A 115343-nucleotide genomic window follows, 5' to 3' on the forward strand; every position below is an offset into this window, starting at 1 on the left:
ACCGTCTGTCGGAGAACTTCCCGGCGGAAGCGGTGGAGGCCGCCGTCAAGGCGCTGGTCGATACCAAGGTCCTGGTCAAACGCGATGGCCGCGCCAGCGGCGACGCCACCCATCAGCACCTGGAACACCGGCGCGAACTCGACGGCCTGATCGCGGCCGAGCAGAAAGCCTCTTACGATCCTGCCAATTGGGTACTGGCGCTGGCCGGTTCCGGCGCCTGCGCCGACGCGATTGCCGCCTCGATGGCGCAGCTAGCCGTGCAGGTCGAACGCCTGGGCGAGGATCAGCCGGTTCCCGATTACGGCGACAAGCGCGCACTGTTGCTGGTGTGTTCGGATTTCGAGAATTTCGGATTTTTCCGCAAGCTCAATGGCAAGGCCGTCGAGCGCGGCATTCCCAGCCTGTATCTCGGGATCGACTGGGGCACGGTGCAGTGCGGGCCGCTGGTGATTCCGAAGGCGACCGCCTGCTATGAGTGCTACTACCATCGGGTGCGCACCACGCGCAAATTCGTGGCCGAGTTCGACGCCCGCAGCAAGCAGGAAAACATTCTGTATCACGCGCTGCCGAGCAAGCTCGCGATCCAGTTCGGGGTGGCCGAGACTTCGCGCCTGATTCTCCAATTCCTGAGCGGCACGCTGGACAACCTGCATCAAAGCGTGTTCAGCGAGATCGACAGCCTGGCCGGCGAGATCAACCGCAGCCGCATTCTGCGTCTGCCGCGCTGCCCAGCATGCGGCACCGCCAACACCGCCCGCCCGGTCGGCAGCGTGTTCCAGCAAGCCTTGCTGCGGCGCAGGGCGTAAGCGATGGAGCGCCTGTCCGACGCCGGCCGCCTGGCCCTGATACATCAAGCCCTGGTGCACCGCCGCCACGGCATCATCACTTCCTTGCTGGAAGAAACCGAACATCCCGACGCCCGCGGTCTGTTCGTCTTTAACGCGCTGATGGTCGACATCAAGGCCATGATGATCGATCCGTCCCGCGCCAAACCGAACAATCCGACCGCCGACCGCGCCAGCCTGGCCGGTTCGGGCGCGGCCTTCGACCGCACCTCGGCGCTGTGGGCGGCGTTCGGCGAAGCGATCGAGCGCTATTCTGCGGCGGCCCATTTCGACGATCAATTGCATTACGCATCGCAGGCGGAATTGGGTCAGGCCGCGGTCGGCCTGGATCAATTCGTGCTGTTTGCGCCGGCCCAATATGAGGCAGAAGGATTCGAATACCTGCCGGCCGACGCCGATGTGACCCGGGCCTGGGCGCCCGCAGTCGACTTGGCCGATCGGGCGCGCGAAGCCTACGTGCCGGCGCAAATGGTCTACCTCGGCATGCAGGTCAAGAACAAACGAGAGATCGTGCTGCAATCGTCGTCGACCGGCCTGGCCTGCGGCATGGATGAGCAAAGAGCGATCCTGAGCGGCTTGTGCGAGGTGATCGAGCGCGACTCCTTCGCCGCGCTATGGCAGATGCGTTATGCGCCGCGCTCGCTGGCGGTGACCGATGCCACGATGGCGCAGCTGTTGCCCGGCGTGCAGCGCGCGTTGGACCATCCTTCGCTGGAAGTCCGGCTGTGGGACATCAGCACCGACATCGGCTTGCCGGTGGTGCTGTGCCTGGCCCGCAGCAAGACCGACGGCACCATGTCGCTGGGCGCCAGCGCCCATCTGCGGGTTGAGCAAGCGATCAACAAGGCGGTGATCGAAGCGCTGCACGGCTATGTCTGGGGCAGCTCTATCCTGACGGCCGGCACACCGCTGCCGGAACGCCAGCAGATCAAGAACCCGGGCGACCATTTCGCTTATTTCCTGGAGCCGTCGCGGCAATCCGCGATGGAATTCTTGTTCAGGAATGCCGACGTGATCCAGAGTTCGGACCCATCGCTGCACCAGCTCGACGATGTTGCGCAATTGCTGGCCCGGCTCACGGACCTGGGCTATCGCGCGCTGGCAGTCGACGTCACCTCGGCCGACATCGCCAGCCTCGGCTTTTGCGTGGTGCGCGCCATGATCCCCGGCTTGCATCCGCTGCTGTTCGGCGACGGCATGATCAGCCTCGACCAGCGCCGCTTGGAGCGCGTGGCGGCATACTGGGGGCTGGACGCCGTGCCGGAGCCGAATCCAGATCCCCACCCATTTCCATGAAAAACGCTTATGAATGACGGTTTACAAGAACTCCTTCCGCCGCAAGCGATGGCGGGACAATTCGATATCGACGATCCGGTCGATATCCTGCACGAGCAGACCAAGTTCCATCGCGCCACCATGGCGGGCCAGGTCAAGCACATCGTGCGCTATCTGCGCCATCCGGCCTTTATCGCGCGCGGCGCGGCGGGCTACAACGTATTTACGTCTTGCCCGCGGATCGACTTGCCGGAGCCGACGCTGGACATCGGCAGCCTGGCCGGCGCGATGGCCGACCGCAAAAGCGCGCGCGGCTTTGCCGGCGCGCTCAGCCTGACCGAGCTGTCGAGCCTGCTGCACCATTCGCTGCGCGTCAATCGTTACAGCAGCAGCAATGCCGCGCCCCACGTCAAGCTGGCTTTTCGCGCTTATCCGTCGCCGGGCGGGCTGTATCCGACCGAGTTTTATTTGTTCCTGAATCAGGTCGAAGGCGTCGCGCCCTGCATCGCGCACTACGATGCCCGCGGCCATTGCCTGCGCGTGTTGAAGCCGCAAACCGGCAATGCATTCGCCAGCGCCGAGGTGCAGTCGGGCGAATCGGGCATGCAAGCGCCGGTGGTGATCGCGATGACCAGCGTGCCGCAACGCGCCACCGCCAAATACGGCAGCCGCGGCTACCGGATGGCGCTGCTGGAAGCCGGCCACGCATCGCAAAACCTGTGTCTGGCGGCGCAAGGCCTGGGCCTGGGCTCGCTGGTGTACGGCGCTTATTACGACGACGAACTGGCGGCACTGCTGGATATCGACGGCGTTACCGAAACGGTGGTGTCGGTCATGTTGATCGGTAAGGAAACGGTCCAGACAGAAGCGGCAGGCAGCGAGTCGGCATGAGTTTGAATCCGATCAAATCGCTGCTGCCGGACAGCGCTGCCGCCGGACATCCGGCTGCGGCCGCACCGAACCTGCGCTCGACCGCGTTCGACTTGCTGCGCCATGCCGCAGCCGGTCAGCGCGAGCAAGCGCAAGCAGTGCTGGAACAATTGTTCAGTCTGCGCGGGCGCTTTCCCTCCTATCCGCTATTGCAAGACATCGTGGCCGGCAAGCAGCCGTGCCGCCAGAGCGGGGCGCTATTCGTGCTGGGAGAGCAGCCGCTGACGGCTGTGATGCAGCGCAATTTCGACGACGCCATCGCTCAATGCCAGGCTTTCCTCGGATTGCCCGTGCCTTGCATCCTGTTGCAATGCAAGGCCGAGAGCCGGGATTTGCACTTGACGATCGAGAGTTTTCCGGGGCTGGCGCTGTTGCGCTTGTCGACGCTGTCGCCAGGTTTTCCCGACGATTTGCGCCAGGTTCAGTTTCACGAGATCGCTCATTGCTTCGTCACTTGCGGCGTGCGCTTGCTGGATGAAGGGCTGGCCCATTTGTTCGCCAGCCGCTTTGCCGGCGCCAGCTTGCCGGCCGCCAACCTGGATTTGTTGCCATCCATGCGCGCCTTGTTGAGCCGCAGTTCGGACAGCATGTTCGGCGAAAGCGTCGACAGCAATGTGGACGTTTATCGTTCGGCATGTCGGGTCGGCGCCGATTTGCTGGAATCCATTTTCGCGCTGGGCGGCGCCGAGCGCATCACGCGCCTGTTTGCCGACGTGGCGCGAGCCAGTTCCGAGGCCCATATCGTGCATCTGGTCGAGCAGGCCAGCGGGCAGTCGTTCCCAGCCCCGATAACAAGCGGCGCGCCGAACGCGGCGCAAGCGGAGCTGATAGCGCAGGCGCGGGCGGCGATGTTCACCGCATGGATCAACAAGAACCCGGCCGACCTCGACCACAGCATCCAACAACTGGAAGCGGAAGCGGTGTTTTCAGAGCCGGCCTTGCTCGACAGCCTGATCGGCGCTCAGCTCAACCGCGCGCTGCTGCAAGTGAACTTCGCCACCAAGCCGAGCCGCGAGCAGGAAGCGCATCTGGACATGTTGCTGAAGGCGGCCGAATGCCTGCCGCCCGGCCGCCTCTGGCTGTGGCGCGGTACCCGGGCGATCCTGGCGATTTTGCTGGCGCGACCCAACATCATCAAGGTCGCCAGCGCCGGCCAGCAAGCAATCAACGCCTTCAACAAAGCCGTGCAACTGATACCGAACGATCCCGATCTGCTGGTGCAGCATGCGTCGCTGCTGATGAATGCCCCGGCCGAATACGGCGGCGACCGCGACCTGGGCGTCAGCAAATTGCGGCAGGCGATGCAAGACCCGGTCTATCGCGAGCATGCGCGCCACATCTTGATCGAATACGGCGTAGAGCAGGCCGACCCGGCCGAAGAAGCAGTCGAGCAGACGGCTGAAGTCGCGCCCCCGGTCGTCGACGCACCGCCATTGATCGAAGTCGCCGGCCTGGAGCTCAAGTTCTCGCCGGCCTTTACCTTGCAGCCCGGTCCATTCACGCTGAAGCGCGGCGAAAAGATCGCGCTGGTCGGGCGCAACGGCAGCGGCAAGTCGATGCTGATGGAAACCTTGCTCGGCCTGCGCCAGCCGGACCGCGGCACGATACAACTGCACCTATCCGATGCAAGCCAGCAGCACAGCGTCGACCGGCGGCAACAGATCGGCGGCTTGCTGCAGGGCGCAGACTTCCCGGCAAAGATAAAAGTGCGCGAAATCATGGCGCTGCATCAAGCCATTTATACCCGCACCGAAGCGGCGGTCACCCGTGCGCTGGGCCTGGAAGAATTGGCCGAACGCTTCTGGCAGCAATTGTCGCGCGGTCAAAAGCAGCGTGTGATGCTGTGGCTGGCGTTGTCCCATGTGCCGCAGCTGGCTTTCCTCGACGAACCCTCGCTGGGCCTGGACGAGTGGTTCTTGCGCGCCTTGCGCGAGCTGCTGGCCAAGCTGCCGATCAGCCTGCTGATCATTTCGCATATTCCTTCCGACTTGCTGGGCATGGATCGCATCCTGTGCCTGGATGGCGGCAAGATCGTCGCCGAAGGCAGCCTGGCCGAGCTGATGACGCGCCGCGTCGGCAGCTACAAAGGCCAGGTGCGGCAAGCATTGTCGCCGGAGTCCGAACTGGCCCTGCAAGCATTGCCCGACCTGGTCCAGCCGCCGCGCCAGCGTGATGGCGTGTGGGAAATGTACGGCAGCCAAGGCTTCGACAAAACCTTCCGCCATTTCATCGACCAGCATAGGGTGACGTCCTTCAGCCTGGAGACTGCCTCGGTCGAAGACTTTCTTGCCGACGTTGCGCATGACGATATGCCCATGATTGAACCAAGATGAAAATACTGCTCCACCTTGTGCGCGCCGACCTCGCCATGTTTTTGCGCGGCCGTCTGGCGCTGTTCTGGACTTTCGCCTTCCCGCTGTTGATGCTGGTGATGCAAATGGCCTTGTTCGGTCATGACGTCAAACTCGGTCCGGTATCGCTGGCGCTGGTCGATCTCGATCGCAGCCAGGTCAGCCAAGACTATATGCGCCAGCTGAGTGCAGGTTTGCGCATGCAATCCAGCGTAGTCTTCAATCTGCTGCCGGCAGAGCAGGGCGCCAGCGCCGCCGGTGCCGACCTCACACTGACCATCCCGGCTGGCTTTGCCGCCAATGTCAGCGCCGGCCGCAGCACTTTGATGGCACTAGGCGGCAAGCATACGGCCGGCCCCAGTTATGAAGCGGCCTACGGCATGCTGCGCGGATTCAGCGACGCCTACAACCTGACCGGCTTGCAGGCGCCGCCGCGGGTCACCTTGCCGATGCCGGCCGAGAATGGCGGAGCAGGCAAGCAGGATGGCGAGCTCGATTACCGACTGTTCCTGGTGACCGGGCTGGCCGGCATGATCATCCTGTCCACCAGCCTGATGGGGTTCGCCGCGCCGTTGGTGGCTGCGCGCGAAGGCGGCATGTTCCGCATGTATCAACTGTTCCCTATGCATACCGGGATCGTGGTTGCCGCCTGGTGCTTGTCGCGGCTGCTCATCATGTTGCTGGCGAGCCTGTTGATGTTTGTCGCGGCCTGGGCCATTTATGGCGTCAGGATCAGCGCCGGCGGCGCCGAGATTGCATTGGCGATTGGCGTGCTGGCCTTGGGCTCGGCGGCATTTCTCGCACTCGGCTTGCTGATCGCGGCGCTCACCAACAGCGTTGCGGCCGCCACCATGTTGTGCAACCTGCTGTATTTTCCTTTGCTGTTTTCGGGGAACCTGATGATCCCGCTCGGCGGTTTGCCGAAAGGCGCCCGGGAAGTGCTCGACTGCCTGCCGCTGAATGCGATGATGGCCAGCATACGGCGCTGCCTGACAGTCGGCATGGATTGGAAAAGCGACGCCTATAATCTGGCAATCCTGCTGGCGATGCTGGTTGCCTGCCTGGCATTCGCGACCAAACGATTCACCTGGATGCCGCGCGAGTAGGCACCTCTAAAAACCTACTGCGCGGCCCAATCTCGGGGCTGTGATGCTCACCGTACCTCCGTACGGCTGCGCTTCTCGCCCCGACCTTGGGCCGCTCGCTACGGTTTTTAGAGGTGCCAAATAGTGAATAAGAAATAGATGAGCAAACAATGAGATTCGGAAATGCGTATTAAAAACCAAGCCAGCATCATCGCCATCGTGCTGGCCCTGCTGACGGCGGCCGTACTGGCAGCCGTCTTTGCCTGGCCGTCCCAGCCTCAGTCGCAACCGACCGGCAGCGCCAGCTTGACCGTCAGCGTGAGCGGCATCGCCAACAACAAGGGCCAAATACTGGTCGCCGTGTGCGACAAAGCCACCTTCCTGAAACACTGCACGCACGGCGCAATGGCGCAGCCGGCGCCGACTGTTGAACTGCGGTTTCCGCAATTGACGCCGGGCGACTATGCGGTGATGGTGCTGCACGATGAAAACGGCAATCACGTCATGGATAAAACCGCCAACGGCATCCCGCTTGAAGGCTACGGTTTTTCGCGCAACGCCAGGGGCAAGTACGGTCCGCCCAGTTTCGAAGATGCGATGGTAGCGCTCAAGCCGGGTCCGACCAGGATCAGCATCGAGCTGGTTTACTAAACGCGGGATTGATTGAATGACAGCCATCCTCGAAGTCAATGCCATTTCCAAGCATTACCGGCGCGGCGACGAACGCATCGTGGCGCTGGCCGATGTCTCGTTCCGGATCGAACAGCCGACCGTGACCGCGGTTGCCGGTCCGTCCGGCAGCGGTAAAAGCACCTTACTGAGCATGCTGGCGCGCTTCGATCAGCCCGATAGCGGCCACATCATGATCGACGGCGCCCGGCTCGACAGCATCGCCGAAAGCGGGCTGGACCAGTTCAGGAACCGCAAGCTGGGCTTCGTGTTCCAGCAATTCAACCTGGTCAGCGTCTTGAGCGCGGTAGAAAACGTCGAGCTGGCGCTGGCGCCGCAAGCGCTGCCCAAACAGGAACGACGCAGCCGCGCCATCGCCGCGCTGGAGATGGTCGGCATCGGCCACCGGCTGTCGCACAAACCGACCGAACTGTCGGGCGGCCAGCAGCAACGGGTCGCGATCGCCCGTGCTCTGGTCAACCGGCCGCGCTTCGTGATCGCCGATGAACCGACCGGCAGCCTCGACAGTAAAACCGCCCATGAGCTACTGGACCTGATAGGCAGGCTGAACCAACAAATGGATACCACCTTCATCATCGCCACCCATGACGTCAAGGTCATGCAAATGGCGCACCGCGTGATCCGGCTCGAAGACGGCAGGTTGATCTGATGGCGCAATGGCTGACACTGGCGCAACGCAATGTCATGCGCAACGGCCGCCGCTCCTTGCTGCTGGCCGGCACCATCGCGGTCGGCACCTTGGCGCTGCTGCTGTTCATCGCCTACATCGCCGCCGGCCTGGACGGACTCAAGGAAAGCACCATCAGGAGCGGGCTCGGCCATGCTCAGCTGGGCGCGCCGGCGCAGTTCGACGGCTATGCCGAGCAGCAATTGCAGTTCGGGCTGGAGCGCGCTGACCTGACCCGGCTTGAAACCGTACTGGGACAGGAATCTCATGTGCACCGGATCGTGCCGCGCCTGCTGTTTAGCGGCCTGGTGTCGAACGGCCCGCGCACCCTCAACTTCGAAGGCACCGGCGTCAACCCCGACCGCGAGCGGCAAGCCTTCGGCGCCTTCCAGACCTTGGCCGCAGGTGTGCCGTTGAGCAGCGCGCCCGGCGCCCGCTATCAAGCCTTGATCGGCAAAGAGATGGCGCGCCGGCTGGCGGTCAAGCCCGGCGATTCGATCACGCTGATGACCACCACCGTCAACGGCAGCATCAATGCGATGGACCTGGAAGTGGCGGGGCTGGTCGCAACCGGCGTCCCCGAGGCCGATCTGTACCTGTTGCAACTGCCGCTGGAAACCGCGCAAGAGCTGCTGCGCACCAGCAAGATCTCTACCGTCACCGTGCTATACGACGACACCGACCAGGCGACCATCGTCTCGGATCGCCTGCAGCAACGCCTGGGCCCGCATACGCAACTCAAAACCTGGCAGCAACTGGCTCCGCTGTACGCGCAAGTGCTGGCGCTGTATCGCAATCAATTTGTGGTATTCGGCATCATCATCGGCATCATCGTGTTCCTCGGCGTCGCCACCATGACCCTGACCACGATTTACGAACGGGCGCGTGAGATCGGCACCTTGCGCGCGATGGGGATCTCGCATGTGGCGATCCGCCGCCTGTTCGTCTACGAAGGCATGCTGCAAGGCTGGCTGGGCGCGCTGACCGGCGGCTTGCTGGCCTGGCTGACTACGCTGCTGATCAACGCCGCCAGAATAGAAATGGCCGCGCCGCCGGGCCGCAATGTCGGCGTCCTGCTGAACCTGATGTGGGTTCCCGCCTACAGCGCCGCCATCATGTGCGCGTTGCCGCTGATCGCGATGCTGGCCTCCTGGACCATCAGCCGCCGCATCAGCCGCATGCCGATCACGCAAACTCTTTCGATGAACTAGGGCCTGTTGATATATGTCGTCAAAATTTCTCTGCCTCCTTCTGCTGTGCAGCGTCACCGCCGCCAGCCATGCCGCTCCATCGCCGCAAGACATCCTGCGCCAAGTCGACCGCTACCGCCTGCCGCTGAACAGCTTTGAGGCATCGGTCCGCATCACGCCCGAGCAAAACGGCAAGGAGCAAGAGGCCGGCACCTATTTGATCCGCGGCGCCAACCACAATCAAGTGCTGGTCGAAGCCACCAGCATCGACCAGCGCGGCCAGAAGTTCCTGACCACCGACAGCGGGCTGTTCTTTTATGCCCCGCGCACCAAGCGCGCGATCCGTCTGACGCCGCTGCAAACCTTGCGCGGCAAAGCCTCGATCGGCGACCTGGCGCGCATCAGCTTCGAGCATGACTACAGCGCCGCGTTGACCGAGCTGCCGCCGCAATCCTGCGCCGACAACAACTGCCTGGCGCTGGAACTCAACAGCAAAAACGACGCCGCCACCTACACCAAAATCACGCTGGTGGTGCGCCAGCAACGCGGCCAGTATCTGCCGCTCAAAGCCATGCTGTATGTGGCCAGCGGCAAGCTGTTGAAGATCGCCAAATTTGACGCCGCCAGCGGCGGCTTGCCACCGACCACCCACTATCTCGACCCGCAAGATCCAGGCGCGGAGACAAGGGTGGTATTCGAGACCATCAACGCCGTCGACTTCCCGCCCAACACCTTCAACCCGCGCAGCCTGGAACAATGAGGGCAGGGCTTCAGGCATGGTGCTGCGGCTTGCTGCTGGCAGGCGCGGGACAGGCACAAGCGCAAGCAGCGCAAGACTGGGTCGGCGGCTTTGTGCTGGCCGATCAAGAGCGCATCGGGCTGCGCAGCACGCCGCTCAATGTCGACAACTTCGCCCGCATCGCCCAAACCAATACCGACCTGATCGGCCTGCTCGAGGGCAGCTATCAAGGCGTCAGCTGGCGCACCCGGCTGGCCGCGCAACGCACCGATATCCCCGAACAGCGCAGCCATACCTCGGTCACGCTGCAAGAGCTGAACCGGGTCTTTCGGCTCGGCGATCAAACCACGCTGTCGCTCGGCAAACGGCTGTACTCGCTGGACCCGTCTTACGTCATCCAGCCTTTGGGATTTTTTCAAAAGCGCACCGATCTGAGCGACCCGGTCGACGCCCTGGCCCAGTCCGAAGGCGTGCCGATGGCCGTGCTCAGCTGGACCGGCGCCAAGGCCAGCCTCGCCGCGCTATATAGCAAGGATGTCGGCAACGATGCCGACGGCTTCAACCGCGGCGTCGAGCAATCGGTGCTCAAGTTCGGCTACGAATTCGACCAGCTCAGCGTCAGCGCCCTGGTGCGCCGCGCCAACGGCGAGGCGGATGGGGTAGGGGGCACCGTGAGCGGCGCGCTGGGCGAGACGCTGTCCTATTACGGCGCGTATTACAGCGCCAGGGGCACCCAGCGGCCTATCTTGAATAGCTTGCTGGATGCATCGGCAACAACTCCGCAGCTGGGATTTTTTCGCAGCAATGACGGCCGGCGCTATCAGCGCTTCACGGCCGGCTTGATCTATACGCCGCAGGATTTGCCTAAGGTCCAGCTTGAATATTCCTACGACGGCCGCGGCCTGTCGGCGTCGCAATACGCGGGCCTGCTGGAGCAGATCCAGCGCAATCAAACAGCCCCGCTGCCGGACATCGCGATCAAGGCGCGCCAAGCCGTGCTGTCGCAAATGCTGATCGCGCAGGGCGCCAGACAGCGCTACCTGAGCCTGACCTTGTCGCAAACCTTGGCCGACTGGGATGTCAGCGGCGGCGTCTATATGAGCCTGGAAGATCGCAGCAAGGTTTGGCATGCGCTAGCCGAATACAAGATTTCATCGCGCCTGACCTGGATGCTGTCGGCGGTCCATCAAGACGGCCGCGCCAACTCGGAAAGAGCTTTGTCGCCGGTGGCCAACGTGCTGGCGACAAGGTTGCGCTGGTTGTTTTAAAGAGTGCGTGCGTCCGTTCGCCGGTCGATATTCACGTGGGGCGGAAAAGCGCAGCGTCTTCCGCCATGCATACCTCTGCCGCATATTTTGCGGTCGGTGCGGCGGATAACGCTGCGCTCATCCGCCCTACGGCTTGCCGGCCTTTTCACGCTCCAATTCCCCACGCTCGGCATCGAACATATTGAAGTGGTCGTCGGCCAATTTGATGCCGGTCAGCGCCAGTCCCTGCATCACTTCATTGTTTTTGGAAAGGTCGCGCATCGCCTTGAAGACGCGCAGCACGTCGGTAGCGCTGTGCATGCCAAGACAGGCGTTGTCGATGGCGCGATTGAGGTACACGATTGCGGGGGTAGCTGGGGATGGTTGCGACGGATTGTTGCCATGCATGCTGATCTCCTCGTACGGTAAATTTAACCGCCCTTCGTCGGGCGACGAAGGAGGCGGGCACAAAGTGGGCGTGAGAAACCGGAATAATTGAACCAAAAAACCGGCATACCCGAAGGTATTCCCACCAAGTGACCGCCATGGAAGACGAGCATTGATGGGGCAGACGACAAGAATCGTCTGCCCAGTTCAATTAATTACCGGTTCTCACACCGCATCGCGTACTTTCTGCGCGACGAGGGGAAGATAGCGCAGATTGTTGTTGGCGACAAGCCAACTTCAGTAATTTGAGCCGTTAATGGATCGTAGGTCGGAAAAGCGCAGCGCCTTCCGACGTGCCGCCGGCCGCTAAAAATACCAAGGACTTGACCGGCTGACGCGATTCACGCCGTCGGAAGGGTGAAGCAGGGGTTTCAGATGGCATGCCATCTGCCTGCGCAACGGTATCCGCTTGCAAGCGGATACGCGCCCTGCAAGGGCTACGCTTTTCCGACCTACATTTATCGACGTCGCGCCAACTAGATCGTAGGTTGGGCTGGAAAGCCCAACGTTCAGTCAGTTTCAATGTCATAGAAAAGTTCTAAGGCCTTTTCCCAATCCTGACTGGCATTATGTTTTGCAAAGTATTTCTTTCTATCCTCTATGCTCAGGCTCGCGAAAAACGACGAGAAAAAACAATCATCGTAATAAGCTTGAGCCCCTTGCATCGAACCGCCCCACCATTGCGGCTTGTAGTCAGAAAATGCGAGCCACGGGGGCGGCATAGAAAAATTACACTCAGCGAGCAAATTTAAAAATCTCACGCTATCAGTCACCAGTTTTATGACGACACCGCCGAACTCTTTCACGAGCAGATAGCACAATCTTTCGTCTGTTGTTATAGCCTTGGATTGCGTTACAACAGTGTCACTGAACACTCGTTTAGTTTCTGATTGAAAGTACGAGTCCACTCGCTTCAGAAAAATTTCCATCTCTTCTTTGTCGATCAATTGCGAGGCATAAAAGGCATGAATTCCAGCCGATTCCAAAGAGGATTTTTTCGGATAATTTTTCTGAAAACCTGGGTTGACAGTTGCACTCGTATTTTGAAAAAGATGCTGCAATTCTGACGGCGAATAGCCAAGTACTTGCTCTTTAGGCTCTGGGTTGAATATTTTTTTTATGCGATTCAAGAACGTCATTTAAAGCCCTCGGTGCATCAGCTTGGGTTGCTTACTTTAATCGACTTACTCCGAACCCGGCGGTCGGCGGCAACTCGTCCATTCGACTGGCAAAGCTGGGGAATTTTACCTTGAGACGATTATTTGGCGGGAATTGTCGGCGGAGGGCCAGTATGAAACTGCTCTCCGAGAATGGATGCCGACTCTCTGAGAATGAACACCGACTCTCTGAGAATGAACACCGACTCTCTGAGAATGAACACCGACTCTCTGAGAATGAACACCGACTCTCTGAGAATGAACACCGACTCTCTGAGAATGAACACCGACTCTCCGAGAATGAACACCGACTCTCCGAGAATGAACACCGACTCTCCGAGAATGAACACCGACTCTCCGAGAATGGATACCGACTCTCCGAGAATGGATACCGACTCTCCGAGAGTCAGCATCGAGTCTCCTAAAATCGAAATCTGTTCTCCGAGCATCAACGCCGCGCCAATTGGCCTAGCGGGCCCGCTCCCGGACAGCAATCGTCACAGTTGCCACGCCAAGCAAGAATCAAGAATCATTTCGTCCCGATTTGATAGCGCTATCCAAAGCCATCAATTGAAGCTGTTAGATCCCTCAGGTTGCGGACCTCCGTCTCGAAAATGCTTTGCCGCACGGAAATGTATTGTGTAATGTCTTACCCGCACCATTTGAAATCCCCCTCAAAAAAACCAGCTTTCTGCTGTCGCTTGTCGATCGTTATTGTCGATGCCGATAGCCGATGAGTTGGTGCGTGAATTAGTGCGAGGGATGTTGTTTAACCCATTCTTTATAGGAAGGTTTTTCAATCATGGAAGATCAGTACAGAAAATTAAAACTGTCGGTGAGCAATGCACAGCCTGGTACATACGTTACTGTGAATTTGACCGAGGAGGGTGCTGGGCCAGTTGCCTATAGCACCGGCCCTACACGCACCGGGTCCCCTGGCATCAGTATCAAAACTATTGGTGATACTTTGCCGCTGAATACATTCAACATCACACCTGCGCAAGTGAAGCTCGAGACACAGTCTGGTGGTGATGGTGGCGCCTTGAAATTCGACGTTGAGTTATATCTGTGGTCCAACAACCAGAGCATAAAGTACATCAACCTGGCTTCCAGCTCGGGTCCTGGTGTACAGATAATGGCCTCGGTTGATAATGCGACAGCGCTACCAGTCGGTACAACGCCCACCATGTTCAGGTGGGATATGACAAGAAGTAACGACTCCTGATTTTCGATCGTCCGCTGTATCGTGACACAGCCGGATATTCGCTTAAGTGTGGAGTCCGGCCAACATAATGTCAAAAAGGAGATTGGCTATGGGTAAGGAATTCACTATCAGATTCACCTTTACGGCGCACAACGTCACTGACACGCTGAGGGCTCAGCTGCACTTCAAGGACGACAATACAATTTCGCTAGCGGGCAATAAGCCGGTCCAGATTGAATCAACGTCGCCCCTGGCAGCCCTTAACGTGTGGCAAAAAAGGATGTTCGTGGAGGCCGCGTCGAATACTTCCGGCAACCAGCAATCGGTAACAATCACAGTGCCGATTAGCGCCGTAGGCAGCATTTTGCACGGCAATTTGCCGGGTTCCGATGGGGTGCTGGTTGATGTGAGATATCAGTTCACCGGTTACGATAATTCAGGCCGCATTGAGGTCGGCGACTTTGATATTGAATTTCCCAGCTGACGGCGAGAGCCATGGAGACCAAGGAAAAAGGCAATATCAAGGAGCCGGCGGGCGGCATCGGCCTGCCCGCGACAAAAACAGCGACGCCGAACGAGGAACCGCTTGCGCCGGCCCTGGAGATCAGCCAACTGATTGCCAACGAACGCAATGCGCTCTCCGACGAGGCGCGCCAGTTCCTTGATGCGCATCTGATCGCCAATCCCAGCCACGCGCTGAACGAGCGCTGCTTTCGCCAAACCCAGTCTTTCAAACCTGTCACCATCACGTTTGCCAATCTGCGCGCCAACAGCAAGGCGTTCTTGACCTTGCAGGCCGATCAGGAAGCGATCTGGAGCGATGGCGGCGAAGGCGAGCGGCTGGTCGGCTTGTCGTTGTCGAGCCGGGTTGACCCTGTTATTTACGTGCGCAATTTTCTGTTCAATGCGCGTGAAATGGTTTTGCAGACCTATAAGGATTGCCATGAAATCCAGATCGGCCTGTATCTGCGCACCGATCAGCGCAGCATCAAGGGCAGGGTCGATTTGCCGCCGGATGCAAGCGTGACCTTGCAATCGAATAGCGATCGCAGCACGGTCATCGGCATGAGTTCGTTTGCGATCGACCTGGATTGACACTCACAAAGGAAAGGCCGTTGATGATGACCCAGTCACCCGCTGAGCCACCGGAACCCGTCGCGCTCGCCGCAGAGCAGCAGGCAGGGACCAATCCCGAGCCGCTGCCCTTGCTGCCGGTCATATTGCAATTCAAGGATGTCGCTTCCAACTCCAATATCAATTTCACATTTACCACGGTAGGAGTGGTGTGGTCGTTAGGCGCCAGGTCGGGCGATAGTGTCGGGTTTTCGTACAACGTTGCGCCTGAGAGCGCCGACAGCGATTCCTGTATCAAGAAAATCGAATTCAACAATGCGGTGTTGTCGATCCGCACCGGCGAGGTCGACCAGGCCAGCAATGCGTTCACCTTGACGCTGTTTTTGCAAGTGGCCCCAAAAGTCGATTATCTGCAGGGCTACTGCACGCTCAACAACGAGGCGGTGGTGACGGTCACGATAGGCGCCCAGGGTGCGGTGCAATGGCGCAATGGCCGCATCAGTGCTGTGCTGGTGCAGCATGGAAAAAATTACCGCAAACTCAGCTTTATCGTCAAAGGCGCGCGGGCCGGCGTCAAGGTCGACTTAATGGTCAATGCGAAGCGAGGGCTGGGCAAGGTCAACTGGTCGCTGGGGCCGAATTTTTCTGACGCCGGCGGGGTCCGGCTGGCTAGTACGCACGGCGGGGTGTTGCCGCTGGCATCGATGTCTTATGGCTTCGATACGGTCTCGTTCATTACCGCGGCGCCTGCGGATGGCGCCACCAGCGGCAATGGCGGCGATCCGTTGGAGTTTTACCTGAACACCTATATTGCCTGGTATCCGGAGGACCTGAATTACATCTACCTGAGGACCAGCTGCGACAGCAGCGTGACGGTGTTGGCCCAAGTCGGAAACCGGCAGCCGCAGATCGTCAGCCAGACCGACACTGTATTTACGCTGTAGCGATGAGTCAGTTCAATAACGATGGCGGCCAGGTTTTGCGCAGCGTCAGCGAGTCGCTGCGCAAGCTGATTCGCCATTACATCCCGGAGTTGCAGGCGGAATCCGCAGTGGTGTTCGATTCGCCGGGCGAGATCGACAGCCAGGACGAAACCAAATTGTCGCTGTACCTGTATCAAACCGAGATCAATCCCTACCTGCGCAACCTGGCGCCCAGCCTGAGCCGGCAGGCCGGCACGGATAGTCAGCCGGCTGCGCTGACCGTGACGCCGAGTCCGCTGGTGGTCGATCTGCATTACCTGATGGTGCCGTATGCCAGGTCGGCCGAGCTGGAGCTGGTGCTGGTGGATAAGCTGATGCGGCTGCTGCATGACGTCGGCCAGTTGTCCGGCGAATGGCTTAGCCCTGTACTCAAGCGCAGCGGCAACGAACAGATTGCAATCGTGCCCGATGTCGGATCGAGCGAGACCTTGCGCAATATCTGGGCCGGTTTTCCGAACCATCCGTACAAGCTGACCAAGCTGTATACCTTGACGCCGGTGCGCATTCCATCGGAACTCAGCTTGCAAAGCGCGCTGGTGACCGAGAGCGATCTGGCCTACCGGAATCGGAATCTGCCATGAAGCTGAGCGCCGTGGTGCAGTTGATCGACGGTTTCAGCCAGGCGCCGGCGGTGGGTCTCAGGCCGAAATTCCTGCTCAACCAACAGCCATACGCGCCGTTGGCCAAGCCGCAGGCTTTTTATGCGTTCAGCGACCTGGAGGATGGCGACTATCAGCTGACGATCAGTTATCCGCTGTTCTTTGAACGGCAGATCAGGTTCGAGGTGCCGTTGCGCTTGCCGCTGGCGGACGCCATCGTTCCCTGTTATCTGGAGCCCAGCCCGCTGTACCCGTATCCGGCCGGCACCACGCTGATTCGGGGCCAGGTGCTGTGCGCGGCAAAGCCGCTGGCCGGGGTGGCAATCGGCGCCAACTACCAAAACTGGCGCGGCGAGCCGAAGAGCGCCGCCACGCAGAGCTCGGATTACGGTCAATACGACGGCCGCTACGCACTGGCGCTGGGCGGCAAGCTGGCCGCCGGCACGCCGGTGGATGTGAGTTTTAGCAAGGCAGGCTATGCGACCGTAGAAAAGCGACTGCTGCTGGAACCGGCAGCCATGCGGTTTGTGGACATCGAAATGCACAAATTATGATGAGGGAATGATCTTGGCAGCCTACGCTCACCCCGGCATTTATATTCAAGAAGTCCCCGGCGCCCGCAGCATACAGGGCGCCTCGACTTCGACCGCGGCCTTCATCGGCGTCACCGAAAAAGGCGAGTTCGAGAAGCCGACGCTGATCACCAGTTGGAACGCCTACCAGCGCCATTTCGGCGGATTGGTCTGGAACGGCATGGTGTCGTGGGCGGTGTTCGAATTCTTTAACGAAGGCGGCACCGTTTGCTACGTGGTGCGGGCTAAGGATGGGAACGGGGACGGGAAAGACAAACTCGCTAAAGGAAAGGCTGGCGACATTACGCTGACCGCAGTCACGCCCGGCACCTGGGCCAATATTCTGAAATTTGCGATCAGTAGCGCGAACGGCTCCAAGGACGACAAATCGCCGGTGTTCGACCTCAGCATTGTGGTCGAGCGCGATGCCATCGACAAACCATCGACCGACTCTTCCATCGATACCTTGAAGGCGTATGTCGCACAAAACAACCTGCAACCGCAACCTGTCGGTGACAAGTCTTATTACGTGCTTGAGACCCTCAACGGCTTTACCGAGGCAAGCATGAGCGAGGCGCTGAAAACCAGAATCGACGCTACGTCGATGTTCGTGCGTGCGGAGTTAAAAGCCGGTAGCAAGACGCGCCCGCCTAATGGCGTTACCCCGCTTGCTGGAGGCAAGGCGGCGAGCTGGAGTTTCAAGAGCGCCACCGAGACCTTGGACAAAGTGCAGGGAGTGAGTTTGTTGGCAATTCCTGATACGGTCAATGCGGTCGACAAAAGCGGCAAACCTAGTCAGCAGCAGCAAGCGACCGAGATTAATATCGCGCTGGGGTACTGCGAGAAAGTACAAAATCTGTTTTTCGTCAGCGACCCGCCGTTCGGCCTCGACGTCGACAAGATCGGCAGTTTCAAGGCTGGCAGCGCCACGATACCCGCGCTGAACTCCAACTATGGCGCCATCTATTACCCCTGGGTCTGGATTTACAACCCGATGGTCGGCGCCAATGTGCCGATCCCGCCGTCCGGCCCGGTGCTTGGGCGCTACGCCTACACCGACATCAACGTCGGAGCCTGGAAGTCGCCGGCCGGGGTCAATGACGGCGCGTTAAGGAGCGTGGTGCAGGTGCAAAGCCAGATCACCGATAACGAGCAAGGCCTCTTGAATCCGAACGGCATCAACGCGATCCGTAATTTCCTCAATTACGGCAACACCATCTGGGGCGCGCGCACACTGGCGGCGGCCGGCAGCGAATGGACTTATGTCAGCGTGCGGCGGTTGTTCATTTATGTCGAGCAAAGCTTTCGGAACAGCTTGCAGTGGGTGGTGTTCGAGCCGAACGACCAGCAAACCTGGGCCTCGGTGACGCGCGATGTCAGCGCCTTCCTGACCACGCTGTGGCAAGCGGGCGGTCTGTTCGGCGCGAGCCCGGCGGAAGCATTTTTTGTGACTTGCGACGCCTCCAACAACCCGCCCGAGACCCGCATGCTGGGCCAGTTGTACATCGATGTCGGCCTGGCTCCGGTGTTTCCGGCCGAGTTCGTGATCATTCGCATGTCGCAAAAAATCGCTGGTCCGGACTCCGGTTCTTAAGCAAGTTTTTTCCAAACCAACCTGATCCCGGAGCATCACCATGGCTACACAATTAAGCAATCCATACCGCGGCTTCCGCTTTCAATTGGAAATTTCGGGGATCCAGGTGGCGGCGTTTTCCGAGGCCACGATACCCGACAGCACGATAGAGACGGTCGAGTATCGGGAGGGCACCGATCCGGTATACAAACGCTCGCTGTCGGGGCTGAGTACCTACGGCAAGCTGAGCCTGAAAAAAGGTTTGACCGATTCGATGGAGCTATACAACTGGCACCAGCTGGTTGCCGCGCAAGGCTCTACCGCCAAAGGCGCGCAAAAAAACATCTCGTTGATATTGCTGGATGCCGGCGGCGCCGCCAAGGCACGCTGGAATGTGATCAACGCCTGGCCCAGCAAATACGAGAGTACCGGCCTGAACGCGGCCAGCAGCGACGTGATGGTCGAAACTTTCGAGTTGACCATTGAGTACATGACCAGAGTGACCTAACCAGGAGAAGCAAACATGGACGTAATCAGCACTGAAATCGAATTTACCCTGCCGCTCGGATATCGCGACAGCGACGGCAATCTGCATAAGAATGGCGTGATGCGCCTGGCGACCGCCGGCGATGAAATCCTGCCACTGAAAGACCATCGGGTGCAAAACAACCCGGCCTATCTGAGCGTCATCGTCTTATCAAGGGTGATCGTGCGCCTGGGCAGCCTGGACATGGTCAATACCAAGGTCATCGAGGATTTGTTTTCTGCCGATTTTTCTTATCTTCAGGATTTGTATAACCGCATCAACCAGGTCGAGAGTGACGACAAGGTGGTGCAGATGGAAAGCTTCGAGCCTTTGGGGAAGCGCGGCTCCCTGTAGCGCCCGACCAGCTATATGCGGAGATCGCCTTCATGGCATATCACTTTCATTGGTCGTACAGGGAGATTCTGGCTATGGAACATGCCGAGCGCCGCCGCTGGTGTGAGGAAATCAGCAAGATCAACCACACCATGAATAGCGACGAGCGGCAGAAAAACCTTCTTGATTTGGGAGCGTGACATGGCTATCGGATCCTCGATGCTCAAGGCCGGACCTCGCGCCAATCCGTTTAAATCCTACAATTTTTATGTGGAGCTGGGCGGCATCGTGGTCGGCGGCTTTACGTCGATCGAAGGGCTGCAATCGAAAATCGAAGTCAAGACCGTGCGCCAGGGCGGGGTCAACGATCTTGAATACAAATTGCCGGGGCAGGTCACTTACGTCGACCTGGTGTTGAAAGCCGGGATCACCGCGCTGGACCCGATGTGGTTGTGGTATCAGGCCAGCATGCGCGGCGAGATCAAGCGTTTGAACGGGTCCATCTATCTGCTGAACGACCAGGGCAGGCCCACAGTCAGCTGGAATTTCTACAATGCCTGGCCGATCGAATGGCAAGGGCCGAGCCTGGACGCCGCGCAAAACCTGGTCGCCAGCCAGAATTTTACGCTGGCGCATGAGGGAATCAAGAAAAATATCGGCGGAGGTTTTGCCTGATGGTGGCTCGGCAGCCGATTGCCTCGATGCGTTTGCCGTGCGCCGCCGGTAGCGGCTTGCGGCTGGTCGGCCAGCGTATCGGTTGGCCGGCGATTCATCCAGCCTTGAATCTGACGTTCCTTCAGCCGGCGCGTCCGGCATCAGTCGATCCGGCACCGCCTGCGCATTGGCTGCATTTGCTTTACCACTTGATCCGCTCCGTCGAATTGCGTATCGGTCGACCGGATATGCAACGGCGGCGCGAGAGCCATAGCGCGCCACGCTTGTCGCGTCCGGGTAGTTTGGCGCCGGGCTATCCGTTACGACGGCGCAAGCGCATGCAGCTGCCGTCGCGCATGCCTGAACGTCCGGTCGCGACCGGTCAGATGGGCGCTGCCGGCGTGCCGCACGAGAGCGGACAATCCAGCCTGTTTTATCTTTTCCGGAGCGCCGATGCGGCTGGCGTTACAGGCATGCGAGGTGGATTCGAGGGCGCCGCCCAACGCTTGGTGCTGCTTGCATCGCGCGCGCGATCCGAGCCATCGAGGCAATCATTGCGCGGCACGCGGCGACCTGCGCTTATACAAAATTTGATCGAACGCAGCCATCGCACATTCATATCGCCGTTTGTCATCGGCGCCGCTGCCGCCAGCGGACAGCCGCAGCAAACCATATCGCAGCGCTTGACCGAGCGCGGCAATCGCAGGCCTTACGCGACGCTTGCCGCCGACAGCATTGTCAGCGCCGGCCGATGGCGCAGGCAAACGTCTGGGCGGACGCGGCAATTCGATCTACAACAAAGAAGAGAACCGACCGCAGCGGCCACGCCAAAGTCGCGCGTTGCGCCTGCACTGCGATTCGTCAGCCGGCAGTCCGGACCGCTGCGCATAGCCCCGTCCGCCGCAGCGCGCTCGCAACAGTTGACGCAGACGCAGTTGCGGCAATACCGCTACCTGGCCGGGTCGGATGTTGGACGGCAGCGCGAACCTGGCGTAGCTGTTTTCCACGCACTACACCAGTTATTCCAGCGGCAACGGCATACCGGTCGCCAGCATGCTGCGCCGGCGCAGCAACAGGCACGCGTTGGCGGACGCCGCCGGCAGCGGCAAGACATCCGGCCGACCGCCGTTCTGTCAGCGCCGTCGCCGCGTAGTCTGGTCGCCGGCAACGGGCGCCACCGACCTTCCATGCTGCAGCACCTTTCGCAGCCTGGAGCTGTTGCGGCCGCCTCGTCCGCCATACCGGCCCCGGCCGCGGTAGCTGCCGCAGAGCAGTTGTCGCAACTCGGCCGCTACCGTCCCGGGCCTGCTTCGGCGTTGGCCTTCAGGCAGTCGAACCAAGTCCGGCAAGCAGATGTGCAACGCCAGATCGAGCGCATCGAACACACGGTGCACACCAAGGTGGTGCGCGAGATCATGCATCACAGCCACAGCCAGCAACAAGTCCGCGGCGCGGTGGAGGATGCGTTGTTGTCGCCGCAACTGTTGCAGTCGCTGGCGCGAAAAATTCACGCCACGATAGAACAACGCGCCGCCATCGATCGTTACCGTAAAGGAGGACGCTGATGCTGGAGATGGCCAAGATCGTGGTGCAGCAAACCGGCGAGGAAATCCCCGTCATGTACAACCCGACCGAACTGTCGCTGAACAAGACGGTGATGTTGAAAGGGCATGGCTCGCAGATCCAGTTTCAGCGGGTTGTCGACGACGACTTGACGCTGTCGCTGTTTTTCGATACCTACGAACAGCAAACCGATGTGCGCGCCAAGACCAACAAGATCGTCGCGCTGACCCAGCCGACGGTCGGTCATGCCGAACGGCGCGAACCGCCGGTCTTGGTATTCACCTGGGCCGGTCCTTTATTCGTCGGCATGATCACCAAGCTCGACCAAAAGTTCACGATGTTCCTCAGTTCCGGCATACCGGTCAGGGCGGAACTGTCGGTAACCTTCAAGGCGGTGCTGACGGCGGAGGAGGATCAACGGGCGCAAGGCAAGTTCAATTGCCGCCAGCTATGGCAGGTCAAGGAAAACGATCGCCTATACCTGATTGCGCAGCAGGCGCTGGGCGACCCCAATCAATGGCGCCTGATCGCCGCTGCCAACCAGATTGACGATCCGTTGAATTTCCCCGGCCGCACCGATATCGGACGCATGCTGGTGATTATCGACACCCACGGCGAGTCGTTTAACGAGGTCGCTAATGCTTAGCGTAAAAACCGGAAGCTTCAGGATTTTGAAGAACAATAGCGCCTTGCCGATGTCGGTGATGGCGGCAATTCAAAGCGTGCGGGTCGAACAAGAAATCAATGTGCCGACCATGTTCAGCTTTACCTTGAACAGCGTGGCGTCCGGCGGCGGCTGGCAGGACATCAACCTGGACCTGTTCAAGCCGGGCGACCAAATCACGGTGTTTCTCGGCCTCGACATGACGCAGCAAATGGTCAACGGCGAGATTACCGCGATCGAACCGCATTTTGGCGAATACTCCAGCGTCACCATCCACGGCTTCGACCGCCTGTACCGGCTGCAATTCGGCACGCGCAGCAGGACCTACCGCGATATGAACGACAGCGAGATCGTGGCGCAGCTGGCACGCTCGGCGGGCTTGACCGTCAGGCCGGAAGGCAACCCAGGCCTGAGAGTTGGCTATGTTCTGCAGAACAATTTATCCGATTACGATTTTCTGCTGGGGCGTTGCGAGCAATTGAATTATGAATTGCAGATGGACGACACCACTCTGGTGTTCCGGCCGTCGGCCGCCGGCGCCAGCGCCACCAAGTCGCTGAACTATCCCGACGACGCCGGCGAGATCAGCCTGATCCTGAGACTGCCCACCATGGGACAGGAGGTCAGCGTAAAAGGATACGACGTCACATCGAATAGGGTGCTGACGGCGACGGTGTCGTCCGGCACCGCACAAGGCAAGATGGGCGGCAAGCAAAGCGGCTATCAGCTGGCGCAGGATTTCCCGACGTCGGCTATGCAGCTTGAACGCCCCAACATCGACACTCCGGAGGCATTGCAGCAAGTCGCTGCTGCGCAGTATCAGCGCCACCTGAATCAATTCATCGAAGGCCGCACCAGCGTGCTCGGCGATCCCGGCCTGGTGGCAGGCGTCAACGTCAAATTGAGCGGCCTGAGCCCGCGCTTCAACGGCATCTACTACATCACGGCCAGCGTGCATCGTTACGATGTCAACGACGGCTACCGGACCGATTTGAAACTCAGGAGGAGCGGCATATGACGCTGAATCAAGCACTTTCTTCAGGCGGCCTGGCGCTGGGCGTGACCATCGGCACGGTCGCCGACACCAGGGACAAGGAGGGCTTGGGCCGGGTCAAGGTCAGGTTCGTTTTGAAAGGACAGGATATCGAATCGGACTGGCTGCAGATCGTCAGCTGCTCCGCCGGCCCTGGCTACGGCGCGTTTTTTTTGCCGCAAGCAGGCGATTCGGCGCTGCTGGCGTTTGCCGACGGCGATGCCAGCAAGGCGTACGTGCTGGGGTTCATGTGGAACGGGCAGCAAAAGCCGCCTCTGGAGAAGTCCCAGCAACAGGATGTGCGCGTGATCAAGAGCCGCGGCGGCAAAACCATCATGCTGGACGACTCCGATCGGGGAAACATCACCATCGTCGATCAGCGCAACAATCGCATCGTGATCGATACCGCCAGCGACAAGATTTCCATCAGCAGCGAGGGCGACCTTGAGATCAGCGCCAAAGGCCGGCTAACCATCAGCGGCGCCAAGGTGATTATTCAAAATACCGCCGGCAGCGTCAAAGCCGAGTTGTCGGATGCCGCCATGAAGCTGCAAGGCGGGCAGAGCATCAAGCTGTCGGCCGCGATGATTGACTTGAATTGAAGGGACGGATATGGGACAAGGTGCAGCCAAGCAGGGCGACAGCATCGTCAACAGCGCGGACATTCATATCGTGATGGTGCCGAGTCCGGGCGGTCCGGTGTCGACCCCGCAACCGTTTCCGTTCAACGGCAGGATTGTGCTCAACACCAGTCTGAACGTGCGCATCAATAGCCGCCCGGCGGCCACAGTCGGGTCGATGGCGCAAAACATGCCGCCGCATATCCCTGCCAACGGCATGTTCCAGGTGCCGCCGACCAACCTCGGGCGGGTCGTGCTGGGCAGCATGACGGTGCGCATCAACGGCCGGCCGGCGGCGCGCGCCGGCGATATCTGCGAGACCTGCCACGACATGCCGCCGGTCGGTCCGCAGGCGCCGCCGTCGACGGTGCAGGTGCTGGGCCTGAGTACCGTGAGGATAGGCTGACGATGGCGGCCAGCAGCGATTTCCTGGGACAGGGCTGGTCGCATCCGGTGGCCATCAATGCCGGCCAGGTGTTGTTCGCGGCCGACGGCGAAGACATCCGGCAAGCGATCTTGATCATTTTGCAAACCGCGCCCGGCGAACGGGTGATGCTGCCGACGTTCGGCTGCCGCATCAATGAACTGGTGTTCGCAGCCGGCAATGCCACCGCCGTCAGCCTGGCGCAGTTGTATGTGACGCAGGCGTTGAACCAGTGGGAGCCGAGGATTCAGACGTTGCAAGTGAACGTCACCATTGCGCCGCAACAGCCGAACTGCCTGCAAATCGCGGTCGATTACCTGATTCGGGACCGCAATCAGCCGGGCAATCTGGTGTTTCCTTTTTATCTTAAATAGAGCAGGAGCCAAGTATGGATCAAGCAAGCATCGCCGCCAGGATCAAGGAGCTGAAAGACAACTATCAAGCCGGGCAGGGGCAACTGCGCAGCCTCGAAGCCCAGCAACGGGAATTGCAGAACACTATGCTCAGGATCAGCGGCGCGATCCAGGTGCTTGAAGAGCTACAACAAGAGTTGCAGCAAGAGCAGCCGGTGTCCAGTCAGGAGCGCGCCATGCACATCGCAAGATAAATCGGATGCCTATGACAGACCCGATTCTGGACTTTCGCACTGCCCGGGAGTTTTATCAGCAGGCGCTGGAGCTGGCCCAAATCTACACGCCCGAATGGAGCAAATACTGGCCGTCGGCATTGACGCCTCCGCTGAAGCCGCAGGACGCCGCTGCAATAGCGCAGGCGGTCAATCAAGATCCCGGATTGGTATTGCTGAATCTGTTCGCGCAACTGGCGGGCTATACCGCCGGTATTGAGAACCGGATACCGGATCAAAGGCGGCAGGCGTTTTTCCGCTTCCTGAACATGCAATTGCGAGCACCGCTGGCGGCGCAGGCACCGCTCCAGTTCAAGCTCAAACCGCAGCAGCCGGCCAAGCAGATACCGGCGCAAGCCGCAGTCCTCGCTGCCGATGCGCAGACCATACGCTTCCAGACCAATCAGGAGTTGCTGGTGGTGCCGGCCGAGTTGTGCGCGGCGATGACCATCATCCCGGCTCAAGACCAATATATCGATGCGATGCCGGTGCTGAGCGCCGCCGCCGACAGCGACCTAAGCGTGCCGCTGTTCGTCGCCAACGATGCGGCGGAGCCGGGAGGGGCGTTTGAACAGCCGCTGGGGCACTGGTTCATCATGGGCGACAGCCAGTTGTTCAAGCCCGACCCGGCGCTGCAAAGCATCACCGTCACATTGCATGGCAAGCAGTTGTACCGCGACTATTTTGAACAATGGTGCGATGGCGCAATGACGCCGTTGAGCGTGCAGTTGCGCGATTGGCCCGACGCCCAGAAACTGGAGATCACGTTCAAGCAAAAGCCGCTGGCGCCGCCGCTGAGCATAGACCGCTTGCACCGGCAACTCTATTCGCAGGAAGATCCCGGCGCCGGTTTTGCCGACGCCCCGCAAGCGGCATCGGAGCAGCAGCCGGAGTACTGGCTGTTGGTAAAACCCGGTCCGCAAGTCAAGGTGCTGGCTTCGCTGACGCAGCAACTGCCGGTCATCACCGGTCTGCAATGCACCTTCAAGGGCGATCTGATCCAGCCGCAACAGGCGGCCTTCAACGTCGTGTTGCTCGACATTGCGAACGGCGCTTACCCGTTCGGCGAAACGCCGCAAATCAACGACGCCTTTTATATCCGTAGCGACAACGTCTTTTCCCGGCAAGGCGCAGAAGTCAGGATCTCGTTCAAGCTGACCGCCGTCGCCAGCGAATATCCGGTGACCCTGTACTGGCAATTCTGGGATGGCAAGCAGTGGCAGTCGTTCAATCAGACCGACGTCCAGGCCAGGCAGTATCAATTTGCCGACACGACCAATAAGCTGCGTTGCGCCAGCCCTTGTGAGATACGGTTTCTATGTCCGGCGATAGGCGAAACCAGCGTGGCGGGCGAAACCGGGTTATGGATACGAGCGCTGATCGCGGCCGGCGGTTATGGCGAGGCGGGCGGTTTTGTGACCGCCGGCGTGGCCGACACCATAGCCCGCATTCCCGCAGCCATCCTGACGCCGGCGCAAAAGAATAGCGTGACCGCCTATTTGAACGATGTCGAAGGCGTGAATTTTTCCTATCAATTCAACCAGGCAGAGTTTTGCCCGCCTTACATCCAGTCGCTGCAAATAAGTTACAGCTACTCGGCAGCGCCCAGTCGCTACTGGAGTTACAACGCGTTTGAGTTGAGTCCCTTCGTGTTCCATCCGTTCAAGCCGGTGGAAGAAGTGCTGACGGGGTTTTATTTTGCTTTCACGCCTGACGATTTCGGCAAATACACGTTGGGCAACAAGCTGAGCTTGTACTTTTACCTGCAACAGGAAAGTGTCGAGCCGGGCGGTGAACTGCTATGGCAATACCATGACGGCCAGGCATGGCAGGCGCTGGCGGTCGACGATGGCAGCGATGGCCTGAGCCATTCCGGGATCGTCAGCTTCATCGTGCCGGCGACCATGCAAGCGGCCTATCTGTATTCGCAGAGCGCTTACTGGTTCCGCATCAATAATCCGCTGGTCCAGCGCACCATCCGCATCTACGGGATGTACCCCAACACGGTGATGGCCAGCAATATCACCAGCGTCGAGGACGAAGTGCTAGGGTCGAGCAATGCCCAGCCGTCGCAGAGCTTCAAGCTGAACAACACGCCGCTGCTGCCGAATCTGGATCTGCAAGTGATCGAAACGCGCGGGCTCGATCCGGCTGGGCAGGGCGAGGCCGCACCGGATCTGGGGAGCGAGGAAGACAGTGCGGGAGACGAGGGAGACGGTGCGCAAGGCAGCGATCAAATCAGGCGCCAGTGGCAAGCAGTCGATAATTTTGCCTTCAGCGGCCCCGCCGACCGCGTCTACATGCTGGATTGCCAGAATGGCTTGATCACTTTCGGCGACGGCTATAACGGCATGATTCCGCCGCCCGGCTATAACAATATCCTGGCCGCGCATTACGACTACACGCAAGGCTTGGCGGGCAATGTGGCGGCCGGCCGCCTGACCATGCCGCGGCCCGGCATCAACAATATCGACAGCGTCAGCAATCCGGCGCCAGCGGCGGGCGGCGTCGATGGCGACACGGTAGCCGACATCACCCGGCATAGCCCGGCGCTGATCAAGGCCAACGGTTACGCGGTGGAACTCGGCGAACTCAGCGTGCTGGCGCTGCAAGCCTGTCAGCAGGTAGCGCAGGCGCGGGCGGTGGAGACTCCCGATCAGCGCATCCGCGTGGCGCTGCTGGCGCTCAGCGATGCGCCTGTGCCACATACCAGCCCGGCAATCTTGAATCAGGTGCGGATTGCGCTGCAGCAGGTTTGCCTGGCGCCGCTAGCGCCGCGCATCAGCACCGAGGCGCCGGATTTCGTGGCGATCGACGTCAGCGTGCAACTGGCGGTCAAGATCGCGCCTGATCAAAAAAACGCGCTGCAACAAAGCATCGTCCGGCAGCTCCAGGCATTTTTGCAGCCGGTGTTCGGCGGCCTTGAGCAGCAGGGGTGGCGCTTCGGCCAAACCGTGCAAGCCTTGACTGTCAGCCGCTTCCTGCGCCAGCTGCCGCAGGTCAAGGCGGTGCTGGCCCTGAATCTGAACGGTCGGCAACAGGGCGATATCGCTTTGCTGCCGACCCAGTTGCCGGTGGCCGGGGCTATCTCCGTCCTGGTTTATCCGGAGTAAGGACTATGGCCTTCGAATTGCCGAATCTGGACAGCAAGAGCTACCAGCAACTGGTGACGGACTTGATGCGCCGGATTCCGCAATACACCAAGCTGTGGACCGACTATAACGATAGCGATCCCGGCATCACCATGTTGCAATTGCTGGCCTGGCTGGACGAGTCGCTGCTGTATCAAGCGAACCGGATCCCGACCTTGACCGATGAAAATTTCTTGCGTTGGGTGCTGGGGCTGGCCTTCAGTACCAATCAAACCGAGTACAGCCTGGTGGCCGAGGATAAAAAAAATCCCGACTTCGATTTTCTGGACTTGCGAGCGTTGCTGGCGCAAATCGAGCAAGGCCAAAAGCACAGCAAGCAAACCTTGCAGAAAGAAGTGTTGTCGTATCTGCAAAGCCCGTATCTGGCCTTGACCCTGCCGAATATCGAAGCGCTGGCGCTGCAAAGCAATCGCAAGATCGCCTGGCTCCACGAGCAGCAACAGGCTCATGCTGATGGCGACCCGCCGCTGTATGTACAACAGGCACACGCGGAAAACGCGGAGCAAGCCAGCGTCGTCTATATCTTGAGCGACGCGCCGCGGGAATACCAACTCCCGGACTATCCCAACCGGCAGCAATATGGCAACGCCGGCGCTACCATGCGCCGCCTGTTGCTGCTGCAACCGCGGGATCGCACCAAGCAAGAGAAAACCTTGCTGGACCAGGTCGGTACCTATTTGCAGCCGCGCGTGATTGCCGGCAGCGCGCTGCGCGTGCGCATGGCGCCATTGACGGCGATCGATGTGAGCTTGTCGATGTTATGCAGCGCCGACACCGAACTGGCAGTCACGCTCGCTGCGGCGATGCAATCGCTGTTTGCCTATTTGCAGCCGGATGGCGGCCCCGATGGCCAAGGCTGGCGCTATGGGCAAGCCCCGAGCGCCGACGATTTGAAGCAGCTGGCATTGAGCGTGCCGGGGGTTGCGGCGCTGGAAACGTTCAATCTCAACCACATTCCCACCGTCATGCTCGACCAGATGGCGGAACTCGGCGCCAACACCTTGCTGGCCAGTTTTCCCGCCGGCCGCAGCGCGATGCTGTACCAAGGTTTTCCGCGCTTGCGCTGCCTTGACATCACCGTCAAGCGTCAGCAGCCATGAGCGAAGCGTCCAGCTACCTGCGTTATCTGCCGGCCATCTACGGCGGCAAAGGTTCGGAGTTCGTCGGCGACTATCTGAAGATATTCGAGAAACTGTTGAGCGGGATCGACGACGACAAACTCGGAGGCCGCCGCGGCATCCAGGAATTGCTGGCCAGCGAGGTGATCGGCAACCTGTTTTATCCGCGTCTCGGGTTCTTGTTCGACCCGGCCGACACCCAGTTCATGCCGCCGATTTCCGGCGTGAAACCGGAGAAGGAAAAGGAGGAAATCCTCGCCAAACTCGACAGCTATATCGGGGTGCCGACGCCAAGCGATCCGCTGGCGCGCTTCGCCGGCAGCCAACAGTCCGCGGCGTCCTCGCAAGATGCGGTGCAAGCCTGGCTCAATGGTTTATTAAACTGGCTCGGCGGCTGGGTCGACCTGACGCCGGACAATCGTTGGGATATTGATAAAAAACGCCGGGTGATAGCGCAAATCCTGGCGCTGTACCGGCTGCGCGGGACGCCGCAGGGCTTGAAAATGTTGATCGACCTGCTGCTCGATCTGCCGTTGACGATTATCGGCGTTCAGTACAAGGCGGGCGAGTCCGTATCGATCTCAGGGCCGATATCGGTAGAGGTCAGCAATCCAACCCCGCCTTGCATCAAGGTCAGCGATCAGGCCAGCACTGCGTTTATCGTGAAAGACCGCTACCAGCCGGACACGCCAGTGGTATCTGGCTACTTTCCGTGGTTGTTCGAGGTGCTGATCATTTTGCCCAACGACGGCAAACGCGACTTTGTTTTGACCCTCAAAAATGTGCAGCAAATTTTGCTGCTGCAACAGCAATTGCAGCAATTGCTGGCCAGCGTCAAACCCGCTGCCAGCAAATTCACCATCCGCATTCGTCCCAGCATGCGAATGGAGACCGTCAGGCGAATGGAGAGCACCACCGACATAACAAAGATATGCAATGCCGGAACACTCGGCGTCAATACTCTACTGGGGATCAAAGGAGAAAGTTAAATGAGCACATCCATTCCATCTGAAATCGCACGGCGTCTTAACTATCACAACGGCATGTTTCTTACTGCGGAAAACATGACTGTGGAACAGAATTATTTTTCGAATTGGATTCGGTTGCAGAATCGATGCCTGTATACGCCGGGGGTGCTGAGTGGTCTCGCCGTCACCGAGGACAGCAGCCATATGTGGTGGGTCGCCCCCGGCACAGCAATCAACGCTAACGGCGATTTCTTGATCTTTCCCGGTACTTCTCCCGGCACTTTGCTGACGCCAGCGACCATTCCCGGTGATAGCTATAACTTGTATGTCATGTATCCGCCCGACGTTACTGGTTCCCCCGACGTCGTCAATCAGGCTGCGGTGCTGAAAAATGGTCCGTTGTCGACTTCTGAACTTGATGCCTCCGTGCTGTTGGCAGAAGTGTTCCTGACTGACGGCAGAATTACAAAGATCGAGAACAGGAGGGCGCCGGTGGAGAGCTTACTGCCGGCTAAACTAAACAGGGGCGGCACGCTTCACGCCAGCGTCGAGACCAGTCTGAACGCTGCCCTGCAGGGCAGCGTGATAGTCGATACCCGCACGCTGCTAAAGCCCGGCGACAGTGTTTCGCTGCCGGTTTTTTACCTGGCGGACAAGAGTCTGGCCTTCAATGCGCCGCCCAAGGTCCATGCCACGGTACTCGGCCCGACCCCCTATGCGATCAACGTCGATCACGTCAGCAGCAGTCAATGCACGCTAACCCTGAGCGCGGTGCAGACCCGCACCGACGACACGCTGTCGACGCAGGTGAACTGGTTAGCCATGCCCGATTCCTTAACCATTAAAAAGCCTGATCGGACCACACCATGAGCAGTTCATTGATCCAGCGGCCGCATTATTTCGCCGGCGAAGCCTTGCTGACTGCCGACTTCATCTGCGAACAGCAGTACCACATGGAGATGCAAAGCTATAACAACCAAAGCCTGTATACCTACGGGATTGCGTCCGGGCTTGAGATTTTCTGGGATGCCGAAAGCAACAGCAATCAAGTCGAGGTCAGTCCGGGCATGGCAATAGATTGCCTCGGCCGCCAAATCATCTTGCTGCAGCCCCAGGTGGTGAAATTGGTCGATGTGATGTCAGGGTCGAATTATTTCCTGACCATTAGCTACGACAACGTGTATGCCGACCTTAACGACGAAACCGGCGTCGCCGGCTATAAGCGGATCGTCGAGCAGCCACGGATTCAGTACGTGCGCAATCTGCAGCAGCCGGGCCTGAATGTTTTGCTGGCGGTTATCGGCTTTGCCACCAAGGACACGATCAACCAGTTGACCTATCGCTCCGGCAATATCGAACGGCGTTACGTCGGCTCATCGTTGGGCGCGCTGAATTTCATCACCGAAGGCACCGGCGTCCACAAAACCGATATGCCGAATTCCCTGAACGGCTTTTTCGATGCCAAGGACAACAACGATCTCTATCCCTGCATCAGGGCCAAGCGAGAAACCAGCGGCCAGCAAGCGTATCTGGAAGTGGATGCGGCGCGCAGCCAGTTCATGGGACTTGTGACCACGGGCAATAATCTCGGCATCGGCAGCGACCAGCCGCTAGCCAATTTGCAAGTCGAGGCGATCACCTTCAAGGGACAGGGCGTGTTGACTTCCACCGGTGAACTGGTGACGCTATCGAAGCCGCCGACGCCGTTTTTCCAGGTCGGCGATGTGCTGATCTCGGACCCGCCAGCGACCGTGAACAACGGCAGAGCCAGTTTCTGGCTGGACCAGCGTCGCACTATTACCGCCGTCAATCAGGAGCTGCTACAGGTCACGGTGGAATCTGCTTTTGATCCGCCGTTGGATCACATTACTTACACTTATATCCGAGGGACGCTGGCACGCTTCGGCAGTGGCAACAGTTTTCTCAACATTAATATCGATGGCACGGTCGAACTGGGGGGGCAGGCAAGCGCCAGCACTGGTCGCGGCGCCAGCGGCCATCATGCGTTGTTCATCGCAGCTGACCGTAAGGTAGGAATCAACCTGTCGGATCGGGATCCGGAGGCGACGCTGGACGTCAACGGCAAAATCCAGGCGGATGAATTGGAAGTCAACGAACTTCTGTGCATTAATACCGATGGCACGGTCGAACTGGGGAAGCAGGCATCCGCCGGCACCGGCCATCATGCATTGTTTATCACAGCCGATCGTAAAGTCGGCATCGCGCTGGCAGATCGCACTCCGGAGGCGACGCTGGATGTCAACGGCGCCGTGCATGCGAAGAGTTTTGTAGGCGACGGCTCCGAATTGACGAACTTGCCGGCGATGGCCAACTACTGGACTCTCGAAACCGACGGCCGCACGTCGACCGGCAATTTGTACTATACCGACGGTAATGTCGGCATCCGCAACAACAAGCCGCTGGCGGCCCTCAGCGTCGGCGGCGGCCAGTCGTTTATCGGCAAAGGCCTGGTAACTTCCATCAGCGATGGTGTGTTGCAGGGGTACCAAACTGCCTTCCTGGACCAGGTCGCGGCCGGCGACACGATTACCATCGGCATGCTGGTCGAGCAGGTCGGCGTCATTTCGAAAATCATCAGCGGCACCGAACTGATACTGAAGGAGCCACTGCCGATCGCGCTGTCGAACTCGGCCTACAGTTATCAAGCGCCCGGCGGCGACAAGCAGGCCGGAACCGGGAAGATCAGCAGCGACGGCAGCACAGTGACCGGCATCGACACCAATTTCGGCGACGAGGACAAGTTCGTGGTGGGCGGAAAAATCATCATCGACCGTTTCGATGTCAAGGTCATTCCGCCATCCGATACGACGCAGCCGCAAACCATGTATGTGCAGGCGGTCAAGAGTCAGACGGAGTTGAGCCTGATTCTGCCGAATGGCAAAAAGGTGGGCAGCGCGACTTTTTCCGCCGCGACTTCGGCCTATGTCGTGACGCCATCGCTGCTGGCCCATATCAGCGCCAATGGCGGCGACACCGTGCTGCCGCCAGCCCAGGCGCAGGACATTCCGCCGGCGCTGGTGATCACCACCAACCACGTCGTCGCCACTCCCAATACGGTCGCCATCAATCTGCCGCTGGATCAAATCCAGAGTCGATATGCACTGCAGGTGAACGGCGATGTCAGTTTCGGCAGTGGCGCGCTGCATGCCGGCGGCAATATCGTCAGCGATGCCACTTTGGAAAGCAAGGCAATGCAGGTGGCCGGGACCACGATCAATGCCGACGGCAGCGTGCAAATCATCGGCAACCGGGTGGCCTACGATCAAAAAGCGTTGATCAAAGGCGGCACCAGCTTCGAGCAGGTAGCGACCAGCGATGGCTATGTGATGGCCGCCATCGGCCAGCCGATTTGGAAGGCAAATCATTGCGGCAGTCTGGCCGGCACTACCAGCCACAATGGCAAGCAGACCAGTATTGTGCATGCGACCGCGCTCGCCTATCAAATTAAGACGTCGAACGGCAACGAAGATGATAAGACTATCTCCATCCCGGTTCCCGGCTCCTTCACGATGCCGGTCAAACAAGGCGAGACCTGGACGCTTAAATTGACTTGGAACGCCGACATCGGCAAGGCGCCGCCGCTTAAGTTCTATTGGATCCCGCTCGGCCCGCCGCCGCCGAACGCAAAGCTGGCTGAAGCCGAAGCAGCGGCCATATTGGCGGGCGACGACCTAAGGCAGAACGAAGCCGGCGATGAAGGATAGGGTGGCGCACCAAGCTGGTCGATATCACCAAACCGCAAGGATTCAGCATCGATGACCACTACTGACAACGCCGCCTACCGCGACAACCAGGACTTGCTGCAAGCCTTGCTCCGGCTTGGCGACAGCATGATAGAGCGCGCTCTGCTGGTGCGGCAGGCGGCCGCCGATCCGACAGCCAGTCCGGCGGACGCGCAGGACCTGGTCGCTGCGCTGTACCGGCAACCGCCTCAGTTGCAACAACAGCTTGAACAACTCAACCTCGGGTTGCAGCGGCAGTGGGATCGCCTGCAGCGACGCAGTGCTGCCAGCGTCCGCGCCCAGGTGTTTTTGCCATGGGTGCATCTGACGCTGCTGTTCCAGCTGGAACGGCGCGACCAGGAATTGCTGCTGTGCGCTCTGCTGGCAGAGATCGATCCGCGCTACCGTGTCATGTTGCAGGCGCTGACCGACGAGCTCGCCGGCGACGCCAGTTTTACGCCGTTGGCGAGCGCCGTCTTGATGCTAGTCGGCGGTCCGGCCGAACGCATCGACCTGCAGCAACGCCTATTCAGCGACGCTGCCTTGCGCCGCTGGGATTTGATCGAACTGGCGGCCGGTTGCCGGCTTGGCACGCTGGCCGGCGGCTACCGGCTCACTGCCGCCATCAGCGCGTATCTGCTGGCGCGCGCCGCGCCGCAACTACGATTGGAACAAGCGCTGGATGAGATCGACAGCGCGCTGCCGCTGGCCGATCATCTGGTCGACGACGCGGTGCTGCAACAGCTGTCCAATTTCATCGCGCGCGCCGGCAGCGACCAAGTATCCCCGGCCAGCTATCTGCTGCACCTGCAAGGGCCGGATTTGCCGCTGCAACAAAGCCTGTGCGCCGCCGTCTTCAAGCAAATCGGCATGAGCTGCGTCCGGCTCGACGGCAAAGCCATTTGGCAAGCCTATCTCAACGGCCAAAACAATCGTGCCGAATTGACTGCGCGCCTGCGCCTGTTGTGCCGCGATGCGCTGCTGTGCAACCGGGTGCTGGTATTGGTCCATTGCCAGTGGCTAAGTACGCCGGACAGTGCCGACGATTTGCTGGACGAGGTGTGCAACACGCTGCTCGACAGTCAACGCTACCTGGCGGTATTAAACGGCCCGGCGCGCCGTCTGAGCGACCTGGCGCACCAGTACAGCGCGCATCGGGCGCTACCGATCCTGATCAAGAGCCGGGTTCCCGCTAGCCAAATGCGGCATCGTATTTGGCAGCGCCACCTGCCGTCGCTGGGCTTCAAGCCGGCTGAATCGACGCTGGCCCAGTTGGTTAACAATTACCCGTTCACGGAGGAACAAATTCTGACGGTGGTGAAAGAAGCCGCCAGCCGCCAATTGCTCAATCCCGACGCCGAAAGTGCGGCCGAGCTGCTGCTCGACGCCTGTCGCGAGCAAAGCAACAAGGAGCAACTGAGCGTCGCGCAAGAGGTGAAAAGCGCTTACCGTTTCAGCGACATCGTGTTGCCTGCCAATACCCGGCAATGGTTGCTGGAAGTTTTGCAGTACGCGCAAAATCGGCATCAAGTCATTGAAAACTGGGGCTTCGATAGCAAGAACCAAAACAGCAAAAACCTGTGCGTGCTGTTTTACGGCCCCTCAGGCACCGGCAAAACCATGGCCGCCGCTATCATCGCCAATGAACTCAATCTCGGCCTGTACAAAATCGACCTCGCCAATCTGGTCAGCAAATATGTCGGCGAAACGGAAAAACATCTGGCGCAATTATTCGACCAGGCCGAGGCCATGAACATCGTGCTGTTTTTCGATGAAGCCGAAAGCCTGTTTTCCAAGCGCACCGAAACCAAGAACGCGCACGACCGTTACGCCAACCTGCAAACCGGCTATCTGCTGCAGCGCATAGAAACCTATCCGGGCATCGTGATCCTGTCGACCAATTTATTGAAGAACATGGACAAGGCGTTCATGCGGCGCTTCAAGTTCATGATCGAATACCCGTTCCCCGGCAGTGCCCAGCGCCTGCAGTTATGGCGCAACGCCTTTCCGCCGGCGACGCCGCTGGCCGGCGACCTGGATTTTCCGCTGCTGGCGGAAAGAGCGCCGCTCAGCGGCGGCAACATCAACAACATCGCCCTCAGCGCTGCCTTCCTGGCGGCGGCCGAGCGGCAAACGGTAAGTCAGCGCCATGTATTGCAAGCCACCGAACGCGAATATCACAAGTTGGGCAAGGTATTCAACGCCGCCGATTTTAGTTGGGGCGACGATGACTAGAGCAGGGGACGCGACAACTGAAGGAGGGTAAACGTGAGAAAAATGACGCCGCAAACGCCAGCGCCGGTACTTGGCGCGCCGCTCCGCCAGCCGGCGCCACCCGGCGCGAAACTGGGCGGCGGCAACGATTTCACTTCGATGGGCACTTATCACTATGGCGGCAGCGTGCTGCAGCGACGGCCGGCGAGCGCGCCTGCCGGCCCGGTCAGTCAGAGCGGCTTGCCGGATGACTTGAGGTACGGGGTCGAGGCCTTGTCCGGCATCAACCTGTCCCGCGTCAAGGTGCATTACAACTCTGCCAAGCCGGCGCGGTTGCAGGCGCATGCCTATGCGCAGGGCAGCGAGATTCATCTGGCAGCGGGACAGGAACAGCATCTGCCGCATGAGGCCTGGCATGTGGTGCAACAGGCGCAGGGCAGGGTAGCGCCGACCGTGCCACTCGGGGGCGCCATGCTCAATGACGATCAGGGACTGGAGCGGGAAGCGGACGCGATGGGCGCGCGGGCGCATCGGCTAGGGATTGCCCAGACCAGGTTCTACGACCCGCATAATGCCGGCGTAAATCGGTTCCCGGTCGCTATTAACGCAGCGGCGGGGCAAGGCATCATCCAGACCAAGCTGTCGCTGAACAAACAGGTAATAACCTTTAAGAACAACTCGGTGGAAGAATTTCTAAAGGGGATCTTGACCTCTATCTCCGACCAGGATCTGAAAGCCGAGTTCGACCAATATTTCGCAGAAAATCCAGATCGGCTCAAGCATGTGATGATCAAGTGGGCCGGGGCGCCCGAAAACAAAAAGATCGCCAAAAACGATTACCAGCCACCGCCGGGAAAGCAGCAGAAAGCCAAGGTGCGGCATTACGACAACGCCGATGAACTGGCGCTGGCGGCGCTCGGCGAAGCCCGTTCCAAACAAAAAAAGACGGCCGAGAAAGAATACGCCACCGAAATTGTCGGCCGTTCCGATATATTCAATGAACTGGTTGACATCATCCAGACAAATATCCCCATCGCCCTAAAAAAATACGGCACGGTCATAGACAACCTTGCCAAGTTGGCGCCAAAGAACCGCCGAACTTATCTCGAATACGTCCGGATTTTGGAGGTCACCACGCTTTCAGATGTTTTGACCCATCCCCAGAAGCATACGTTTGGGGAATTGGTCGCTGCAATTCACGATGTACAGGAATTGCTCTATCAAACGAAAAACGAAGAGCTTGTTCTAACAATCGACAATGAGCGGGAACGGAACCTAAACAACCCTCACGCACTTCCACCGGAACGCTATCAGGGTTCGGTATTGGTCGGACCATTAGTGGTTCGGAAGCCCGTGGATCGGGCATGGCGCGGCAAAGAAGCAACGCCGAAACCGTCCAATCCCCATGTCAAAACGGCGTTATTGCTCGGCAACCCCACAGACATGGGGCCATCGATGACCGCAGCCAGGATGTTTATTCTCGCGACTGACGGCGGCGCAGGCGCACGACGGGTCAAGTCGCTCGCGCTGGCGCTCTTCGCTTTCTGGAATCGACTTTATCGACGCGACATAACAGACGTTCATCGTTATCACTTTACGATGGATATGGCCGCAAATTTCGACGCCCTCTACAGCCCTTTCACTCCCATCGACAAAGAGTCGAGGCAGTGGCAGGAAGAGTTCAACCTGCGCGATGTCGAATCGGAATTCGATGTCTATGACTAATTTTTTGTCGCTTTCCCCTTTAATGTGGTCCGCTTCGCAGGCTTGTGACGTATACGCCGTCAGATGTTCATCATATTCAATCGCTCTATCACGTAGATCGAGGCCAAGAATCATGCAAGCAAAGCAGGTTCCAATACTCAAAACAACCATCGCTAGCCGGCATCAAACGCCGCGTGAGGTGGTCGCGCAGCCAGCGACGGCGGCCGATGGTAACGGCAGTTATTTGACCACAATGGGTAGCTACTCTTATGCCCGCAGCCCGATACAGCGTAGGAAAGCACCTGACAATCAGCTTAACAACAGGTTCGGCGGTGCCGTTCAGCAGCGACAGCGGATACGTGGAGAGCCGATTCAGCGCATGCAGGTCGGGCAGGACGCCGAGTCCGAATCCCTGTCCCTCGCAGATCAAGCCCGTATCGAGCAAAGCCGGCAGGAGGAGGGGGAGTCCTATCTTAGCCAAAGTCAGGAGGCCGGGCTGATTAACTTGATTCTGCTCGAGGGTCATGAGGGGCCGGATCAGATGGATCGGATGGATCGAGGAGGCTATCCGATCCCCAAGCAGATTCACCGATTTTGGACAGGCGGACCCTTGTCTCGGTCAGCGATGGAGAATCTGGTGGAAAGCGTCAAGAAGACCAAAGACAGCGATTGGAGGCACAACCTCTGGTACTCGAGCCACATCGAGACGTTGATGAATAAAGACCTAGCACAGGACAAGCTTGCCGAACGGGCACAGCAGCGCGACGAACTCACGAAGCTCGGCTACAACGTACGGCCCATCGAGAGCCTGGCAAAGCAGCGCAAGTTCCTTATGTCGAAGAATCCGGACTCCCCAGTGTCGCTGGACCAACTCGAGAACGCGGGCGGCATAGCTTACAAAGCCGTCGCCCATGGCCATGGTTCCGACGACATCAAGTACTTCTCCGACATTGCGCGCCTGCTGTACTTGCACGAGATCGGCGGAATCCACATGGACGTCGACGTCGGCCTTGGCGACATTGACCTCGGGGCCACCTATTATCACCAGGATGAGGTGGGGCGGGTGCCGCTGTTTGGCTCGTTACTGCGCGACAGTAAAGACAAAGAGCCGATCGCTGAGCTGAATTACCTTGACGAACTCAAGCAGCGCGGAAATATCCCGCCGACTGAATGGGATAGGTATCGGCGGACGGTTCAAGCCCTGGTGCTTCGAGCGAAGCAAGGTTCAGCCATGTACAACGCCTTGCTAGCATCCCGACACAAGAATCCACACGTGAAGAAAGCTCTTGAGAGAATGTTTGCCGATATCGAAGGTGACAAAACCGAGAAATATCTACGCACGGGGATGGGATACAACAAATTCCTGCTGACCGGCAGCGACAAAGCGAGCCCGGAAGTCCTGGAACAAGCGTTTTCCCAGTCTGTGCCGCCCTACTTGCTACGACTACGTCACCTCACCCCCGAGAGCGACACTTGACCCCGGAACCACGGATCCAAGCCGAGACTAGGGCTTGACATCGGCGCCTTTGTAATTTTTGAGCGAATTGCCGTGAATCTTGAAGACTACACAAGGGTCGCGAGTTCATCTCGAATCGCGATGGCTAGCGCGACGACGATCAGGGCCCCCGCGACGGCGAACGTGATGTGCATGCCGGCGGCAATGGCAGCTGGACGCGCCGTCGCGATGTCGGTCGTCGCCGATGCCAGCGCGAATACTGCGTCCATCGCAGACGTGCCGGTAATCAATCCAAGATTGCGCGACAGGCTGAGGTCAAGGGACGTATAAATTTTCCAATTTATATGTCAACAAGCCCTAGTACTGTGCCGATTTCGTCATATATTGCGGCGCATAGCAGCAAGACAGCGTCAGCCGATAAGCTTACGCTGTCAGCATGAAAAAAATCTCAATCCTCGATTCTCACACCGGCGGTGAACCTACTCGCCTGGTGCTCGACGGCGGTCCCGATCTGGGGCGTGGCCCTTTGTCCGAACGGCTACAACTATTGCGCTCGCAACACGATAATTTACGTACCGCGGTGGTGTGCGAACCGCGCGGCTCCGATGTGCTGGTCGGTGCGCTGCTGTGCACACCGCAAGATCCTGCTTGTGCTGCCGGCGTCATCTTCTTCAATAATGTCGGCTATCTCGGCATGTGCGGGCACGGCACCATCGGCTTGATTGCGTCTCTGGCGTATCTGGGGCGCATAGGCGCAGGCCGTTACAAGATCGAAACCCCGGTTGGCGTGGTCGAAACCGAGTTGCACGACGATGGCAGCGTGACGGTGCATAACATTCCCGCGTATCGTCTGCGCAAGGACGTGGTGCTGCAGGTGCCCGGTTACGGTCAGGTGGTGGGCGACATCGCCTGGGGCGGCAATTGGTTTTTCCTGATCGGCGACCACAGTCAGGATCTGCGGCAAGACAACATCGCTGCCCTGACCGATTTTTGCTGGGCGGTACGCGAGACTCTGGAGTTGGCCGGCATTACCGGCGCCAACCAGGCACTGATCGACCATATCGAATTGTTTGCGCCCGCTCTGCACGCCGACAACCATAGCCGCAATTTCGTACTGTGCCCCGGTAAAGCATACGATCGCTCGCCTTGCGGTACCGGCACCAGCGCCAAGATTGCCTGTCTGGCAGCCGACGGCAAGCTGGCGGAAGGCGCAGTCTGGCGCCAGGAAAGTATCATCGGCAGCGTGTTCGAAGCCTCGTTCCGGCGTCAAGGCGAGCAGATATTGCCGATCATTCGCGGCAGCGCGCACGTCAACGCTGAAAGCAGTTTCATTTTCAATCAGGACGATCCGTTCGCCTGGGGCATCGTTTGAGCATTGATGTCTTGATCATCGGCGCCGGCATGATCGGTGCCGCCTGCGCCGATGCGCTGGCGGCCGAAGGCCTGGCGGTGACGGTCATCGAACGCGAAGCCATCGGGAGCGGCGCCACGGCAGCCGGCATGGGGCATCTGGTGGTGATGGATGACAATCCTGCCGAGCTGGCGCTGACTGCTTACTCGCTTGCGCTATGGCGGCAACTGGTCGGGCCTGATTCCGAACTCCATGAATACCGGCGCTGCGGCACCCTATGGATCGCCGCCGATGACGAGGAACTGGCCGTCGCCCGCGAAAAGCAGCGCACTTTGCGTGAGCACGGTATAGCTTGCGAGCTGCTGGACGCCGCGTCATTGTATGCACAGGAGCCGCAACTGCGGCCCGGTTTGTGCGGCGGATTGCGGGTTGGCGCCGACGCCGTGGTGTATCCGCCCAAAAGCGCCGCGCTATTGCTGGCACGCGCGCAAAGCCGCGGCGCCAAGCTGCGCGGCGGACAGGTGAGTGCTGTCATCGAAGGCGGCGTGTTGCTGGCCGATGGCAGTGAAATACATGCCGACAAAGTGCTGGTGGCGAATGGCAGTGCATCGGTGCATCTGCTGCCGGAATTGCCCATTCGCCCCAAAAAAGGTCATATCGTGATCACCGACCGCTATCCCGGAATGATCAATCATCAACTGGTCGAACTCGGCTATATCAAAAGCGCGCACGCGGCCGATGGCGATTCGGTTGCGTTCAACCTGCAGCCGCGCCCGACGGGGCAGTTGTTGATTGGCTCTTCGCGTCAGTTCGATGTCACGGATAAAGCTGTCGAACCGGCGATATTGGCGCGCATGCTGGCCCACGCTGCCGGTTTTGTGCCGGCGCTGACGGGCTTGCATGCCTTGCGCTGCTGGACAGGTCTGCGCGCCGCCAGCAGCGACGGTTTGCCGCTGATCGGGCCGCATCCGTCGAGGCCGAATGTCTGGCTGGCTACCGGTCACGAAGGGCTCGGCATTACCACCTCGCTGGCCACTGCGCAGCTGCTAAGCGCGCAGATCGCGGACCGGCAGACAGAGATACCGGTAGCACCGTATCTACCGGCGCGATTCAAACAATTGGGAAAATAATATGGCTGCTGATGACCTCTTTATCACCGTCCACATCAACGGCAGTCGCGTCACCTTGCTGGAGGGCTGCAGCGTAGCGGCCGCTCTGTCGCTGGCCGCCACAGGCGCGCCCGGCATCACCCGGCGCTCGGTCAGCGGCATGTTGCGGGCGCCAATGTGCGGCATGGGCATTTGCCACGAATGTCGAGTCACCATCGACGGCAATCCCCACCGGCTGGCTTGCCAGGCCATCTGTGCAGCGGGCATGCGGATAGAAACCGCACAGAGCGCAACATGATGCGCGCTTTCGACATCGTGATAGTCGGCGCCGGGCCAGCCGGCCTGGCCGCTGCCCGCTGTGCCGCGCAAAGCGGTGCTGCGATAGCGCTGATTGACGACAATCCGCTGGCCGGCGGTCAGATCTGGCGCGGCGGCCCGGATCGCAGCCCTCATCCTCAGGCGAAAAAATTATGGACGGAGTTGCAAGCGATGCCCAACGTCCAGTGGTTCATGCAAAGCCGCATCGTGGGGTTGATCGGTCCTGCGCAGCTGTTGCTGGAAACATCGCAACAGGCGTTTCAGCTGCGCTATCGCAAGCTGATACTGGCGACCGGCGCGCGCGAGCGCTTGTTGCCGTTTCCCGGCTGGACGCTGGCCGGCGTGACTGGCGCCGGCGGCTTGCAGGCACTGGTGAAAGGCGGCTATCCGGTACACGGCAAGCGCATCGTCGTGGCAGGTTCCGGTCCCTTGTTGCTGGCGGTAGCGGCGACCTTGCAACAGCGCGGCGCGCAGGTGCTGCAGATACTAGAGCAAAGTCATTGGCGTCAGCTGGCCGGCTTTGCGCTGCAACTCGCTCGTACGCCGGCGAAATTGAGGCAGGCTTGGCAATTGCGTCGGCAATTGGCGGGCATTCCTTATCACGCCGACAGTTATGTGCTGCAAGCGGAGGGTGATCAGCAGTTGCGCGCAGTGCAGGTGGTGAGTGCCGGGCGGCGCAAAACGATCGCCTGCGATTATCTTGCTTGCGGATACGGTTTGTTGCCAAATACCGAATTGGCAGAGGCGATCGGTTGCCGCATCGTCGACGGTGCGGTACAGGTAAATATGCGTCAGCAGACCAGCATTGAAAATGTGTATTGCGCAGGCGAGGGCAGCGGAGTCGGCGGGGTCGACCTGGCGCTGGCGGAGGGGCACATAGCCGGTGCGCATGCCAGTGGACTCGGTGCTCCCGTCCGCTACTGGCTGGCGCAACGGCGCAGCCAGCAAGCCTTCGCCAGACGCTTGAGCAAGGCTTTCGCATTGCGCCCTGAACTACGTCATTTGAGTCAATCCGATACCTTGGTTTGTCGCTGCGAAGATGTCGCTTATGGCGCCTTGCAGTCGCATGCCAGCTGGCGTAGTGCGAAACTGCATACACGCTGCGGCATGGGGCCGTGCCAAGGCCGGGTCTGCGGCGGCGCCACCGATTTTCTGTTCGGCTGGAAACCGGATTCGGTACGCTTGCCGATTTCGCCGACGCGGATTGACAGCCTGATCTCCTTGCATGGCGAGAGTGCTGCGCCAGATCGCAACCAGGCAGATTGATTTATCTCGCTTGCAGCAACAGCCGGTATGCACGCGGCGTCATTCCGACCGTGGCCTTGAACTGCCGCGTGAAAGCGCTGTGATCGTGATAGCCGCATGCGGCGGCAATGTCGGTGATGTTGTCATGACCGGCGAGCATCGCCGAAGCTGCATCCAGGCGAGTCTTGATGATCATCTGACGTGGATTCAGCGAAAAAATCTTCTGGAAGTAACGCTCTACCTGCGACACCGATAAATCGGCAATTTGCGCGAGATCGCTGATCTGCAACTGTTGATCGTAGTGATCATGGATATAACGCGCAGCTGCGGCGACGCGCTTATAGACCGGATGGTTTTTATCCGGCATCGCCAGATCCCGCGAAATGCCTGCCATGCCGGCGATGCCGCCATCGGTGTCTCGCAACACAATTTTATGTGTTACACACCAGCCCGGCGCACGGTTGGGGTACAAGTGCAGTTCCAGTTGATCGTGGATGTCGATGCCGGTGCTCAACACTTGCAGGTCTTGTTGCAGATAGTTGGCACCGAAGCTAGACGGGAAAATATCGCTGACAGTGCGTCCCAGTAAGGCCTTCTTGTCGGGCAGTCCGCAACGCGTTACCAGGGTGCGATTGGCAAGCAAATACTGGGCTTGCTTACCCTTGACGAAAAACACCACGTCCGGCAATGCGTCAAACAGCGCTTCGGCAAAAAAAACATTGGCCAGCGATGCCGCCAGCAGAGTACGGTCGGTCTGGACAGTGGTGTCCGTAGGCGCGGCTAAAGTTGTAGGCATCATATACACAAAAAAATGCGGTGTGGCTGCTGCCGGCGTTCAGCGCCGGCAGCGTAATCCAGGCAGCCTAATTGAGTGGGGCAGGGACCGGTTCGCCACCCTTGAATCGATAGATCGTGACCGGCGCATTCTTGAGGTTGTGTCCGACGTCAAATTCATAGTTGCCGACCACCCCTGAATACTTCAGGGTCGCCAGCACCGGACCAAACTTGGCAGGATCGGTGGAGTTGGCTTTCTTCATTGCCTCTGCCAGCATCAGCATGCCGTCGTAGAAATACGGCGCGTAGGTGAGTGGCGCCTTGCCGTAGATATTCTGAAAATCACTCAGGAAAGTTTTTTCCGTGGCCTTGTTGCCCAACACGGTGCCGCCTTGTACGCAGTAAACCTTGTCGTTGACGGCTTCGCCGCCGAGTTTTCCGGTCTCCGCATTGCAGATCGCATCTCCGCCGAGCAGATACACCTCAAGACCCAATTCTTTCATCTGGCGTTTCATCGCGGCGGCTTGCGTGAAGTAGCCGCCGTAAAAAATGCCATCAACTTTCTTGCCTTTGATCGAGGTCAAAATGGCGCTGAATTCGCTGGCTTTGTCATTGGTGAACTCACGACCGGCAATCTCGATTTTATTGGCTTTGGCCGCTTTCAGGAAAGCGTCGGCGACGCCTTGGCCGTAGGCGGTGCGGTCATCGATGACCGCGACTCTTTTCAATTTCAATTGTTTGGCCGCATACACGGCCATGTCGCCGCCCAACTGGTTATCGTTAGGATCCAGCCGAAACACATTTTGGTAACCCTGTTCTGTAATGCGTGGATTGGTGCCGACGGTAGCCATGACGATGCCGGAATCGTTGTAGACCTTTGAGGCGGGAATCGCTACTCCGGAATTGTAGGGCCCCAGGACCGCCTTGACTTTGCTGTCCACCAGTTTTTGGGCGACCGCGACACCCGCTTTCGGATCGCCCTGATCGTCTTCCGACTCCAATTGAAACGTTACCGCTTTGCCGGCCACTGTGAACTTGCTCTTGTTGAGCTGTTCGATCGCCATTTTGGCGCCGCTTTCATTGTCCTTTCCAGCCTGCGCCTGCGAACCGGTCAGCGGGCTGGTGAGGCCAATCTTGACGATCTCCTGTGCCGTCGATACACCGCTGATGACCAAACTGCAGGCCAGACAGATTGCTTTGTTTGTAAAGTTCATCTTCGTTTCTCCTGAGGGTTGTCGACTTTTCCCGCGCAGTTGATTGTCTCTTTATGTTTTCTGCGACCGCCTCATTTAAATATATTGCAAATATATTTGCAAGGCATTCTTTTCACTGCACGGCACTATTTTTCATTGGATTTTTAGCGTCTGTTCAATCCATTTTATTGACCTATACCGATTCAAACATGATTCATGCGGAGTTCCGCATAGTGACTGAATACCCCCTAAATTCCGGTGTGTTTTCTCAATTTAAATATATTGCAAATATATTTGCGAGACATTATTCTCTCTACGCAGCAGTGTTTTCAACCACGGTGGTGACACCACTCAGATCCATTTTTTTCCAAAGGAGCCGTACATGTCGTTACCGAAATGGGAAGGCGTATTCCCCGCAGTCACCACAAAATTCAAAGAAAATGAAGATCTCGATCACGCTGAAATGGAGCGGCATTACGCCTTCCAGATCGATAACGGCGTGCATGGTTTGGTCACCTGCGGATCGTTGGGTGAAGCCAGCACCTTGTCGCTGGATGAGAAACTGGAAGTGACCAGGATCGCGCTGTCTGTTGCTCACGGCCGCGTGCCGGTGCTTGCCAACGTGTCCGAATTGCGCACCAAGGACGCCGTGCATTTCGCCGAGCGGGCCGCCAAGCTGGGGGTCCAGGGCTTGATGGTTATGCCATCGGTGCTGTATGTGGCCGATGCCCGCGAAGCCAAGGATAATCTGCGCACCATCGCCAACGCGGCGCAACTGCCGGTGATGATCTACAACAATCCGGTTGCTTACAAAGTCGATCTGACGCCGCAGGATTTCATCGAACTGGCCGATTGCCAATGGATGGTGGCGATCAAGGAGTCGAGCGACAACATTCGGCGCATTACCGATTTGCGCAACGCACTGGGAGACCGGTATCAGCTGTTCATGGGAGTCGATGATCTGGCTTTCGAATCGCTGGCGCTCGGCGCCGACGGCCTATTGGCCGGTGTCGTTGTCGCCTTTCCGAAAGAGACTGTGGCACTGTACAAGCTGATGAAAGCGAAGCGCTACGATGAAGCGCTCAAATTGTATCGATGGATGACGCCGCTATTGCATCTGGACGTATCGACCAAACTGGTGCAAAACCTGAAGTTGATCGAAGCAATGGCGGGAGTTGGCAATGAATTCGTGCGTCTTCCGCGTCAGCCGCTGGCTGGAGCAGAGCGCGAGCGTGTTGCCGCGATCATACGGAAGGCGATCGACACCCGCCCCGATTTGAGTAAACTCGAGATCGGTTAATTAAAAGGTAGTAAACGCAATGACTAGAACTGAAACAAGTCGCCGCCTCGCGCCCGCCCCCAAATTGCGTGCAGCCGATATCGCTTATGACGCCTTGGAAAGCCTGATCGTGACGCTACAGATCGAGCCGGGTGCGCCAGTGGTTGAAGCCGATCTGGTCGAAATGACGGGGTGCGGGCGTACCCCGTTGCGCGAAGCGTTGATGAGGATGGCGTCGAACGGCTTGATCGAGCAGATGCCCAGGCGCGGCTTGATTGTCAGCGACATTGAGGCGGCCGAACATCTGACGCTGATCGAAACCCGACGCGTGCTCGATCAGCTGATCGCCCAAAGCGCCGCGCGCCGGGCTACGCCGCAGCAACGCAAAGATTTGCTGACTTGCGCAAAACGGATGGTGGCGGCCGCCAAAAAGGGCGATTTGGGTGCTTATATGCGAGCGGATCAGGAGCTCGATCATGTGATTCACGCAGCCTGCCGCAATCCGTCGGCCGTGGCAGCGGTGATTCCGCTGATCATCAAATGTCGGCGCTTCTGGTACGCCTTCCAGCACGAGGGAGACATCGTCGAAGCGGCCAAATGCCATATGCTGATGGCCGCTTCGATCGCCGAGGGCAACCCAGAGGAAGCTGCAAAGGGCAGCGACGCGCTGATCGACTATCTGGAATTGTTTGCGCGCAAAGTCATCGACAATTAAACGGACGTTTACTGAGGGACAATATGACCATTACCGGGCAATCGCTTATAGGCAGCAGCTATAGCACTAGCAACGGCACTGTATTTCAGGCCTTTGATCCAACGCTGGGCAAGGAGATAGGGCCGAATTTTCACACTGCGGACCAGCGCGACGTCGAGCATGCCTGTGATCTGGCGCAAGCCGCATTCGATACCTATCGAGAAATCAGCCCTGAAGCGCGTGCCAGGTTTCTGGAGCAGATTGGCCAGTGCATCCTTGACATTGGCGATGAACTGATCGTCCGCGCCATGGCTGAAAGCGGTTTGCCGCGCGCGCGTCTGGAAGGAGAGCGGGGCCGCACCATAGCTCAGCTAAATCTGTTTGCAGCAGTGTTGCGCGAAGGCTCGTGGCACGATGCCCGCATCGATCCGGCAATGCCTGAGCGTCTGCCGCTGCCACGCGTCGATTTACGGCTACGGAATATTGCGATCGGTCCGATTGCGGTGTTCGGCGCCAGTAATTTTCCTTTGGCATTTTCGGTTGCCGGCGGCGATACCGCAGCGGCGCTAGCGGCCGGTTGTCCGGTTGTGGTCAAGGCGCATCCGGCTCATCCCGGCACCTCGGAGCTGGTCGGGCGCGCTATTCAACAGGCGGTCGCCGCCAGCAAATTACCGGAAGGCGTGTTTTCGCTGTTGACCGGTATCGGCAATACGCTTGGAACGATGCTGGTGCAAAACGCACGGATTCAGGCGGTCGGTTTTACCGGTTCGCGCCAAGGCGGCGTGGCGCTGATGAAAGTGGCGGCGGCGCGGTTGCAACCGATTCCGGTGTATGCCGAAATGAGCAGCATCAATCCGATTTATCTGCTCCCGGCAGCTCTGGCAGCGCGGGCGGAAACCATCGCCAAGGCTTTTGTCGATTCGGCCACTATGGGAGCCGGTCAGTTCTGTACTAATCCAGGGCTGGTGCTGGGCTTGGCGGGTGCTGATTTTGAGCACTTTGCACAGCTGGCGGGCAAGGAAATTACACAGCGCAGTGCAGCCACCATGCTGACTGCCGGCATCCATGCGGCGTATCGACACGGCGTCGCCGCCTTGGCCGAACAGGCCGATGTCAAATTGCTGGGGCAGGGTGTGGCTGCAGAGGGTTATCAGGCAACGCCAACATTGTTCAGCACCAGCGCCAAAGCTTTCCTGAGCAACCCAATCTTGAGCGCAGAAGTGTTTGGTCCAGTCTCTTTGATGATTGCATGCGAGAACGAGGCGGAGTTACTGCAAGTGACCGAGCATCTGGAAGGGCAGTTGACCGCAACCCTGCAAATGGATGAAGGTGACAAGGCATTGGCGCGCCGTCTGTTACCCCGGCTGGAACGTAAGGTTGGCCGAATTCTGGCAAACAATTTTCCGACCGGCGTTGAAGTTTCGCATGCGATGGTGCACGGCGGTCCGTTCCCGGCCACCTCGGACAGCCGCAGTACGTCGGTCGGCAGCGCAGCGATTTATCGTTTCCTGCGTCCAGTGTCGTACCAGAATCTGGCGCAGGATTTGTTGCCGGCAGCACTACAGGATGCCAATCCGCTGCGCATCTGGCAGCGACGCGACGGCCAGTTGGGGAGGTAAGATTTGCGCGGCTTTAGGCGCATCCGCTTCCCTGTTGTATGCCAGTGCGAAAGGTACTGAAGTGCCAGACTAGGACCACCAACGCCATCCAATTGGTCAACATGGGTCTGCGTCAGGCCACCAAAAGCATAGGCTCATTTCTTGTCGCTGAACCCGATCGACGCATGCGTGCCATCGCAGAAAGGCTTGTTCTGCGACGCACCGCAGCGGCACAAGGTCATCCGATTGCGTACTTCGTATTCGAAACCGTCGCACCCGATCAACTGCACTCCACCGCGCAACCATAGCGGCCCGGAGCACCCCTTGGCGGGGTCTTCGATCAGGCATATGGATGGCTCATACATCGGCTCGATCGGTTTGTTGGTCACGTTGTCCCAAGCCACCAGCCGTCCCGAAGGGCAGTCGCAGACCTGGCTTACGAAATGCTTACTCGCAGCAGGGTTGTCCGTTGCGCTGACGAGTTTCCACACCCCTCCACGCGGATCGCAAAAGCGCGCGAACGCGCACAAGCTCTCGACGTCCGTCAATGACACCGTCGGGCCTGGTATTACTTTGGCCTGCTCGAGATACGGTTGGCGGCTCGCGGTTTCGGTGCCGTCAAATCCAGCTTTCGTATGCGAGCCGTCGCAATACGGCTTGTTCGCGCTATGGCCGCAGCGACACAATGCGTATTGCTCCTGAGACGGATATTTCTGTTTCTGCTCCCACTTTACCGACTCGCCATCTTCGTTCGCGCCGATGATCTCCTTGCTTAGAGGTATATCGCCCGAGACGATATACGGTCCGTTCTTCGAAATTTTGACTTTCGCGCCTACAAGTTTCTGCTGGTTCATCTGAGGCCTCCGATTGGGTAGGTTGGATATCCTGGCCGCGGCTCTCCGCCATTAAAATTTACACCAGAATCCTAGTGTCCTGTCCCGCAAATAAGTTCGATATGAAACGCTCCATTTGACCGCCATGCCGCGTTGCTCGTCGTTGCCATAGCTTGCTATGACGCCTCCTCACGCCTTGCCTGACAGCCAAATGGAACATTTCATTTCATCAAACTATTTACGGGACAGGACACTAGCCGCCTTATTCTCGCGACGGGTTTTCTTCATGATCTTCCTCGGCCCGCGCCGCTTGCTCGAATGCATGCAAGTGGGTCGATTGGGCGTCGGTGATGGCCCAGTAAGTCATGCCGTTGCGCTGCCAACGAGCCATCGCATAGCCGTCCGAGGCCCGTGCGGCGGGAGCCGGCGTACCGCCGGCATCGGGAAATACGTACAGGTCAATCGGGTGCTTTTGGTAGCGATAGATCAGTACCGCGACGGTGCGGTGACCCACGTAGTCGATCCGTCCGCCGACAAGCGGAAAACCTTGCGCGGCGAGATCGACGACTGGCGGCGTGTAGTCGACTTTGCCGTTGAACCACGGCTTGACAGTGTGCTGATCGGTCGACACGACGTCGATCGGGTGCTGCGACAACAATGCGCGTACGTGGCTCGACACAATTTCCTGGTCGATCGAACCGGTTGGCGCCGGCCGCTGGATCAAGGTGGCCGCGCTCAATGCCAGCGCACAGACCGCGATCCCCGAAAGACCTCCGTTAAGCCATGCCCGCACGCCATCCGTAGTGAAGCCGCCCCATGCGAAGGCGGCCCGGCGGGGAGACTCGCGCGGCAACTCGGCGAGCACGCGCGCGCGCAGATGGGGTGGCGCGCGATGATAGAGCGATCCGTCGCGCAGCACACTGCCAAGCGAGCTCGATGTTTCGTCCTTGTCCATTATTTAACTCCTTTTGCTGAATTCGACGCAGGCATCCTGACCAGTTTGCCGTCTACCTTTCCGTGTACGGGCGCAAGCTCCGAAGGCATCATCCCCTGCGCCTTGCGCACTGCCGCACAAAGCAGGTGGCGGCCACGTGCCAGCCGCGACATTACGGTGCCGATCGGAATGCCCGTGACGGTCGCGATGTCGCGGTAGCTCATGTCTTCCAACTCGCGCAGGACCAGCACCTCGCGATATTCGACCGGCAATGCGGCGAGCGCGCGATGAATCAAGTCCACATCGTCGCGCCGCACAGCGAGCGTTTCGGGATCGCTGCCGATTTCGTCGTCCCATCCTGGGAGTCGCTCGTCGTCGTGCAGTGCGTCGTCAAAGGGTGTGTCGTCAGCTGCGTCGCTCCGTCTGCGCCATTCGGTAAACCAGGTGTTCCGAACGATAGCGAGTAGCCATGCGCGCGCGTTGTCGCCATGGAAGCCGTCGAAGAAGCGGAAGGCGCGCAGGTAAGCATCCTGCACGACATCGTCGGCATCGCTCGCGCTGCCGGTCAGCCAGCGTGCCAGGTTGTAGGCAGCGTCCAAGTGCGGCAAGGCCAACTCTTCGAAGCGGCGTGAATTGTCGGTCGCGCTCACGGCAATCTCCCGCTTTCCTGCACCTCGTCTGTTTGGCGACTACGCCAACCATATGGGGGTGTCTTGTGATCGTTTCTCATGAGTTCCTCCATTGCGGACATCCCTAAAAACCTACTGCGCGGCGCAATCTCGGAGCTGCGATGCTCACCGTACCTGCGTACGGCTCCGCTTCTCGCTCCGACCTTGCGCCGTTCGCTACGGTTTTTAGAGGTGCCCTTGCCTGTTCGGCCGGGAGATGCTCGCAGCATCCGAGCGGCGCATCTGACTATGCATGTCATAGACCTGCGCCGCAAATGCCGGCGCTTATATCCCCATAACCGTCAGTGACCGGGATTTATTCCTGCGATATTTTTTGATTGCCGCGACAAAACCGGGAATAAAACAAAGAGCGCGGCGGTATACGCGCAAATCTTCACGTCACTTCGGCTCACGATCATTTCAGTTCTGCCCCTGTTCCGGATCCGGGCCGGCTTGGGTCAGGCGCAATACGCCATCCGGATCGAAATAAAAATGCATCATCGAATGCCAAACGCCGTCTTGCAGGAAGCGGTAACTCCAGACATGGCGCCGCATGAGTGGGAAATAGGCGGTTTCGACCGGTCGGCCAAAATGCACCAGCACACCCTGCGTGGTCCACTGGCCGATCTTGGCCCGGCCGAATTCCTCGATGGTCAATACTTGCTTGATGCTGACAACTCGCCCATGCGCGTCGATGTCGGCTGCCCACGTGGTTTCGCCGGCAGGTTGCGTGGGATAAAGCCAGCGTGTGGTGGCGTCCGGCAGGTGATAAACCTCGCGCGGAGCGCCGAGCCGGGCCTGAACGTCGTTCTGACTGGAACCCGGCGGAATGGATGCCGGCGTGGCGCAACCGGCTAGCAACAAGGCGACGGCGATGGGCGTGTAGCGGGCGCTCAAGCACTGGCCGTACTGCATGGCGTGGATGGGACTCATGGTCTGCCTCCAACGAATAATCATATGAATGGGATCACGGCTGCCAGGAAAAATAACCGGGCAGCCGTCGTCAGTCCCATGTTGCAACTCGCGTCACTGTCCGGAATAGATGTTGCCCATACCCGGCGACATGTCCGAGGCTGAACTCATGGGGTCAAGATGTGCGCATCCGGCAGCGGCAAGAGTGAGGAGCGTGACGCCAATGGCGAGAATGGTTTTTGCGAATTTCATGATGGTCTCCTTTAAGATCGCAATACACGGCAAGCCGGGAAAAGCGTTGGTTTGCCAATCGGGGCGGCACTGCGCCGTAACACCTCTTTTGCGCTGCGGGGCCTATCCATGTTTCCTGTTCTGGAAACACTGGTGCGTGTCGTCACTTGTATAACTGCGGGCGGCCGGAATTTATTCTCACGATATTTTTCTGTCTGCTCCCAATCGGGTTGAAAGTGCCGCTTGATGCAGCGAACTGGCCTCACGCGGCGTCCGCGACCTGTCGGAAGCGGACACCCTATTCATCGCTTGTCAAAACGTGCGGCAGCAACGGATGGTCACGAGGATTCGGCATCGAGAAAGACATAGAGCGCTGCGATTTGTCCATTCCGAACGATGATCACATCCCAACCCGTGTACTCGGGCGCGTCGCCGCGTGGACCCGACCCCCAAGCTATGCGACCGGCGTTGTGGAGGGCCTGAGGCTTGCTGTGCGGCGTATATACGAAGTGGGGATGCGTCGCCCGCAGTTCACCCGAGAATTTGTCGAGCGCGTCGTGCCCGAGGACAGCTTCTTTGGGTGTATAGATCACGCAGTCTTCGGTATAAAGCTCTTTGATCGCTGCGCGACGACGCACAGCGTCGCCTTCGCCGAAAACCTCCTGGAGGTTGCGAAAAAGCAGTGCATGGGTACGGTCTTTCATAACATTTCTCCTTAAATTTTTGCTGTCGGCCGCTTGCGGCCACATGGTGTGAAAATTTATGCCCATGTCATGAAGCCGATGCACCAGGACGATGTTGGTTTCGGGATCGGCCGCTCGGATGTCTCTGTTAAATCTGCGCCTGCCCGCCGTCGACGAAGATCTCGGTGCCGGCGATGAAGCTCGAATCGGACGAGGCGAGGAAGGCAGCGACACTTGCCACTTCTTCGGGATCGCCGACCCTTCCAAGCGGGATGGTCGTGCTCATGTAGTCGAGCAAGCCCTGTTGCTGCGCGGCGTCGGGGCCGGCAAGGTCGACCAGGCCAGATGTCTTGATTGGGCCGGGGCTGATGACGTTGACGCGGATGCCGCGCGACTTGAGGTCGAGGGTCCAGCTGCGGGCGAAGTTGCGCACCGCCGCCTTGGAGGCGCTATAAACGCTGAATGCAGGCGTGCCCTTGATGCTGGCGTTGGAGGCAGTCAGAATGGCCGATGCGCCGTCGACCAGCAGCGGCAGCGACTTCTGGACAGTGAAGAGGACACCCTTCACGTTGCGGCCGAACGTGTTGTCATATTGCTCTTCGGTGATGGATCCCAAGGGCAGCATGGAGCCGCCGCCAGCGTTGACGAACAGCACATCGATGCGACCAGCTTCCGCCTTGACGCGCTCGTAGAGGCGATTGAGATCGGTGAGAATGCTGGAATCCGCTTGTATGCCGGTGGCTGTCGACCCAATCACCGCTACGGCGGCGTCCAATTCGGCCTTGCGGCGGCCGGTCACAAAGACCTGCGCGCCTTCCGATGCGAAACGCTTGGCTGTGGCGAGGCCGATTCCGGTGGTGCAGCCGGTGACAACGGCAATCTTTCCTTCGAGTTTGCGTGACATGAATTTCTCCTTCGTGTGAGTGGTAAGGTGCTGCAAGATCAATTTATGGCATCATGCTATTTTTTAAAATGGCAATAATTGAAAATCACCGTTGCAGATTTGTCGATGTCAAAACTACCGGATTTTGAAGGTCTTGCGATGTTTGCCAAAGTCGCCGAGGAAGGCTCCTTTGCCGCGGCCGCCGCAGCAATGGGCGTGTCAGTTGCCACGGTGTCCCGTGCCGTCACACGTCTTGAGGAGCGGCTGGGCGGCCGCCTCTTCAACCGAACCTCGCGGCGGCTTTCGCTGACGGACTATGGTCATTCGCTGACCGAGCGGGCGCAGAAAATGTTCGCGGTGGCCATGGAGGCGGAGGACTTTGCGCGTGAAACCTCGAGCCGACCCCATGGGCTCATCAAGCTGGCGGCGCCGTTGTCATTTGGATCTCGCTGGGTCGCGCCATTGCTGCCCGAGTTCTTTCAGCTCTATCCCGATATTTCGGTCGATCTTCACCTCGGAGACGCGCACGCCGATCTGATCGGCGACGGATTTGACGCGGCCTTGCGTATCGCCATCATGGAAGACTCGTCGCTTGTCGCGCGCCTCATCGCGCCGGTACGCCGATTTGTTGTGGCATCACCCGCTTACCTGTCAAGATACGGCTATCCCCAGCATCCGCACGATCTCGGCGCACACCAATGTCTTTCCTACATGAGCAGGAGCAAGCACGATGTGTGGCGCTTCACCAACCGAAAAAGCGGCGAAGAATGTGCGATCACGCCATCCGGGATGTTACGGGGAACGAGCCTGGAAGCGCTTGTGCCAGCGGTCCTTGCTGGAATTGCCATTGCCGAGCTCCCGGAGTTCGCAGCGGCCCAGTTCCTGCGAGAGAAGCAGCTTGAGGCCATATTGACCGACTGGCGCTTGCCGGAAGGTGGCCTGTATTTTGTCACTCCCTCCAACCGCACTCGAGCGGCAAAGATCAGGGCCTTGGCCGATTTCTTCGTCTCCAAACTTGCCGAAGCAGAATGGCGCGCGGATTAGATTAAGAAATGAAAATCGGCCAGATCCATGAAAGAGGGGAGGTGACGCGGTTGGACAGCGATATGGCACCGCCACGGACGACGTTTTGCTCGTCTGACCTTTTACGAGATGGTCAGGCCGCATTCGATCCGCCTAGCCTTCGGCACTCCTTGCACGACCATTTGATACGACAAGCGAATATAGTCTTGCAATTCGTTGTCTGGTAGCCCAGGTTGGGCGAAATGTTGGATCCATTTCATGCCGCGCGATGCGAAATATGGCGCGGGGCGCAAGCCGGGCATGTCCTTGAAGATCTCGTACGATACGTCACTGACCTTGAACGTGAAACTCGGTTCATCGACTTTCCTCCCGCCAATCGCAAACACTTTGCCGCACACTTTCCAGACCTGCGCGCCGCCCCACTGGACCACGTACGTCGCCGCCGGGAGCGACTGACAAAAGGCATTGAATTCTTCGTAGGTCATGCTTAGCGGGCTTTCAATGTTGAATTAATGAATGGTGTCTTGCGCGGCGGTCCACAAAGGTCAGGTATTGACATCCCCAGGACCGCTAGCCATTTTCTCCCATTTCAGGCCATTTACGTCAACCGTGATGAGCCAAAGAGACAGCGCGCCTTCGCCAATGAGGCCAGATCTAAAAGCAGCGCAGCCGCCCCTCGTGCATTAAAACGCGAAGCGGCTGCAGCCCAAAGCTCCCCAGCGGCCGGAGTAATTTGACGCCGGGACATTCGATTTGCGGGCGACGTCATATCGGATACCATGTCCTGGCGCCGCGGCGCTCTGCAAGGGCAGGGCGATGAGCTTTATAAAACTGATGCCAGGAGAGGGGAAGTATGGACGTGAATCGTCGAATTCAATTGCAAGGAATGAGCCTCGCTTGTGTCACCAGGTATGTAGATACACTCGGATTCATCGCCTTGTTTGGGCTGTTCACAGCCAATGTCACAGATCGGATTCAGGTTGGCGCGGCATGAACAAGAATCGGCTGGAGGCATTCAGTGACGGGGTGCTTGCAATTGCGATCACTATCATGGTTCTGAACCTCAAGGTTCCTCTCGGCACGGGCTGGACGGAGATATCTGCTATTACGCCGCTGCTTTCCAGTTACCTTCTGAGTTTTATTTACGTCGGAATTTACTGGGTGAATCACCATCATTTGATGCAGCCGGTGCGCAGTGTAAACGGCTTGATTCTATGGGCGAACCTGCATCTTTTGTTTTGGCTGTCGTTGATCCCTTTTGTCACCGCCTGGGTCAGCGTGGACCCATCTGCTTCCCCTCCGGTGGCCATCTACGGGCTTGTATTGTTGATGTCTTCCTTTGCCTTCCTGTTGCTGGGCAAAGCCTTGCTTGCAAAGGAAGGGGAAAATTCTCGCCTGGCTATTGCCCTGGGCAATGGCAGGAAAAACCAGATCTCGATTTTCCTTTATGCCGCGGCAATATTGCTCTCGTTGTGGAGCGGGATTGGCGGTTTGCTTGTGTATGCGGCTGTTGCTATTCTTTGGTTCGTACCTGATCGGCGTATAGAAAGCTTACGCTGGGACTGAGTTCGCGAGCCAAATAAACAGTTTCACTCTCTGCGCCATGCTCGAAGGCGGATACGAAATATATATGGTCGCCGATGCCTCCGGCGGCACCTCGAAAGAAGCGCACGACTACGCCATGCAACGCATGATCCAAGCTGGCGTGGTGCCGGTGACCTGGCAGCAAGTCATGCTCGAATGGCAACGCGATTGGGCGCTGAAAGACACCTACGATGCAGTTATGGCGATAGTGAAGGAACATTCCGGCGCCTACGGCATGGGCGTCGACTATGCATACACGATAGTGCATAAGGTGCCGCAGCGGATTACAGGCAGCCACGAAACTCTGGCTCCGGTCCTCGCCAAGAAGTAAAGCCAAAAGAGCCGTACCGGCGCTCAATTTATCGTTGTGTGCTGGCGTGGCAATTCTTGAGCAGCTGCCGTAATTTAGCTCAGCTGCGGTAATTGCTAGATCTTTCTGTTAAAGATGCCCAATTTTCACTGTACTGTCGGGCCACGCAGTAGCCTCATATACCCCTCGAGCTATGGCTCGTGTTTGATGGAAATCGTGCCCAATGGCAAGGCCACGTTGTCGATCGTTCTGGCCGGTCATCCGAAGCTGAAAAACGATTTATTGCGTCCGTCGATGGAAGAGATCGGCGCGCGCAGCGCACCATTCGAACTCGATGGTTTTGGTGCCGACCGGAGGATACAACGCGAAGGTGCGAACTGCCGAGATGCGCAGCCCAGGGTTGCCGACATAATTTTACATAATACAAATTATGCGAAATTACTCCGATTGCTAAACTGGTCAACTAGATAATAAAAGCCAGTTTCCTAACGCGCTCTAACCGCGTTCTTACCAAAATTTACGTACATTCGTTACCAAATGTGCTGACAAACGGTACAAAAGTTTACGTACATGTTGGAAAATGACTTCAGACAGTGACCATAATCTACGTACATGTTGGAAATCGGGTCTGATTCGTGACCATATTGTGCGTACATGTTGGAATGTGCGCCAATCAGGTTATGGTTTCCAAAATGAAATGCTCGAACAGCCTGGGTCTTCTAGCACAATGGCTGCGCTTTGGGTTGCCCGTGTGACCGCGACATATAAATCACCGATCGAGGTTTCGGGGAGCTCGGCCTTCTTGGTGATGAAACTCTCCATTCGACCGGTCGGAAAGACCAATACCCGTTCGTGAGTAGATCCCTTCGCGGCACCGAAATTAATGAAGTTCTGGTTGTATTTCTTGGCTGAACGTATCGAATCGCGTAGACATTGTGGGTTGAATTCCCTGACGTAGGCCGGCACGTCCTGAGGTTTGACGAAGAACACGCCATCGTGATTCGTGAGGACATCGTTCTTCGACTCGGTTTTCGAAAAACCATAACTGCTATCGAACAGGCCATCGGAAAAATCAGCAATCTCCTGGCGACAACGCCATGTCACGTTGACCTCATCGATGGAAAGATTACTGCCTTGCTCCTGCTTACGAAACCAGTCTAGAATCTTGACGCCTCGATACTGCTTGTTCTTTTTCGCTTTGGCGTTGGTCGACAGTATCGCTTGACGCACATCACCCACCATCCAAACATGTATGGACGAAGTGAACAGAGCTTCCAGCAGATCAAGGTCATAGCCGCAAAAATCCTGTACCTCATCAATCAGTATTTCATCGTAAAGACACTCAAGGCGACGTATTGCTGCGCCTTTGCTTGCGCTGATCAATTCGTGAGTCAAGCGCGGCAGTTCGCAGCGATAGGCGCGGCCGCCACCATCTAAAAACCGTTCCGCTCCGGTAGCGTATTGGTCCGGTTCACCCTCGAAATTGAATCCAGGAACAGGCAAACCAGAGAACTTTAAAGGTAGGAATGGTTTGGCGAAATGGTGCAAAAGGAAAGTGAACCATCCCATTACCTCGATATTCACGTGCCCGCTGGCATATTTTGCCAAGCGAATCTTCAATTCGTTCTGATTCGTCTGGGTGTAAGTCAGGACCGCAACGCGGCGCTTTTGGGAGAATTGCGCGCACCGCTCTGCGATCATCTGCGTTTTTCGACCGCCGGCGACGGCCAACGTAAGGTGATTAGCCATGAATCGTTTTGACTGCATCAATCATGTATTGTGGCGCGGTGATCTTTTGGTCCGACGCGGCTATCCTGAGAGCGCCCTCAGTCTTGTTGTTCGCCATCCATGTTGCAAGATCTGCCCGCGCTTGGATATCTAAGATTTGACGCAAAACTGGCTCGCTGTTAACGCCACGAAGGTGCGGTTCGAGCGTCCGACCGTTGGCCGGATTGCTTATGAATAGCGTCCTGCGACCAGGCTTTATAAAGTCTTTCAGGTCGTCGTTCAAAGCTTGCAGGTCTTTTCCATCGTTATCGCGTACGGCAACGACTTCCTTGTCCAGGGCGTGGCAAAGTGCCAAGCAGTTCCAGAACGAAAGGCCGCGCATGCTCAAGACATCGATACCGAGTTCCATCGGCAGCTTTCCATATTGATCACGGAATACGCGTTCAAAATAAATTTCATCCGATGGCCCCTCCACTAGTACCAGCTTGTGGGCGAGCACCAAGCGTAGCGTGTCATAGCCCGGTAATTTCTGAAAGTATCCGATCGTCTTCGGATCGAGCCCGGTCATGCTTGCTCGCTGCCCTGATGCCAGCAACACCAGCCGATCAAGGCCAAGGCGATTTACAACGTAGGCGCTATGCGTAGTGATGAATAACTGCTGACCGTTCCCGGCGCCATGCTCGATCTGGGAAATAAGTTGCGTCAAGCTGGTGTGCGACTGGTGGCATTCGGGTTCTTCGATCGTCACGAAGCGGGCATGGTCAGCTTGTTTGTTCAGAGCCAGGGAGATTTTGACGGACGCTTGCGCCCCCTGCCCCACCATCGAAAATGGAATATCGCGGATGTGTGGGCTGACGGCAGCATCCCATGATGCCCTGGCGCTTTGATCCATGGCCAAGGAAATCTTTTGATCTTGAATGGCAGATTCGTCTTTCGCGATCCGTTCGTTGACCATTTTCAGGGATTTTTCGGAAATCTCGGCTTTAACCTCACGAAATGAGTACGACACCAACGCCCGTTCGGCCGGTGTCATGTAATCATTTAGTATCTGGCGCAAATGAAAGTCGATCCCGGTAGCGGACCTGATGGTCCTAGAATCGATCACGGCTGTCGACAGCAGCCTTTGACGTGTCGCGATACGCTCGCCAGCAAAGGATCGCCACTCGATCATGTAATAGTCGACCGGGAGAAACGTCGGCGCCTTCGTTTTCCAAGCTTCCAATTCGGCTAGATATTCCGGATTCGGTGCGATTTTCACGGCGATGCCAGGGCAAGCTGTTGGTGGCGTGTCGGAATTGTTGGCGCCACAATACACTTGTAGTTCGGCGCTGTTTTGGAAATACAATTCGATCAGGATTTCCGGCATCGGTGTGCATTTGCCATCATTTAATTTGGCGAGATATGCAGAGACCAGATCGAGGTTGAACCAAAAGGGATTCAATTCTTCTACAGCGCTACGCCCGTTGATCCTGCCGGTGAGTGCAAGCGTAATTGCTTCGAGGAGGGTGCTCTTCCCTGCTTCATTGCCCCCCACGATCAAATTCATCCCTGGCTTCGGGCGGATTTCAATGTCTTTGAAAATGCGGTATCCCCGAATCTTGATTTTTTCGATCATTGTTGGCGCTCCCTTGGAACAGCAATGGTTTTTGTCTTTTGGCGTTGGCGCGTCGGCTGCGCCAGCGGGTATGACGTGACACAATAATACCTCGGCAATCTTTCTTCGCCACCTGCTCGAATAATTGTTCCCGGGTCCCTATTGCTACGCCCCCGTGGTCCGCTTGGGTTCGAAAGCGATTTTCATCCGTTCGAGCCGTTAGGTACGCACATCAACCATCAAACCGCGCCATATGAAATTCAACATACGCCAAATTATATGGCGCGGCTTGCATCATCGATGGCGTTATCGGATGCCAAAACTTTAAGAGGCGCGGCCGGGGTTACGGTTTTTTTCGCCAAAAGTGACCTAACTTGATGATTTATATGGCGAAATCGAACTTTTAGCTGATTGCTTGCTGAATTGCATTAATTTGCTCGCTCAATTGCATACCACTTGCCCACTTCATGTCAGCTATTCATAGCCATCCCGTACGTCATCTCGGATTGAGCGATCATCTTGCCTACGATGTTAGTTCCTGATGCGCAGCGGCGATCATAGGTACAGGCTCTAGCGGCTTTTCACACTTGTCGGCAGACTTTACCTCCACGTTGAATTGACTTCCTTTACCCCATATGATGCAATCGTAGCTATTCGCACGCTAACGGCAAATCTTTACGCCGTGGTTACTTCCTTTTCGGCACGCCCCGCCCTGTTGTAAGCAAAGGCCAAGTTCATCACAACAATGACCGTCCACAAGGCGGCGCAAGTACCATGAGCACTTCATCCTCCTACACAGTACCAGGCCACTCCTTTCTGACCAATGCCAGGCAGGTTTATAAATGGGCAACGCTGCCGCTCCTCCTGATCGGCTTTTTTTGCTGCGATGGCTGGACATCCATGCGCGTGGCATGGGATGGGTACGAACAAACCACGGGCGCCCTCACCCACTGTCGCGAGGGTAGATACGGCACGCTGGAATATTCCTACGCGGTCAATTCCTCAACTCACCACAACACTATCCCCAACCTTGAGGCCTGCCGGAGCCACGTCCCCGGAGAGCATGCGGTCATCTATTATTCGACGCTGCACCCGGACCTGAGCGTGGCCAATGTTGCACCGGCCAAGGCTTTCAGAGAGGCGTTGAAAACGTCGCTGAAGGCAGCGCTTCTATTTCCCGCGCTCCTCGTGCTGGCCATCTCCTACAAGAACTTGTTCGAATAAATTTGAGCCATGTATCCCCCCCCTTCCTCGCAAGGGGGGGGGCAAAAGGCTCTGGATCAGGCTCAGGCTTGCCGCGAGCAAAGGAGAAATCACCATGTCTGTTCCAATGGCCCCGATTATTACCGCCTTTGAACGGTCGCCTGATGGCGGTAAGGGACTTGCGCGTGACATGCGCGTTCGCTGGGCGCTTGAAGAAGTCGGCCAATCTTACGAGGTTCGTCTTGTTTCGTTCGGTGCGATGAAGGAACCCGCGCATCGAGCGCTTCATCCCTTCGGGCAGATTCCGACCTATGAAGAAGGCGATCTTGCCCTGTTCGAGTCGGGGGCGATCGTGTTCCATATCGCAGAGCGCCATGCAGGCCTGCTGCCTGATGATGCGAACGCTCGGGCGCGAGCGATTACATGGATGTTTGCCGCGCTTAACACCGTTGAGCCGCCGATCCTTGATCTCCAAACCACCAAGCTCCTGGAGCGCGACAAGTCCTGGTACGAACAGCGCCTGCCTGTCGTCGAGGATCGCATCCGTGACCGGCTGGGCGAACTTTCCGATTACCTTGGCGATGCCGATTGGCTCGATGGTGCGTTCAGTGCGGGCGACCTGATGATGGTGGCGGTGCTGCTCAGGTTGAAAGCATCGGGTATGCTGGACGAATATCCGAAGCTCTCCGCCTATGTCGCCCGCGGCGAAGCGCGGCCCGCCTACAAGCGTGCTTTCGACGCTCAATTGGCGGTTTTCACTGGCAAGTCACCGACCGGCTGAAAACAACTGACGTGCCGCACCTTTACGCGACGTTGGCTATTTGTGCCCATCCGAGGGTTCTTATACCTTGAATTACATGGCATTGATTCTAGATCCTCGACTGCTCTCCCAATCCGGATCGAAAGGATTTCCATCAGCTCGAATCTTGATAGAGGGATGGCAAGATGCATTGTCAGGTGCGCTTCAGATAGGGCCTTGAGTGCCTGCCCAAAAGCACGGTAGCCTGCCTATACTAGGCGAGTACCGAGCGGATGGTTTTAGGTGCGGCGCGGAGTTGAAGCATAATTTTGCCAAACGGCAGAATTATGGTTCTAGGCACAACGTGCTCTGGTCGACGAACAACGCGATTATTTAGCCTTGCGCAGCAGGCTGCCGGCCGCGTTTTCCTCGAAGCGGTCCGCTTCCTCAATGTATCCCTGCACGGTCCCGTCATGGCGCCAGCCGCCCTGACGTTTGATGTCTCTGAAATCGGCGCCGGCACGGTGTGCGCTGGTCGCCATGCCGCGCCGCAGGCTGTGACTGGATAGCTGCGGCACATAGTCCAAGCCGGCCAGTTTTGCGCAACCGGCCAGAATCGTATTGACGCTGCCCGCATGGAGCGCGTCGGTACCGACCTCGCTCCATTTATTCACGGGCCGGAATAGCGATCCCGACGCAATGCCAGCGGCCGCCAGCCAGGCGCGCAACGCAGTCGCCGGACAACAAGCGCCGTCGCCATAGGGAATTGCCTTGATAATCCCTGCCCCTTGCTGATCGGTCTTCGAGCGCGGCAGCGTGATGACGATTCCTTCCGGCTCCCACGCAACGTGCTCGACCTGGAGAGTGACGATCTCGCTACGACGGTAACCGCCGAAATATCCGATTTGCAGCAGCGCACTGTCGCGTTTGGCGTTCAGGGTGTTCAAGCCGGCCAGGTGGGCAACGATGCGCTCCAGGTCTTCCAGCGGCAGCGCCTTCGCTTTCTTTTTCGGCTTGCCATGGATGCGCTCGATGCCGGCCAGCGTCTTGCGCACGGTCGGCGTCGACGCTGGATCGGCAAAGCCCTGGTGCACGTGCCATTGCGATAGCGCCGTCAGTCGCAGCGCCAGCGTCCGGGGATTCAACGACTGCGCGTAGGCCAGCAAATAGCGGATCATTGCGGCCTCGTCGCTTGGCAAGACGCCGCCCCAGGCAAGGAAGTGACGAATCGCGGACCGATACGCGCGACGCGTATTGTCCGAGGTGGCGGCGACCAGGAATGCGCGATGCTGGGCCGTCAAATCGGCATCTATCGGTGTACCGACGTTACGGGCGACGATTCTCCCGGCCGGAAGCGTCGCCACTTCATTGGGGAGAATAGGTGTTTTTTCGCTCATGGCGTGTCGTTCAAAATCGGCCTCTGTACTGGCAATTGCGCAGCATAGCATATGGCAATTCGGTATAACACGCGATAATATATCTTATCGTGATGATTAATTCTGATTTTAAATTACGATTTAAATCGTAATATATAATACTATTACGTATCACGTAATACGTTATCTTATTTCGAGGTCACCATGGCACGCGCCGGCATTCTTTATTCCCACGTCGCCAAAGCGGCAGCCCAATTGGCCGCCGACGGCAAAAATCCGACCGTCGACAGCGTGCGCGAAGCACTCGGCAGCACCGGCAGCAAGAGCACGATCGCCCCACTGCTCAAGCGCTGGAAAGCGGAACATCAGGAAGCACTCGTTGAAACTGAGCTTGGATTGCCGGCCGAATTGCTGCAGGCGGTGAAAGGCGTCTATGAAAGATTGCAGATCGACGTCCAGCAGCAGCTGGAACAGGCGCGCGAAGAGCATCGCCTAGCGCGCCAGGCGACGGCCGATCAGATGCGGCAAATCGAAGCAGATAACGAGGCCCTGTCTGCAACAACGGCGGCGCTGTCGGCAGAACTGGCGCAGATGAAAGACGCGCTGACGCATCTGCAGGCAGAACACCATCAACGCAACGTCGCGCTGGCCACGCTACAGAGCGACAATGCCGGCATGCAGCTGCGCTTGCTTGACCGGGCCGCCGAGGTCACGGCGCTCAATCAGCAACTGACGCAAGCGCGCATCCAATTCGAACACTATCAAGAGTCGACCGTAGCGCAGCGGTCGGAAGAACGGCTGGCCGCGGAACAGCGCATGACGCGACTGGAACAGGATCTCGCCGGCGCCCAACAACGCTTGCTCGGCCAGCAGTCGTCTATCGCGCAGCAGGAGATGCAGATTTCACAGCTACGCACCGAAAACAGCAACTTTCAAGAGACGACTCGCGCAGCACAGGATGAGCTCGTATTGCTTCGCTCGGAGCGAGGTCAATTGACATATCAGCTCAAGGAACACTCGTCGACCACCCGAGTGCTCGCCAACAAGCTCGAGGCGGCGCAGCAAATGTTGACTGAATCGCAGATGGCGCTGGCAGCCCAGGAAAAGGAAACGCAACTGCTGACCGCGCGCCTTGATCAGGCCGAACAGGAAGTTGAACAATTAGAGCAGCAGAGGCTGGTGCTGATTAAAGAGCGTGCGGCACTACAGGCGCAGGCGGTCAATAGTGGGAAGGCGGAAAAGATCGCGAACAAAAGATAGCCTTTCTCGCACGAAAATAGCGAACCATGACGTAGCTCGCTCGCTACTGGCAGGCAAGATAGATAACAGAGATGGCGATGTCGCCAATCCCGGCCGGCCCTCCATTTCGAGCCACTTATTCGGAAGTTCGCAATTGCACATGTCCAATGTGCTCGTCGCTGACCAGAGGGATGATTCGGGTCGTTGTGATTCTGGGGAAAGGAGTATCTTCCCGATGTTCGGCACAGAGGCCGATAAGATATTCCGAAGCGATCCGGATCTGCCAGTGATGCCACCGGGATAGGCGGTCGCCGAGATTTGGGTGCATCCACATTTCCAGGCGTTCGGAGGCGTCGAAACGAAAGCCGAATTGGTCCAGCGGTATGGAAAGCCCCATTCCACGCGCCTTTATATAGGCTTCCTTGAGCGTCCACCACTCGAAAAAACGTTCGCCTTGCGCATCCACTGATAGCGCCGTTAGATCGACGATCTCTTCCTCTGCGAAATAACGCTTGGCGATGTTGATCGGTGCCGGCCTGAGTGCGATGTTTTCCACATCTACGCCAAGCTCGCGATCCTGGGTGATCGCCAGCACGATCATGTCGTCGCAATGAGACAGGTTAAAAGACAGTGTCCGCTTGTCGAAGTCCATGCCGCAGAGTGCAGGTTTGCCATAGCGGTTTTCTTTGAATATCAGTGATGCCGGCGCCACGCCAGTGAAGCGCGATAGCACGGTGCGCACCAGTGCCCGCGTGACCAGATAGCGATGCCTATCCCGTTCTCGCAGAAAGCGCTGAGCGCGCCGCCGCTCTTCTGCGCTGAGCAGTTGCCGATAGGCTTCGAGAAGTTGAATATCTCCCTGATCGTCAAGGAAGGTCAGCCACAGGTCTATTCGCTGCGGGTCGGGATCAGCCACTGTTACGAGTCGATGCATAGCTCCGGCTACCATCGGAACCGTAGCCGGACGATGACGAACGATAGCGCCGACCATCCCATCAAGACGGCTATCTCCGGCCATAGCTTCGATAGGTTGCCGAACCCCACGGAATTGAACAAAATTTCGCGCATTGCAGAATTCAGCTGCGTCAGCGGCATCAGTTTGGCAAACACCTGTAGCCACTCGGGAAATGCGCTGACGGAGAAGAACACCCCTCCCAGAATGATCAGAGGCATTTGCACGAAGTTGACGATGCCATTGAATGCCGTCACCGAGGGACTGATGGTCGCAAGCGCCAGGCCCAGGACCAGGAACGACACGCACCCCAGCGTAACGACAAGCAACAGCAGCAAATAGTTCGCATTGAGGGGAATGCCGAACGCCAGCACGCCGAGCATATATAGCGCCAACACCACGGTGTAGCAGATCAGCAGGCGCGAGATAAACAGCCCGGCAAGAAACGGCACCGGCGACGCATCGATGGTTTTGATGTTCTTGTATAGCCCATGATGTTCTTCCTCGATCAGCACCGCGCCGAAACCGTTGAGGCCGATGATCAGCAATGTCATGCCGATGACGCCAGGCAGCAAGACCATCAGGTAGGATGCGTTCTGGCTGGTCGCAATCTCTTGCTGCCTCGGACCAGCCGCTGCCGGTCCTTGGAAATAATCGTCGAGGACTCCTTGCACGGCGGCATTTTCAACCCGGTTCTCCAGCAACGAGTTCGCGTACAGCTGGACATCGGGGTGCTTCGGGTCGACGTCCGGGCGCGTGGCGCGAAACTCCAGGTAATGCTTGATCCGGTTGCTTTCGAGCGCTGCCTTGGGCGGTATTTTGGTGTCCGCATACGGCATCAGATTGACCAGCTTATGCTTGCCGAGATAATCGATTAATGCAGCCGTTGCGGGCTCCCCGGTAGTGCCGGAGTACCCGGAGTACCAAACGACGATCTTCGCATCGTCGCGCATCTGTAGCGGATAGCCGACTCCCAGCAACAAAATCACCGGCAGCACATAACAAAAGAACAGTGCAGTTTTATCTGATTTGAGCTGCAGCATGCGCAGCTTGAAGAATACCCAGGTTTTTTTCATTCTCGCTAATCCTTGCCAGTGTGCGACAGAAACACGTCTTCCAGATTCGGACGATTGACATCGAAATTGATGACGTCGATGCGCTGGTTTTCGCTTACCGCGAGAATTTCCCGCAGCGTGTCCGCCACCTCCCTGGTCTGCACGCGCAAGCAGTCGGTTTTGTCATTCCACTGAAGATCGATGACACTGACCAAGTCCTTGATAAATTCCAATTTGAATTTCCCCTTGGCGAAACGGAACTCGATGGAATGGTGCGTGTACATCGATTGCACCAGCTCTGACGGGCTGCCTTGGGCGATGATCTGGCCATCGTTCATGATCATGATCTCGTCGCACAAGCGTTCGGCTTCCTCCATGTAATGCGTAGTGAGGATGATGGTCTTGTCGGGATCCTGCTTCAGTTCCTCGATCAGCTCCCAGGTATAAATCCGGCTGTGCGGGTCGAGCGCAGATGTCGGCTCGTCGAGAAAAATGACGTCCGGATCATCCAGCAGTGCGATGGCGATCGATAGCCGCTGCTTTTGTCCGCCGGAGAGCTCATCCACCTTGAAGTCGAGCTTGCCGTTCAGGCCGAGCCGATCCAGCAGCCAGGCTGTCGGCTTGCCATTGCGCCTGCCGCTGCCGGCGACCCTCAGCGCCTGATAAAACTTCAGAAGCTGCGCCACGGTCAGGAACCGGAAATAGTTGTTCTGTTGTAGCTGTACGCCCATGCGCGGCTGGATTTGGCGTATCTGCGTGGCGACATCCATCCCTAAAACTGTGATCGATCCGGAGCTGATCGAAGTGATACCCTCGATCATTGCCAGCAGCGAAGTTTTTCCGGCGCCATTCGGCCCCAGGATGCCGAAACAGCCCCCCTTGCGCACCCGAAAGCTCATGCCTTTGACGGCCTCGAAATCGCCATAGCGCTTGCGTACATCATTTATTTCGAGCGAATAGATCATAGGCTTCCAATATCTGTGGCGTTATCGATCGAGGCCCATGCGGGATGGTCAGCGAGCGTTTGTCGGAACGAATCAATCTCCGATTCATTCCCCCTGAAAGCGCAATGAACCCGCAGCTTGCCGTCTGCGGCATGGGCTTCGAACAACAGCCCGTAGTAATCCTGCAGCTTGCTTCGCAGATCAGCCTTAGCCGTCGATATCTGCTGCGACGGCGGTGGAGGCTCGGTCTGGAAGTTGAACAATATCTCGTGAGCCAATCCAGGTAACGTGGCTGCTCGTTCAAGGCTCGCTGCGTCGTCCAGGCTGGCGTAATGAATGCCCTGCTCCTTTAAGGATGCCGCCTTGGCCGACACATCCGCCAACGGCGTGTCCAGCTCGATGACGAACGGGATCTTGTCCAGGAACAATCCAACCTGATCGAAATACCTGTGCTCGCCGAGTTCCCGGCCATGGTGAACCAGCACCATGCCGGCCCGCGCCAGACCGGTAGCCTGCAGAGTCCAGCGCTTGAACACATCGAAGGCCGACTCGGCAGCCCTGCCTGGTACGCGCAACGGCAGATCGAAGCTAACGATTTGCAATGGCTGCTCGCGCCTTGCGTCAAGTGCGTCGCGAGTGGTCGACATGACCGCCGACAGCTCCGCATAGCCCAGGATCCGGTCTGCGAAATCGCGCGCTGTCAGGTCGCATTTTTGTTGCGCATCGCGCAGATAGTCCCGATACGTGCGCGCAATGAGATTGGGCTCCGGACTTTGCTTCAGCAGTTCAATCAAGCGGCGCTGAGCGGTACTTTGCGATATGCCGTCCCAGATCAGGTGATCGAGTGCCAGCAGCAGGAAATGCCGCGTGTCCGATACCGATACCCATGCGGCGGCATAGGCTAGCGGCGTCCGTTTTCTGGCGTAACGCAAGGTATCGCCAAGGGCGGCCAGATGGTCGTTCAGCGCATTTTCGCCCGCGGACTTCAAATCGATATGGGCTATCGCCGCGCCCGTCATTGCTTCCGCAGCCAACAAAGTCCAGCACTGGCGATCGTGATCGGGCACCGCGCGGAGCAACTCCTGTTCCCGCGCCAGATACCCAAAAGCATGCTGCAGCTCCTGTGCGGTATGCCAGCCCGTGATCTCGACCATTCCGAAACTATCGCGCTCGGCCCATTCCAGCATGCCGCGTTGCACCGCACCGAATTGGAATTCATCTTCCCGCGGCGCCGCCGCAATGGCATCGAGATAGCCGGCAAATTGCGTTTCGTAAGCATCCGGCATCGCGCCGACCGGGTTCAGCCCCAGCGCGCTTGCGCCTTGATGCTCAAACCTTGACACGGCGCTTTCGAGGTCGTCGCATATCCGAATGAAATCCGGGACGTCGTCGCGTTCCATCAAGCTCAACGTACTTTTTAGCTCAGCTACCCTGGACGGTCCGACTTGCTCGATCAGCAGCACGGATGCCCCCTCCCCAGCCGCCTCACCCGCGTCCAGCGCCATGCTCCTGTATGCCCAGCGCCGGCTGTCCAGCCAGTCGCTCAGGCTGCGGCCACCAAACGCACTAAACGAGGACACCGCTCCCAGGGCCTTGAGCGTGCGCTGCTGATACACATCGGTCACGCTCAGCGCGAGGCCTTGTTCGCGCAAGCGGCCAAGCATGCGAACCAGCAGAATCGAGCTGCCGCCGAGATCGAAGAAGTTATCGCCGCGGCCGACTTGCGGCGCATTGAGCAGCTCTTGCCAGGTGGCGGCAATCAGCCGCTCGGCAGCGCCTTCCGGCTCTTCATATGCTGCCTGCTGAAACGCGCTGACGGACGGCGCAGGCAAAGCTTTACGGTCGAGCTTGCCGTTGGCATTCAACGGCAGGCTATCGAGCGCCATGATCGCTGCCGGGATCATGTAATCCGGCAGCGACAGGCGCAGATAAGTTTTCAGATCATCCACCGCCACCGGGCTTTTCAACGTGACATAGGCTAGCAATTGCGTATTGTCTGCCCCCTGCTCTCGCGCCACCAACACTGCCTCACGCACCTCCGGGTGTTTAATCAGATTGTTTTCGATCTCGCCCAGCTCGATGCGGAAGCCGCGAATCTTTACCTGGAAGTCTTTACGGCCGATGTATTCCACCTGGCCGTCAGGCAAGCGGCGACCCAGATCGCCGGTCAGGTAAAGACTTTGTTCGGCCGCATGCCGTGCATATGGATTGGGCTGGAATTTGGCCTGCGTTTCCCCGGGACGATTGATATAACCGCGGCCGACTACCGGGCCTGCCACCGCGATCTCGCCGACCGCGCCCAGTGGCACCCGCTGCAGGCTATCGTCAACCAGATGCATTTGCGCATTGGCGATAGGCGTTCCGATCAGCACCCGCTCGACGGGACCGTGGATAGCATGGAAAGTCACGCAGTCCGAGCATTCCGCCGGGCCGTAGTGATTCATCAACGGCAGGTTCGGATAGCGCTTGAACCAGCGTTCGACCAGCTCGCGCGGCAACGCCTCGCCGACCGAAATGACCCAGCGCAGACGCGGCAGCGGCCGATCATACTGCAACACTGCCTGGATCAGCGACGGCACCGGTTCCCAGATCGTGACGGCCTGCCGCCGGAGGCACGCCAGCAGCGCTTCCGGATCGCGTGTGATGTCGTTGCCGACAATATAAACCTTCGCCCCCAGCAGCAGGCCGGTGAGGAATTGCCACACCGAGATGTCAAAGCATTGCGGCGCCGTTTGCGCAATCACGTCATCCGCGGACATCGACAACAGCGCGTGTTTCGCACGCATGTTGTTGATCATTCCACGATGTTCGATCATCACGCCTTTCGGTTTGCCGGTAGAACCCGAAGTGAAGAGCAGATAGGCCAGGTCGTCGAGGCGCGGCTGCGGCAAGTCCGCCGCCGGGGTTGCCATGGCAGCAGCGGCGGCGACCAGTTCGGCGACCGAAGTCACCTTGTCCGCCGGCCAATGGCCGTCCAGCCATGCGCGCTGTTCGGTCAGGCTGGCGCCGACCACCAGCAGTCCTGGCTGAGCTTCGCCGAGAATCTCGATCCAGCGCTGCACAGGATGGGTCGGGTCGAGCGGCAGATAAGCGCCGCCAGCCTTAAGCACAGCGACGATCATCACCAGCAAGTCAGTGCCGCGCTGATCGAGCAGCGCCACCGCCTGCCCTGCCACTATGCCTCTTTCCCGCAGCACTAGCGCCAGGCGCGAGGTAAGTTCATCCAATTCGCCGTAGGTCAATTGCTTGGCTTCGCATTGCACGGCGATGCGGTCCGGCGTGCGCAAGGCCTGGGCCGCGAACAGCTCCGGCCAGCTACGGTCGATCAGCTCCGGCCGGTAGGTATCGTTGAGAGCCGACAGCCAGCGCGTCTCTTCCTGGCCGAGGATAGCCAGCTGCCGCACCTGCTGCTGATCGTTCGCCATCGCATGCAGCGCATGCTTGAAATAGCCCAGCCAACGCTCGATCGTGCTGCGGTCGAACAGCGCGCTTGCGTATTCCACGCCGCCGGTGATGCAGCCATCGATCTCGACCAGATCGAGCGACAGGTCGAACTTGGACGGTCGATATGATATCGGCTGCGGCGCGATTCGCAGCCCGTCCAGATCGATCGCGGCAGCAACATCCTCGCTGAGCCAGTTGAACATGACCTGGAATACCGGCGTGTGGGCCAGGCCGCGCGGCGGCTGCACCACATCCACCACTTGCTCGAACGGTATCTGCTGATGCCGCTGCGCGCCCAGCGTCTGCTGCTTCACGCGCTCCAGCAGTGCAGCTACCGTCAGATCACCCGACAGATCAATCCGCAAGGCCAGCATGTTGACGAAGAAACCGATCAGCGACTCAAGCTCTGCCTGCGTGCGATTGGCCACAGGGCTGCCGATCACCAGATCCTGCTGTCCCGACAAGCGGCTGAGCACGATGGCCCAGCCCGCCAACAGCGTCATGTACAGGGTCGTGCCGTGGCCGCGGCTCAATGTCTTCAAATCCGCTGTCAGCTCCGCATCCAGCACGACAGGAACATAGCCGCCGTCGTAGTCCTGCTGAGCGGGACGCGGGCGGTCGGTCGGCAGCTCCAGCAACGTCGGTGCGCCGGCCAAGGTATCGCGCCAATAATCGATCTGCTCCTGCAACCACACACCCGCCAGGCACTGGCGCTGCCAGACAGCGTAGTCGGCATATTGCACCGGCAGCGCTGGCAGCGGGTCGTCGGCACCGCTCCGGTAGGCATTGTAGAGTGCGCCCAGTTCGTCAATCAGCAATCCCTGCGACCAGGCATCGGTCACGATATGGTGCATGGTGACCAGCAGAATGTGCTGGTCCGCGCCCAAGACAAGCAGGCGGCCGCGTACCGGCGGACTGAGCGCCAGGTCGAACGGGGTGCGAATCTCCTCGTCGATCAACGGCTGCAGGCGCCATGCGTCGGCCGCGGCCTCGGCACTAAAATCCTGTTCAATCAGATTGAAACCATGGTCGGAGGCCGCAATGCTCTGATACGGCTCGCCGCCGATCAGCACAAAGCGGGTCCGCAGCACTTCATGCCGGGCAACGATCCGGTCCAGTGCGCGATGCAGCGCCGCACTGTCCAGCGCCCCCTGCAGATGCAGCACGCCGGGCACGTGGTAGGTCTCGCTGCTGCCTTGCATTTGCGACAAAAACCATAGCCGCTGTTGTGCGAACGACAGCGGCAGCGGGCCGTTGCGATCCACTGGAACGATGACTGGCTTATCGCTCTCGACCGCGTCGGCAATGACTCTTGCAAAATCTTCGAACACCGGGGAGGCGAACAGATCGGCAATGTTCACTTCAATCTTCAGTTCTTGCCGCAGCCGCCCAACCGCGCGTGCCGCCAGTAGCGAGTGGCCGCCCAGATCGAAGAAACTGTCGTCCCGGCTGACACGGTCGACCTGCAACAATTCCTGCCAGATGTGCGCCAAGGCCAGCTCCATGCTTCCGCTTGGCGCGTAGTAGATTCCTGACTCGGTTTTGATCTCAAGCGCGAGCAGTGCTTTGCGATCGACCTTGCCATTGGCGTTCAACGGCATGGCGTCCAGCACCACGATGGCGGCAGGGATCATGTAATCCGGTAGCGATGCGCGCAGATGCACCTTGAGTTCATCCGCAGCAACTGCGGCTGCGGTTTTCAGCGTGACATACGCCACCAATTGCTTGCCGTTGCGTCCCTGCTCACTCGCCACCGCCACTGCCTGGCGTACTGAAGGATGATGGGCGAGAGCGCTCTCGATCTCACCCAGTTCAATGCGGAAGCCGCGAATCTTGACCTGGAAATCCTTGCGGCCGAGGTATTCCAGATTGCCATCGGGAAGACGTCGGGCCAGGTCGCCAGTCAGGTAGAGACGTTGTTCTGTCGCATGGTGCGCATACGGATTGCGGCGGAACTTGGCCTGGGTTTCCTCGCTACGGTTGAGATAACCGCGCCCGACCGCGGCGCCGGATACAGCAATCTCGCCGACCACGCCCAGCGGCACCAGCTGGAGTTGATCGTCCACCAGATGCACTTGCGCATTGGGCAAGGCGGCGCCGATCAGCACCCGCTCGACCGGACCGCTGATCAAGTGGAAGGTCACGCCATCCGAACATTCTGCGGGACCGTAGTGATTCATCAGCGGCAGCGTTGGATACTGCTCGAACCAGCGATCGACCAGTTCGCGCGGCAACGCCTCGCCGACCGAGATGACCCAGCGCAGATGAGGCAATGGCATCTGGTACGGCAATGTTGCCTGGATCAGCGACGGCACCGGCTCCCAGATCGTGATACGGTGCCGGGCCAGGCATTCCAGCAGCGCTTGCGGATCGCGGGTGATGTGGTTGCCGAAGACATGGACCTTCGCACCCAGTATCAGGCCGGTGAGGAATTGCCACACCGAGATGTCGAAGCATTGCGGCGCGGTCTGGGCGATCACGTCGTCCGCCGACATCGACAGCGGCGCGATCTTGGAACGCATGTTGTTGATCATGCCGCGATGCTCGATCATCACGCCCTTGGGCTTGCCGGTGGAGCCGGAAGTGAAAAGCAGATAAGCCAGGTCGTCGAGGCCCGGCAGCGGCAACTCCGCCGCAGCGGTCGCGACAGCAGCGGTAGCGACCAGTTCGGCCATCGAGCGCACACGGTCGGCGTCCCACTGGCCGTCGATCCAGCGGCGCGGTTCGGCCAGGGTATCGCCAATCACCAGCAGGCATGGTTGTGCTTCTTGCAGGATATCCAGCCAGCGCAGCGCCGGATGGGTCGGATCGAGCGGCAGATAAGCAGCGCCAGCCTTAAGCACAGCGACGATCATCAGCAGCAAGTCGGTGCCGCGCTGATCGAGCAGCGCCACGACCTGCCCTGCCCCGACGCCCCTTTCCCGCAGCGTTAGCGCCAGGCGCGACGTTTGCTCATGCAACTCGCGGTACGTCAGTTGTTTAGCTTCGCATTGCACGGCGATACGGTCCGGCGTGCGCAAGGCCTGGGCCGCGAACAGTTCCGGCCAGGTGCGGTCGATCAATTCCGGACTATAGGTGTCGTTGAAGCTTAACAAGCGGCGTGTTTCTTCCTCGCCCAGAAGATCCAGCTGCCGTACGGACTGCTGCTGATCCACCATCGCCCGCAATACGCGTTCCAGGTAGCCGGTCCAGCGCTCGACCGTCGCGCGATCGAACAGCGCGGTCGCGTACTCCAGGCCGCCGGCGATGCCGCCCCGGACTTCGGCCAGATCGAGCGTCAGATCGAACTTGGACAACACCTGCGGCGCACTCTGCGGCGCGATCCGCAAGCCATCCAGGTCTATCGCGTCGGCCACATTCTCGCTCAGCCAGTTGAACATGACCTGGAATATCGGCGAGTGCGCCAGACTGCGCGGCGGTTGCACCGCCTCCACCACCTGCTCGAAAGGCGTCTGCTGATGCCGCTGCGCCCCCAAGGTCTGCCGTCTCACGCGTTGCAGCAATTCGCTCACCGTCGGCTCGCCCGACAGGTCGATCCGCAACGCCAGCGTGTTGACGAAGAAGCCGATCATCGGCTCCACCTCCGCCTGCACGCGATTCGCCACCGGACTGCCAATCACCAGATCCTGCTGTCCCGACAAGCGGCTGAGCACGATGGCCCAGCCTGCCAGCAACGTCACGAATAAGGTGGTCTCATGCCGGCGGCTCAGCGCTTTCAGCGCCGTCGTCAGCTCCGCATCCAACGTGAACGCAACGATGTCGCCGTCGTATTTTTGCTGTGCCGGACGCGGCCGGTCGGTCGGCAGTTCCAGCAGTGCCGGCGCGCCGGCCAAACAGTCGCGCCAGTAGTCGGTCTGTGCCTGCAGCCATGTTCCCGATAGCCATTGGCGTTGCCAGACCGCGTAATCGGCGTACTGCACCGACAGCGCGGGCAACGGATCTTCGGCGCCGGCACGGTACGCGTTGTAGAGGACGCTTAGCTCGCGCACCAATATCTCCAGCGACCAGGCGTCGGTCACGATATGGTGCTGCGTAATCAGCAGGACATACTCCTCCGCACCCAGCACGATCAGCCGGCCGCGCAGCAGCGGACCGGCGGCCAGATCGAACGGCGCACCGGTCTCCTCGTCGATCAGCATGGTCAGACGCTGCACGGCATCGGCCTGCTTACTGAGATCGTGTTCGATCAGGGTGAAGCCCTGGTCGGCGGCCGCGATGCGCTGGCACGGCTCGCCGCCGACCAGTTCGAAACGGGTGCGCAATACCTCATGCCGGGCCACGATCCGGTCCAGCGCGCGGCGCAGCGCCACGCGATCCAGCCGGCCCTGCAGGCGCAGCACGCCAGGTACATGATAGGTCTCGCTCACTCCTGGCATCTGCGACAGAAACCACAGCCGCTGCTGTGCCAGCGACAACGGCAACAATCCGTCGCGCGCTACCGGCGTAATCGCCGGCAATACATGACGAGCGGAGCTTTCTACCAGCGCCGCCAAATCGGCGAGCACCGGGCTCGCCAGCAAGTCAACCACGCCAAGATCCGCCCCAAGCTGCTCGCGCAAGCGCGAGATGGCGCGCATCGCTAATAAGGAATGCCCGCCCAGCTCAAAGAAATTGGCGGTAGCGCTAATCTGTTCCGGCTGCAGTTTCAGCACCGATGCCCAGATCTGGGTCAAGACAGTTTCGATTGCGGTGCGCGGCGCAACATAAGCGCTTTCGAGGCCGGCGCCGATGTCCGGCTGCGGCAATGCCTTGTCGTCCAGCTTGCCGTTAGCGGTGAGCGGCAATTGATGCATCAGCACAATGGATTGGGGCAGCATGTACGCCGGCAGCGAACGCCGCAGGAAATCGCGCAGCGAGGCGACGAATTCAGCTTCCTCGGCCGCCTCCCCATCAGCCTGGTCGCGCCTGACGACCCAGGCCAATAAGCGCTTGTCGTCCTGATCTCCGCGCACCAGCACCGCCACCTCCTCGACCGCGGGATAGTCGCGGATGCGATTCTCGATTTCGTTCAGCTCGATACGGAAGCCGCGCAGTTTGACCTGGCGGTCGCGCCGGCCGACGCATTCGATGCGGCCGTCATCCAGCCAGCGGCCCAGGTCGCCGGTACGGTATACCCGGCTGCCAGCCTTCCACGGATCGGCAATGAATTGCTGATCGGTCAAGTCCGGCCGGTTGAGGTAGCCTTGCGCCACTCCTTCACCGCCAATCCAGATCTCGCCGAGCAGGCCGGGAGCGCACAGCTGGCCCACCGCGTCCACCACATACATCGTTGTGTTGGGGATCGGACGCCCTATCGACAAGCTCTTGCCTTCGACGCTGGCGCCCGCGTCCTCGCCCTCACTCATCCACGCCGAGGACAAGACAGTGGTCTCGGTCGGGCCATAGGCGTTGACATAACGGCAGCGCGCACTCCAACGCTGAACCAGTTCCGGTGTCGGCGCCGAACCGGCGGTGAGCAAGGTCATGCCTTCGGGCACCAGGTCGGGATCCATCTGCAGCAAATAGGGCGGCGGAAACGCTGCGAAGCGGATCCGCTGTTCAGTGAGGTATCCGGCTAGAGCGCGCGGCTCCTGGATCAGTTCTGCGCTGAGCAGATGCAGTACCGCGCCGGTAAGCAATGCGCCGAAGATCTCTCCTGCCGATGCATCGAAGGTGTGCGGCGCAAACTGCGTGAAACCATCGCCAGCCCCGAAAAAACCGGCATTGCCGAACCAGCAGCAGTAATTGACCAGGTTGCGATGGCTGATCAATACCCCCTTGGGCTGGCCGGTCGTGCCCGAGGTGTAAATGACGTAAGCGGTCGAATGCGGGTCCCGTGCCGGTAGCCGTAGCGCCGAGCCATCTTGTCGCGCGGAAAATCCGGATGGATCATTCAGCGTGCAATCTTCCAGGAACAATGGCGTCACGCCCCAACCGGCCGCTTGCTGTCGATGGCCGCGCTGTGTCACAAGCAGCTTGATGCCTGCATCTTCCATGATGAAGCGGCCGCGCTCCGGAGGACAATCGAGCGCAACCGGCACGTAGGCGGCGCCGGCATGCATGATGCCGAGCATGGCGGCGATCAGATCCGGTTCCTTGCCCAGGCTGAGCGCGACCCGCTCGCCCGGCTCGACGCCGCTGTTGGTCAACCACGCCGATATCGCCTGCACTCTTTCGGCCAATTGCCGATAAGTCCAGCGCTCGCCTCCCGAGACGATGGCGTGCGCGCTCTCGCGGCTGTCAGCCTGCATCAGGAACAGTTCGTGCACGCAGCGGTCGAGCGGATACGCCGTATCGGTGGCGTTCCAGTCGCGTATCGCGCGCTGGCGTTCTGCGTCGCTCAGCACCGACAGCTGCGAGATCAGCTGCTCGCCGCCTTTGGCGAAGCTTGCCAGCAGCTGGCACAGACGCTGTAGCAGCAACAGCGTCGGGGCGGCGTCGAATTGCTTCGATTGATAGGCCAGTTTGAGCGTCAACCGTTCGCCGGGATAGACGATCAGGCTCAAGCCGAGATCGCTTTGCTCGATACCCTGGACGTCAACCATGCGCAGGCCACCGGCCGAATCGGCGACCAGCAACGAGCGGTCGAGCGGGAAATTTTCGACCACCACCAGCGCGTTGAACAGCGCCTGGCCGAGACGTGCGCCGCTGCAGCGCTGGATATCCGCCAGCGGCAGAAATCCGTGGTCCTCGTGATCGAGCTGTACCCGCTGGATCTGTTGCAGCCAGGAAGACAGGTTCTGGTCTGCCGCGATCTTCAGACGGATCGGCAATGAATTGATGAACAGCCCGACCATGCTTTCGATGCCGTCCAGGCTCGCCGGACGACCGCTGGTGGTGTAACCGAACAGCACTTCCTGTTCCGCGCTGTACTTGCTTTGCAGCAGGCCCCACGCGGCTAAAATCAGCGTGCCAAGGCTGACGCCTTCGGTTTGCGCGAGCCGGCGCAGCTGCGCCGTGGCTACCGTCGAAAGCTCTATCGAATGCGCTTTCTGTTCGCCGTTGGCCGCCGCCACGTCGACGCCGCCGCCTTCAGGTTCCGCCGCCAGCGGCAGACTCGCGCTGGCCGCGATCGGCAAGCCGTCGAAGTAAGCGCGCCAGTAGCGGACCGCAGCTTCCCGGTCTTGCGCTTGCAGCCAGCCGATGTAGTTCTTGTACGCAGGCGCCGGCAGCGCCTGGGCTTGCGGTGCGGCGTAGATCTGGAGCAGTTCCTTGATCAGCAGCCCCATCGACCAGCCGTCGATCAGCGCATGGTGGTGGGTCCAGGCCAGACAGTAGCGCTGCGGGCTCGTGCGCACCAGCAGCAGACGCATCAACGGCGCGGCGCCGAGATCGAATGGCTTGATCCGCTCTTCGGCAAGCAGCTGTTCCAGCCGCCGCTGCCGGTCGTGCGTATCGTTCGGGGCGCCCGCCGAAAGCGGCGTGCCGAGGTCTTCTTCGCGCCACGGCAGGTTGACCTCTGCCATGACCATCTGCAGCAAAGTGTCCTGGCCGAGGTCGACAAAGGCGGTGCGCAGCACCGGGGTCCGCCGCACCAATTCCTGCCAGCTTTGGCGCAGGCGCGCCGGGTCAACTGCCTCCAATTGCATCCGCAGCTGGGTCAGGTAAAGCCCGTTTTTCGAGTCGCGATCGGCCAGCAGCAACAGCCCTTGCTGCATGCCCGTGCAGGGATACAGATCCTGTAGCGTCGGGTATTTCGATTGCAGCGCGCTCAGTTCTGTCTGCGGGATATCGACCAGCGGAAACGGCGCGGGTTCGTGCCCAAGGCCAGACCCGGGGCCGCCGCCGTCCCAGGCGACAATCTCCCGCAACACTGTGACCAGGCGTGCGGCCACGGCCTCCACCGTCTCGCGCTTGAACTGCTGGCGGCTGTAGCCGACATGGAAGGCCAACGCCCCGGCACTAATCAAACCATTGATATTCAGCGCATGGGTTCTGGTTCGGCGCGGACTGACGGCACTGCCGCCCAGCAGGCCCGAGTCGACTTGTCCCAGGTAGTTGAACAGCACGTCGGATGTCCTGCCTCCAAGCGCGTCCCTGGCGGCTGCCAGATCCTCGTCATGCGCCAGGGTGGTCAGTGCGTCATAACCGATGCCGTTGCGCGGCACCGCTTCCAATTGCTGCCTGGTTCTGCGGATGTGTTCGGCCAGATCGCCTCGGGCACCGGCCACATGGAACGGATACAGTGCGGTGAACCAGCCGACAGTCTGGCTCAGGTCGATCCCCTCGAACGCCGCTTCGCCAGCCATGTCGTCGCGGCCATGGCTTTCGAGATCGATGCGGACCTCATCAGCATCGAGCCAGCCGCCCAGCGCCCGGCTCAGCGCGGCGATCAGCAACTGATGCGGTCGAACCTCGAACACAGCGCTAGCCTGGTTCAGCAGCAACGAGGTTTCCTCGCGGCTTAAACCGGCCACGACCTGTTCTGTCGTTTCCTCGATCGGAGAAACAAGATCGCGTGCATCTTCCGGCATTGCTGCGCGGTCGAATTTCAGGCCCGCCGCCGGCGATTCCAGTTGCCGCAGCCAGTAGCCTTTTTCACTCTCGAGCGAGGCGCTGTAGGCATAGTCATGCAGGCGCGCCGCCCACTCTTGATAACTGCTGGTTTTGGCGCCCAGCTTGACCGGCTCGCCGCGACCGCGTTGCGCCAGCGCCATCTCCAAATCATCCAGCAACACTTGCCACGAAACCACATCGACGATCAGGTGATGCATGACCCAGATCAGCTGCGACTGATCGCCGTCGCGCAGCCACAGCCAGCGGCACAGCTTGCCTTGCTTGATATCGAGCGAGGCAAGCGCACGTTCCGCTTCAGCCTTGACGCGAGCCTGCCGGTCCGCAGGATCTCCTGAAATAGGCTGCGCATCGACCTCGACAATCATCTCATCGAGCCCACTCGCCGCATCGGATGGCAGCTCGGGACGATACTGCGCAATCCAGCCGGCAGACGTCTCGCGGAACTTCAAGCGCAGCACATCGTGCCGTGCCACGATCCCGGCCAGCACCGTCTTCAGCAAGTCCAGGCCGGCCTGATGCGGCAAGTTCACCGCTGCGTATTGGCAATAGTGATTGACGTCGATGCGGTCATCCTGCAGGAATCCGATCTGGATCGGCAGCAGGCGCTGCTCGCCCTTGACGGCCTGGCTGTCAGGCGCCGGCTTGAGCACGGCCGCGGCATCTTCCTTCTCCGCCAGCCGGGCGACCAGATTGCGGATGGTCTTTTCCTCGATGATCAGCCGCGGCGTAAGAACGATGCCCTGCTTCGCCGCGCGCGATACCACCTGGATTGCGAGGATGGAATCGCCGCCGATGGAAAAGAAATTGTCGGTGACGCCAAACGAATCCGTGTGCAGCACATCGCCCCAGATCGACCACAGCTTGCGCTCGCGCTCATTGCTCGCCTCGACATAGACGGCGTGCACGTAAGCGGACGGCCCTGGCTCGGGCAAGCTGGCGCGGTCGATCTTGCCGTTCGCATTGCAGGGCACCGCGTCCAGCAACACGAATGCCGCCGGCACCATGTACTCGGGAAGTTCTGCCTGAAGTTTTTCCCGCAGCGTCTGGATTAGCTGGGACTTGGCCGGTTCATCGTCCGGATTGAGTGATTTGGCGACAACATAGGCCACTAATTGCTTGTGATTTTCATTCGTTCTGGCGATCACCAGCGCTTGCCTGACGCCCTCATGCGCAGACAATGCATGCTCGATTTCGCCGAGCTCGATGCGGAAACCGCGAATCTTGACTTGATGATCGAGGCGGCCGAGATACTCCACTTCGCCATCGGCCCGCCAGCGCGCCAGATCGCCGGTACGGTACAGGCGTTCTCCCGCTTCAAAGGGGCTGTCGATGAATCGTTCCGCGGTCAGTTCGGGACGGCCCAGATAGCCGCGACCGACCGCGGCGCCGCCGATATACAGCTCGCCGCTGACGCCGATCGGCACCGGCTCCAGCCGTTCGTCGACCACATACAGGCGCGTATTCCACAGCGGCCGGCCGATCGGCACGATCGCCGCATCAGCCGTCTTGACTTCGCGTCCGCTGGCTTCGATCGCAGTTTCGGTCGGGCCGAACAGATTGTATAAGGACGCCTTCGAGGACGACAGGAAGCGCGCAGCCAGCGCCCCGGGCAACGCTTCGCCGCTGGCGAACATGCGCCGCAGGCTGGTGCACGAACCGATGTCGCCCTCATCGAGAAAGACCTGCAGCATCGAAGGAACAAAATTCAGCGTGGTGATGCCGTGATCGCGGACGGCCTGGCTCAGGTAGGCCGGGTCGCGATGGCCGCCCGGCTTGGCCATCACCAGCGTCGCCCCCGCCAGCAGCGTCCAGAAAAATTCCATGAACGAGACGTCGAACGAAAACGGCGTCTTCTGCAGCATCCGATCCGTTGCGTCCAGCTTGTAGCTGGCTTGCAGCCACTGCACCAGGTTGACCAGTGAACCATGCTGGTTCATCGCCGCCTTCGGCTTACCGGTCGAGCCGGACGTGAATATCACGTAGACCAGATGGCTGGGCGTGACGCCAGTCGCAGGGGCTACGGCCTCGTGCTGCGCCACCCGCGCCCAATCCGCATCCAGACGCAACAGCCGCACATCCGCGCCGACTTGCGACAACGGGCCAGCCAGCAGTTGCGCCTGGGTCAGCACCAGATTCACGCCGATATCGGCCAGCATGCCGGCCAGCCGCTGCGGCGGCAGTTCAGGGTCCAACGGCACATAGGCGCCGCCGGCCTTCAAGATACCCAGCAGCCCAAGCACCATCTGCGTCGATCGCTCGGCGCACAGCCCGACCACCACATCGGGTCCCACACCCAGCGTACGCAGATGCTGGGCCAGCCGGTTGCTGCGCTGGTCGAGTTCGCGATAGCTCAAGCGTTCATCTTCGCAGACCAAGGCCTCGGCATGCGGCGTGCGCGCCGCTTGTTCCGAGAACAATTCGTGTATGCAGCGGTCGTCGCTGTAGGCATGCACCGTCTGGTTCCACTCGGACACCAGCTGTTGCCGCAGTCGCGGCGGCAGCAGCCGTAGCTCGCTCCAGGCGGCGTCCGTATGGTCGATCAGCTGACGCATGCAATGCGCATAGATTTCCAGCCACATGGAGATGGACGCCTCGTCGTACAGATCGGTGTCGTAGCCTATCCGCACGCCATAGCGTGGAACCGCCGCCGACCCCGCTTCTTCATCGCCGGAATCCTGTTCGATCAGGCCGAAAATGAAGCGATAGTTGGTCGACTCGTAACCCGCTTCCAGCATCGGACGCAGCTGTTCATGGTGCTCGCCGTAACGGTGGCTTTCGATATTGAACAAGGTGTCGAACAACGCGTCGTCCAGCCGCGCTTTGACGGCTTCATGGATAGCCGACAACGGAAAGGCCGCGCAGGCGCGCATTGTTTCCAGCTGGCCGTTGACGCTGGCCAGCAGAGCGGCCGGGGTACTTGCGGACTCAATGTTCAGCACCAGCGGCAAGGTGTTGACGCAGCACCCTGTAATCGTTTCGAACCCGGGAATCTGTTCCATCCGTCCGCTCTGGATGACGCCGCAGCGCACCTGTTCCTGGCCGCCCAGATAACGCAGCAGGCAGGCGTAGCCGGTCAGCCACAAACTGTTGGCCGTCACGCCGAGCGCGCCGGCTTTGGCGCGCACATCTGCAGCCAATTGACGGTCGATGCTGCCGAGATAGAGGCGCGTGTTGGGCGGCCCCGATTGGGCCGCGGCGTGGCTGTGGCCGGTAAGAGGCGTCGCGCAAGGCAGCTGACTGGCGCTCCGTTGCCACGGCAATTCGGACCAGTACCTGTGCCATGCGCCGCTGGCCCGCAGAGCGCGCTGCTGCAGCACGATGTCCGCCATGCTTGCCAGAGGCGCGCTCGGCTTGGGCACGCCTTCCCCAAGGAAGTGGCGGTAGGTTTGCAGAAGATCATTCAACAGCAGTTCGATCGACCAGCCGTCATGGATGATGTGATGGATGGACAGCAGAGCGAGGAAGCTGTCGCCGGCTTCGTCCACGACCTGCAAATCGAACAGCGGAGCCTGGCTGAGTCGCACCGGCTGGCTGCGCGCCTGCTCGATCAGTTGCTCAGCGAGCGCTGCGCCTTGGCCGGGCTGCGACTGGTGCACGCTGGCCGGGGTCGGGATCGCTGTCAGCACCACCTGATGGATTTCTCCGCCGCGCCATTCCTTGATGAAGGTACGCAGGCAATCATGGCGAGCGATCCAATCGGCTACCGCCTGCTGCCAGACTGGCTGGTTCAGCGCACGCGGCATGCGATAGCACATGTGCACCTGATAGGTATCCTGATGCCGGTGCATGGTATGTTGCATGTCGGTCAATGGATAGACCGCCTTGACCGTTGCCGGCAGCTCATCAAGCTGCGCCTGCGTCAGCGCTGCGAGCGGGAAGTCGGAAGGCGTCCAGCGCCGGTTCGCGCCCACCACGCAATGATCGATTACTTCCCGCAAGCCCTGGATCAAGGCCTGCCCAAACCGTTCGAGCGCGTCCCCGCTCCAGGCCGCCGGATTGCAATGCAAACCGATAATCAGCTCGCCATCGCGGATCTCGCTTTCCACCGACATCGCGTATGGGCTGGCGTTGCCCTCGCCCATTTCGATCGCGACCATCGGCACCGTACGCCAGCTCTCGTGGCTGCGCTGCACCACGCCCGAGAAGTTGAACAGCACCTGCGGCGAGCGGTAGCGGTCGAATTGCTCGCGCACTGCGGGATCGCGGCTCAAGTAACGCAGCGCATAGAAATCCCGCCCGCGTTGCGGAATCGCCGCACGGACTTCTTTCAATTGGATCAGCCAGGCGCCCAGATCGAGTTGCGCCGGCACTTGCAAGCACAGCGGATGCACGCTGGTGAACCAGCCCACCGTACGGTCCAGGCCCTGCGCACCGGCAAATGCCTCGTCGCGGCCATGCCATTCGACATCCAGGCAGATGCGCTGCAGATTGAAGCTGCGTGCCAGCGCCAGATACGTCGCCGCCAGCACCAGTTCTTCCGTGCTCTGCCGATAGCAGGCAGGCGCCAGTTCGATCAGGCGCGCGGTATCGTGCCGCGACAGACGGTGCTGTTCAATCGCGATCGGGTGGCACGCTGCTTCACTCGTGGCAAGCGGCAGCGGCTGCGCGCTTTCGGCGGCGCGCAATACGGGAAGCCAGTCGGCCAGCCGTTCATCAGTTTGTTCGGCGGCAGGCACATTGAACTTTTCCGACCAGTCCAGATAGCTGATGCTCTTGCCTGGCAATACCGCTTCGAGGCTGCTCTCGTCGCCACGGTACAGGTGGCGCAAATCATCCAGCAGAATCCCGTGGCTGATGGTGTCCACGATCAGGTGATGCAACACCCATACCACGCGCGAGCGGCTCGGCGTTTTCAGCAGGGCGATGCGGAACAGCGGCGCCTGTTCGATACGCAATTGCGCGCCAAGCGCGACACGGCATTGCTCGCTGGCCTGGTCCAGCTCAGCCTCCGTCACGTCGATCAGCGCGATCGGCGGCAACTCAAGCGTCGCGCCGGCGATCTCCTGCCGCCAGGCTAAAGGTTCTTGCAGGTCCGTTCCGGTACGGACGAAACGGACCCGCAATTGATCGTGATAGGCAAGCAAGCGGGAAAAAGCCCGCTGCAAGCGATCCGCATCCAGTTTTTCCTCGGTCTCGAAGGACAAGGTCTGGCAAAAGGCACCCGGCTGTTCGAGCCGCAATTGAAAGAACCAGCCCTGAATCGGGCTGAGCGGCGCAATCCCCTGGCGGCTGGCATAGTCGCGCTGCAGCTGGCGCCCGGAGCGTTGCAGCAGCTCGGCGAAATCGGCCAGGCGCGGATGCGACAGCAGTTGCGATGAAGTGGTCTGGTAGCCCAGCCGTTTCAGCGCAGACATCACCACCAGCGAGGTCAGCGAATCGCCGCCTAGATGGATGAAGTTATCCTCGCGCGAAATATTCGGTTGTTGCAGGACGCTGCGCCAGATATCGGCGATCTGCGCTTCCAGCAGGTTGATGTAATCCGCCGGCCGGGTTGACGATTCGGTTTGTTGCAGCCGCGCTTGCAGCGCACGATAATCGGTCTTGCCGTTCACGGTGAGCGGCAGAGCGGACAGGCAAAGAATGCGGTTAGGCATGGCCCAGCTCGGCAGCACCTGTCCCAAGCCTTCCCGAATGGCTTCTTCCGGCTGCGGCTGGCCGGCGTAAAAGGCCACCAACTGCTTGGCCCCCTGAACCTCGGCCACGACCACTGCAGCATGCTCGATCCCCGGTAGCATCAGCAGCGCTGCCTCCACTTCGCCGGGCTCCAGCCGATGCCCGCGCAGCTTGATTTGATTGTCGACTCTTCCAGCGAAGAACAGCCGGTTCTGGTCGTCGAAACAGGACAGGTCGCCGCTGCGGTACCAGCGGGTCGACTCCGTCGTAATGAATTTATCGCGCGTCATCTGTTCGCGCTTGAGATAGCCGTGCGCCACCCCCGCGCCGCCGATCAGCAGTTCGCCGATGGCGCCGCGCGGCAGTGGCTGGTTGAAGCGATTGACGACACGGACCTCGGTATTAATGATCGGGAATCCGATAGTCAACTGCTCGTGCCGCTCAGGCAGATGGCTCGCCTGCCAGAATGTCGACAGAATCGTGGTCTCGGTCGGACCGTAGGCATTGACATACTGCAGATGCGGTTGCCAGCGCCTGACCAATTGCAGATCGGGGGCCGATCCGGCGGTCAGCAGGGTCTTCAGTCGCGGCAGTTTCTCGGGCCAAAGATGCTTTGCATATTGCGGAGGAAAAGCCGCGAACGTCACCCGCTGATCGCTCATGTACTCCTGCAGCAGTTCGGGATTGTCGATCAGTTCCGCAGGCAGGATCACCAGCGTGGCGCCGCTCAGCAGGGCCGCATGGATTTCACCGACCGACGCATCGAATGTAACAGGGGCAAACTGCGACACGATATCGTCCGCCCCCATCAGTCCGCGCAAATGCGTGACGAAATTCAGCAAGTTCCCGTGGCTGATCTTGACGCCCTTCGGCCGGCCGGTGGAGCCCGACGTGAAGATCACGTAGGCCAGATCGTCTGTGGCCAGCACATCATGCAACAGCGGGCGCTGCGGGGCGGCGTCGGCGGCCGCGTTGGTGGCAGAGGATGCGACGTCCAGGCAGAGCACCGCCGGCAACGCATCGCGCATCAACGGCAACCAGGATTCTTCGGTCAGGGCAACGCGCATCTCCGCGTCGTCGGCCATCGCCTGCAGGCGGGTCGCCGGCTGCTGGGCATCCATCGGGACAAACACCGCACCGACTTTCAGTACCGCCAGCTGCGCCGCAACCATCCGATGACTGCGGCCGAATGCAACGCCGATGTAGTCCCCTCGGCCGACGCCGGCCAGGTGCAAGGTCTGCGCCCAGCGCCCGGACAATGCGTCGAGTTCAGCGTAGCTCACGCCGCCATCGGCGTCGATCACGGCGATCTTGTCCGGATCGGCGGCAACCGATGCGGCAAAGCGCTCCAGCAAATTGCCGGCGATCGATTTCACCGGCCCGGCCATACTGGTCGGCGACGGCACATAGGCATCGAGACCGTCGAATCGGATCTCATCCGACAAGCGCGATGCCGGATTTTCCAGCATCTTGTCGATGATGCGCGCCCACAGTGTCATCACGTAGCGCTGATAGGATTCGCCGAAGCGGCTGGCGTCGCAATCGACGAACCATGATTCGCGCTCGCGCACGATCACGAATTCCGTTTTGAACTCCCCGTCCGAGGCGCCATGCAGGTAGATGGCATGCCAACGCAGTTGGTCGGCCAGGCTGGAATGATTCGGATCATGCAAGTCGAACCAGTCGTGCTCGTTGTCCAGCCATTGCTTCCTGACCTCGGCCAGCAATTCGCCCAGCGACGTCTGCTCGCTCACCGCAGTGATCACCGGCCAGCATTTCCCGGCCTGCTTTCCCAACAGACAGGTAATGACAGGTTCATCGTTATATCGCAGCCAATGCAGAACGCCATGCCATGCGGCCACGCAGATCGGCAAATCGGCGCGGTCGGCAGCGTGGCTGAAAAACGGCTCGCACTCCAGCATCCTGCGCTGACCTTCGTATTGCGGATTGGCGCTGCCGTCGTTCAACGCGCTTGAGAGGTCCATCCCGGCCATGCTGTGCGGCATGCTCAAAGCGATCGTTGATTCTTGCTTTAATGACATTCTTTTCTCCATGACTTTTTATAACGATTGATCCGCTAGGCTGAAAGCTTGCTCAGCAACTTGGACACCGTTTCCATGTTTTTCCCGAATTGATTGATGGATACCGCGTGCTCGACACGATCGCCAAAGCCATACTTGATGAAGCCCGATAAGGTTCCAGTCGGCCCAAGATCGACGAAACGGAAGGTCTCTTGCGCGCTTAATGAGCCCACCAGCTTGTGGAAATCGACTGGCTGCCGCAGCACATCCCAGAAATATTGATCGTCAAACGCGCTGATCGCGTGGCCGCGCATGGCCGAGTAGATCGGCAGGCGCGGCGTCTGCAGCGGCAGATTTTGCAAAAATCGACGGAACTCTGTCTCAATCGGGTCCACCGCCGCCGAATGGAAGCCGTGATCGACCGACAACAGCAGCGATACGACGTCCTGCGCGTCCAGTCGATCCTTGATCGCGAGCAGCGTCTGTTGGCTGGCGCTGACGACGAAGTTGCTGTCGAAGTTAACGCTTGCCAGCGTGCCTCCCTGGTACAAATCCGGATGGCGTTCGAAATGCTCCACCGGCATCAATACCGACAGCATGCCGCCGCCGAGGGTTTGTTCGCTGAGCAGCCGTGCCTGGAGCATGACCATGGCCATCGCGTCCTCCAGCGAAACCACGCCCGCAACCGTCGCCGCGACATACTCGCCCAGGCTGTAGCCTAGAACCCCGTCCGGCTCGATACCGGCGTGCAGCAATACCTGCGTGAGGCTGTAGCCGAGGCTGAACAGCGCCGGATGCGCAAGCAGCACATCCGTCATCTCCTCGTGCCGCTTGGCGTCGTCGTACAGCTGCGCCACCATGCTGCGGCCGGTGTGCGCACGATGCAGCGCATCGCAGGCGTCCATCGCTGCGCGGAACGGGGCGCTGTGCTGGTACAGCTCCTTCCCCATCAGGTAATACTGGGAACCCTGCCCCGAGTACATGAACACCGTACGCCGGGAAGGTGGCGACGGCTCGGCGGCAAGCTCGCCAGCACTATCGTTCAGCGCCATCGGCGTCTGCTTGATTTTAAAAAAGAGCTTGGTGAGCACATCGCCTGGCCCCACCTCTTCCAGAGTTACCGCGCCACGCGACAGCAGCCGCGATATCGACTCGTACCATTTCACCGGCTGGGTGATCTGCCGCACCAGCAAATCCTGATAGCCGGTCTTCGGATACGGAGCGGCAGTGCAATTGGCGATGACTTCGGCGTTCAGCGGATGCAACGGCATGCGCGCGAGGTAGGCGGCGAATTGCCGTTCGACGTCACGCATGAATCTGGAATGGAATGCGGCGCTGACATTCAAGCGCACATAACGGCCGCCGGCATCGGTAAATAGCGCTGCGCAGCTTGCGATCTCTCCCTCCTCGCCGGAGATGACTATCTGCTCCGCGGAATTGATGTTCGCGATGTCGATCTGACCGAAAGGCGAAGATGACAGCAGTGCCCGCACTTTATCCTGATCGAGGCCGATGACGGCTGCCATGGCGCCACGCGTCGCCTGCGACATCAATCGGCCACGCTCTGCCACCAGCGCAACGCCGGTCTTGAAATCGAAGCCGCCGGCGGCGAACAAGGCGTTGAATTCACCCAGGCTGTGTCCCGCGTAGACATCGGGCGCCACATCGCCTTGCTCGCGCCTGGCCAGAAAAGACAGTGCCGACACGACGAACAACGCCGGCTGGGTGTACTCGGTCTGCTTGAGCACATTCTTCGGATCGTCCAGACACAACTCGCGAATCGAATAACCCAACACCTCGTCCGCCTCGCGCACAAGTTGGGGAAAGCGCGCGAACAGTTCCGCGCCCATGCCTTTATGTTGAGATCCCTGCCCTGGAAATACCCACACTGATGTCATGCCGTCACTCTCATTTTTTGGTTCTTCAATGGCCTGCCGCATTGGATAGCCGCAAGATAGCCGCAGCCTTAGGCAGGCTGCGCCGGGTGGTTCGCCACGACTTGGTCCAGCTTGCTTTGCAGAAGATCGATGACCTCGTTGAGCGTGTACAGATCGCGCTTCTCCGCGTCCAGCACACGGATATTCAGGCGCTGTTCGAGCTCGTACCAGATCTCAAGCATTTCCTTCGAATCGACGCCGAGATCGCCGCCCAGATAGAAGTCCGGCTCCACCGCGTCTCGCGTGAACCCGGTTTTTTTGACGCTATTGATGACATCCAGTACCGCTTCCAGTATTTCTTCTTTCTTGCTCATTACGCATTCTCCAAAATAGTTTTGCTTTGCAAGGCGCCAAATTCATTTGCCGTTTCCACGATCAGCGATACGGCCGTGTCGATTTCCTCCCGCGAGTGGGTCGCCATCACCGACAGCCGCAGCCGTTCCAGCCCCGGCGGCACCATCGGGTATTCCATGATGTTGGCGAACAGTCCGCGCCGATACAGGGCGCGATTGATTTTGCGCACCACGCCATCCTCATCGAAGAACACCGGGATGATTCCGGACTGGCCGCGAATGATGCGCAGCCCCGCCTGCTCCAGGCGATCCTGCATATAGCGCACGTTCTGATGCAGCTTCTCGATGCGCTCCGGCTCGCGCTCCATGATGTCCAGCGCAGCGGAAATCGCCGCGATGGTCGGCTGCGCCAGCGCCGAGGTGAACAAATACGGGTAGGAGAAATTTCGCAGCAGGAAAATGAGTTCCTTGCTGCCTGAGACGAATGCGCCCTGCGCACCGATCGCCTTGCTGCAAGTGGACATGCGCAAGTCGACCTGGCCCATCAGATCCAGGTATTCCAGGGTGCCGCGGCCGTTCTTGCCTACCGTGCCCAGTCCGTGAGCGTCATCCAGGATAGTGATGACGTCATGGGCTTTGCAGATCTCGATATAACGCTTCAGTTCGATGATCGAACCGTCGATCGAGCGCACGCCTTCAACCGTCGAGAAAATCTGCGCGTGCGGGTTCGAACGCTGTTTGATCCGCTGCAGGAGCTTCTCGAAATCGTCGAGTTTTTCCGGGTCGAACGTATAGAACGGCACGTTCGTCATCTTGATCGCATTGATGACGCTGGCATGGCTGTTCTTGTCGTAGACGATGATGTCGTTCTGGTTCATCAATCCGTTGACCCAGCACAGGTTAGCCATATAGCCGCCGGGAAGCAGCACGGCATCCTCGTGCTCGGCCAGTTTGGCCAGTCTTTGTTCGAGATCCTTGTGCTGCCTGGTGTATCCCGAGAAGGCAGGCGAACCGCCTGAGCCGATGCCGTATTGCTCGACGGCCTCGGTTACCTTGCGTTTCACATACGGATCGTTCGACAAGCCGAGATAGCTATTGGACCCGAAGATGAGCACGTCGTGAAATGCATCGCTGTGCAAGTCCTTGTATTTCATCCGGCGATCCACCGGACCGATCCCCTCCCGGCCGGACATGAAGCCCTGCTCCGCCTCCGCCAGGTAAACCGAATACTGTTGGGCCAGCCGCTGTTTGAATGGCTGCCGCGCGAGCTCGATTAGCGCTCTGGAATCCATATTGCTTCTCCCTTACTCAATGATGTTGGTAGTTTCAAATTAATCGCCACGGGTGATGAAGCCGTGATGCTGGTACCACTGCACGCAGTCGTGCAGCATTTGTTCGAGTGGAACCGGCCGGTAGGACAGCTCACGCTCGGCCTTGGCGCTATCGAAGTAATACGTGCCGCCGAAGACGCGCATCCGGTAGGGCTCGACGATGGATTTGCCGGGCATTAACGACGGCAGCTTCTCTTGCAAGACCGATTTGAAATACAGCCAGCCGTAATTGACGTCCGGCGTGTCGAACACCTGCCCCAGAGCCTTGGCGATGGCCTTCATGAAGTGCTCGTAGCGGACGTTGTCGCCGCCGAGAATGTAGCGCTCGCCGGAACGTCCCTGAGTCAACGCGTTCACGTGGGCCCGTCCGACTTCGGCGGCGCTGCAGAAGCTGCCGCCGCCGGGCGGCATGAAGGGCACCTGGTTGTGGTGTACCGCCAGCACCATCCGCCCCCATTGCAGCGAGTAGTCAAAGGCGCCCAGCACTTCGGCCGGATTGAGGATGACGCAGCTCACGCCGCGCTTCTGCGCATCCAGCACGGCCCGCTCGGCCATCTGCTTGCTGATCCCGTAAGGACTGCGCGCCCGAAAGCCCTTCAGCGGCATGCCCTCATTCGCCAAATGATGTTCGCCCTCGAGCGCGCCGATGGTGGAAGTCGTGCTGGTGTACACAATGCGCGAGACCTGGTTGGCGATCGCGGCTTCGACCACGTTGCGCGTGCCATCTACATTGACCTCCTGCAGCAGCGGCCAGTCGCGTTTGTTGCAGCTGGTGTTGCCGGCGGTATGGATCACTCCTTGCGCGCCGCGCATCGCCTGCTTCACCGCGCCGAGATCGCTTAGCTCGCCGCGCACGATATCCACCCCGAACGGGGCCAGATAGAAAACGTTGGATCCCGGCCGTACAAACGCCGTGACGCGATGCCCGGCCGCCACCAGCGCAGCAACGATGTTGAGACCGACGAAACCGTTCGCTCCCGTCATGAACACATTCATTCCGCTTGCCATCATTGATTCACCTTGCCCAGGGTTTTCCAGAAGGTGTCCCGGCTCTCGCGCTTGGTACGCATGGCAAGCGCAGCCGGAGTTTTTTCCGGCTGGGTGGCCAGACCTTCCAGCAGAACCTGGAAATGATCGAGAAGAGTGCCTAGTTTTTCGTCTTCCGCTGTCGCCGATCGATAAATCAGCTTAAGTTCCAGCGCGTCGCTGTGGATACTTACCGTCAGCTTCATGGCGACGCAGTCAGGCAGAGCTAAAATTTCCTGAGCAGGCAGCAGCGCTTGGCTGTCTGCTGCCGCGGCCTGCGGCCTATCGGTTTTCTCGAACGCAATCACGTTATCGAACAGGTTATCGACGCCGATCCAGCTTTCAATCCGATGGATCGGCACATGAGCATAAACACGCTTGCGATTCAAGTTGCGCTGCAAACCGGCCAGCCAGCCGCCGATTTTTTCCCGGCCGACCGTGGAGACCCGGATCGGCACGACGTTGTGCAGCTGCTCGTGACTGTCCGCGCCGGACTCGATGGCTGCGCCCGGCACCGGCGAGTATGCCTTCAAGATGCCGAATTGCGAGCAACGCGCTTTGGTATAGCGGTTGATGAGGATGGCCCAAGCCGCCGCGATCAGGGTTTCCGCTTCAATCCGATGCAATTGGGTGCAGCGTTGCAGGGATAAGGTGAGCTCGCGCCCTAGCAAGCCGGAGACGGCATGCGCCGGCAGCTCGTCGGGAGAGCTCTGTTCGGCACACTCAGGCAGCAGCGTTGACGCAAACAGGAAGTTGGTATCGGCGATGTCTTGCAGATGATCGAGCCAGTACTGTCTGGCCATTTCGTCATCGTCCGCGCTGCCGTCAGCGTCTTGCGGCGCCTGATTCGGCATAGCCTCCAGGCTGAACCAGCCGAGGTTTGCCTGCGCCTCGCCCTCGATCGCAGCTGCATCCGGTTGCGCTGCATGCGAGGCAGGAATGCCGGTTTCGACCGGCGCCCGACGCCCGCCTTGCGCCCCTCGCACCCCGGCCACGTCGCGTAAATCGCAGACCAGCGTCTCGAACGGATAGCCCGGGAAGGATACGCGCTGCCGGCCTGCGTTCACGTGCATGCGCAGCCAGTCGATTGCACAGCCACGGGTCCAGATCGAGGCCAGTTTGTTCCACTGCCGCGCTTGCAGCAGCGCATCGATGAATTCCCGGCCGGCATCGCCCGCCAGAAGATCCGGCAGTCCGTCCAGCGAACGAGCGCTGTCGGCAAAGATGCCGAGATCTGCCGCCGGGCCGGATTGAAGGTATTTACCGGCCTTGGCGATCAATTCCAGGCGATCGCTGGCGACGATCGCCAGCCGATGCTCGAACGGCGCCCGCCCGATCTGACTCGAATACGCCAGATCGGCGAAGTCCGCGCCCGACCATGTTTCGCGCTCGCCATGGGCGAGGAAATCGCGCAAATCGCTTGCATAAGCCCGCAATCGTTCTTCGCTCCTGGCGGACAGCACGACGATGGACGGTTCGAGCAGATCCACCGTCCCGTTTTGCTTGGGCGCGGCCGGAGCCTGCGATTCGACCACCATGAACACGTTCGATCCCCCCATGCCAAAGGAATTGATGCCGGCCGCGCGCGTGCCTCGCTGATTCACGCCCCATTGCTGCGGCTCGCGCGGAAAATGGAATGGCGAGAGCGCGTGATCGAACGACGAGTTCACTGAATTCAACTTTGCGCACGGCGACAGACGTCCATGCTTCATGCTCAACAGCACCTTGATCAGCGAGCAGATACCCGAGGCGGCTTCCATGTGACCGAGGTTGGCCTTGGTGCCTATCGCGCAGAACCGTTCTGCCGCAGTGGACTGCCGCAGCGCGTTGGCCAGCGCCTTGAGCTCGATCGGATCGCCCAGTTCAGTGCCGGTGCCGTGGCTCTCGATGTAAGACAGATCGTCGGCGCGCAGGCCGGATTCACGCAGGCTGCGCGCTGCCGTTTCCTCCAGCATTTTAAGATTGGGCAGATACTGGCCGGCGCCGGTGCCGGCATGGCTGATGCTTGAGCCGCGAATCACGCCGTAGATCTGATCGCCGTCTGCGAGCGCCCGGCTCAAGCGCTTGAGCACGACCACCCCAACGCCTTCGCTCGGCACCAGGCCGTTGGCCGACTCATCGAAGGTGCGTTCCTGGCCATCCGGCGACAGCACCTTCATGTCCTGCAGCATCAGGTACTTGCTGGGATGCAGGCTCAGGTTCACGCCGCCGGCCAGCGCCAGATCGCACTCGCCGCCCAGAATGGCTTGACGCGCCAGGTGCAGCGCCGTGAGCGAGGACGAACATGCGGTGGAAACGGTCAGGCTGGGGCCCCGGAAATTCATCAGGAACGAAATCCGGTTAGCCAATTCGCTAACGACCGAACCCGGGCCCAGGTACTCGCCGCTGTGCGCATACAGCTCCGACATGATCCAGGTGAAGTCTTCGTTCATGGCCCCGACATAGACGCCGACACGCTCCGGCGACAGCATCTCCGGCGTGTAGGCCGCGTCCTCGATCGCATGCCATGCGGCGCGCAGCAGCACCCTCAGCTGCGGATCGGTTTTCGCCGCCTCGGCCGGCGACATTCTGAAAAATGCGGGGTCGAAGCGATCGACGTCGCTCAGGAAGCCGCCTTTATTGCAATAAGCGCGGCGGGAATCGTGCCGGTTGGCGCTGCTCGCTGGCCAGCGTTCCTCGGGAATCGGCGACAGGCAGTCCTTGGCCTGCTGCAGGTTGTTCCAGAACTCGCCCAGATTGGCCGCCTGCGGGAATTGACCTGCCAAACCGATGATGGCGACCGCGTCGTCCATGGCTGGCACAGCGCCGGTTGCCGTCGAACGGCGCTTGCTCGAGACGGGAAGCGCGATACGCGTTTCCACAGTGACGGCTGAGGCAGGCAACGGCGGCACGTTCGCGACCGGCTGTGCGGTCGTCCGATCGGCCGCTGGCGGTATCGCATCACCCAGGCATGCCTGCAAGGCATCGGCGTGCTGTTGCTTCAGGTATTGCGCCAGGCGCGCCGGCGTGTCGTATTCAAACAGCGCGGTTTTGGGCAGACCGGAAAAATCCTGGCTGAGACCATTGCGCAGCTCCATCAGCATCACCGAGTCCATGCCGAGCTGTTCGAAGGTGGTATCCGCACCGATATCGCTGGCGGCCACTTTCACCACAACCGCCAGTCGATCCTTCAGATATTGCTCGGCGCGGCGCTGTTGATCCGGCACCGCGATCGAGGGGGAGCCAGAAGATAGCGCCGTCACGCTGCGTTCGCCGGGCGTGCGTGTTGCCGCGGCTGCCTGGAGCGCGACCTGCACGCTGCCCTGCACGCGCAGCACGCGCCCGATTTTCGCCGCGTCGCCGACGGCCACCAATACCTGCGGCGCATTTCCACGCAACAGACGTTCAAATGCTTCCAGGCCTTCGCCTTCCGTCAGCGCGGACATGCCCGAGAAGCCGAACAGCGGCGCGTCCTGATCGGAAATCTGCATGCCGCCGCTCGCCCACAGAGGCCAGCCGATCGAGAGACTCTTGCCAAAACGCTGGCCTTGCTTGCACAGCGCGTCGCGCAATACGGCGTGGCTATCCATGAACCGATTGGCGACAGCATAGGCGCCGGAACCCAGATCGCCCAGCAGCGCCGATACGGAGGAAAAATTGACGAAAAAGTCGAGTGGCTCATGCCGGGTAGCGCGGTCCAGGGCCAGCAGGCCGTCGATCTTCGGCGCCAGCAATTCGGCAAAAGCCGCATCATCCAGCTGCGTAATCAGCGTGTCGCTGGCCACGCCTGCGCAATGCAGCACGCCATCGAGCGCGCCATATGCCTGTTTGGCGAAAACAAGCAAGGCATCGGCCTGTCCGGTCTGAGCAATATCGGAACCCCGGTAATGCACCTCGGCGCCGGCAGCGCGCAGCGTTTCGATCTGCGCCAGCGCTGCGTCGTGCAGCCGCTCGCTGCGACCGCTCAGTATCAAGCGGGCCTGGTAGCGGGTAGCCAGGTAACGGGCCAGCACCATGCCTAGCTTGCCGGCGCCGCCCGTGATCAGGTATGCGCCGCGGGGCTTGAATGGAAGGTCGGTCTGCGCCGCGCTGGACGGATCGAGAGGGCTCAGGCTGCGCAGATAGCGGCGCCCGCTCCAATGACCGATTTCCAATCCGGTAAGCGTTCCGGGCGCGTCGAATTCGTTCTGCAATGTGGCTGCAAGTCCAATCGTGTCAGCGCGGTCGACCCGTACCGTGAACAATTCGAAGCGATGGTTGATAGTCAGCAGCGACTTGGCATAGCCAGAGATCGCATCGTGCTGCGGCTGGATCGCCCCTTGCGCGGCCTCGAATGCGTACGCGCAACGCACGCTCTGGCCGGGCATCGCCTGTTCAAGCGCATTGAATAGATGACGCATCGACAACATCCCGCGACGCAGGCTATGCATATCGCCGTGCTCGGCGGCTGCGCTGAAGTCCTGACCCTGACCATCGTGCAGGTAATGCGCGATGCACGACGGCCGCAAACCGCGGCTGGCCAGATGCGCAATCAATTCGGTATAGGAGTGAGCGTGCGCCGGATTGAAGCGGTAATGTCTGTCCCCCAGCTGGGCAAATGCGTCGCCGGCCTGCGCCGACACGACATCGACAGATGATCCGAAGCGCTGCGACAGTGCTTCGGCCAGCAGCGCATCGTCGCCGATCACCAGCACGGTCCGGCCGGCGGGCGTGGACGTTGACGAAGGCAGCGCCGGGGTCTCCAGCCAGTCATAGCCGTAATACTGCAAAGTGCGCGCGGGTTGTGATTCCGCCTTGATTAGCGGGCGCGCAGAGAAGTTCCAGAGTTTAAGCAATACACGTCCATCGCTATCGGTGACGACGATGTCGTATTTGCGCAGGCCGCTGCCGGCTAGCGCCTGCGGATCAGCGTGCGGCTCGGCGCTGGCTTCTGTCGCGTAGGCATAACATTCCTCGGTGAGCGGGTGGCGAATCTCCAGTTCGCCCAGCGCGAACGGCACGATGGGCACCATGGAATCAAGCGACTCCGAACCGATAGCCAGACAGGTGCGCAGCGCGCCGTCGAACAGCGACGGGTGCAGGCAGAACGATCGTGCATCATGCCGCAGCGATTCCGGCAGCCTGAGGCGGCTGAGCGCGCCGTCGGTCATGCGATAGCGCGTCTCGGTCACCTGATAGCTGCTGCCATAGTGGAAGCCCATGCGACGGAAGGCATCATAGATTGAACGTTTGTCGTCCTCGATGCCGCTGCGGCTGCGCAGGGCTGCGAGGTCGAGCCACTCATCCGCCACTGCTTCGTCACGGCGCCGATATTGCAATTCGCCTTCGGCGCAGATGTCCTGGGCCGAGCTGCGGATGATCTCGAATTCCACCGCATCGTCGACCTGGGCGAGCGTCACCGTCACTTCTTCCGGCGCACCGTTGATCTCGACCGGCTGGATCCAGACCAGATTGCATATCCGGCTCACCGCCCAATCCTCGCCCATCGCCAGTTCGCCGGCGGCACGCGCCATTTCGAGGTAGGCGACACCAGGCAGTATCACCCGCTTGTCGCCCGCTTCGACGATGTGATCGCGCAGGTAAAATTCCTGGCCTGTCAGGAGTTTGGCGTAGCGCTGCTGCGTCAGTGTCGATACATTGCGGTCAAGCAGCGGATGCAATGCGCCCTGACGGCCAGCACCGGCGGCATCGGTCGCGGCCGGCTTCTCCTCCACCCAGTGCCGCTTGGTCAGGAACGGCATGGGCGGGAACGAGAGACGGCGGGTCGCCAGAGTGCGGCGTGCCGAAGTCGGATCCGCGGCGAACAACAGATCGGCGTAGCGATTCCATTCGATATCAAGCAGCGACACCCAGGCTTTGGCCAGTTGCGGCAGGCGCTTGTCCTGCAACAGAGAACGAACCATCGCATCGCGTTGCGTTTCATCCAGGATCGCATCGAGCTTTTCGTTGTGTTTCTTGACGCTGCCGCGTTGCAGCTGATTCACGACAACGCCGCGCCGATACTGGGCAAGCGCATCGATCAGGTCGTCCAGGCTGGCAGTCACGACTGCGAGCCGCTCGTTCATCGCCTCGCGTCCCACCAGCGACGAGTAAGCCAGCGAGCGCAGGTCTAGCCTGGCTGCGCCCTGACTATGCTGGACCAGGAAGGCCAGCACACGGTCTATATACAGCGCGAGACGCTCCTCGCTGTCGGCCGACAGCACGAACAGCACTGGTTGCGGCAGCGAAGCAGCGGCCTGCGGCGAGACGGCTTGCGCAATGTACTCTTCAACCAGAATGTGCGCGTTCGCGCCTCCGGCGCCGAATGAACTGATGCCTGCGCGCCTGGTCGCCGGCTGTCCGCTGTCGTCGCGCCCGACCGCAACATTCCAGTCTTCTAGCGCCTGCACCACGCGGAACGGCGTCCTGGCGAAATCGATGTTCGAATTCAGCAGCGTCGAATGCAGCGATGGCGCGATGCGCCGATGGCGCAGTTGCATCAGGATCTTGGTCAGCGCAGCAATGCCGGCCGCAGACTCCAGATGGCCGATATTCGATTTCACCGAACCGATGCGGCAAGATTGCGGCGCGACCGCGCCGTCATCACCACGCGCCTGCGCGGCGCTGGCGAACGCTTTCGACAAGCCGGCGATCTCGATCGGATCGCCCAGCGAGGTGCCGGTGCCATGCGCCTCGATGTAGCCGATCGAACTCGGGTGCCAGCCTGCGCGACGCAATGCCTTGCCGATGACATTGCCCTGCGCGATCTGGTTGGGCACGGTGTAGCCGTTGGTTTTTCCGCCATGATTGACGGCTGAGGCCTTGATGACGCCATGGATCTGATCGCCGTCTTCGATCGCCTTTTTGAGCGGCTTCAATAGCACCGCGCCGACGCCCTCGCCCGGCACGTAGCCGTCGCCGCCGTCGCCGAACGCGCGGCAGCGTCCGTCGCTGGACAGAAACTGTGCTTGCGCCAGCATGTGATATTTGCTTGGGTGAACGATCAAGTTGACGCCGCCGGCGATCGCCATCTGGCAATCGCCGCTACGGATCGCCTGGCAGGCCTGGTGGATGGCGGTCAGCGATGAGGAGCACATCGTGTCCAGCGCGATGCTGGGGCCGCTCAAATTCAGGAAATAGGACACCCGATTGGCAATCGATGAAAACACTGCCATCGGCCGGCCATACTTGCGCTGCTCTTCAGTGACCTCGATGAATTCATAGCTGCCCCACATCACGCCGACGAACACGCCGACTTCGCAATCTTTCAACGATTGGCGGGTATAGCAAGCATCTTCCAGGCACTCCCATGCAGTCTGCAGGAACAGGCGTTCCTGCGGATCGGTGATTTCCGCCTCACGCGGAGACATGCCGAAGAAGCCTGCATCGAACTGATCGACATCGTCAATGAAGCCGCCCCACTTGCTGTATACGCTGCCTTTGGCATTGCGGTCGGGGTGATAGTGCTTCTGGTGGTCCCAGCGCGACAGCGGAATCTCGCTGATGCCGTCCCGCCCCTGGCTCAGGTTGTGCCAGAACTCTTCGACGTTGCTGGCGCCAGGGTAGCGGCCGCTCAGACCGATGATCGCGATATCCTGGAATTCGGCCGCTGCGCTGCCTGCGCCACGGGTGAAGCGTGAAGCGCCAGGCGCTTTCGGCAATGTGCGCGGTGCCGGCAGCGGCGCCTCGGCAGCGGATGGCGCGCCGTGGATTGCCGCCGCCCAGTCGTCCAGGGTTTGGTAGCGATAAGCAGAATGCACATCGACGGCATCGAATTGCTGCCGCAACGCATGCACCAGCCGCGCATGGCCGACCGGATCGATCGGCCATGCGGCCAGCGGGGTTGTCTCCGAACAGTGCTGCGCGTCGTCGCCGAAGATTTCCTTCAAAGTGGCGAACAGTCGCGAGCGAATCTGTGCCTGCGCGGCACCGTCAATCTCGTCAGCGGACGAAAGCTCTGTCGCCGGCGATGCTGGCGCTGCGCCGCGAACTGGTGACGCAGCCGCGAGAGCACGAACCTGGTCGGCATGGCTGTCGAGGAAATATTCCGACAGGCTGTGCAAATCCTGATACTCGAAGAACAAGGTCTTGGGGATGTCGCCGAACGTCACCTGCAGCTTCTCGGTGAGCGTAAGAATCATCACCGAGTCGATGCCGTAATTCTCAAGCGCAATTTTCGGATCGATTTGCTCGGATGGGACTTTCGTTACCTTGGACAGCAGTTCGATCAGATGCGCCACGACGACGCCTTGCAGCACTTCCTGGTTTGCTCCGCCGTGCGCAGTAGCGGCGGGCGGAATCAGCGCCGTGCTCGCCGTAGCAGTAGCCTGGATACGCGCAGGCGCGGCATTGACGGGCTTGGTTGACTTGTCGGACTTGGCGGACGAACGATTGATGGCGAGATGCGGCGCGGATTGAATCGTGAATTGCTCGATCCGTACCAGTACTTGACCGGATGCGTCCAGCACATCGATGTCGTAGCTGCGCTGATCGGCCTGCGCCATATCGATGCCGGCACGGCGCGCATGGACGTAGCAGGTATCGGCGATCTGGCCCAATACCTCGATGTGCTGCAACCGCACCGGCACCTGCACCCCGCGCAGATCGAGACCCAAGCCGCCGATGCCCAACGCGGTCCTGACCGCGCCGTCCAGCAGGGATGGCGGCAACGTGAACGGGTACGACGCTGCCGCCTCGGCCTGCAGCGGCAGGCTCAGCCTCGCCAGCGCTTCGGCCGCATTGAAATACAGGGCCTCGAACACCTGGAAACTGGGGCCGAAGTTGAATCCCATCTGCGTAAACGCCGCGGCAATCGCTTCGCGATCCTGCGTCTGGCAGCGAGCAATGATGGCGTTCAGATCGGCCTTTGCGAGCGGCGCCGGAGCGGATGCGTCGAACTCCAGCGTGCCTTGCGCGTAGATCGCGCGGGCATCGCCCTGTGCCTGGTAAAGCTCGAAATGGATGGCGTCTTCGTCAGGTATCAGCCCTAGATCAAAGGTGCGGGCGACAGTGTCGGCGCCTTCGTTGACGAATATCGGTTTCAGCCATCGCACGTCCCTGACGGCGCGGATGGAATCGCTCGCGCTGGCCAGCCGGCCTGCAACGAGCGCCATTTCCAGGTAGGCCACGCCCGGCAGAATGCGATTGCTGCCAAGCTGGTGGTCGCGCAGGAAGAACTCTTCCGGATGGAAAGTCTTGCGGAATGTCTGTTCTTCCAGGGTCGAGACATTCGCATCGATCATTGGATGCAGCACGACGCCGGCCGCCGCCCCATTGGGTTTGGCGATCCAGTAGCGTTGCCGTTGAAAGACGTAGCCCGGCAATGACAGGCGCTTGCGTGCTTGCGGCGCATGCAGCTGCTCCCACGCGACGCTATGGCCGTTGACCCAGGCCTGCGCCAGTTGTGGCAGGTCTTGCTGGGCAATCCAGGCGGCTAGCGGCGGCATTGATGCGGCCTCTTTCATATTGCTGCGATGCCCCGTGAACAGGCCGCCAAGATCATCGCGGCCATTGACGTATGCGCGCAGCGCGGCGACCAGTTCAGTGCCATGCGCGATAACGACCGCCAGCCGATATTCCATGGCGACGCGACCGACCTGCAAGGTGTAGGCCGCGTCTTGCAGCGGCAGATCCGGGTTGGCCTCGACGAACGCTGCGAGGTTTTCCGCCATTGCCTTAAGCGCGGCCTCTTTCCTCGCCGACAACACGATCAGCGCCGGACGGCCATGCAGCCCGTCGCTCAAGCGCATCGGTTCGGCATATTCCTCAACGATCAGATGGGCATTGCTGCCACCGGCGCCGAACGAGCTGATACCGGCCAAGCGCGGAGCTTCCACAAGCTGGATCGCACCGCTTGGATCGACGCTGTCGACCAGCGGACGATGCCACTCTTGCAGCGTGCGCTGCACGTAGAAAGGACTCTTCTGAAATTCGATGTATGGATTAAGCACATCCGACAAGATCGAAGGCGCCAGCATGCGGTGTTTCATCTGCAGCAAGACCTTGGTCAGGCCGGCCATGCCGGCTGCCGCCTCCAGGTGACCGATATTCGATTTCACCGAGCCGATCGCACAGTATTGCGACTCCTGCTGTGCAAAGGCGCGGTTCAAGCCGCTGATCTCGATCGGGTCGCCGAGACTGGTTCCGGTGCCGTGCGCTTCCAGATAGCTGATATGGCGCGGATCGACGCCGGCGACCTGGAGCGCATCCTGCACCAGTGCGGCCTGGCGCTTCGAATTGGGCACGGTGAAGCCGGAAGTCTTGCCGCCGTGGTTGACCGAGGTGCCGCGGATAATGCCGTAGATGTGATCGCCGTCGGCGCGTGCCTGCGACAGCGGCTTGAGCAGCACTGCGCCCACGCCCTCGCCCGGTACGTAGCCGTCGCCGCCATCGCCGAAGCTGCGGCAACGGCCTTCGGTAGACAGAAAGTGCATGTCCGACAGCAAGCTGTATTTGTTCGGATGCAGCGAAAGATTGACCCCGCCGGCGATAGCGACACCGATTTCGCCGGCACGGATCGCCGCGCACGCCAGATGGATTGCGCTCAGCGACGACGAGCATGCCGTGTCGATCGTGATGCTGGGACCGGAGAAATTGAAGTAGTGCGAAACGCGATTGGCCACCGCCCAGTAGAACGAATGCGGCGTGGCCCAGGTGTCTGGCGGCCCTTCCACGCCATGCAACTGGTAGTCGCCCCACATCACGCCGACGAACACGCCGACCGGGTTTTCACGCACGCCTTGCGGCGCAACCAGCTTATCCGGCGTGTAACCCGCGTCCTCGATCGTCAGCGCAGCGGTCTCCAGGAACAGTCGCTCGTTGGGATCCATGTACTCCGCCTCTTTCGGCGAAACCTGGAAGAACAGCGGATCGAACTGGTCGACGCCCTTGAGGAAGCCGCCCCACTTGCTGTAGGTTTTGCCTGGCGCCGGCGCTCCGGGCTGGAAAGTGGCGCCGATATCCCAGCGATCGGACGGAATCTCGATCACGCAGTCGCGGCCGAATTTCAGGTTCTCCCAGAATTGCTCCAGATTCTCAGCTTCGGGATAACGTCCCGACAAGCCGATGATGGCGATGTCGTCATGTTCGACCCTGGCTGGAAGCGTGCTGCTGGCGGCCGGTTGCGCCGGCATGCGCGTGTCCATGCCATTCCACTCGGGTCGCACCGGCTCGGGCGCGATCAATGCAGCTGGCTGAATAATGGCGTGGCAAGACTCGGCGTGATGCTCGATGAAGTAGGCCGTGAGTTCGCCCAGGGTTTGGTGCTCGAAGAACAATGTCATCGGCAAACTGCCGAATTTCTCTTCCATCAGATGGATCATTTCGATCATCACGATCGAATCGAAGCCGTATTCGCGGAACGAACGGTCCAGCTCGAAATCCGAGGAAATCTGCAGCTGCGCGGCGAACAATTCAGCCAGATAGCGCGCCATCCCAGCGCGCAAATCGCCCGCGGCGGCGTCGGGTTGAACCTTTGCGGACGACTCGAAGTTGCTTGCCCTGGACGAAGCAGCGGCAACCGCGGCCGGCATGGCTTCGACGCCCAGCACTTCCTGTACCTTGGCGGCGTCGCCCGGCATCACCACCAGCTGGCTACCCGGCTGAGCCAAGGCGTATTCGAATATCTCTATGCCCTGGCGGCTGAGCAAAGGAACCAGGCCGAAGCTGCGATGAAGGATTTCTTCTTCCTTATCCGTCAGCCGCATCCCGCCTTCTTTCCAGTATGGCCAGTTAATCGACAGCGTTTTCCCGTTACGCAATACTTGCCGACGCAAGGTTTCGCGCTGCTGTGCAAAATAATCCTCGAAGGCGTTGCCGAAACTGTAATCGCACTGCCCGATGTTGCCCAACACGCCAGTGACGGAAGAGAACAGAGCGAAGAAGTCCAGCGGTTCATCCCGGGTTTCGAGATCGAGATGCCAAGTGCCCAGTGTCTTCGGCGCGACCACGCGTGCGAACGATTGCGAGTCCTTGCGCAGGATGAAGCCGTCCTCGATGACGCCGGCGGAATGAATCACGCCGTTGAGGCGATGGCCTGCCGCGTGAATGCTGTCGATCGCGCGCCGCACATCGTCGCGCTTGACGACATCGCAGCTCAGGAAGGATGCACGCCCCCCTAGCGACGACAGCTCGTCGAGGCTAAGGCGATGCTGCTCCTTGAGCGCGGAACGGCCGGTCAGGAACACCGTTGCCTGATAGTGCTGGCAGAGATGGCGCGCGAAAATCAGGCCCAGTGCGCCCATGCCTCCGGTAATCAGGTATACGCCCTCTTTGCGCAGCTTTTCGGTCAAATCCAGGGAGGCAGGCGGCAAGGAAGCGGCATCGAGGCGACGGAATTTCCTGACCGACCGCAAATCGCCGCTGTAGCTGATATCGCTATCTTTACCAGTGTTATGAAATTCTTTAAGAACCAGATCGGCCAGGCGCTGTGCGGACAACTCCGCCACGTCGCACTGAACGACGCAGCCGAGATAGCTTGGCTTCTCGATTCTCAGGGTTTTATAGAGTCCGCTCAGTCCCTGGTATTCCGGACGCTGCGGTTCCGAGGGAACCAAGTGCAGGAATTTTGCGCGCTTGGTTCCATGCATCATCGCCTTGACCAGCGCAAACAGGTTTTGAGCGCTGTTGCCGACGCGGGAATCCAGACTGTCGGCGTCGATCTGCGCAATATCGCCGGTCAAACGCGGCGCGATCAACAGAACATGATCGAGCTTGGCGCCGCTGGACGTCAACGCAGCGACCGCTGCCTCGTAATCTTCCAGCCGGCCTGGCCTGACCAGAAGCGCGCTTGCATCTTCCAGCGCGGCCTCGGGTCCGAAGTGCAAATGGCCGATCCGGGTAGACGCAAACCGCGCTGAAGCACGCAGCTGCTGCGCCAGCCATGTTGCGTCGCCGGCATCGCCCACCAGCAGCAGGTGATCGATGTGCTCTTCGGACGCTGCGCCATTGAGAGGCTGCGTGGTCCAAACCGGGGTGTACAGGCAGTTCTGGAGTTCGGGTGACAAGCGTGCCTCGAAAGACGGCGGCAACGGCGGCACGAATGACGACTCCGCCGCCATTGGCCGGATGCTAAGTCCTCGAAATGCCAGGCATACACGGCCTGAGCCGTTCGAATCGATGAGATCGACATCGACCTTCTTGCTTGGCCCGCCTGCGGAATGCCCCGGCGAATAACGCACCCATGCATGCATGGCCGGCGTGCAACGATCGTATACGTCCAGACGGTCCAGCGCGAACGGCAAAAACGTCGTAGCGGAAGTGTCGGAAATATCAGCGTCGGCGACGAACGCGACTGCGGCCTGCAGTGCCGCATCCGCCGTACTTGGATGAATGACATAGGGTTCACTGCCCGCGGCCAGCTGCGCAGGAAGGAGCAATTCGGCGGCGCACTGATGCGTACCGCTGTGCAGTTGAAATAACGCTTGGTGAGCGGGACCGTAATGCAAACCCAGATTTGCCAGCGATCGATAGCACTGCTCTGCGGAATACACCGGTCCATCGCAGCCTCGCTTCAGCGCTGCGACGTCGACCGCAGCCGGACTCGCCGCGAATACGACGTCGGCGCTGCCGCGGCAATAGATCTGCGGCGCTGCCTCGGCGCTGGTCACCTGAAACGCCAGGCGAGTGCTGCCGTGCTGGGCGATGCCGGCAGCATTGACAGGCTCCGGGTGCAGCTCCACATGCACTGAAACCGGCCCATTGTTGAGCGCAAGCGGCCGCAGCCACAGCACATCGGAAAGTTGCACCGAGCCGCCGTTCGAACCTACTGCGTCGATCAGGGCAGCCCGGACCATTTCCAGATACATCACGCCGGGCAGCACCGGCTGGGTCTTGACGACATGATCGACCAGGAAGAACTCCTGGCCGGTGAAGGTGGATGTGTAGCGCTGCGTTCCGATCTTGGAAACGTTGCGCTGCAACGCCGGATGCAGCGCCGGGCTCGTCTGCGGCTTATCCGAATGGCCATTGCCTTCGCCTTCCGCAATCCAGAAACTGTCGCGCGAAAAGGGATAGCCCGGCAATGATATGCGCTTTACAGCAGTCGCTCCGAACAGCAAAGCCCACGGCAGGTCGACGCCGCTGGAATACAGATCCGCGAGCTGTTGCAGCGCCGTCAGATACTTTGCGCCCTTCAAGCCTGGCTTGGCGCCAAGCTGGCCGAGCAATTTCTGCCCAGCTTGAATCGAATCGGGTGCAGCCGCATCCCGGGCTTTTTCGCTCCCGCCCGCATCGATCAGCATGGACTGTTCGAGTTTTTCGATCAGCTCCTGCGCATTGGCGGCGATACAGCAGAACCGGTGCTGGAAATGGTCGCGCCTGGTCAACAAGGTCGCGCCGATATCCCTCAGATCGCTCTGCCCTGCATCGTCGCGCAGCCACGCCAGGATGTCTTTCTTCTTTTGCTGCAGCGCTTCGCCGCTCTTCGCCGACAATGCGATCAGATGCGCTGGAAGTCTCGATCGCGATTGCCGCGTTTTCTGCGGCGGCGCCTCTTCCAATACGAGATGCGCGTTGGTGCCGCCGAATCCAAACGAACTGACGCCGGCTCGGCGCGGCTGATCCGCATGCTGCCGGCCCCATTCTTGCGTATCGCTGAGAATATAGAATGGCGTGTCGGCGATCGAAATCTTTGAATTCAATGCGGTGAAGTTGTGCAGCGCCGGCATGGTGCGATGCTTGAACGACATCAACACCTTGATCGTTCCCGCAACGCCCGCTGCGGCCTCCAGATGGCCGATATTGGTCTTGACCGAACTCAAGCCGCAGAACGCATTGCCCAAGCGAAGGTCTTGCTTATCGGCCAGCGCACGAAACGCCGTCAGCAAACCCTCGAATTCGATAGGATCGCCCTTCGGCGTTCCCGTTCCGTGCGCTTCGATATAGCCGACGCTGTCTACCGGAATGCCCGCCCGTTCATGCGCGGCAACGATGACTTCCGCCTGCGCCTGCGGGCTGGGATAGGTCAGCGTGTAGGTTGCGCCGCAATGATTTACGGCGCTGCCTTTTATCACGCCATATATAGAGTCGCCATCCGACAATGCTTTGTCCAGCGGCTTAAGCAGCAGCAAGCCGGCGCCTTCGCCGCGCACGTAGCCGTCGGCGCTGTCATCGAAGGTCTTGCAGGTTCCCGTCGGCGACAGCATGCCCATCTTGGAGAACGAGATATGCCGGGTAGGCGTCAGCATCAGATTGATGCCGCCAGCCAGCGCCATCTCGCAATCGCCATATTCCATGGCCTGGATCGCGCTGTGGATGGCATTGAGCGAGCTGGAGCATGCGGTGTCGATCGGAATGCTGGGACCGCGAAAATCGAAATGGTGCGATACCCGATTGGCGATTATCGCAGTCGCGGTGCCGGTGGAATTGTGCGCCTCGATCGATGCATCGCCGCTCTCTTGCAGTTCCTTGTAGTCGTGATTGAAGACACCGACGATGACGCCGACTTTTCTTCCGCGTAACTGCGATGGCGGAATGCCCGCGTCTTCCAGGCATGACCAGGCCAGCTCAAGCATGATGCGCTGCTGTGGATCCATGCTCTGAGCGACCTTGGGCAGTACGCCGAAGAACTGGTTGTCGAACGTATCCACGTGCTCTATGAACCCGCCCCACTTGCTCAGGCTCTTGTTGATCTGCGTTCGAGAATCACCCCAGTAGGCCTCCCAATCCCAACGATTGGAAGGCACCAAAGAAATGCTGGCTTTGCGCTCGGCCAGATTGGCCCAGAACGTATGATGGTCGTTTGCGCCGGGAAACCGGCATGCGATTCCGATTACAGCAACATCCATTCCAAGAACTCCAATCAGGCGGCCATGCTACAGCCTTAAATCATGAAATTTATTGTGGACAGCATTGCGCCCAGCCATTACGTCGAATGACTGTCAATGCCAAAGAAGTGCAGAGCGATATTTCAGCTGGCAGATGGTATTCCGTTGCGCCAGGAAATCCACCTGTCAACATTTACAGAAAAAAATTTGGGACATTTAATGCCGGTCAAGGCGGTCCGCTTTTTTGCGGACTCCCTTTTTGGTTACGGACATTTTTGACAGGGCGCGATCCAACTATCGACACTGTTAAATGCGACAGCAGAACGTTCCGCAGAAGAATTCGAGCACGAGGCTGCAGATAGGGGGATCACGAAGATCGAGCTGGAATGCGAGATCGAAACTAGCGGCGGCGGAGCTTGTATGTGATGGTTCCGCTCAGGGCGTATCCGCTTTTATCACGCCTTGGCCGCGCATCAGCTTGGTATAAGATATTTGACCACAACGCCCCAGGAGTCTCGCTGCATCAGCTTGGAATCCATAAAATGAATTTCTAAGGAGTAGAAATGTATCGCCACAAACTATGTGTAGCGTTGTTGAGTGTGGCATTTATCGAGCTTGTTTCCGCTGCGGACATCTCGGTCACGCCGACGTCAGTGAAGGACGGCAAGACCCCGCTCACCGCGCCGGCGACGATCAACCTGGAGCCGTTGCGGCGGCTGATGGACGAGCGCTTGTCGTTGATGCCTGATGTGGCGCGCTACAAATGGAATACCAAAAGCGCTATTGACGATCTGCCACGCGAACAGAAGATCATCGATGGACTCACGGCTAAGGCGCTGGCGCTAGGTGTGCCCGCGGCGTGGGCAGAACAATTTTTCCGGGCCCAGATCGAGGCCGCAAAAGTGATCCAGCGCGAGCATTTCGCCCGCTGGGAAAAGGCCGGCATGGGAAGCTTCGCCGACGTGCCGGATCTTGGAGCGGAAATTCGACCGCGTCTCGATGCGCTTACCTCGCAGCTTTTACGAGAACTGGCTGTGGCCTGGCCGGCGCTGGCGGATCCGGCGCAGCGCGATCGGATTGCGACAACCATGCAGGGCATGCTGAGCGTTTCCATCAGCCGCGAGGCGGCCGCGCTTGCTGCGGTGCCACTGATCGACGGCAGCGCAAGCATGCTGGCTCCGAATAACGATCTGCCCCGAACAGCAACAGAGAATGGTGAGAAGAATTGAGTCACGTCGTCCCGTTTAGCAAGAACGCGGCATATGCTGCTGTTGCATGCCATCAATAGAATTCCAAATGTAAGGACACATCACTTATGGCTCCTATCTTTCCCCGATCCACAGCGCGTATCACGCTACGGCGCTTGACCGTGTCGGATTTGGTGGATTTTCAAGCGTATCGCCAATGCGAGGAGCTATCGCGGTATCAAGGATGGGTCCCACAATCCGATTCGGAAGCAAGCGCATTTTTAAATGACATGGGTTCTGTCGAACTATTTCAGCCGGGAATTTGGGGACAAATCGGGATTGCCGATGGCAATAGCGACAAGTTGATTGGCGACATAGGAATCTGCATATCTGGCGACGGACAGTCTGCCGACATTGGTTTCACGCTGTCCAATGCCTATCATGGCAAGGGATTGGCTAGCGAAGCCGTACGTGAAGCGATTTCCATGTTGTTTGAAACAAGTAATATCCACCGCGTAATCGGCATCACTGACAGCAGAAATATCTCCTCCATTCAATTGCTTGAACGAGTCGGAATGAAGTTGACATCAACGGACAGAGCAATGTTTCGGGGCCAGGAATGCAACGAGCATACTTACATTGTCGAGCGGCCGCTTGGTCTGGTGAATCAGAGAAACCGATAGCACGAACGGATAACAATGGCGGATCGCGCCATCCAGGAAATGGTTCAGCGCTTTCACACGGGGACGCGACCGCCTACGGTGTCGCATTTTGTCGCTGCCCTGCCCCATGCATAAAGGAGCTTGATGATGGCGGAAGAACTAAAGTCCCAGATAAGCCTGCTGCACGCTTGGGTCGTCGATCAAGGTTTTGGCGGGTCCGCTGTGGACGATGCGGCCGGCTTCCATCACGTAGCCGCGGTCGGCGCAGGATAAGGCCAGTTGCACATCCTGTTCGACCAGTAGCACGGTCACGCCGTCCCGTTGAATCGCAGCCAACACATCCATCAATTGCTCCACCACGACCGGCGCCAATCCCAGGCTCATTTCATCGACCATCATCAGTACCGGCGCAGCCATCAACGCGCGCGCCATCGCACACATCTGTTGCTCGCCGCCCGACATGCTGCCGGCCAGCTGACGCCGGCGCTCCGCCAAGCGTGGGAATATGGTGTAGATCTTGTCCAGATCGCGTCTGATGGCTGCCTGGTCCCGACGTCGGTAGCTGCCCATCAACACATTATCCTGCACGCTCATGCGGTCGAACAACTGGCGCCCTTCCGGCACTTGCACCAAGCCCAGGTCGAAAGCTTGATCGGGCGTCGCGCCGATCAATTCGCGCCTATTGAAGACAATGCTGCCGCTGCAAGGCAGCAGGCGCGACAACGCACGCAACAAGCTGGTCTTGCCCGCACCGTTACTGCCGACCAGCGCCACCATTTCGCGCGGATAGATCTCCAGCGCCACCTCATGCAGCACCGGCAGTTCGCCGTAGCCGGCACTCAGCTGGTCGACTTTTAACAAGGGCAGACGATGTGTCGGGCTGCTCAAGTGCGTTTCTTCCCCAGATAAGCCTGCACCACGATGGGGTCCGACAGCACGCTGGCGGGCGTGCCGTCTGCGATCTTTTCGCCGTGATGCAGTACCAGCAAGCGATCCGACAGGCTTATGATCGCCTTGATGACGTGCTCGATCACCAGGAGGCTGATGCCCCGCTCGCGCACCTGGCGCAGGAGGTCGATGATTTGGTCGATTTCGACCAGATTCAGGCCGGCCATGAGTTCATCGCACAACAGCAGCTTGGGCTGCATCGCCAGCGCCTTTGCAAGTTCCAGGCGTCTGCGTCCGGCGCCGCTCAGTTCATCGGTGCGCCCGGATATGGTGTTGCCCAAACCGACGAATTCAAGCCAAACACGCGCCTGTTCACGCGCCTGCGTCAATGGCACTTTGCTGGCGCCGCGCCCGAACAAAGCGCCCACCGCCACGTTGTCCAATACCGACAGGCCGGGAAACGGCCGCATGATCTGGAAGGTACGGCCTATGCCCAGGCGAGCGCGACGAAATGCCGGCAGGCGGTTGACGGGCTCGCCCTGGAACAGCACCTCGCCTTCGCTCGCAGCGAGGGTGCCGCTGATCAGGTTGATCAGTGTGGTCTTGCCGGCGCCGTTGGGGCCGATCAAGCCCAGGATTTCACCCGGCGCCAAGGTCAAGCTGACATCGTTGAGCGCGATCAGGCCGGCAAAGCGCCGGGTCGCATGGCGGACTTCCAGCAATGCACTCATAGCCGATGCGCCCGGATGTTTTCGATGAAATAACGCCAGCCCGTGGTGCGAAAACGCCGCAGCATATCGGCCAGGCCGAGCGGCATCAACACCACCGCAACCACGATGACGACGCCAAAAAACAGGCCGGCGATGCTGGTCACTTCGCTCGCCAGGAATTCGGAGACGGCCGCCAGCGAAAGCGCGCCGACCACCGGCCCCAGCACCGTGCCCGGACCGCCGAACACGGCCATGATGATCATCTTGACGTTGAGGCCGAGATCAAAGGCGCTGGCCGGATCCAGGAAGGTGATCCAGTAAGCGTGAATGCCGCCGGCCAAGGCACTGAACAGGCCCGACAGCGCAAATGCCAGCACCTTGTACCAGGTGGTGTTGACGCCCATGACGGCGGCGGCTTCCTCGTTTTCGCGGATCGCAATCAGTCCGAATCCGAAGCGGCTGCGGGTCAGCCAGAAGATCGTCAGCGTCGCGCTCGCCAGCAGGGCCAGCGCCAGTTCATAGAACAGCGGATCGTTGTTCAGCGGCGGCAAGACCAGGCCGATGTTCTGGCCGGCCAGCCTCAGATTGGAGACGATGGCGGTCATCACTTGCGACAGCACCAGCGTGGCAATCGCGAAATAGTGCCCCTTGAGCCGCAACACCGGCAACCCCAGCACAAGCGCAAACAGCAGCGCCAGCGCGACACCAAAGAACAGGCCGACCGCGAACGGCAAGCGCCACTGCACCATGGCGATCGCCACGCCGTAGCCGCCTAGCCCGTAAAAGACGGAATTGCCGAACGAGGGATAACCGGTGTAGCCACCGATGATGTTCCAGCCCTGCGCCAGCACCGCCAGCAGCAGCGCGTTGATGCCGAACTGGACCAGCACGTCCGAGCCGTACCAGGGGACGCCGGCGAGTATCGACAGCGCCACCAGGGCCAGGCCGATGCGCCATCCGCTCATGAGGTTTTCCCCAGCAAGCCGCTGGGCCGCACGATCAACACCAGCACCAGGATGCCGAAGCTGGCGACGTCGGCAAAGGTTGGGCCGATATACAAGCTGGTCAGCGACTCGACGATCCCCAGGAACAGCCCGCCGACGATGACGCCGAGCGGGTTGTCCAGGCCGCCAATAATCGAGATGGCAAATGATTTGGCGGTGAGTGTCGCTCCGATGTAGGGATTGATTTGCGACACCGTGCCATAGAGCGCGCCGGCCGCGCCCGCCAGCGCGATGCCCAAGCCAAAGGTGATCGCGTATAGGTGACGCGGCTCGACGCCGTACAGGCGGGCTGCCGTCAGATTCTGGGCCGTGGCGCGAATCGCCCGGCCGAGCCGCGTGTGCAGCAAAAACAGCCACATGCCGACCGTCAGCACGATCGCGACGCAAAATGCACCCAGCCGCGCCACCGGCAACACCACCGTTCCCCAGGTCAAGCTGTTGCCCGCATAGGATGGATTGATGGTGCGGAAATCCGCGGAAAACACCAGTTGCGCTAGATAGGTCAACACCACCTCCAGCCCGAAAGTAATCAACAACGTGTTAAACATCGGCCCCCTGATCACCAAGTTCAGCAAGCCGCGTTGCAGCCCGTAGCCCAAGGCGAACATGGCGGCGGCGGTGATCGGCAATCCCAGAAACGGGTCGATCCCGGCGTAAGTGTAGAGGTGCCACGCGGCGTAAGCGCCCAGCATGATGAAGGCGCCATGCGCCAGGTTGACGATGTTGAGCACACCCCAGACCAAGGCCAGGCCGAGCGCCATGACCGCGTACAGCCCGCCAAGTAAAGCGCCGTTGATGAGAATTTGTGCCAGCAGGTTCACCAGAAGTCCCGATCTGCCGGCGGCTTAACGCGCGTTCCAGGCCGGCATCGGATACTTCGGTTGTGTGACAAAGCCCTTGGCGCCGTAGATTTCTGCCAGGCTACCGCCCTGCACCTGGATCACCACCTGCGGCATTTCGATCTGCCCTTGAGCATTGAATGCGATCGGGCCGTACAGGCTGTTGAATCTGACCTTGGCCAGTGCATCGCGCACCTTCTGCGGATCGGCGCTGCCGGCGTCCTCCATTGCCTGTGCCAGCGCTTCTACGTCGGCGACGCCCGAGGCCGCGTGGTAATCAGGCTCATAGCCGAATCTGGCCTGGTACTCCTTGGCGAACTGTTGCGCATCCCCGAACCAGCGGTCTTTCAGGGCCGGGGTCGGCAGCCACGGCGTCATGCCGAACGCGTAGTCGGCATCCTTGCCCAGCGCTTTGCGGAAGTCTTCACTGGGCACGCCCACCGTAAACGCGTACAGCTTGGGCGCTACCGCCAGGCTTTTGGCCTGACGCACGAAATTCAGGATCTCGGTCTCGTGGCCGGCCACCAGCACGGCATCGACGTTTTTGCTCTTGATCTGCGCAAGCAAAGAGCTGAAGTCGGTGGCGTTCGTGCTGTAGCGCTCATCCATGACCAGATTCGCCCCGGCCAGCTGCAACTTGGGGCGCGTGCCGTCCGCCACCGATACATCGAAGGCATCGTCTGCATATAGCAAGGCCACTGATTTTGGCGCCGGATTGAGCGCCTTGAGCATATCGACCGTGCTGTCGAAGTAATTGCTGGCCGGCGCCAGCGTGCCGAAAATGTAGTTGAATTTGCGTGCAAAGATCTGATCCGAGGCGCCGCCGCCCTGCACCATCGGCACCTTGTATTTTTCCGAAACGGTCGAGTCGGCCAGCGCGAAATTGCTGGCGAATGGACCCAGCAGCAGGTTGACCTTGTCTTGCGTCACCAACTGGGTGTATTGGCGCACGCTCAGATTGACGTCGGATTGGTTGTCATACAGTTTGAGTGCCAGTTTGTGCCACCGAGCGCCAATCTTTACGCCGCCTGCGGCGTTGATTTTGTCGATCGCGAGTTGATACGCGTCGCGGTAATAGCGGCCGGTGTTGGCGACCGGACCGGTCAATTGCACCGAGGCGCCCAGCACGACATCCTGGGCCAGTGCGGCGCCTGCGGGCGCACAAGCGATGAAGACAGTGAGCAGGCCAGCTAGCAGAGCAGAACGGCTGAGCGACATGATATGTGCCTTCCAACAAGGGTTGCGACAAAAGCTGCGACTCAGGACACTGGATTGAGTTTAGTCGTGCGATTACCCGGATGCAAATCAGTCAACCGCGCCTGTCACTATTTGATGCGCTGCTTTTCCAGCTTGCGCGCCAGCGTGCGCCTGTGCATGCCCAAGCGGCGCGCCGTCTCGGAAATATTGAAGCCGGTCTCCACCAGCACTTCGTGAATGCGTTCCCATTCGAGGGTCTTGATCGAGGTCGACCGGTTGGTCAACTCGACCTCGGCAACCCCGGCGACGTGGCCGAAGGCCGCTTCGATATCGTCGGTATTGGATGGCTTGGCCAGATATTGGCAAGCGCCGAGTTTGATGGCCTCAACCGCCGTGGCGATGCTGGCGAAACCGGTCAGCACCACGATCAGCATCGCCGGATCATGCTTGTGCAGCATTTGCACGCAGGCCAGCCCGGAGGTACTGCCGTTCAGCTTGAGATCGACCACCGCATAGCCCGGCGAATGCTGCTGCAGCTGTGCGGTGGCCTCATCCAGATTGGCCGCCAGCAAAACCGTATAGCCGCGGCGCTCGAATGAGCGACTAAGCGTGCGGGCGAAAGCCGCATCGTCTTCAATGATCAGCAGCAGGCGGTCAGGCGGCATGCGGTTGATCCTCTTCCAGACTGATTGCCGCCAGCGGCAGCGTAAGTTGTACTGCCGCCCCGCCCTGCTCCCGATTGCTGGCCGTCACCGTGCCGCCCAGTTTGCGTGCGACATTGACGACGAAGAACAGTCCCAAGCCGCCGCCCGGGCGGCCCTTGCTGGATTGATATGGCTTGCCTAATTGGGTCAGCATCGCGGGCACGAAACCGGGGCCGGCGTCCGTCACCAACAAAATCAGCGAATCGGCTTCGCGCGTCGCCTCCAGGCTCAGCCATTGCGGCGAAGCTTCGAGCGCATTGTCCAGCACATTGCAGATCATCTGTTTGAGAGCGGAATCGAACACCACAGGGATGTCCTGTTCAATCCGATTTTCATAGGCGAACGAGATCACCGGCCGAGTGGTGCGCCAATCTTTAGCCAGATCGTCCAGA

General features: G+C 59.6%; 83 protein-coding genes and 2 pseudogenes (2 of these 85 running past the window's edge). 52 read left to right on the top strand and 33 right to left on the bottom strand.

Features of this window, described 5'->3' with window-relative positions; genetic code table 11:
* The 10 genes from ACFPM8_RS16365 to ACFPM8_RS16410 form a co-directional block, all read left to right on the top strand.
* Window positions 1–806, top strand: partial view of a TOMM precursor leader peptide-binding protein gene (locus tag ACFPM8_RS16365; protein WP_378998925.1) — the 3' portion only. Its footprint begins 169 nt before the window's first position; only the last 806 of its 975 coding nucleotides appear in the window; its start codon lies beyond the left edge, outside the window; it ends in the stop codon at window positions 804–806.
* 3 nt (window positions 807–809) lie between these two features.
* Window positions 810–2141: a YcaO-like family protein gene (locus tag ACFPM8_RS16370; protein ID WP_378998926.1), complete on the top strand. Its 1332-nt coding sequence runs from the start codon at window positions 810–812 to the stop codon at window positions 2139–2141.
* A gap of 9 nt (window positions 2142–2150) precedes the next feature.
* Window positions 2151–3011, top strand: a complete 861-nt coding sequence (locus ACFPM8_RS16375) for a SagB/ThcOx family dehydrogenase (protein ID WP_378998928.1) — start codon at window positions 2151–2153, stop codon at window positions 3009–3011.
* Window positions 3008–5383: an ATP-binding cassette domain-containing protein gene (locus ACFPM8_RS16380; RefSeq protein WP_378998930.1), complete on the top strand. Its 2376-nt coding sequence runs from the start codon at window positions 3008–3010 to the stop codon at window positions 5381–5383. Before ACFPM8_RS16375 ends, ACFPM8_RS16380 begins: the two co-directional genes overlap by 4 nt.
* Entirely contained in the window at window positions 5380–6507 is a 1128-nt protein-coding gene (locus ACFPM8_RS16385) for an ABC transporter permease (RefSeq protein WP_378998931.1), read from the top strand. Before ACFPM8_RS16380 ends, ACFPM8_RS16385 begins: the two co-directional genes overlap by 4 nt.
* A 162-nt stretch (window positions 6508–6669) precedes the next feature.
* A complete protein-coding gene (locus ACFPM8_RS16390; RefSeq protein ID WP_378998933.1) occupies window positions 6670–7137 on the top strand; it encodes a DUF2141 domain-containing protein in 468 nt (155 codons plus the stop codon).
* A 16-nt stretch (window positions 7138–7153) separates the two neighbouring features.
* A complete protein-coding gene (locus tag ACFPM8_RS16395; protein ID WP_378998935.1) occupies window positions 7154–7825 on the top strand; it encodes an ABC transporter ATP-binding protein in 672 nt (223 codons plus the stop codon).
* Window positions 7825–9054 carry an ABC transporter permease gene (locus ACFPM8_RS16400; protein WP_378998937.1) on the top strand — a complete coding sequence of 410 codons (1230 nt, stop codon included), beginning with the start codon at window positions 7825–7827 and terminating at the stop codon, window positions 9052–9054. The genes ACFPM8_RS16395 and ACFPM8_RS16400 overlap by 1 nt, the downstream gene beginning before the upstream one ends.
* A gap of 13 nt (window positions 9055–9067) precedes the next feature.
* On the top strand, window positions 9068–9793 hold the full coding sequence (locus ACFPM8_RS16405) for an outer membrane lipoprotein-sorting protein (protein ID WP_378998939.1): 726 nt from the start codon (window positions 9068–9070) through the stop codon (window positions 9791–9793).
* The gene (locus ACFPM8_RS16410; protein WP_378998941.1) at window positions 9790–11040 is read left to right on the top strand and encodes a hypothetical protein; all 1251 of its coding nucleotides are present in this window, start codon (window positions 9790–9792) and stop codon (window positions 11038–11040) included. Before ACFPM8_RS16405 ends, ACFPM8_RS16410 begins: the two co-directional genes overlap by 4 nt.
* Before the next feature lie 126 nt (window positions 11041–11166).
* Here ACFPM8_RS16410 and ACFPM8_RS16415 read toward each other — a convergent pair whose 3' ends face one another.
* The 3 genes from ACFPM8_RS16415 to ACFPM8_RS16425 all read right to left on the bottom strand — a co-directional run bounded on the left by ACFPM8_RS16415 (window position 11167) and on the right by ACFPM8_RS16425 (window position 13036).
* Window positions 11167–11427, bottom strand: coding sequence for a hypothetical protein (locus ACFPM8_RS16415; protein ID WP_378998943.1), 261 nt, complete (start codon window positions 11425–11427; stop codon window positions 11167–11169).
* Window positions 11428–11975: 548 nt separating this feature from the next.
* A complete protein-coding gene (locus tag ACFPM8_RS16420; protein WP_378998945.1) occupies window positions 11976–12605 on the bottom strand; it encodes a hypothetical protein in 630 nt (209 codons plus the stop codon).
* Between the two features lie 119 nt (window positions 12606–12724).
* Complete coding sequence (locus ACFPM8_RS16425; protein ID WP_378998947.1) at window positions 12725–13036, bottom strand: hypothetical protein; 312 nt, start codon at window positions 13034–13036, stop codon at window positions 12725–12727.
* A gap of 389 nt (window positions 13037–13425) precedes the next feature.
* Between ACFPM8_RS16425 and ACFPM8_RS16430 the strand changes: the two genes are divergently transcribed.
* From ACFPM8_RS16430 to ACFPM8_RS16555, 26 genes and pseudogenes are all read left to right on the top strand, one after another.
* Entirely contained in the window at window positions 13426–13848 is a 423-nt protein-coding gene (locus ACFPM8_RS16430; RefSeq protein ID WP_378998949.1) for a hypothetical protein, read from the top strand.
* 88 nt (window positions 13849–13936) lie between these two features.
* Window positions 13937–14311 (top strand): hypothetical protein, encoded by a 375-nt coding sequence (locus ACFPM8_RS16435; RefSeq protein ID WP_378998951.1) that lies wholly within the window; start codon window positions 13937–13939, stop codon window positions 14309–14311.
* Window positions 14312–14322: 11 nt separating this feature from the next.
* Window positions 14323–14922: a hypothetical protein gene (locus tag ACFPM8_RS16440; RefSeq protein ID WP_378998953.1), complete on the top strand. Its 600-nt coding sequence runs from the start codon at window positions 14323–14325 to the stop codon at window positions 14920–14922.
* Between the two features lie 23 nt (window positions 14923–14945).
* Window positions 14946–15845: a hypothetical protein gene (locus ACFPM8_RS16445; protein WP_378998955.1), complete on the top strand. Its 900-nt coding sequence runs from the start codon at window positions 14946–14948 to the stop codon at window positions 15843–15845.
* A 2-nt stretch (window positions 15846–15847) separates the two neighbouring features.
* Window positions 15848–16465 carry a Pvc16 family protein gene (locus ACFPM8_RS16450; protein WP_378998956.1) on the top strand — a complete coding sequence of 206 codons (618 nt, stop codon included), beginning with the start codon at window positions 15848–15850 and terminating at the stop codon, window positions 16463–16465.
* The gene (locus tag ACFPM8_RS16455; RefSeq protein ID WP_378998958.1) at window positions 16462–17037 is read left to right on the top strand and encodes a carboxypeptidase regulatory-like domain-containing protein; all 576 of its coding nucleotides are present in this window, start codon (window positions 16462–16464) and stop codon (window positions 17035–17037) included. Before ACFPM8_RS16450 ends, ACFPM8_RS16455 begins: the two co-directional genes overlap by 4 nt.
* Before the next feature lie 7 nt (window positions 17038–17044).
* On the top strand, window positions 17045–18649 hold the full coding sequence (locus ACFPM8_RS16460) for a phage tail sheath family protein (protein WP_378998960.1): 1605 nt from the start codon (window positions 17045–17047) through the stop codon (window positions 18647–18649).
* Window positions 18650–18689: 40 nt separating this feature from the next.
* Window positions 18690–19136 (top strand): phage tail protein, encoded by a 447-nt coding sequence (locus ACFPM8_RS16465; RefSeq protein WP_378998962.1) that lies wholly within the window; start codon window positions 18690–18692, stop codon window positions 19134–19136.
* A 15-nt stretch (window positions 19137–19151) separates the two neighbouring features.
* Window positions 19152–19508, top strand: a complete 357-nt coding sequence (locus ACFPM8_RS16470) for a hypothetical protein (protein ID WP_378998963.1) — start codon at window positions 19152–19154, stop codon at window positions 19506–19508.
* 11 nt (window positions 19509–19519) lie between these two features.
* Window positions 19520–19687 (top strand): annotated as a pseudogene (locus tag ACFPM8_RS16475) (DUF6760 family protein); the annotation flags it as partial.
* 1 nt (window position 19688) lies between these two features.
* Window positions 19689–20162: a phage tail protein gene (locus tag ACFPM8_RS16480; protein WP_378998964.1), complete on the top strand. Its 474-nt coding sequence runs from the start codon at window positions 19689–19691 to the stop codon at window positions 20160–20162.
* Window positions 20162–21706 (top strand): hypothetical protein, encoded by a 1545-nt coding sequence (locus ACFPM8_RS16485; protein WP_378998966.1) that lies wholly within the window; start codon window positions 20162–20164, stop codon window positions 21704–21706. Before ACFPM8_RS16480 ends, ACFPM8_RS16485 begins: the two co-directional genes overlap by 1 nt.
* Window positions 21706–22350 carry a CIS tube protein gene (locus ACFPM8_RS16490; RefSeq protein WP_378998968.1) on the top strand — a complete coding sequence of 215 codons (645 nt, stop codon included), beginning with the start codon at window positions 21706–21708 and terminating at the stop codon, window positions 22348–22350. Before ACFPM8_RS16485 ends, ACFPM8_RS16490 begins: the two co-directional genes overlap by 1 nt.
* Window positions 22343–23386, top strand: a complete 1044-nt coding sequence (locus ACFPM8_RS16495; RefSeq protein ID WP_378998970.1) for a phage late control D family protein — start codon at window positions 22343–22345, stop codon at window positions 23384–23386. Before ACFPM8_RS16490 ends, ACFPM8_RS16495 begins: the two co-directional genes overlap by 8 nt.
* Complete coding sequence (locus tag ACFPM8_RS16500) at window positions 23383–24003, top strand: phage baseplate assembly protein V (protein WP_378998972.1); 621 nt, start codon at window positions 23383–23385, stop codon at window positions 24001–24003. Before ACFPM8_RS16495 ends, ACFPM8_RS16500 begins: the two co-directional genes overlap by 4 nt.
* Before the next feature lie 10 nt (window positions 24004–24013).
* Window positions 24014–24427, top strand: coding sequence for a PAAR domain-containing protein (locus ACFPM8_RS16505; protein WP_378998974.1), 414 nt, complete (start codon window positions 24014–24016; stop codon window positions 24425–24427).
* 2 nt (window positions 24428–24429) lie between these two features.
* Window positions 24430–24819 (top strand): GPW/gp25 family protein, encoded by a 390-nt coding sequence (locus ACFPM8_RS16510; RefSeq protein WP_378998975.1) that lies wholly within the window; start codon window positions 24430–24432, stop codon window positions 24817–24819.
* Window positions 24820–24833: 14 nt separating this feature from the next.
* Window positions 24834–25052 carry a hypothetical protein gene (locus ACFPM8_RS16515; protein ID WP_378998977.1) on the top strand — a complete coding sequence of 73 codons (219 nt, stop codon included), beginning with the start codon at window positions 24834–24836 and terminating at the stop codon, window positions 25050–25052.
* An 11-nt stretch (window positions 25053–25063) separates the two neighbouring features.
* Window positions 25064–28183, top strand: a complete 3120-nt coding sequence (locus ACFPM8_RS16520; RefSeq protein ID WP_378998979.1) for a baseplate J/gp47 family protein — start codon at window positions 25064–25066, stop codon at window positions 28181–28183.
* A 5-nt stretch (window positions 28184–28188) separates the two neighbouring features.
* On the top strand, window positions 28189–29322 hold the full coding sequence (locus tag ACFPM8_RS16525) for a hypothetical protein (protein ID WP_378998981.1): 1134 nt from the start codon (window positions 28189–28191) through the stop codon (window positions 29320–29322).
* Window positions 29319–30329 carry a phage tail protein gene (locus tag ACFPM8_RS16530; protein ID WP_378998983.1) on the top strand — a complete coding sequence of 337 codons (1011 nt, stop codon included), beginning with the start codon at window positions 29319–29321 and terminating at the stop codon, window positions 30327–30329. The genes ACFPM8_RS16525 and ACFPM8_RS16530 overlap by 4 nt, the downstream gene beginning before the upstream one ends.
* Window positions 30330–31178 carry a hypothetical protein gene (locus ACFPM8_RS16535; protein WP_378998985.1) on the top strand — a complete coding sequence of 283 codons (849 nt, stop codon included), beginning with the start codon at window positions 30330–30332 and terminating at the stop codon, window positions 31176–31178.
* Window positions 31175–34033, top strand: coding sequence for a hypothetical protein (locus ACFPM8_RS16540; RefSeq protein WP_378998987.1), 2859 nt, complete (start codon window positions 31175–31177; stop codon window positions 34031–34033). The genes ACFPM8_RS16535 and ACFPM8_RS16540 overlap by 4 nt, the downstream gene beginning before the upstream one ends.
* A gap of 51 nt (window positions 34034–34084) precedes the next feature.
* The gene (locus ACFPM8_RS16545) at window positions 34085–36286 is read left to right on the top strand and encodes an ATP-binding protein (RefSeq protein WP_378998990.1); all 2202 of its coding nucleotides are present in this window, start codon (window positions 34085–34087) and stop codon (window positions 36284–36286) included.
* 42 nt (window positions 36287–36328) lie between these two features.
* Window positions 36329–37990: an eCIS core domain-containing protein gene (locus tag ACFPM8_RS16550; protein WP_378999392.1), complete on the top strand. Its 1662-nt coding sequence runs from the start codon at window positions 36329–36331 to the stop codon at window positions 37988–37990.
* A gap of 112 nt (window positions 37991–38102) precedes the next feature.
* On the top strand, window positions 38103–39446 hold the full coding sequence (locus ACFPM8_RS16555) for a glycosyltransferase family 32 protein (protein ID WP_378998991.1): 1344 nt from the start codon (window positions 38103–38105) through the stop codon (window positions 39444–39446).
* Window positions 39447–39532: 86 nt separating this feature from the next.
* Here ACFPM8_RS16555 and ACFPM8_RS16560 read toward each other — a convergent pair whose 3' ends face one another.
* Entirely contained in the window at window positions 39533–39694 is a 162-nt protein-coding gene (locus ACFPM8_RS16560) for a hypothetical protein (RefSeq protein ID WP_378998992.1), read from the bottom strand.
* 167 nt (window positions 39695–39861) lie between these two features.
* Between ACFPM8_RS16560 and ACFPM8_RS16565 the strand changes: the two genes are divergently transcribed.
* Genes ACFPM8_RS16565 through ACFPM8_RS16580 form a run of 4 tightly spaced genes read left to right on the top strand, consistent with a single transcriptional unit; the run spans window position 39862 to window position 43469 of the window.
* Window positions 39862–40797 carry a 4-hydroxyproline epimerase gene (locus ACFPM8_RS16565; protein ID WP_378998994.1) on the top strand — a complete coding sequence of 312 codons (936 nt, stop codon included), beginning with the start codon at window positions 39862–39864 and terminating at the stop codon, window positions 40795–40797.
* On the top strand, window positions 40794–41906 hold the full coding sequence (locus ACFPM8_RS16570; protein ID WP_378998997.1) for an NAD(P)/FAD-dependent oxidoreductase: 1113 nt from the start codon (window positions 40794–40796) through the stop codon (window positions 41904–41906). The genes ACFPM8_RS16565 and ACFPM8_RS16570 overlap by 4 nt, the downstream gene beginning before the upstream one ends.
* Before the next feature lies 1 nt (window position 41907).
* Entirely contained in the window at window positions 41908–42183 is a 276-nt protein-coding gene (locus tag ACFPM8_RS16575) for a 2Fe-2S iron-sulfur cluster-binding protein (RefSeq protein WP_378998998.1), read from the top strand.
* Window positions 42183–43469 (top strand): FAD-dependent oxidoreductase, encoded by a 1287-nt coding sequence (locus tag ACFPM8_RS16580; protein ID WP_378999393.1) that lies wholly within the window; start codon window positions 42183–42185, stop codon window positions 43467–43469. The genes ACFPM8_RS16575 and ACFPM8_RS16580 overlap by 1 nt, the downstream gene beginning before the upstream one ends.
* Window position 43470: 1 nt before the next feature.
* Here the strand turns inward: ACFPM8_RS16580 and ACFPM8_RS16585 are convergent, their stop codons facing one another.
* Together ACFPM8_RS16585 and ACFPM8_RS16590 are read right to left on the bottom strand one after the other, a co-directional pair.
* Entirely contained in the window at window positions 43471–44244 is a 774-nt protein-coding gene (locus ACFPM8_RS16585) for an AraC family transcriptional regulator (RefSeq protein WP_378999000.1), read from the bottom strand.
* Between the two features lie 67 nt (window positions 44245–44311).
* Window positions 44312–45436: a branched-chain amino acid ABC transporter substrate-binding protein gene (locus tag ACFPM8_RS16590; protein WP_378999002.1), complete on the bottom strand. Its 1125-nt coding sequence runs from the start codon at window positions 45434–45436 to the stop codon at window positions 44312–44314.
* Window positions 45437–45797: 361 nt separating this feature from the next.
* Here ACFPM8_RS16590 and ACFPM8_RS16595 point away from each other — a divergent pair, with 361 nt between their 5' ends.
* Genes ACFPM8_RS16595 through ACFPM8_RS16605 form a run of 3 tightly spaced genes read left to right on the top strand, consistent with a single transcriptional unit; the run spans window position 45798 to window position 49007 of the window.
* Window positions 45798–46715: a dihydrodipicolinate synthase family protein gene (locus ACFPM8_RS16595; protein WP_378999004.1), complete on the top strand. Its 918-nt coding sequence runs from the start codon at window positions 45798–45800 to the stop codon at window positions 46713–46715.
* A gap of 19 nt (window positions 46716–46734) precedes the next feature.
* Window positions 46735–47409, top strand: coding sequence for a GntR family transcriptional regulator (locus ACFPM8_RS16600; protein WP_378999006.1), 675 nt, complete (start codon window positions 46735–46737; stop codon window positions 47407–47409).
* A gap of 23 nt (window positions 47410–47432) precedes the next feature.
* Window positions 47433–49007, top strand: coding sequence for an aldehyde dehydrogenase (NADP(+)) (locus tag ACFPM8_RS16605; RefSeq protein WP_378999008.1), 1575 nt, complete (start codon window positions 47433–47435; stop codon window positions 49005–49007).
* Between the two features lie 134 nt (window positions 49008–49141).
* Here the strand turns inward: ACFPM8_RS16605 and ACFPM8_RS16610 are convergent, their stop codons facing one another.
* The 7 genes from ACFPM8_RS16610 to ACFPM8_RS16640 form a co-directional block, all read right to left on the bottom strand.
* Window positions 49142–49840: a CDGSH iron-sulfur domain-containing protein gene (locus ACFPM8_RS16610; protein WP_378999010.1), complete on the bottom strand. Its 699-nt coding sequence runs from the start codon at window positions 49838–49840 to the stop codon at window positions 49142–49144.
* 241 nt (window positions 49841–50081) lie between these two features.
* On the bottom strand, window positions 50082–50738 hold the full coding sequence (locus tag ACFPM8_RS16615) for an anti-sigma factor family protein (protein ID WP_378999012.1): 657 nt from the start codon (window positions 50736–50738) through the stop codon (window positions 50082–50084).
* 35 nt (window positions 50739–50773) lie between these two features.
* A complete protein-coding gene (locus ACFPM8_RS16620; RefSeq protein WP_378999014.1) occupies window positions 50774–51403 on the bottom strand; it encodes an RNA polymerase sigma factor in 630 nt (209 codons plus the stop codon).
* 438 nt (window positions 51404–51841) lie between these two features.
* Entirely contained in the window at window positions 51842–52354 is a 513-nt protein-coding gene (locus ACFPM8_RS16625) for a dethiobiotin synthetase (RefSeq protein ID WP_378999017.1), read from the bottom strand.
* A gap of 93 nt (window positions 52355–52447) precedes the next feature.
* Window positions 52448–52585: a hypothetical protein gene (locus tag ACFPM8_RS16630; RefSeq protein WP_378999019.1), complete on the bottom strand. Its 138-nt coding sequence runs from the start codon at window positions 52583–52585 to the stop codon at window positions 52448–52450.
* A 317-nt stretch (window positions 52586–52902) separates the two neighbouring features.
* A complete protein-coding gene (locus ACFPM8_RS16635; protein WP_378999021.1) occupies window positions 52903–53268 on the bottom strand; it encodes a nuclear transport factor 2 family protein in 366 nt (121 codons plus the stop codon).
* Between the two features lie 127 nt (window positions 53269–53395).
* Window positions 53396–54151 carry an SDR family oxidoreductase gene (locus tag ACFPM8_RS16640; RefSeq protein WP_378999023.1) on the bottom strand — a complete coding sequence of 252 codons (756 nt, stop codon included), beginning with the start codon at window positions 54149–54151 and terminating at the stop codon, window positions 53396–53398.
* A 105-nt stretch (window positions 54152–54256) separates the two neighbouring features.
* On the opposite strand from ACFPM8_RS16640, the gene ACFPM8_RS16645 reads away from it, so the two are divergent.
* Window positions 54257–55174 (top strand): LysR family transcriptional regulator, encoded by a 918-nt coding sequence (locus ACFPM8_RS16645; RefSeq protein ID WP_378999395.1) that lies wholly within the window; start codon window positions 54257–54259, stop codon window positions 55172–55174.
* A gap of 101 nt (window positions 55175–55275) precedes the next feature.
* On the opposite strand, the gene ACFPM8_RS16650 is transcribed toward ACFPM8_RS16645, so the two are convergent.
* A complete protein-coding gene (locus ACFPM8_RS16650) occupies window positions 55276–55638 on the bottom strand; it encodes an MmcQ/YjbR family DNA-binding protein (protein WP_378999025.1) in 363 nt (120 codons plus the stop codon).
* Window positions 55639–56143: 505 nt separating this feature from the next.
* On the opposite strand from ACFPM8_RS16650, the gene ACFPM8_RS16655 reads away from it, so the two are divergent.
* The 3 genes and pseudogenes from ACFPM8_RS16655 to ACFPM8_RS16665 all read left to right on the top strand — a co-directional run bounded on the left by ACFPM8_RS16655 (window position 56144) and on the right by ACFPM8_RS16665 (window position 57518).
* Window positions 56144–56719, top strand: a complete 576-nt coding sequence (locus ACFPM8_RS16655) for a TMEM175 family protein (RefSeq protein WP_378999027.1) — start codon at window positions 56144–56146, stop codon at window positions 56717–56719.
* A gap of 19 nt (window positions 56720–56738) precedes the next feature.
* A pseudogene (locus ACFPM8_RS16660) lies at window positions 56739–57068 on the top strand (isochorismatase family protein); the annotation flags it as partial.
* 186 nt (window positions 57069–57254) lie between these two features.
* Window positions 57255–57518, top strand: a complete 264-nt coding sequence (locus ACFPM8_RS16665) for a hypothetical protein (protein ID WP_378999029.1) — start codon at window positions 57255–57257, stop codon at window positions 57516–57518.
* 207 nt (window positions 57519–57725) lie between these two features.
* Here ACFPM8_RS16665 and ACFPM8_RS16670 read toward each other — a convergent pair whose 3' ends face one another.
* Both ACFPM8_RS16670 and ACFPM8_RS16675 read right to left on the bottom strand, forming a co-directional pair.
* The gene (locus ACFPM8_RS16670) at window positions 57726–58796 is read right to left on the bottom strand and encodes a UvrD-helicase domain-containing protein (protein WP_378999032.1); all 1071 of its coding nucleotides are present in this window, start codon (window positions 58794–58796) and stop codon (window positions 57726–57728) included.
* Window positions 58789–60390 (bottom strand): ATP-dependent nuclease, encoded by a 1602-nt coding sequence (locus ACFPM8_RS16675; RefSeq protein ID WP_378999034.1) that lies wholly within the window; start codon window positions 60388–60390, stop codon window positions 58789–58791. The genes ACFPM8_RS16670 and ACFPM8_RS16675 overlap by 8 nt, the downstream gene beginning before the upstream one ends.
* 753 nt (window positions 60391–61143) lie before the next feature.
* On the opposite strand from ACFPM8_RS16675, the gene ACFPM8_RS16680 reads away from it, so the two are divergent.
* Window positions 61144–61593, top strand: coding sequence for a hypothetical protein (locus ACFPM8_RS16680; RefSeq protein WP_378999036.1), 450 nt, complete (start codon window positions 61144–61146; stop codon window positions 61591–61593).
* 94 nt (window positions 61594–61687) lie between these two features.
* A complete protein-coding gene (locus tag ACFPM8_RS16685) occupies window positions 61688–62353 on the top strand; it encodes a glutathione S-transferase family protein (RefSeq protein ID WP_378999038.1) in 666 nt (221 codons plus the stop codon).
* 347 nt (window positions 62354–62700) lie between these two features.
* Here ACFPM8_RS16685 and ACFPM8_RS16690 read toward each other — a convergent pair whose 3' ends face one another.
* On the bottom strand, window positions 62701–63708 hold the full coding sequence (locus tag ACFPM8_RS16690) for a site-specific integrase (protein ID WP_378999040.1): 1008 nt from the start codon (window positions 63706–63708) through the stop codon (window positions 62701–62703).
* 183 nt (window positions 63709–63891) lie between these two features.
* On the opposite strand from ACFPM8_RS16690, the gene ACFPM8_RS16695 reads away from it, so the two are divergent.
* A complete protein-coding gene (locus ACFPM8_RS16695) occupies window positions 63892–64947 on the top strand; it encodes a DNA-binding protein (RefSeq protein WP_378999042.1) in 1056 nt (351 codons plus the stop codon).
* Between the two features lie 115 nt (window positions 64948–65062).
* Here ACFPM8_RS16695 and ACFPM8_RS16700 read toward each other — a convergent pair whose 3' ends face one another.
* From ACFPM8_RS16700 to ACFPM8_RS16740, 9 genes are all read right to left on the bottom strand, one after another.
* On the bottom strand, window positions 65063–65860 hold the full coding sequence (locus tag ACFPM8_RS16700; RefSeq protein ID WP_378999044.1) for a 4'-phosphopantetheinyl transferase family protein: 798 nt from the start codon (window positions 65858–65860) through the stop codon (window positions 65063–65065).
* Between the two features lie 8 nt (window positions 65861–65868).
* Window positions 65869–66954, bottom strand: a complete 1086-nt coding sequence (locus tag ACFPM8_RS16705) for an ABC transporter permease (protein WP_378999045.1) — start codon at window positions 66952–66954, stop codon at window positions 65869–65871.
* Between the two features lie 5 nt (window positions 66955–66959).
* Window positions 66960–67898, bottom strand: a complete 939-nt coding sequence (locus ACFPM8_RS16710; RefSeq protein WP_378999047.1) for an ABC transporter ATP-binding protein — start codon at window positions 67896–67898, stop codon at window positions 66960–66962.
* Window positions 67895–87472, bottom strand: coding sequence for a non-ribosomal peptide synthase/polyketide synthase (locus ACFPM8_RS16715; RefSeq protein ID WP_378999049.1), 19578 nt, complete (start codon window positions 87470–87472; stop codon window positions 67895–67897). Before ACFPM8_RS16715 ends, ACFPM8_RS16710 begins: the two co-directional genes overlap by 4 nt.
* Before the next feature lie 35 nt (window positions 87473–87507).
* The gene (gene fabD / locus ACFPM8_RS16720) at window positions 87508–89349 is read right to left on the bottom strand and encodes an ACP S-malonyltransferase (protein WP_378999051.1); all 1842 of its coding nucleotides are present in this window, start codon (window positions 89347–89349) and stop codon (window positions 87508–87510) included.
* Window positions 89350–89417: 68 nt separating this feature from the next.
* On the bottom strand, window positions 89418–89702 hold the full coding sequence (locus tag ACFPM8_RS16725) for an acyl carrier protein (RefSeq protein WP_378999053.1): 285 nt from the start codon (window positions 89700–89702) through the stop codon (window positions 89418–89420).
* Window positions 89702–90973 (bottom strand): aminotransferase class I/II-fold pyridoxal phosphate-dependent enzyme, encoded by a 1272-nt coding sequence (locus ACFPM8_RS16730; RefSeq protein ID WP_378999054.1) that lies wholly within the window; start codon window positions 90971–90973, stop codon window positions 89702–89704. Before ACFPM8_RS16730 ends, ACFPM8_RS16725 begins: the two co-directional genes overlap by 1 nt.
* A 39-nt stretch (window positions 90974–91012) precedes the next feature.
* Window positions 91013–92023: an NAD-dependent epimerase/dehydratase family protein gene (locus tag ACFPM8_RS16735; RefSeq protein ID WP_378999056.1), complete on the bottom strand. Its 1011-nt coding sequence runs from the start codon at window positions 92021–92023 to the stop codon at window positions 91013–91015.
* On the bottom strand, window positions 92020–107781 hold the full coding sequence (locus tag ACFPM8_RS16740; RefSeq protein WP_378999058.1) for an SDR family NAD(P)-dependent oxidoreductase: 15762 nt from the start codon (window positions 107779–107781) through the stop codon (window positions 92020–92022). The genes ACFPM8_RS16735 and ACFPM8_RS16740 overlap by 4 nt, the downstream gene beginning before the upstream one ends.
* A gap of 542 nt (window positions 107782–108323) precedes the next feature.
* On the opposite strand from ACFPM8_RS16740, the gene aroQ reads away from it, so the two are divergent.
* Window positions 108324–108989: a gamma subclass chorismate mutase AroQ gene (gene aroQ, locus ACFPM8_RS16745; protein ID WP_378999060.1), complete on the top strand. Its 666-nt coding sequence runs from the start codon at window positions 108324–108326 to the stop codon at window positions 108987–108989.
* An 86-nt stretch (window positions 108990–109075) separates the two neighbouring features.
* Window positions 109076–109630 (top strand): GNAT family N-acetyltransferase, encoded by a 555-nt coding sequence (locus tag ACFPM8_RS16750; protein ID WP_378999062.1) that lies wholly within the window; start codon window positions 109076–109078, stop codon window positions 109628–109630.
* A gap of 138 nt (window positions 109631–109768) precedes the next feature.
* On the opposite strand, the gene ACFPM8_RS16755 is transcribed toward ACFPM8_RS16750, so the two are convergent.
* The 7 genes from ACFPM8_RS16755 to ACFPM8_RS16785 form a co-directional block, all read right to left on the bottom strand.
* Window positions 109769–110497: an ABC transporter ATP-binding protein gene (locus ACFPM8_RS16755; RefSeq protein WP_378999063.1), complete on the bottom strand. Its 729-nt coding sequence runs from the start codon at window positions 110495–110497 to the stop codon at window positions 109769–109771.
* Complete coding sequence (locus ACFPM8_RS16760; RefSeq protein ID WP_378999065.1) at window positions 110494–111228, bottom strand: ABC transporter ATP-binding protein; 735 nt, start codon at window positions 111226–111228, stop codon at window positions 110494–110496. The genes ACFPM8_RS16755 and ACFPM8_RS16760 overlap by 4 nt, the downstream gene beginning before the upstream one ends.
* On the bottom strand, window positions 111225–112172 hold the full coding sequence (locus ACFPM8_RS16765) for a branched-chain amino acid ABC transporter permease (RefSeq protein ID WP_378999067.1): 948 nt from the start codon (window positions 112170–112172) through the stop codon (window positions 111225–111227). The genes ACFPM8_RS16760 and ACFPM8_RS16765 overlap by 4 nt, the downstream gene beginning before the upstream one ends.
* Window positions 112169–113032, bottom strand: coding sequence for a branched-chain amino acid ABC transporter permease (locus ACFPM8_RS16770; RefSeq protein WP_378999069.1), 864 nt, complete (start codon window positions 113030–113032; stop codon window positions 112169–112171). Before ACFPM8_RS16770 ends, ACFPM8_RS16765 begins: the two co-directional genes overlap by 4 nt.
* Before the next feature lie 24 nt (window positions 113033–113056).
* Window positions 113057–114268, bottom strand: coding sequence for an amino acid ABC transporter substrate-binding protein (locus ACFPM8_RS16775; protein WP_378999071.1), 1212 nt, complete (start codon window positions 114266–114268; stop codon window positions 113057–113059).
* Between the two features lie 107 nt (window positions 114269–114375).
* Window positions 114376–114912 (bottom strand): response regulator transcription factor, encoded by a 537-nt coding sequence (locus ACFPM8_RS16780; protein WP_378999073.1) that lies wholly within the window; start codon window positions 114910–114912, stop codon window positions 114376–114378.
* Window positions 114902–115343, bottom strand: partial view of an ATP-binding protein gene (locus ACFPM8_RS16785; RefSeq protein WP_378999075.1) — the 3' portion only. 908 nt of this gene lie beyond the right edge of the window; the window shows 442 of its 1350 coding nt (coding positions 909–1350); the start codon falls outside the window, past its right edge; it ends in the stop codon at window positions 114902–114904. Before ACFPM8_RS16785 ends, ACFPM8_RS16780 begins: the two co-directional genes overlap by 11 nt.

This window comes from Paraherbaspirillum soli (assembly GCF_042654985.1).
Taxonomy (GTDB): Bacteria; Pseudomonadota; Gammaproteobacteria; order Burkholderiales; family Burkholderiaceae_D; genus Paraherbaspirillum; species Paraherbaspirillum soli.

Excerpts from the sequence above, each read along its gene's own strand:
- ACFPM8_RS16370 (WP_378998926.1), top strand. The coding sequence starts at position 810 with ATGGAGCGCCTGTCCGACGCCGGCCGCCTGGCCCTGATACATCAAGCC.
- ACFPM8_RS16375 (WP_378998928.1), top strand. The coding sequence starts at position 2,151 with ATGAATGACGGTTTACAAGAACTCCTTCCGCCGCAAGCGATGGCGGGA.
- ACFPM8_RS16380 (WP_378998930.1), top strand. The coding sequence starts at position 3,008 with ATGAGTTTGAATCCGATCAAATCGCTGCTGCCGGACAGCGCTGCCGCC.
- ACFPM8_RS16385 (WP_378998931.1), top strand. The coding sequence starts at position 5,380 with ATGAAAATACTGCTCCACCTTGTGCGCGCCGACCTCGCCATGTTTTTG.
- ACFPM8_RS16390 (WP_378998933.1), top strand. The coding sequence starts at position 6,670 with ATGCGTATTAAAAACCAAGCCAGCATCATCGCCATCGTGCTGGCCCTG.
- ACFPM8_RS16395 (WP_378998935.1), top strand. The coding sequence starts at position 7,154 with ATGACAGCCATCCTCGAAGTCAATGCCATTTCCAAGCATTACCGGCGC.
- ACFPM8_RS16400 (WP_378998937.1), top strand. The coding sequence starts at position 7,825 with ATGGCGCAATGGCTGACACTGGCGCAACGCAATGTCATGCGCAACGGC.
- ACFPM8_RS16405 (WP_378998939.1), top strand. The coding sequence starts at position 9,068 with ATGTCGTCAAAATTTCTCTGCCTCCTTCTGCTGTGCAGCGTCACCGCC.
- ACFPM8_RS16410 (WP_378998941.1), top strand. The coding sequence starts at position 9,790 with ATGAGGGCAGGGCTTCAGGCATGGTGCTGCGGCTTGCTGCTGGCAGGC.
- ACFPM8_RS16415 (WP_378998943.1), bottom strand. The coding sequence starts at position 11,427 with ATGCATGGCAACAATCCGTCGCAACCATCCCCAGCTACCCCCGCAATC.
- ACFPM8_RS16420 (WP_378998945.1), bottom strand. The coding sequence starts at position 12,605 with ATGACGTTCTTGAATCGCATAAAAAAAATATTCAACCCAGAGCCTAAA.
- ACFPM8_RS16425 (WP_378998947.1), bottom strand. The coding sequence starts at position 13,036 with ATGCTGACTCTCGGAGAGTCGGTATCCATTCTCGGAGAGTCGGTATCC.
- ACFPM8_RS16430 (WP_378998949.1), top strand. The coding sequence starts at position 13,426 with ATGGAAGATCAGTACAGAAAATTAAAACTGTCGGTGAGCAATGCACAG.
- ACFPM8_RS16435 (WP_378998951.1), top strand. The coding sequence starts at position 13,937 with ATGGGTAAGGAATTCACTATCAGATTCACCTTTACGGCGCACAACGTC.
- ACFPM8_RS16440 (WP_378998953.1), top strand. The coding sequence starts at position 14,323 with ATGGAGACCAAGGAAAAAGGCAATATCAAGGAGCCGGCGGGCGGCATC.
- ACFPM8_RS16445 (WP_378998955.1), top strand. The coding sequence starts at position 14,946 with ATGATGACCCAGTCACCCGCTGAGCCACCGGAACCCGTCGCGCTCGCC.
- ACFPM8_RS16450 (WP_378998956.1), top strand. The coding sequence starts at position 15,848 with ATGAGTCAGTTCAATAACGATGGCGGCCAGGTTTTGCGCAGCGTCAGC.
- ACFPM8_RS16455 (WP_378998958.1), top strand. The coding sequence starts at position 16,462 with ATGAAGCTGAGCGCCGTGGTGCAGTTGATCGACGGTTTCAGCCAGGCG.
- ACFPM8_RS16460 (WP_378998960.1), top strand. The coding sequence starts at position 17,045 with ATGATCTTGGCAGCCTACGCTCACCCCGGCATTTATATTCAAGAAGTC.
- ACFPM8_RS16465 (WP_378998962.1), top strand. The coding sequence starts at position 18,690 with ATGGCTACACAATTAAGCAATCCATACCGCGGCTTCCGCTTTCAATTG.
- ACFPM8_RS16470 (WP_378998963.1), top strand. The coding sequence starts at position 19,152 with ATGGACGTAATCAGCACTGAAATCGAATTTACCCTGCCGCTCGGATAT.
- ACFPM8_RS16480 (WP_378998964.1), top strand. The coding sequence starts at position 19,689 with ATGGCTATCGGATCCTCGATGCTCAAGGCCGGACCTCGCGCCAATCCG.
- ACFPM8_RS16485 (WP_378998966.1), top strand. The coding sequence starts at position 20,162 with ATGGTGGCTCGGCAGCCGATTGCCTCGATGCGTTTGCCGTGCGCCGCC.
- ACFPM8_RS16490 (WP_378998968.1), top strand. The coding sequence starts at position 21,706 with ATGCTGGAGATGGCCAAGATCGTGGTGCAGCAAACCGGCGAGGAAATC.
- ACFPM8_RS16495 (WP_378998970.1), top strand. The coding sequence starts at position 22,343 with ATGCTTAGCGTAAAAACCGGAAGCTTCAGGATTTTGAAGAACAATAGC.
- ACFPM8_RS16500 (WP_378998972.1), top strand. The coding sequence starts at position 23,383 with ATGACGCTGAATCAAGCACTTTCTTCAGGCGGCCTGGCGCTGGGCGTG.
- ACFPM8_RS16505 (WP_378998974.1), top strand. The coding sequence starts at position 24,014 with ATGGGACAAGGTGCAGCCAAGCAGGGCGACAGCATCGTCAACAGCGCG.
- ACFPM8_RS16510 (WP_378998975.1), top strand. The coding sequence starts at position 24,430 with ATGGCGGCCAGCAGCGATTTCCTGGGACAGGGCTGGTCGCATCCGGTG.
- ACFPM8_RS16515 (WP_378998977.1), top strand. The coding sequence starts at position 24,834 with ATGGATCAAGCAAGCATCGCCGCCAGGATCAAGGAGCTGAAAGACAAC.
- ACFPM8_RS16520 (WP_378998979.1), top strand. The coding sequence starts at position 25,064 with ATGACAGACCCGATTCTGGACTTTCGCACTGCCCGGGAGTTTTATCAG.
- ACFPM8_RS16525 (WP_378998981.1), top strand. The coding sequence starts at position 28,189 with ATGGCCTTCGAATTGCCGAATCTGGACAGCAAGAGCTACCAGCAACTG.
- ACFPM8_RS16530 (WP_378998983.1), top strand. The coding sequence starts at position 29,319 with ATGAGCGAAGCGTCCAGCTACCTGCGTTATCTGCCGGCCATCTACGGC.
- ACFPM8_RS16535 (WP_378998985.1), top strand. The coding sequence starts at position 30,330 with ATGAGCACATCCATTCCATCTGAAATCGCACGGCGTCTTAACTATCAC.
- ACFPM8_RS16540 (WP_378998987.1), top strand. The coding sequence starts at position 31,175 with ATGAGCAGTTCATTGATCCAGCGGCCGCATTATTTCGCCGGCGAAGCC.
- ACFPM8_RS16545 (WP_378998990.1), top strand. The coding sequence starts at position 34,085 with ATGACCACTACTGACAACGCCGCCTACCGCGACAACCAGGACTTGCTG.
- ACFPM8_RS16550 (WP_378999392.1), top strand. The coding sequence starts at position 36,329 with ATGACGCCGCAAACGCCAGCGCCGGTACTTGGCGCGCCGCTCCGCCAG.
- ACFPM8_RS16555 (WP_378998991.1), top strand. The coding sequence starts at position 38,103 with ATGCAAGCAAAGCAGGTTCCAATACTCAAAACAACCATCGCTAGCCGG.
- ACFPM8_RS16560 (WP_378998992.1), bottom strand. The coding sequence starts at position 39,694 with ATGGACGCAGTATTCGCGCTGGCATCGGCGACGACCGACATCGCGACG.
- ACFPM8_RS16565 (WP_378998994.1), top strand. The coding sequence starts at position 39,862 with ATGAAAAAAATCTCAATCCTCGATTCTCACACCGGCGGTGAACCTACT.
- ACFPM8_RS16575 (WP_378998998.1), top strand. The coding sequence starts at position 41,908 with ATGGCTGCTGATGACCTCTTTATCACCGTCCACATCAACGGCAGTCGC.
- ACFPM8_RS16580 (WP_378999393.1), top strand. The coding sequence starts at position 42,183 with ATGCGCGCTTTCGACATCGTGATAGTCGGCGCCGGGCCAGCCGGCCTG.
- ACFPM8_RS16585 (WP_378999000.1), bottom strand. The coding sequence starts at position 44,244 with ATGCCTACAACTTTAGCCGCGCCTACGGACACCACTGTCCAGACCGAC.
- ACFPM8_RS16590 (WP_378999002.1), bottom strand. The coding sequence starts at position 45,436 with ATGAACTTTACAAACAAAGCAATCTGTCTGGCCTGCAGTTTGGTCATC.
- ACFPM8_RS16595 (WP_378999004.1), top strand. The coding sequence starts at position 45,798 with ATGTCGTTACCGAAATGGGAAGGCGTATTCCCCGCAGTCACCACAAAA.
- ACFPM8_RS16600 (WP_378999006.1), top strand. The coding sequence starts at position 46,735 with ATGACTAGAACTGAAACAAGTCGCCGCCTCGCGCCCGCCCCCAAATTG.
- ACFPM8_RS16605 (WP_378999008.1), top strand. The coding sequence starts at position 47,433 with ATGACCATTACCGGGCAATCGCTTATAGGCAGCAGCTATAGCACTAGC.
- ACFPM8_RS16610 (WP_378999010.1), bottom strand. The coding sequence starts at position 49,840 with ATGAACCAGCAGAAACTTGTAGGCGCGAAAGTCAAAATTTCGAAGAAC.
- ACFPM8_RS16625 (WP_378999017.1), bottom strand. The coding sequence starts at position 52,354 with ATGAGTCCCATCCACGCCATGCAGTACGGCCAGTGCTTGAGCGCCCGC.
- ACFPM8_RS16630 (WP_378999019.1), bottom strand. The coding sequence starts at position 52,585 with ATGAAATTCGCAAAAACCATTCTCGCCATTGGCGTCACGCTCCTCACT.
- ACFPM8_RS16635 (WP_378999021.1), bottom strand. The coding sequence starts at position 53,268 with ATGAAAGACCGTACCCATGCACTGCTTTTTCGCAACCTCCAGGAGGTT.
- ACFPM8_RS16640 (WP_378999023.1), bottom strand. The coding sequence starts at position 54,151 with ATGTCACGCAAACTCGAAGGAAAGATTGCCGTTGTCACCGGCTGCACC.
- ACFPM8_RS16645 (WP_378999395.1), top strand. The coding sequence starts at position 54,257 with ATGTCAAAACTACCGGATTTTGAAGGTCTTGCGATGTTTGCCAAAGTC.
- ACFPM8_RS16650 (WP_378999025.1), bottom strand. The coding sequence starts at position 55,638 with ATGACCTACGAAGAATTCAATGCCTTTTGTCAGTCGCTCCCGGCGGCG.
- ACFPM8_RS16655 (WP_378999027.1), top strand. The coding sequence starts at position 56,144 with ATGAACAAGAATCGGCTGGAGGCATTCAGTGACGGGGTGCTTGCAATT.
- ACFPM8_RS16665 (WP_378999029.1), top strand. The coding sequence starts at position 57,255 with ATGGAAATCGTGCCCAATGGCAAGGCCACGTTGTCGATCGTTCTGGCC.
- ACFPM8_RS16670 (WP_378999032.1), bottom strand. The coding sequence starts at position 58,796 with ATGGCTAATCACCTTACGTTGGCCGTCGCCGGCGGTCGAAAAACGCAG.
- ACFPM8_RS16675 (WP_378999034.1), bottom strand. The coding sequence starts at position 60,390 with ATGATCGAAAAAATCAAGATTCGGGGATACCGCATTTTCAAAGACATT.
- ACFPM8_RS16680 (WP_378999036.1), top strand. The coding sequence starts at position 61,144 with ATGAGCACTTCATCCTCCTACACAGTACCAGGCCACTCCTTTCTGACC.
- ACFPM8_RS16685 (WP_378999038.1), top strand. The coding sequence starts at position 61,688 with ATGTCTGTTCCAATGGCCCCGATTATTACCGCCTTTGAACGGTCGCCT.
- ACFPM8_RS16690 (WP_378999040.1), bottom strand. The coding sequence starts at position 63,708 with ATGAGCGAAAAAACACCTATTCTCCCCAATGAAGTGGCGACGCTTCCG.
- ACFPM8_RS16695 (WP_378999042.1), top strand. The coding sequence starts at position 63,892 with ATGGCACGCGCCGGCATTCTTTATTCCCACGTCGCCAAAGCGGCAGCC.
- ACFPM8_RS16700 (WP_378999044.1), bottom strand. The coding sequence starts at position 65,860 with ATGCATCGACTCGTAACAGTGGCTGATCCCGACCCGCAGCGAATAGAC.
- ACFPM8_RS16705 (WP_378999045.1), bottom strand. The coding sequence starts at position 66,954 with ATGAAAAAAACCTGGGTATTCTTCAAGCTGCGCATGCTGCAGCTCAAA.
- ACFPM8_RS16710 (WP_378999047.1), bottom strand. The coding sequence starts at position 67,898 with ATGATCTATTCGCTCGAAATAAATGATGTACGCAAGCGCTATGGCGAT.
- ACFPM8_RS16715 (WP_378999049.1), bottom strand. The coding sequence starts at position 87,472 with ATGTCATTAAAGCAAGAATCAACGATCGCTTTGAGCATGCCGCACAGC.
- fabD (WP_378999051.1), bottom strand. The coding sequence starts at position 89,349 with ATGACATCAGTGTGGGTATTTCCAGGGCAGGGATCTCAACATAAAGGC.
- ACFPM8_RS16725 (WP_378999053.1), bottom strand. The coding sequence starts at position 89,702 with ATGAGCAAGAAAGAAGAAATACTGGAAGCGGTACTGGATGTCATCAAT.
- ACFPM8_RS16730 (WP_378999054.1), bottom strand. The coding sequence starts at position 90,973 with ATGGATTCCAGAGCGCTAATCGAGCTCGCGCGGCAGCCATTCAAACAG.
- ACFPM8_RS16735 (WP_378999056.1), bottom strand. The coding sequence starts at position 92,023 with ATGATGGCAAGCGGAATGAATGTGTTCATGACGGGAGCGAACGGTTTC.
- ACFPM8_RS16740 (WP_378999058.1), bottom strand. The coding sequence starts at position 107,781 with ATGGATGTTGCTGTAATCGGAATCGCATGCCGGTTTCCCGGCGCAAAC.
- aroQ (WP_378999060.1), top strand. The coding sequence starts at position 108,324 with ATGTATCGCCACAAACTATGTGTAGCGTTGTTGAGTGTGGCATTTATC.
- ACFPM8_RS16750 (WP_378999062.1), top strand. The coding sequence starts at position 109,076 with ATGGCTCCTATCTTTCCCCGATCCACAGCGCGTATCACGCTACGGCGC.
- ACFPM8_RS16760 (WP_378999065.1), bottom strand. The coding sequence starts at position 111,228 with ATGAGTGCATTGCTGGAAGTCCGCCATGCGACCCGGCGCTTTGCCGGC.
- ACFPM8_RS16765 (WP_378999067.1), bottom strand. The coding sequence starts at position 112,172 with ATGAGCGGATGGCGCATCGGCCTGGCCCTGGTGGCGCTGTCGATACTC.
- ACFPM8_RS16775 (WP_378999071.1), bottom strand. The coding sequence starts at position 114,268 with ATGTCGCTCAGCCGTTCTGCTCTGCTAGCTGGCCTGCTCACTGTCTTC.
- ACFPM8_RS16780 (WP_378999073.1), bottom strand. The coding sequence starts at position 114,912 with ATGCCGCCTGACCGCCTGCTGCTGATCATTGAAGACGATGCGGCTTTC.